Consider the following 112024-nt stretch of genomic DNA (forward strand, 5'->3'; position numbering starts at 1 on the left):
CCGCCGAGGACCGCGCCCGCTCCGCCGCCGGAGCCGCACACCGAGCAGTTGCCCGCGGTGGCGGAGAGCGATCAGGAGAAGACCGCGCTGTCCGAGCCGGTGCGTGCCGACGAACCACCGGCTGGGCTGGTCGGCTGGTCCGGCCGTCGTGGCTCGGCCGACGCCGCGGACGACAACTCCGTCGAGGAGACCCAGGTCCACGCCGCCACCTCGCTCGCCGGTGATCTCGACCCCGACGACGACGAAGGCCCGGCGACCGGCTACTACGTCCCGGACTTCGACGACGACGAGGACGACCTCGAAGTCGCCACTCGGGTCGGTGCGTTGGACGACGATCCGCTCGGCGAGGGCGGCTACGGCACCGCCTACGCCGCTCCCGACGGAGACGACCCGTACGGGGACCCCTACGCCGAGGACGACTACGACGACGGCGACGAGGACGACCGCGCTCGCGACGACAAGGAAACTCGGCGGAAGGACGACGAGGAGGAGCCCGTCGAGGACGGCTCCCCCGCGAAGCAATGGCTCGTGCTCGCCGGGCAGCTCGCGCTCGGCGTGGCCGGCGGTGCGGGTGTCTGGCTCGGCTTCAACTGGCTGTGGGGCAAGCTGCCCGCCGCCGCGTTGGTCGCCGCGCTGCTGGTGACCGTCGGGCTCGTGTGGGTCGTGCGCAAGGTCCGCAGGGCGGAGGACACCCAGACCACCGTGCTGGCGTTGCTGGTCGGGCTGGTGGTGACCGTGTCTCCCGCGGCGTTGCTCCTGGTGTCGCGTTAGCGTGTCCGTTCCGACAATCCCGGTTGCGTTGTCCACGGCCTCGGTGTGGCCGTTGCGGGCGAAGCGGGCGTTCGAACTGGCCGCCGAGCTCGGCTTCGACGGGGTCGAGGTCATGGTGTGGGTCGACCCGGACAGCCAGAACGTGGCGGAACTGCGCAAGCACAGCCTGGAGACGGGCGTACCCGTGCTGTCGGTGCATTCACCGTCACTACTGATCACGCAGCGCGTGTGGTCGTCGGACCCGGAGGTACGGCTGCGTCGTTCGGTGGAGGCCGCGCTCGAACTGGAGGCGTCGACCGTGGTGGTGCACCCTCCGTTTCGCTGGCAGCGCAGGTACGGGGACCGCTTCGCCGACCTTCTCGCCGAGCTGGAACAACGCAGTGGGGTAGCGGTCGCGGTGGAGAACATGTTCAAGGTCCGGCCGCTCGGACGCCGCAACGCGCGCGTGTCGGCGTTCCGGCCGTCGATCGATCCCACCGACGTCGGTTACGCGCACTACACGCTCGACCTGTCCCACGCCGCCGCGGCCGGAATGGACGCGCTGGCGTTGGCCGACCGGATGGGTGACGGACTCGCCCACGTGCATCTCTCCGACGGCACCGGGGTCCCGAAGGACCAGCACCTCGTGCCGGGACGGGGCACCCAGCCGTGTGCCGAGCTGCTCGAAAGCCTGGTGGAGCGGGGGTATGAGGGGACCGTGGTGCTGGAGGTCAACACCCGAGGGGCCAAGTACCCGGCGAACCGGGTCGCGGACCTCGCCGAGGCGTTGTTGTTCACCCGCCTGCACCTCGGACAGTGATCGAAAACCCGAATCGGCGTCCGGGTAGGCGTCGCTTTCTTGCTTAGGACCCGTAAAGTTTCCGTCGTGGAGCCCCTGCGATCGTTGATCCTCGCCGCCGCCGACAGCGACGTGGCCCGGCGAATGGCCACCACGGCGCCGGGTATACGGCAGATCGTCGCCCGTTTCGTTCCGGGTGAAACCGTGGACGACGCCTTGCGAGCCGTGAAGGCCCTCGCCGCGGACGGTCGGTGCGCGACGTTGGACTACCTGGGCGAGTACACCCGAGATCCCACTCTGGTGGAGCGTACGGTCCGGACCTACCTGCGGTTGCTCGACGAATTGTCGACGCGAGGACTGTCCGATCAGGCCGAGGTGAGCGTGAAGCTCTCGGCGTTGACTGTGGACGGCGACCGGGAACTCGCCGCGCGAAACCTGGGGCTGATCTGCGAGGCGGCCGAGCAGTGCGGTACCACCGTCACCGTCGACATGGAGGACCACACCACGACCGACGCCACGTTGGGGGTCGTCGAGCGGGCCCGGCGCACGTGGCCGTGGGTGGGAGCAGTGGTCCAGTCCTATCTCCACCGCACGGAGTCCGATGTCGCCTCCCTGGCGCACAAGGGCTCCCGAGTCCGACTGTGCAAGGGCGCCTACGCTGAGCCCGCGGACGTTGCCTACACCGACACGCACGAGGTCGATCTCAGCTACGTGCGATGTGCCAACCTGCTGTTGGAAGGTGGTGCGTACCCCATGTTCGCGACGCACGACCCACGGCTGGTGAGGTTGCTGCGGCAACGCACGCGCTGGTACGGCATGCGAAGAGGCAGCTACGAATACCAGATGCTGTACGGAGTTCGGCCGGACGAGCAACGTCGGCTGGCCGCGGAAGGGGAAACCGTGCGCGTGTACGTGCCGTTCGGGGAACAGTGGTACGGCTACCTGATGCGAAGGCTGGCGGAACGTCCCGCGAACCTGGCGTTGTTCCTTCGAGCCTTGGCCATCCGTTCGTGAGTACGGTCGATTCGGAGCCGCTGTCGTTCGCGGCCGCATGTGAGTTGCGCTCCCTCGGGGACGGCACGTTCACCACGGACCTCCGGCAGGAGTGGTCGATCGGCAGGCACCCTCACGGGGGGTTCCTGCTCGCCCTCGCGGCGAAGGCCGGTATCCGGGCGTTGTGGGAAGCGGGAGAGCCACCCGCCGAGCCGCTGGCGGTGAGCGCGGAGTTCCTGCACGCGCTCGCGCTCGGTCCGGTGCTGCTGCGTGCCGATGTCCGCAAGGCGGGCAGAAGGGCCACGGTGGTGGCCGTGAGCGTGGAACAGCGGGGCCGCAGTTGTATGGAGGCACGCGTGACGGCGGGTCGGCTTCCGTTGCGGCCACCGGTGTGGAACGACATTCCCGCGCTTCCCGCGGACCCGCCCGCCAACACGGTGGCGTTGTCGGGCCACACTGCCGAGGGCGTGTTCCACCTGGCCAAGGGGTGTGACGTCCGGATCGATCCCTCCACCGCGGGCTTTCTCGCGGGCCGTCGGGACGACCCGCCGCGGCTGCGGTTGTGGGCGCGCCCGCGGCACGGTGCGCCCGATCCGTACTTCCTCCTCCTGGCGGGCGACCTCAACCCGCCGGTGGTGTTCAACCTCGGCAGGACGGGGTGGGCGCCGACGGTGCAGCTCACGGCATTGGTGCGAACCCGGCCCCATCCGGGGTGGCTGCGTATCCAGGTCGACTGCCGGTCCGTGCACGAGGGTTGGTTCGACTCCGACGCCGTCGTCGTCGACAGTCACGGCCGGCTCGTGTGTCAGGCGAGGCAGCTCGCCCTGTCCCCCCTGCCGTGATACCTGCCTCCCGCCGGGCACCGGCGGGGGGTGGAGTGCCTAGTGTTGCGGTCATGGGAACCATCGCGGTACTGGGTGCGGGCAAGATCGGTGAGGCTCTGCTGTCGGGGTTGATTAGCGGTGGACGGTCCCCCGAGGACCTGTTGTTCACCGAGCGTCATCCCGAGCGGGCGGCCGAGCTGGAGGCCCGCTACGGAATCACGGGCGTGACCGTGCGGGAAGCGGCACAGCGGGCCGACCTGCTGGTGGTGGCGGTGAAGCCGCAGGACATCGACCCCGTGCTCGCCGACCTGGCGCCAGTGCTGCGACCGCAGTCCCTCGTGGTGTCGTTGTGCGCGGGACTGCCCACCTCGTTGTTCGAGCGGAAGCTGCCCTCGGGCACTCCCGTGGTCCGGGTGATGCCCAACACGCCGATGCTCGTGGGCGAGGCCATGAGCGCCGTGTCCGCGGGTAAGTACGCGGGCCCCGAACACGTCAAGGCCGTCACCGAACTGCTGAGCTGTGTGGGCAAGGTGGTGGAGGTCCCCGAGTCGCAGCAGGACGCGGTGACCGCGTTGTCCGGGTCGGGCCCGGCGTACTTCTTCTACCTGGTCGAGGCCATGATCGACGCCGGTATCCTGCTGGGCCTTCCCCGAGCCGTGGCCGAGCGGCTCATCGTGCAGTCCGCCGTCGGGGCGGCCAAGATGCTCGACGAGGGCGAGAGTCACCCGGTGTTGCTCAGGGAGGCCGTCACCTCGCCGGGTGGTACCACCATCAACGCGATCCGGGAACTGGAGAAGCACGGGGTGCGGGCCGCGCTGATCGCGGCCATCGAGGCGGCACGCGACCGCTCCGCCGAACTCGGTCGCGCGCACGAGGACTGAGCAGGGTGAACGCGGGGCACCCGCGCGGGTGGTGACCGGCGGTGTTGCCTACGTCCGGGTGCCCGTTTCCCCTCTACAGACGTCGCACCGGTCCCGTGAGTCCGGTTACCCTCGACGAAAAGCACGCGTGTGTTCGGGACCGCTCGGTGGGGAAGTCGAGCGGCACGGCGCGTGGCAAGGGACACGGTGAATCGCTATGCCGCCGAACAACAATCAGGACGTACCCGGCAGGCACGTCCAGTTCCTGACAGTCGCCGAGGTCGCCGCCCTGATGAGGGTCTCCAAGATGACGGTCTACCGGCTGGTGCACTCCGGTGAGCTGCCCGCCGTGCGGGTGGGCAAGTCATTCCGGGTACCCGAGCAGGCCGTCCACGACTACCTCGACAACGCCTACTTCGACGTGGGGTAGCTCTCGGGCGGGAGGGCCACGCACGTCACACGGAGGTAGCCGGGTAACCTGAAGAGCCGTTCGCGACCGACCGTTAGGAGCGTGGTGTGGGCTCGGTAATCAAGAAGCGCCGTAAGCGCATGTCGAAGAAGAAGCACCGCAAGCTGCTTCGCCGCACGCGGGTGCAGCGTCGCAAGCAGGGTAAGTGAGGCCGCAGGCCCGCGGGTGTCGGCACGGCCGCGACGAGGGGATCGTCCGGCGAGGCGCGTGTGAGATCTCGCCCCGGCACCGGAGTGTCGGGGTAGCATCCGCCCCGGTTCGTACAGTCCGGGGTCGCGACTGCGCCTGTCACACGGGGGTCTGATGCCGTCCAACGTCGTCCTCGTCACCGGGGTCTCCGGTGAGCTGGGCGGACGGTTGCTGGCGAGGTTGGGCGCTCGCCCGGACCTCGAACGGGTGGTGGGAGTGGACACCGCGCCTCCCAGCGCGGCGGTGCTCCGCGAACTCGGCCGGGCGGAATTCGTCCGGGCCGACATCCGCAACCCGTTGATAGCCAAGATCATGACCTCCGTGAAGGTGGACACGGTGGTGCATGCCGCACCCGCGTGTCACCCCGCGGGCTCCGGCGGATACGCGGAGACCAAGGAAACCAACGTCATCGGCACCATGCGGCTGTTGGCCGCGTGCCAGAACTCGCCACACGTACGGAAGTTCGTCGTCACCTCGACGACGGCCGTCTACGGCGCCTCGGCGCGGTCGCGGGCCGTGTTCACCGAGGACGCCGAACTCTTCCCGGCCACGGCGGCGGGGTATTCGAAGAACGCCGTCGAGCTGGAGGGCTACGTTCGGGGTTTCGCCCGGCGGCGAGTCGACGTCGGCGTGACCACGTTCCGGTTCGCCGATCTCGTGGCGCCCGATTTCGACACCGTCTTCACCCGGTACTTCTCGCTGCCCGCGGTGCCCACCGTGCTCGGTTTCGACGCAAGACTCCAGTTCCTCCACGCCGAGGACGCGCTCGCGGTGCTGGAGCGCGCCGTCGTGCTCGATCGTCCCGGCGTGTTCAACGTCGCCGGTCCGGGCGTGTTGGCGTTGTCCCAGGCGATCCGGAGGGCCGGTCGCGTGCCCGTCGGTGTGCCCCGGATCGCCATGTCCGCTGTCGGAACGGCGCTGCGTCTCACCCGGCAGGTGCCCCTGTCGTCCGAACTCGTGCGGTTGCTGAACTTCGGTCGGGTCGTCGACATCCGGCGGCTGACCCACGAGTTCGGCTACCGGCCCCGGTGGACGACGCGTGAGGCGTTCGACGACGCCGTGGTGAGACGGTCGGCGACGGTGTGAGAGGGAGGGGCGCATCGTGACGTCACGAGGTACGGCGAGGGTGGTGCCGCTGCGACCGAACCGGCGCGGCGGGCAGGGCACCGGGTCGCCGGTGGTACCCCTACCCGTGCGAGGAACCGACGACCGACGCGCCACACTGTCCGACCTGGTCGACTTCGTGCGGCGCAGGATCAGCGGGGACTACGAGATCGACGAGTTCGGTCTGGACCCCGAGTTCACCGAGACGGTGCTGATCCCGCTGTTGCGGCCCCTGTACGAGCGGTGGTTCCGGGTGAGCGTGAGCGGCATTGGGAACATTCCCGCCGAGGGCGGGGCACTGCTCGTCTCCAACCACTCGGGGGTGCTGCCGCTCGACGCGGTGATGACGGCCTTCGCCGTGCACGAGGAGCATCCCCGGCGTCGATTCCTGCGCATGCTCGGGGCCGACCTCGTGTTCGACACGCCCGTGCTGGGATCGCTGGCGCGCCGGAGCGGGCAGACGCTCGCCTGCCACCCGGACGCGGAGCGGCTGCTGCGTGCCGGCGAGCTGGTCGGCGTGTGGCCGGAGGGGTACAAGGGCATCGGCAAGCCCTTCTCGGCGCGGTACAAGCTGCAGCGGTTCGGGCGCGGAGGTTTCGTGTCGGCCGCGCTGCGGACGTCGGCGCCGATCATTCCGTGCGCGGTGGTGGGCGCCGAGGAGATCTACCCGAAGATCGGTGACATCCGGCCGTTGGCTCGGCTGCTGCGGCTGCCGTACTTCCCCGTGACGCCGTTCTTCCCGCTGCTGGGGCCGCTGGGCGCGGTGCCGTTGCCGACGAAGTGGTACATCGAGTTCGGCGAGCCCATCCGTACCGACGGCTACGCCGAAGGCGCGGACGACGACCAGATGCTCGTGCTGGGGCTCACCGACCAGGTGCGCGAAAGCATCCAGAACCTGCTCTACCACAGGCTGGCCCGCCGCAAGGGAGTCTTCACCGGCTGACCGGCGTGTCCGCAGCCTGTGCACGCGTGTCCGCAGACTACGAACGCGTGTCCGCACTTCTCGTACGCCCTCGCCCTCCGCGAAGCGGGGCCGGTGTCAGAGACGTTTGCGGTAGGCCAGGCCCGCGGCCACGGCCCCGGCCAACGCACCCGCGCCCAGCACGGAGGGCACCCCGATCTTCGCGGCCTTACGTCCGGTGCGGAAGTCCCGGATCTCCCAACCGCGAGCGCGAGCCACTTCGCGCAGACCCGAATCCGGGTTCACGGCCACGGCGGTACCGACCACCGACAACATCGGGACGTCGTTCTGCGAGTCCGAGTACGCCGTGCAGCGGCGCAGGTTGAGGCCCTCCCGCGCGGCGAGGGCCCGGACGGCGTGTGCCTTGGCCCTGCCGTGCAGCAGGTCGCCGACCAGCCTGCCCGTGTAGACGCCGTCGCGGCTCTCCGCGACGGTACCGAGCGCTCCGGTGAGGCCCAGCCGACGCGCGATGATGGCGGCCAGCTCCACCGGGGTGGCGGTGACCAGCCAGACTCGCTGGCCCGCGTCGAGGTGCATCTGGGCCAGCGCCCGTGTGCCCGCCCAGATCTTGTCGGCCATGAGCTCGTCGTAGATCTCCTCGCCGATGGCCACCATCTCGTCCACGGTGCGTCCCGCCACGAAGGACAGGGCCTGCTCCCTGCTGGACCGCAGGCCCTGGCTGCTCTCCCGGCCGCCCACGCGGAACTTGATCTGCTGCCACGCGAAGCCGGCGAGGTCGGAGGTGCTGAAGTACTTGCGCGCGGCGAGCCCTCTGGCGAAGTGGAAGATCGACGCGCCCATCATCATCGTGTTGTCGACGTCGAAGAAGGCTGCCGCGGTGAGGTCCTGGGGGACGGGTGGCCGCTCGGCCTCGGGCGCTTCGGCCTCGGACGCCTCGGGCACGCTCGCTGCGGTCTCCATCGCGACGGCGGCTTCGGCCGACGCCTCGCCTGCCAGCGCTGCGAGCCGCTCGCGTTCCCGCCCCTTACCGCGGCTCCGCCACCGAGACACGCACACCGCCTCCATACGTATGAGTCCGCCTTCGGCGCTTGGTCACAGAGTAACGAGAGTGGTGGAAACACCGGAGAGCTATCCGGCGGTCACCGCGGGCGAACCGGACGGAAGTGGGGGGCCGCTCACCACGGCGGGGGCCTCGGGTTCCGAGGTGGGCGGCCTCCCCTCCCGCGAGGTCGGGGTGTGGGGGACGGCCGGTACGACGTCGGCGGACCGCGGAGTCGGTTCGGTGGTGGCTTCGACGTCGTGCGGGTGCTCGACGAAGGTGGCCGGAGCCGCCTCGGGGGAGGTCTCGGGCTCGGCGCGCGGAGCCGTCCTCGCGGGGGACGACGGCCTCGACTCGGGTGGCGTGCACGCGCTCGTGGCGGGCAGCGCCCCGAGGTCGTCGGAGTGCACCGAGGTGATCTCGTAGCAGTTCATGCGTTCGGACAGGGCCGTGCTCCGCCGTTCGATGCGCTCCAGCAGAGCGGTGACGTCGGTGCTGACCGTGGTGGGCAGCAAGGGCTCGACCTCGGCCACCTCGGCGGACTTCCGCTGTGCCCACGCGGAGAGCGTGGTGAGCGGCCGGCCGTCGGTGCGCGTGGCGAACGCCATGAGTTCGGCGGCACCCCTGGTGGCGTGTTCGGTGAAGTCGGCCAGCGCGAGACGGTACGTGTCGGGGTCGTGCACCCCGTGTCTGCCGAGGATCGTGATCTCCTCGAGTTTGCGGGAGGCGTAGGACAGCCTGCGGGCGGCGTCGTCCTCGGTGTCGAAGGTCAGGCCCAGCATGGCGGTCTCGTGCGCGCGTTTGAGGTGGTAGAGCGGCTCGCCGGGCAGCGCGTCCCGCGCCAGCAGGAGCCCGAGGCAGACCAGGGCCGTGAGCGCCACGACGGCGGTGGTCAGGACGGGAAGCACGCGACGTCGAGGCCGGGTTTCGGTGATGCGGCGTGCGATGCGTTCGCGCGTGCCCGGCTCGACGGTGACGGAACCACCGAGTCGACGTAGTGCGGCCACGACGGCGAGTTCGGTGCCGAACTCCGCCGCGCCGACGCCCGAGTCGACGGCCCTGGCGAACCGTTCGTCGTCGCGTCGGCGGGTGCGAGCCCGCGCAGTCTCACCCACCGCGCACGCCTCCACAGCCACCTCGTCGACATCGTCGCCGGAGCAACGAGGCACGGGCCTTCGCGGTTACGCGGCGCGACTCACCTGATGCTTCGGGGAAGGAGCTTGGCGAGTCGCCGCACGGCACGGTGCTGGAGTGCCTTCACGGCGCCCTCGTTGCGTTGCATGATGGCGGCGGTCTCGGACACCGAGTAGCCCTGGATGAATCGCAGGATGATGCATTCCCGCTGGTCGTCGCCCAGGTCGGCGATACATCGCAGCAGTTCGTCGTTGGTGGTGCGACTGATGACCTGTTGTTCGGGACCGGGGGCGGTGCCGGGGCCCGTGCCGGGCTCGGCCACCTCGTCGGTGACGATCTCCAGTCGGAATCGACTGGACTTAACGTGGTCGAACACGATGTTGCGGGCGATGGTGGTGAACCAGGCGCCCACGTCACGGCCCTGGTAGGAGATCGACGTGATGCGGCGCAGGGCACGGAGGAACGTCTCGCTCGTGACGTCCTCGGCGAGGTGACGGTCGCCGACTCGTAGTAGTACGTACCGGAAGACGCTGTCGACGTGGCGGTTGTACAGCGTCGCGAAGGCCGCGGTGTCGCCGCGCTGCGCGGCACGGACCAGTTCCCAGTTCTCGGCGACGGTCGAGTCGGCCTGTGTGGCCTGCTGCTTCGCTTTTCCCAGCGCCCCGGGTGCTGAACCAGCCGCAACAGCGATCGGCATGCTCACGTGTCGCACCTCCTCCGGGCCCGTTCCCGGCCTTCGCGTGATCACCGCCACTACGTCGCCCGATGGAGCATACGTGTTGTTACCGCAAAGTAGGTAGTGGTGTTCTTGTTGCGAATCGGAGACGGCTGCGATTGAAGCCCGGGTCGCGACGGCTCCCTGGAACACTGTGGGGAAGGAAAGGGGCAGGTTGTGACGGGTCGGAGCAGCAATGTCGCCGATCTGGCCGCCGAAGCGGCGCGGACCCGGCCGGACAAGCTCGCGTTGATCGATACAGCGACGGGCGCCACAGTGACGTGGCACGAGGTGGAGCTCGCCGTCCGGGCCACGGCACGCCGATTGCGGGAGGCCGGAGTGAGGCCCGGCGATCGGGTGGGCATCCGGTTGCCGACGTCCGCGGCCTTCGCCGTGGCGTTCTTCGCGGTGCTGCGGGCCGACGGAGTCGCGGTGCCTTTGAACCCGCAGGAGCCCGTGACGGTCTCCTCCGCCCTGCTGCAGGACTGCGGGGCCGAAGTCGTCCTCACCGACGAGCCGCTGCCATCGACCACGACGGTCGAGCCGATCGTCGCCGCGACCTCGGACGACGCCGCGGACGAGGGCGAGCCCGCCCGAGGTGGGGAGGATCTCGCCGCGCTGCTCTACACGTCGGGCACCACGGGCTCGCCGCGGGGAGTGATGCTGTCGCACCGGGCCCTGCTCGCGGGGGTGGAGCAGGTGCGCTCGCTCGCGCTCTCTCCCGTGGAGCCCTCCGACCGGGTGTTCGTCGCCGTGCCGATGTACCACGTGTACGGGCTCGGCCCCGGACTGCTCGCGGCCACGTCGGCGGGCGCGACCGTGGTGACGGCGCCCCGGTTCGAGGTGCGTTCCGCGTTGTCCGACTGCCTGCACCACGAGGTCACCGTGGTGCTCGGGGTGCCCGCGATGTACGTCGCGATGACGGCGCGGCCCGCGAGTGAACTGGGGGAGAGCCTGTCGACCGTGCGGCTGCTCATCTCAGGGGCCGCGCCCCTGCGACCCAAGGTGCTGGCCGACATCCGGGCCGCCACGGGCCTGTCCGTGTTCGAGGGCTACGGTCTGACGGAGGCGGCCCCGGTCGTGACGTCCACGCTGGCCACGGGTTACGCCAAACCGGGGTCCGTGGGCAGGCCGTTGCCCGGTGTCGAGGTGCGGTTGGTGGGCGACGACGCCGGGAGCGGGGTCCCGACCGATCCGGAGGACCCCGACGACACGTTCGACGACGCCGACGGCACGGGACTGGTGGAGATCCGGGGTGCCAACCTGTTCTCCGGCTACTGGCCCGACGGCGACCACGGCCCGGATGCCGACGGCTGGTTCCGGACCGACGACGTCGGCTACCTCGACACCGACGGTGACCTGCACCTCGTGGACCGCGCGGGCGATTTGGTGATCGTCAACGGTTTCAACGTCTACCCGCGCGAGGTCGAGAACGTGATCTCGGAGCTGCCGCAGGTACGCGAGGTCGCCGTGGTGGGGGTGCTCGACAACCGCACCGGCGAGGCGGTGAAGGCCGTGGTCGTGCCCGAGCCGGGCGCGGCGCTGTCCGAACACCAGGTGATCGAGCACTGCGCCGCGCGACTGGCGGGTTACAAGGTGCCCGCGGTGGTGTCGTTCGCCGACGCGTTGCCGCACTCGGCGATCGGCAAGGTGCGCCGGGTCGGTCTCCGGGACGCGGGGGCGGTGGGCGAGGATGAGGGGCATGCCTGAGTCCCAGCACACCGTTGTCGTGATGACGCGCGTCGGGTGTTCGGCGTGCGAGCGGGCCGAGCAGGACGTGGAGCGGATCTGCGCCGAACTCGGGGTGCCGTGGTCGACGGCCGACGTGGACACCGACCCCGAGTGGCGAGCGGAGTACGGCGACCGGGTTCCGGTGATCCTCGTGGACGGTGCCGAGCACGGCTACTGGTCGGTGGACGAGGAGCGCCTGAGGGCGGCCCTGCGCGCGTGAGGTGAGTCCTCACACGTTCGTGAGCGTGAGGGGTGTGGCCTGCGTCAACGTCCCTACCAGGCGCTTTGTGCCTACGTTCACAAGTGGCTACCGTAGTGCCATTGCCGCGCGGCGCCCGTATCGAACACCATCGTGCCCGCTCGGTCAAGAGTTGATTTTTTCGACATCTGGTGACAGGAGTCCAGCGTGGTGGCACAGCGCGGCCGGCGCAATGGGCCCGCACCCGAGCCCGAACGGGCCGCCGACGCCTTGACCGAATCGGTGGCGGAGAACGGAACCGGGCAGGCCGGAGCGGGGTCCGGGGCAGCGGCCTCGGGTACCGCCCGCGCGATCCCGGAAGCGGCCGTCGCCCGACTCGCCGTCTACCTGCGGGTGCTCTCCGCGATGGCCGAGCAGGGCGCGACCACGGTGTCCAGTGAGGAGTTGTCGGCCGCGGCCGGGGTGAACTCCGCGAAACTGCGCAAGGACCTGTCGTACATCGGTTCGTATGGCACGCGCGGTGTCGGCTACGAGGTCCAGGTCCTGATCGGGCAGATCGAGCGGACCCTCGGGTTGACCCGCAAGCACAAGGTCGCGGTCGTGGGAATCGGTAACCTGGGCCATGCGTTGGCAAATTACGGTGGCTTTCCCGGACGGGGTTTCCCCGTCGAGGCCCTGTTCGACATCGACCCCGATCTGATCGGGGTCCCGGTGGGCGGCGTGCCGGTGTCACACCTGGACGACATTCCTCGGGTGTGCGCCGAGCGAGACATCTCCATAGGCGTCATCGCGACACCGCCGACCGCGGCGCAATCGGTGTGCGACCGGCTCGTGGCCGGCGGAGTCCAGTGCATCCTGAACTTCGCCCCCGTGGTCCTGCAGGTGCCCGAACATGTCGAGGTACGAAAGGTCGACCTGGCGGTGGAGTTGCAGATCTTGTCCTTCCACGTGGCGCGGAGGATGGCCGGCGAGCCGGAGAGCCGCACGAGCGACGGCGAAGCCGACGGCACGAAGGATGTGGTGGTGTCCTGATGAGCGTTCTCGCGATCGGGTTGTCGCATCGCACGGCGGATATCGCGACGCTGGAGCGGGTCGCCGTGCCCGCCGCCGAGGTCGAGAAGGTGCTGCACGAACTCCAGCAGGCGGACGACGTGTCCGAGGTCATGCTGCTGTCCACGTGCAACCGCATCGAGGTCTACGCCGTCGTCGAGACGTTCCACGGTGGTCTGTCCGACATCGCCGAGGTGCTCGCCAGGCAGGCGGGCATGGAGGCCTCGCAGCTCTACGACCACTTCTACGTGCACTACGCGGGTGCCGCCGTCGAGCACGTGTTCTCGGTGGCCTCGGGGCTGGACTCGATGGTCGTCGGGGAGACCCAGATCCTCGGTCAGGTGCGTGCGGCCTACGCCACGGCGCGGGAGGCGGGCACGGTCGGTAGCACGCTGCACGAGCTGGTGCAGACGACGTTGCGCGTCGGCAAGCGGGTGCACAGTGAGACCGGTCTGGACCGACTCGGTGCCTCGGTGGTGTCCGAGGCGCTGGCCGCGGCCGGGGAGTTGGCCGGGAAGCGGGCGCTCGTCGTCGGAGCAGGGTCGATGGGGGCGTTGTCGGCGTCGCAGCTCCGCAAGGCGGGAGTCGCCGAGATCGCCGTGGCCAACCGTACGGCCGAGCGGGCGGCGAGGCTGGCGGCCTCCATCAGCGAGCAGGGCGTGGCGGCCCGGTCCGTCCCGATGGCCGAGCTGGCCGACGAGGTGGGGCGTGCCGACGTGGTCGTGGTGTGTACCGGAGCCAAGACGCCCGTCCTGGGCGCCGAGCACGTCGTGCCGCGTGCCGACCGGCCCGTGGTGATCTGCGACCTCGGGCTGCCGAGGGACGTCGAGCCCGAGGTCGAGGACATCCCCGGCGTCACGCTGGTGGACCTGGAGACGGTGCGCAAGCGCATGGCCGAGTCCGGTACGGCCACCACCGAGAAACAGCTCGCCAAGGCGTCCGGCATCGTCCTCGACGAGGTGCGGGCCTACCTGGCGAGCCAGCGCAGCGCCGCGGTGACACCCACGGTGACGGCGTTGCGCAAGCGCGCGGCCGAGGTGGTGGACGCCGAGCTGCTCCGGCTCGATCGGCGGCTGCCCGACCTCGATCCCGGCGTCCGCGACGAGCTGGGCCGGACGGTCCGGCGGGTCGTGGACAAACTGCTGCACGCCCCGACCGTGCGCGTCAAGCAACTCGCTGCCGAGAAGGCCGATACCGATTACGCCAACGCACTGCGGGAGTTGTTCGGACTCGACCCGCAGGTGCCCACCGTGGTGTCGAGCCCGTCGGCGGTGTTCAAGCACGAGCAGATCGACGGTGAACGAAGTGACTGACCAGGCTCGCACGAACGTCGGCAGGACCCTCCGCATCGGTACGCGCGGAAGCAGACTCGCGATGGCCCAGACCGGTACCGTCGCGAAGATGCTGGAGGAGGCGGGTTACGAGGTCGAGCTCGTCCCCGTGGCCACACCGGGCGACCAGTCGTCCGCGCCGATCGCCGAGATCGGGGTGGGCGTGTTCACCTCCGCGGTGCGTCGGGCACTGCTGGACGGCGAGGTCGACATCGCGGTGCACTCCTTCAAGGACCTGCCCACGGCCCCGGAGCCCGGTATCGTCCTCGCGGCCGTGTCGAAGCGCGAGGACCCGCGCGACGTGCTGGTGGCGCGGGACGGGCTCACTCTGGGAGAGTTGCCACCGGGTTCCACCGTCGGAACGGGTTCGCCGCGGCGGATCACCCAGCTCCGGGCGCTCGGGCTCGGACTGAACGTGGTACCGATCCGTGGCAACATCGACAGGCGGCTCGGCATGGTGGAGTCGGGGGAACTCGACGCCATCGTGTTGGCTCGGGCCGGTCTGGCGCGTACGGACCGACTCGAGTTGATCACCGAGACCCTCGATCCCGTCCAGATGCTTCCCGCGCCCGCGCAAGGCGCACTGGCTGTCGAGACCCGCGTCGAGGACGTGGACACCGAACGCCTGCTCCGGTCGATCGTGGACGACGAGGCGACGCGGGCGGCCGTGACGGCCGAGCGGGCGCTGCTCGCGGAGCTGGAGGCGGGGTGCAGCGCGCCCGTGGGTGCGCTGGCCGAGGTAGTCGAGGATCTGAACAGCGAAGGGGCTGTGGTCGAACGACTCTCGATGCGGGGCGTGGCCGCCACCGCGATCGAGGGTGACGCCGTGCGGATCCTGCGGGCGTCGGCGACCGCCGACAAGTCCGAGGCCGAGAAACTCGGCCGCATGGTGGCCGCCGAGCTGCTCGATCTCGGTGCCGGCGCCCTGGTGCGCTGACATTTTCCGAAGAAGGAAGAACGAACGCTCGACCGTGCCAAGCGCGGTTGACGACGAGGAGAGACGACGTAATGACCCGCGCACGCAAAACCACGGGGCGTGTCGCTTTCGTGGGCTCGGGCCCCGGTGACACCGGGCTGTTGACGGTCCGGGCCCAGGAGCTGCTCGCGAAGGCCGACCTCGTGGTCACCGACCCCGATGTGCCTTCCGGTGTGCTCGCCTTCGCCGGTGCCGACGCCGAGGTGCGCCCCGCCGTGGGCGACCCGGGGGACGTCGCCAAGGATCTGGCCGCCGAGGCCAAGGCGGGCAGGCTGGTGCTGAGGTTGACGGCCGGGGACCCGTTGACCCAGCAGGCGATCGTGGCCGAGGTACAGGCGGTGGCGCGTACCAGCGCGGTGTTCGACGTGGTGCCCGGTGTGTCCGCGGGTACGGCGGTCCCCGCGTACGCGGGTGTGGCGCTCGGTGCCGCGCACGCCGAGGTGGACCTGCGGGCGGGCGAGGTCGACTGGGCGAAGCTCGCGGCCACGCCCGGTGCCATCGTGCTGCACGCGACGTCCAGCCACCTGGCGGAGGCGGCGTCGGAGCTGGTCGAGCACGGGCTTGCGGCACAGACGCCGGTCGCGGTGACCTCCAACGGCACCAGCAACACGCAGCGCACGCTCGACTCCACGCTGGCCACGCTCGCCGCCGACGCGGGTGAGCTCGTGGGTCCGCTGGTGGTCACCATCGGCGAGGCCGTGAGCAACCGCCAGAAGCTGTCGTGGTGGGAGTCGCGTGCCCTCTACGGCTGGAAGGTCCTGGTGCCGCGCACCAAGGAGCAGGCGGGCGACATGGCCGAGCGGCTCCGCAGCCACGGCGCCACCTCCCACGAGGTGCCCACCATCTCGGTGGAGCCCCCGCGCAGCCCCGCGCAGATGGAGCGCTCGGTGAAGGGCCTCGTCGACGGCCGCTACCAGTGGATCGTGTTCACCTCGGCCAACGCCGTGCGCGCGGTGTGGGAGAAGTTCGGCGAGTTCGGCCTCGACGCCAGGGCGTTCTCCGGTGTCAAGATCGCCTGCGTCGGCGAGTCGACCGCCGCGAAGGTGCGTTCGTTCGGCATCATCCCGGAACTCGTGCCCAGCGGTGAGCAGTCGAGCGAGGGCCTGCTGCAGGAGTTCCCGCCCTACGACGACGTGCTCGACCCGGTCAACCGCATCCTGCTGCCGAGGGCCGACATCGCCACCGAGACGCTGTCGGCGGGGCTGCAGGAGCGCGGCTGGGAGGTCGACGACGTGACGGCCTACCGCACCGTCCGGGCCGCTCCGCCGCCCGCCGAGACCCGCGAGATGATCAAGACCGGTGGTTTCGACGCGGTGTGCTTCACCTCGTCGTCCACGGTCCGCAACCTGGTCGGCATCGCGGGCAAGCCGCACGCGCGCACGCTCGTGGCGTGCATCGGCCCGAAGACCGCGGAGACCGCCACGGAGTTCGGGCTCCGTGTGGACGTGCGGCCCGAGAAGCCCAACGCGGTGATGCTCGTGGACGCTCTCGCCGAGCACGCGGCCAAGCTGCGTGCCGAGGGCGCCCTGCCGCCGCCGCGCAAGGCCAAGCGGACCCGCCGCTCCTGATCCCGGCGTGAAGGCCACCCATTCCGGACGGGATGGGTGGCCTTCGTCGTGTCCGTGGTCGGCGGGCGTTTCCGGGCCTACCGCGGGGTAAGCTCGGGAGGGTGTTTCCGGAGCATCGTCCCCGTCGGTTGCGCACCACTCCCGCCATGCGTCGCCTGGTGAGTGAGACCACGCTGCGACCGCGTCAGTTGATCCTGCCCCTGTTCGTCGCCGAGGGCGCCACGGAGCCACGGCCCATCTCCAGCATGCCCGGCGTCGTGCAACACACCCGCGAAACCCTGCGCAAGGCCGCCGCCGAGGCGGTGGAGGCCGGGGTGGGCGGCTTGATGCTGTTCGGAATCCCGGCGAAGCGCGACGCCGTGGGCAGTGCCGCCACCGACCCCGACGGCATTCTCAACGTCGCCCTGCGCGATCTTCGTGCCGACCTCGGCGACGACACCGTGCTGATGGCGGACACCTGTCTCGACGAGTTCACCGACCACGGCCACTGCGGGGTTCTCGACTCGTCCGGTGTCGTCGACAACGACGCCACGCTGGAGCGCTACGCCGAGATGGCGCTCGCGCAGGCGGAGGCCGGGGCCCACATGCTGGGGCCGAGCGGGATGATGGACGGTCAGGTCGGGGTCATCCGCCGGGCCCTCGACGACGCCGGGTACACCGACACCGGCATCCTCGCCTACTCGGCGAAGTATGCGAGCGCCTTCTACGGGCCGTTCCGCGAGGCCGTCGACTCGCAGCTCGCCGGCGACCGCAAGACCTACCAGCAGGACCCCGCCAACGCGCGGGAGGCGCTGCGGGAGATCGAGCTGGACGTCGCCGAGGGCGCCGACGCGATCATGGTGAAGCCCGCGCTGGCCTACCTCGACGTGGTGAAGGCCGCGGCGGAGGTCTCCCCGGTGCCGGTGGCGGCCTACAACATTTCCGGTGAGTACTCGATGATCGAGGGCGCCGCCGCCAACGGCTGGATTGACCGGCGGAGCACGATCCTGGAGGTGCTCACCTCGATCCGCAGGGCGGGTGCCGATCTCGTCCTCACGTACTGGGCGGCTGAAGTGGCTTCCTGGCTGGACTAGGCTCGGAACTGTGACTGAGTCAGGCGAATCGGACGGCGCGTCGGAGCGCCGGGAGTCGGACGACGAGCGCCGGGCACGGGGGCTGCCGCCCGAACCGAGCACGCCGGGGCAGCCCCGGAACACGAGCAAGCCGCCCACCCCGGTCACGGTGGCCTTCTGGCTGTACGTGCTGGCGGGAGTCCTCCTCGTGGTCGTGTTCAGCTACACGCTGACCCAGCAGGAGACCGTGTCGAACGCGTTGATCGACCTCAACGCCAACGACAACCTCAACGAGGAGCAGATCCGGACCGGCGTGCGGACGCTGCTGTGGACGATGTTCGTCGGAGCGGTGGTGTTCGCGGTGCTGTTCGCGCTGTTCGGCTGGAAGGCTCGGGAAGGCACGCGGTCGGCGCGGACGTTCCTGACGGTGATCGCCGCCGTCACGCTGCTGATTCAGGTGCTGCTGTTCCCCACCAGCCTGCCCATGGTCGCCGCGTCGTTCTTGGCGGTGGTGGCGACGGCGCTGCTCTACCTACCGAGCGTGGCCGACTACTTCCCCGCACCTCGTAGAGGTCTCGGAGGCGGCATCGGAGGCGGGCGGTCCTGAGCGAGGTCGAGGACGTTCGTTACCACGAGCCCGGCGCGAGCGGATGGGCCCTGACCTGGGGTCCGCTGTTCGCGCTGGTGGGTTACGGCCTTGAACTCCTCTCCGGGGTCCGGTCCCAGCCCGTGCTGTGGTTGGTGGTGGGGGCCGGGCTCCTCGCGTCGACGGCGCTGTGGGTGTACGCGCGGCGCCGTTTCCTGAGCGTGCGGGTGACCACCACCGCGTTGTGGCAGGGCGGCGAGCGACTTGAGGTGGAGCGCATCGCCGAGATCGACGATGTGGAGGCCCCACCGGGGACGCGGGTGCTCGGCGGGGGGCTCGGGGTGCCGCGCAAGTTCGCCGAGGTGCCGCTGCGGCTTACCGACGGCACGGTGGTGCTCGCCTGGGCCCGTGACGGCGCCGCGTTTCGCGAGGCACTGCGCGAGACGCTACGGGACCGAACCTGAGACCACGGATCACCACGTGAGACACTGCCCGCCGTGACCGACGCTGCCGACACCCCGCCCTCGATCGCGGTCCTGGTACGGGACGACCAGTTGCACCAGCCGTGGCGGCTGGTGGTGGCGGCGGTGGAGTTGGTGCTCGCCGTCACGGCGGGGTGGGCGGCGAGGCGGTGTTGGAGCGCGGCCGTGACCACCGTGACGGTTCGCGCGAACGACGGTGCCGAGTTGGTCTCCCACGTGTACGGAGGCAACTGGATCGGCCTGGCGTTCCTCTCGGCCGCGGTCACGGGCCTGTTGCTCGTGGACTGTGCGCGACAAGTCGTGCTCGGGGCGCGAACCCGGCGCCGTCGGAGGCGACGTGTGTCTCGCCCGGCCCGGCCGGCCGACACACGGTGAAGTCGACTTTGCGAGACTGGCAGACGTGACAGGAGCAGTCGAGCAGTCCAGGTCCTGGTTCGAACGGGCGACGGCCGTGACGCCGGGCGGGGTGAACTCGCCGGTGCGGGCGTTCGCGGCGGTGGGCGGAACTCCCCGGTTCATGGTGCGCGGCGAAGGCGCGTACCTGTGGGACGCCGACGGCAACCGCTACGTCGATCTCGTGTCCTCGTGGGGACCGATGATCCTCGGACACGCCCATCCCGAGGTGGTGGAGGCGACACGGGCGGCCGCGTCGTCCGGGCTGTCGTTCGGCACGCCGACGATGGGTGAGGTGGAGCTTGCCGAGGAGATCATCCGGCGGGTGGAGCCGGTGGAGCGGGTGCGGCTCGTGAACTCGGGTACCGAGGCCACGATGAGCGCCATTCGACTGGCTCGCGGCTTCACGGGACGTAGCAAGATCATCAAGTTCGCCGGCTGCTACCACGGCCACGTGGACGCCCTGCTGGCCCAGGCGGGCTCCGGGGTGGCCACGCTCGGTCTGCCGACGTCCCCCGGTGTCACGGGCGCACAGGCCGCGGACACGCTGGTGCTCCCGTACAACGACCTCGACGCCGTGCGGAAGGCATTCGCCGAGAACCCCGACTCGATCGCCGCGGTGATCACCGAGGCCGCGGCGGGCAACATGGGCGCCGTCGCGCCGCACGAGGGATTCAACGCGGGGTTGCGGGACTTGGCGCACGAGCACGGTGCGCTGCTCATCATGGATGAGGTCATGACCGGCTTCCGGGTCTCGGCCGCGGGCTGGTACGGCCGCGAGGGCGTGGCCGGTGACCTCTACACGTTCGGCAAGGTGATGTCGGGCGGGCTGCCCGCCGCGGCGTTCGGCGGTCGCGCCGACATCATGGAACGGCTCGCGCCCACCGGGCCGGTCTACCAGGCGGGCACGCTGTCCGGTAACCCCGTGGCCGTCGCCGCGGGGCTGACCACGCTGCGGCTCGCGGACGAGGCCACCTACCGCGCGCTCGACGCCAACGCCGAGCGGCTCGGTGGTCTGCTCGGGCGGGCGCTGGGGGAGGCGGGCGTCGCGCACACCGTCTCCTACGCGGGCAACCTGCTCACGGTGTTCTTCACCGATCGGCCCGTGCACGACTACGCCGCCGCGACGGCGTCGGAGACGTGGCGCTTCAAGCCGTTCTTCCACGCGCTGCTGGACGCCGGCGTGTACGCGCCCCCGAGCGCGTTCGAGGCGTGGTTCGTCAACGCCGCCATGGACGACGCCGCGTTCGAGATCATCGAGGCGGCGCTGCCGAAGGCCGCACGGGCCGCTGCCTCGGCGGAGCGGCCATGAGCCGGGGCACTCGCACCATCGTCCACCTGCTGCGTCACGGCGAGGTGCACAACCCGGAAGGGGTGCTGTACGGCCGGATGCCGGGTTACCGGCTGTCCGAGCGAGGCCGTCGGCAGGCGCTGCTCGTCGCGGAGGCGCTGGCGTCGCACCGCATCACGTACGTCGTGGCCTCGCCACTGGAGCGGGCGCAGGAGACCGCTGCTCCGGCGGCCGCGGCGCACCGGCTCGACGTGGCCACCGACGAGCGCCTCATCGAGGCGGTCAACCAGTTCGAGGGGTTGAAGGTCAGCGTGGGTGACGGCGCGTTGCGGCAGCCGAAGCACTGGCCGAAGCTGCGCAATCCGCTGTTGCCGTCCTGGGGCGAGCCGTACCTGGAAATCGCCCACCGGATGCTGGGTGCCGTGCACGCCGCGCGGGCGGCGGCCGAGGGGCACGAGGCGTTGTGCGTGTCCCACCAGCTCCCGATCTGGACCCTTCGTCGCTTCCTGGAGGGCAAGCGCCTGTGGCACGACCCGAGACGACGGCAGTGTTCGCTCGCCTCGCTCACCAGTTTCGTGTTCGACGACGAGCAGCTCGTGGACATCGTCTACAGCGAACCGGCGGGAAGTACCGACCCGAGGGTGACCGGCGCATGAGAGCACAGGTGACGCGCAGGATCGCTGCCGCGCTGGCAGCGACGGCCGTGGCCCTCACCGGGTGCACCACCGGTGACGACGCGGTGGTCAGCGGCAGCAGCTTCAGCTTCGTGGCTCCCGGTGGCCAGTCCGACATCTACTACGACGAAGGCCAGCGGCAGGAGCTGCCCGAGGTGGCGGGCGAGGACCTGTTCGATCCGGGCGAGCGCATCGCCGCCTCGGACTACGAGGGCAAGGTCCTGGTCATCAACCTCTGGGGCCAGTGGTGCGGTCCGTGTCGCACGGAGGCCCCGGAGATGCAGAAGCTCTACGAGGAGACCAAGGACGACGGTGTCGTCGTGCTCGGCATCGACGTGCGCGACCACGACCGTTCGGCTCCCCAGGACTTCATGCGCGACCGGGGACTGACCTACCCCTCGATCTACGACCCCTCGGGCCGGTCGTTGATCAACCTGTCCGGCTACCCGCGCAGCGTGGTGCCCTCGACCATCGTGGTCGACCGGCAGGGCCGGGTCGCGGCCGTGTTCCTGCGTGAACTGCTGGCCTCCGACCTGAGGCCGCTCGTCGACCGGTTGGTCGCGGAGAAGGGGGCCTGAGCCGGGCATTCCGGTCATCCAGCTCACTCGTCGTACCGGCCAGTGGGCTTCACGCGGACCGTATTCCCTACGCTGAGGCGCGTGAATGAGCTATCCGAGCTGGCGGCCTCCGGGCCGCTGTTGCTCGCCGCGGGCCTGTCCCTGCTCGCGGGCGTGGTCTCGTTCGCCTCTCCTTGCGTGGTTCCCCTCGTGCCCGGCTACCTGGCCTACCTGGCGGCACTCGTCGGAGCCGACGCTCCCGCGGTGCGGGTCGACGAGGAACGCAAGCGGGGGAGGCTCGCCGTCGTCGGCGCCGCGGGACTGTTCGTGCTGGGTTTCACCGTCGTGTTCACCGCCAGCGTCGGCGGACTGGTGTGGTTGGCCGACGCCTTGTGGGTGAACCAGGAATTGCTGCAGCGCATCGGCGGTGTGGTGATCATCGCGATGGCGTTCGTCTTCCTGGGTTTCCTTCCCGTGTTCCAGAAGGACCTCCGGGTCCATCGGGTGCCCCGCGCGGGCGTGTGGGGGGCTCCGGTGCTCGGTGCCGTGTTCGGGCTCGGCTGGACGCCGTGCATCGGCCCGACGCTGTCCGGGGTCCTGGTGCTCGCCGCGTCCAGCGGTGGGGCCGGGGTCAGGGGCGTCTTCCTGGTGCTGCTGTACTGCCTGGGGCTGGGGCTGCCGTTCGTGTTGCTGGCCGCGGGAGCGCGTTGGGCCGTCGGCGCCGCCGACTGGTTGCGTCGCAACGGCCGCAAGGTGCAGATCTTCGGCGGGGTCCTGTTGCTCACCGTCGGTGTGCTGCTGGTGACGGGGCTGTGGGCCGACCTGACGAGCTGGATGCGTGACGCTTTCATCACGGACAAGAGGCTGCCGCTGTGAGCGAGAAGACCACGACGACCGAGAGCCCGGAGACGACCCGCCCGACCTATCGGCAGACGCCCGTCCGACGGGTGCTGGCGTTTCTGCGCAACACGTGGCGCGGGCTCACCTCCATGCGCACCGCCCTGGTGCTGCTCTTCCTGCTGGCGCTCGCCGCGCTGCCCGGTGCCCTGTTGCCGCAGTGGGACCTCAACGCGGGCAAGACCGAGGAGTACATCGCCGAGCACGGCTGGTGGGGGCGCCTGCTCGACCGGTTGCAGTTCTTCGACGTCTACTCGAGTGTCTGGTTCTCGGCCATCTACCTGCTGCTGATGGTGTCGCTGGTGGGTTGTCTGGTGCCGAGGACGGGCGAGTACTTGCGCGCCCTGCGTGCGGGGCCGGTCCTGACGCCGAGGAACCTGTCGCGGTTGCCCCACTACACCAAGGCCGAGGTCGCGAGCGACCCGGACGAGGTGATCGATGTGGTGCGGCAGAGGCTGCGCGGCTGGCGGGTGGCCGAGCGCACGCAGCCCGACGGCACACGCACCGTCAGCGCCGAGCGCGGTTACCTGCGCGAGACGGGCAACCTGGTCTTCCACTTCGGGATGCTCGGCATCATCGTCACTCTGGCGCTCGGCGCGATGTACTCGTACGAGGGTCAGGTGATCGTCCACGCGGACGGGCACGAGTTCTGCAACTCCGGTGTCTTCGCCTACGACTCCTTCGATCCGGGGCTTCGGGTGGACGGCACTCAGCTCTCGCCGTTCTGCGTGAAGGTGAACGACTTCGAGGCCGAGTTCACGGAAGCCGGCCAACCGATCAGCTACGAGGCCGACGTCCAGTACCAGGCGGGGGAGGACCTGGAATCGGGCACGTGGCGCGACTACCGCCTCGCGGTCAACGAACCGCTGCGGACGGCGGGCGACCGCGTGTACCTGCTCGGCCACGGCTACGCGCCGACGTTCACGGTGACCTGGCCCGACGGCGAGTCGCGGACCCGGACCATCCAGTGGCGGCCCACCGACACGACGACGATGTTGTCGCAGGGTGCGACGAAGTTCGACCCGCCCGGCATTAGCGACTCGGAGGAACGCCGGAAGAACCAGCTCGCGATCACGGGCCTGTTCGCGCCCACGGCGGCGTTCCACGGCAACATCCTCACGTCGTCGTTCCCCGACCTCACCGATCCCGCGGTCGCGATCGACGTCATGCGCGGGGAGCTGGGCGTGGAGTCCGGCCGCTCGGAGTCGATCTTCGAGATCGACCAGCGGATGGTCGAGAGCGGCCGGTTGGAGCGGGTGGCTCGCGAGAACCTGCGGGTCGGGGAGAGCGTCACCCTCGACGACGGCACTCGCATCAGCTTCGACGGGGTGCGCCGCTGGGTGTCGTTGCAGGTGTCGCACGACCCCACGCAGGGTTGGGTCCTCGGTTTCGCCATCGCGATGTTCGCCGGGTTGGGCGGGTCGCTGGTGGTGAAGCGCCGTCGCTTCTGGGTACGGGTGACACCCGACGGCACCGACTCTGATGTCCGACGCTCCGTAGTAGAGTTGGGCGGGCTCGCCCGTACCGATCAGGCCGGGTACGGCGAGGAGTTCACCGCCATCGCGCGGGACATCCTCGAACGCACCTCGCAGGACAGAAAGGCACGCTGATGCCGGTGAACGAGACGCTGTCGCAGTACAGCGACTGGTCGTACACCACGGCCGTCGCGGTGTACGTGCTGGCGATGATCTTCTTCCTCGTTGAGCAGTCGTTCGGCAAGCGCGGACTCCGAGCCGCCGAGCGCACCCGTGCCGGGCAGCTCGTCGGGGTGGGGGGCTCCTCCGCCGAGGTCGTCACGGAGCCGGCCACGGGCAGCGGCACCGCAGGGACCGGCAGGCCGCCGAGGACCCGTACCGAGCGCATCGGCCGGATGGGCGCGGCGCTGGCCATCCTGGGGCTCGCCCTTCACCTGGCGGCGCTCGTGCTCCGCGGCCTCGCCACGAGCCGGTTCCCCCTGGGGAACATGTACGAGTACATCGCGGCGATCACGCTGGTCACCGTGGTCGCGTGGCTCGTGATGATGCGCAAGTACCCCATCCGCCACCTGTCGGCCTTCGTGCTGCTGCCGGTGGTCATCCTCATGTTCATCGGCGGCACGTTGCTCTACGCCGTCGCGGCGCCGGTGCAGCCCGCGTTGCAGTCCTACTGGCTCGTGATCCACGTGAGCGCGGCCGCCGTGGGGTCCGGCATCTTCCTCGTGCCGGGCGTGGCGAGCATCCTGTACCTGATCCGGTCGGCCTACGACCGGGACCCGGTGAAGTTCGGCAAGCTGGCGCCGAAGCTGCCGGCCGCCGACGTGCTCGACCGGGTCGCCTACCGGACCACCGTGTTCGCGTTCCCGGTGTTCACCTTCGGCATCCTGTGCGGCGCCGTGTGGGCCGAGGCGGCGTGGGGCCGGTTCTGGGGCTGGGATCCCAAGGAGACGGTCGCCTTCGTCGCGTGGGTCGTCTACGCTGCCTATTTGCACTCCCGAGCCACAGCGGGTTGGCGAGGCAAGCGAGCCGCCACGATCAACGTGGTCGGCTTCGCGGTCACCGTGTTCAACCTGTTCTTCGTGAACCTCGTCTCGACGGGGCTTCACTCGTATGCCGGAGTTAGCTGACGTCCTCGTGTCGCTGCGGCTACCGTCACACGTGTGAAGCGTGAGGGGGACGCTCGGCAACCCATCGGAGGACTGACGCGGTGACCGCACCCAACGACCGTGGCGGGCAGGATCATCCGCTCTTTTCCGAGGCGAGCACGGACTCCGCTCCCCACCCGGCGCCGCCGGCCTGGCAGGGCCCGCCTTCCGGGTGGCAGGGGGCCGTGCCGCCCGTCGCCTCGCACACCCAGTTCGGCGCGCAGGGCGGACAACCCCTGCCGCAGCCGCAGTACGGGCACCCGTACCACGGCTCCGGTCTCGACAGCGCGCAGTTCGTACGTAAGCCGAGGCGGGAACCCAAGTCGGGATGGCGCAGGGCCGTGTACCTGGCGACGGGAAAGCTGATCAACCCCGGCGAGGGACCCGCCGACCGGCGTCGCAGGGAACTCGTGTCACGGGTGAACCAGCCGCTGCGGGGCTGCCATCGCATCGCGTTGTTGAGCCTGAAGGGTGGGGTGGGCAAGACCACCACCACGGCCATGCTCGGCTCGACATTCGCCTCGCTCCGGGGCGACCGGGTGATCGCCGTCGACGCCAACCCGGACGCGGGCACGTTGTCGCAGAAGATTCCCATCGAGACCACGGCGACGGTGCGGCACCTGCTGCGGGACGCTGACCGCATCACGCGCTACAGCGACGTGCGGGCCTACACCTCGCAGGGCTCCAGCAGGCTGGAGATCCTGGCCTCGGACACCGACCCGGCCGTGTCGGAGGCGTTCTCCGAGCACGACTACCTGCGTGTCATGTCGGTGCTCGAACGCTTCTACAACATCGTGCTCACCGACTGCGGCACCGGCCTGATGCACTCGGCGATGAAGGGCGTGCTCGACTCCGCCGACGCGCTCGTCGTGGTGTCGTCGGGTTCGTTGGACGGCGCGCGCAGCGCCTCGACGACGCTCGACTGGCTGGACGCGCACGGGTACGGCGACCTCGTGGAACGTTCCGTGGCCGTGATCAACTCGGTCCGGCCCAAGGCGGGCTCGGTGGACCTGGACAGGCTGGCGGCGCACTTCGCGGCGCGGATGCGCGCGGTGGTGCGCATTCCGTTCGACCCGCATCTCGAAGAGGGCGCGGAGATCGAACTCGACCGGCTTTCCGGCGACACGCGGGCGGCGCTGTTGGAACTTGCCGCGGTGCTCGCCGACGGATTCGGGACGGCGGGGATGCCGTCGTTGCGTTGAGGAGCCCGGTGAGTCAGTCGCTGGGGTTCTCGTCCTTGCGCTTCTTCTGCTGTTCCGCGAGGTGACGCAGGAACTCCGGGTCGTCGTCGGGGGCGAGTGGGGCCTGTCGTGCGGACACCCCTACGCGGTCAGCACCGAGCAGACGCCACAGGAGGAAAGCGACGGTGGCGGCGCCGATCGCCGCGAGCAGGTAGAGCATGCTCGCTCCTTTCGGTGTGTCGCGCGGATGACCACACTACCGCACCCGAGATTAACCCTTTTGTCCATTGCGCCGTTCGGGGTGTCCTTCGCGAGGCAGGGGACCGGAAAGGCACGCGAAGGACACCCCGGTGGCGAGGTTAGTTCTGGGGCCGCTCACGTGCGTCCGTGGTCAGCTCGGCAAGGAGCTGGTTGACCTCGGACTCGCGGAAACGGCGATGGCCCCCAGGGGTGCGAATCGATCCGATCCGACCCGCCGTCGCCCAGCGCGTCACCGTCTTCGGATCGACCCGGAACAGTGCGGCGACTTCGCCCGGCGTCAGGAGCCGGCCTCCAGTGCTCGCGGTCACTCTTCGCCTCCTTCACTACTCGGAGGTCAGAATCGTGTCACTTCCCCCGCCGGGTACTCGAACGGTTGTCAATGAGTAAAGAGGTAGTAAGGGACAAACGGAGCTGTTCGGGCGCTCCGAGGGTGGGGACGGCCACCGCGTAGCCTCGGAGGGCGTGAGCGACCGCCGATCCGACACGCTTGTCCGTGATCTCGTTCTTTACGTTCTCGCCCGGTTCGCGCTCGTCGCGGTGATCGCGGCGATCCTCGTGCTCGCCAGGGTGCCGTTGCTCGTCGGCCTCGTCATCGGGTTGGTCGTCGGGCTGCCGCTCGGTCTGTTGCTGTTCCGGTCCCTGAACGCCAGGGTGACGGCGGGACTCGCGGCCCGCAACGAACGGCGCGCCGCCGAACGCGCCCGCCTTCGGGCCGAGCTGCGCGGTGAGAGCCTCGACACGGACGAGGACTCCGCGGGCTCCTCGCGCGAGGACGACCGCCGGGACACCGACGAGCAGGAGGGGCAGTGAACGACGAGTGGGTGCGGGAAGCCGTCCGCATCATCGAGGCCGACGCCAATCGCAGTGCGGACACCCACCTGCACGTCTTTCCCCTCCCCGCCGAGTGGGGAATCGACCTGTATCTGAAGGACGAGTCCGTGCACCCCACCGGCTCGCTCAAACACCGGCTGGCACGGTCGCTGCTGCTGTACGGCCTGGTGAACGGCCAGATCGGCCCCGACACGGTGCTGGTGGAGGCGTCGAGCGGATCGACGGCGGTGTCCGAGGCCTACTTCGCGCGGATGCTCGGGCTGGAGTTCGTCACCGTGGTACCGCGCAAGACGAGCCGGGAGAAGATCGAGCTCATCGAGTTCTACGGCGGGCGCTGTCACTTCGTCGACCGTCCGCCGGAGATGTACACCGAGGCCGAACGGCTCGCCGCCGAGTGCGGCGGCCACTACCTCGACCAGTTCACCTATGCCGAGCGGGCCACCGACTGGCGGGGCAACAACAACATCGCCGAGTCGGTGTTCACGCAGATGCGTTCGGAACGGTACCCGGTGCCGTCGTGGATCGTGGTCGGCGCGGGTACGGGCGGCACCAGCGCGACGTTCGGCCGGTACGTCCGCTACCGCAGGTACGAGACGAAGATCGCCGTGGTGGACCCCGAGAACTCCGCCTTCTACGGCGCGTGGCTGACCGGCGCGCGGGACTACCAGACGGGAATGCCGTCTCGGATTGAGGGGATCGGGCGGCCGAGGGTGGAGCCGTCGTTCCTTCCCGAGGTGATCGACGAGATGATCCAGGTCCCCGACGCCGCGTCGCTGGCGGCGATCAGGTTCCTGCGCCGCCACACCGGACACTGGGCCGGTGGTTCGACGGGCACCAACCTCTACGGCGCGTTCACGCTGATCTCGCGGATGCTCGCCCGAGGCGAGCGCGGCAGCGTGGTGACGCTGCTCTGCGACGGCGGTGAACGCTACGCCGGGACGTACTACAACGACGACTGGCTGGCCGAGCGGGGGTTGGACGTCGAGCCGCACCTCAAGGCATTTGAGCGGTTCCTGGACACCGGGGTGTTCCCCGGCTGACGTCGTCGCCTCAGCCCGCGAGCGCGAGTGCCACGCCCGTGAGCACCGCCCACGCGAGCATGGCGAACCCCGTGTCGCGCAGCACCGGGATGAGTTGCAGTCCCACGCGGCCACTCGTGATCGTGCGCACTGGGTTCACCAGAAGCGCGGCCGCCAGCAGGCCCACGAGCGCCACGGGATGGGCGATGCCCAGCGCGATCGTGACGAGGAACGGCACGATGGCGAGGACCACGTAGAACCGGCGCGTGCCCGTGTCACCGAGCCGCACGGCGAGCGTGATCTTTCCCGCCACGCGGTCGGTGGGGATGTCGCGCAGGTTGTTGGCCACGAGCACCGCCATCGAAAGGCACCCGACGGCCACCGCGCAGCCGAGGGCCTCCCAGCTCACCCGCCCGGCCTGCACGTACACGGTGCCGAGCACGGCGGCGAGACCGAAGAAGACGAACACCGCGACCTCGCCGAGGCCCGCGTAGCCGTACGGCCGGGAACCTCCGGTGTAGAACCACGCCCCGGCAATGCACGCGGCCCCGACCAGCAGCAGCCACCACTCGCCCGTCACCAGGACGAGCACGAGGCCGAACACCGCCGCCACCGCGAACGACGTCAGCGCCGCGGCCAGCACGGTCTTCGCGGACGCGGCCCCCGAGCCCACCAACCGGAGCGGCCCCACCCGCTCGGCGTCGGTGCCCTTGATCCCGTCGGAGTAGTCATTGGCGAAGTTCACGCCGACGATCAGTGCCAGTGCCACCAGAAGCGCCAACAGGGAACGCCACCACGACAGCGCGTCGAGCTGCGCCGCGGCTCCCACGCCCACCAGCACCGGGGCCACGGCGTTGGGCAGAGTGCGCGGCCGTGCCCCCTCGATCCACTCAGCGACGGTTGCCATGTCGGTCATTCTTGGACATCGGCGACCGGACGTTCGACGTGGCCGAGCAGAAGGCGGCGCACGGCACTCCGGTCGACCTTGCCCGGACCGAGCAACGGAAGCTCGTCGACCACCCGCACCTGCTTGGGAGCGGCGGCGGCACCGAGCTCGGCCCGTACCGCGTCACGGAGTCGCTCGACGGGAACGTCCTCGGTGGTCACGACGGCGGCCGCCACCCGCTGTCCCCACTCGGGGTCGGGCAGCCCGACGACACAGGCGGAGCGTACCTCCGGCCGCCGGGTGAGCGCGTTCTCGACCTGCCCGGCGGGCACCTTCACCCCGCCGGTGTTGATCATGTCGTCGACGCGGCCGAGTACCCGGAGCCTGCCGTCGGCGGTGAACGTCCCGACGTCGCTCGTGCGGAACCAGCCGTCCACGAACGACTCCGCCGTGAGGTCGGGGGCGAGCCGGTAGCCGTGGGAGAGCACGGCACCGGAGATCTCGATGCGGTCGTCGTCGCCGAGCCGGACCCGCACGCCGTCGAGCGGCACTCCCGCGTAGACACACCCGCTCGCGGTCTCGCTCATCCCGTACGACGGCACGACGGCCAGCCCCGCGCGCTCGGCCCTGTGCCGGAGGTCGTCGGGGTAGGCGGCTCCACCGAGGACGATCGCGTCGAACCCCGCAGCCTCCTCGACACCCGCGTCGAGCAGCCGGGAGAGCTGGGTCGGCACCAGCGCCGTGTAGTGCGGGCCGGGGGAGGACAGCGTCTCGCGGGCGGCCTCGGCGAACGCCTCCGGCCGGAACCCTCGGGAGAGGTCCATCACCACGGGAGTGGTGCCCGCCAGGTGCGAGCGCACGAGCACCTGGAGCCCGCCGATGTAGCAGGGCGGGGTGGCGAGCAACCACCGGCCGGGGCCACCGAGCCGCGCGTGGGTGGCCCGTGCGGAGGCGAGCAGAGCCCGTGTCGACAGCAGCGTGCCCTTCGGACGTCCCGTCGAGCCGGAGGTGGGAATGATCACGGCGGTGTCGGGTTCCACCGGCTCGTCGGGTCGCATGGCGGCGCGGACGGCGTCGGCGGCGGGGTTGCGGGGATCGAGGGGGAGCACGGTGGGGCCGCCGTCGAGTGCGTCGAGCACGGCGCGGGTGAGTTCGGCCACCGATTCGGAACGACCGTCCGACCAGATCACGCGCATGCTTTACGGTCCCTTCACATGGCAGGTTTTTCCGGACTACTGACCTACGGCGCGCTCACCGCGGTGTTCTTCTTCCTTCTCTACTTCGTGGTGAGGGCCGCCGTTCGCGACGGCATCCGGGAGGCCCGGCAGGCCCCGGGCGGGCCCGGGCCGGAGGCCTGACGGCGCGGACCCGCGTGCACAGCCTGCGGACACGCGTACATCAAGTGCGGACACGCGTGCGCAGGCTGCGGACACGGTGTCAGTAGTAGTACGGGTAGTTCGACCAGTCCGGTTCGCGCTTCTCCAGGAAGGCGTCGCGGCCCTCCACGGCCTCGTCCTGCATGTAGGCCAACCGCGTGGTCTCCCCCGCGAACACCTGCTGACCCACGAGGCCGTCGTCGACGAGGTTGAACGCGTACTTCAGCATGCGCTGTGCCGTGGGAGACTTGCCGACCACCTCCCATGCCCACTCCAGCGCCTCGGCCTCCAGCCGCTCGTGGGGCACGGCCTTGTTCACGGCACCCATCGCGTGGGCCTCCTCGGCCGTGTAGGTGCGGCCGAGGAAGAAGATCTCGCGTGCGAACTTCTGCCCGACCTGCCGTGCCAGATAGGCCGAGCCGTACCCGCCGTCGAAGGAACCCACGTCGGCGTCGGTCTGCTTGAAGCGCGCGTGTTCCGCCGAGGCCAGTGTGAGGTCACACACGACGTGCAGGGAATGACCGCCGCCCGCGGCCCATCCCGGCACGACCGCGATCACGACCTTCGGCATGAACCTGATCAGGCGCTGCACCTCCAGGATGTGCAGCCTGCCCGCCCGAGCGGGGTCGATGGTGTCCGACGTCTCGCCGCTGGCGTACCGGTAACCGGACCGGCCCCGAATACGCTGGTCTCCACCGGAGCAGAACGCCCAACCGCCGTCCTTGGGAGAGGGGCCGTTGCCGGTGAGCAGGACGCATCCGACGTCGGAGCTCATTCGCGCGTGGTCGAGGGCGTGGTACAGCTCGTCCACGGTGTGCGGGCGGAAGGCGTTGCGCACTTCCGGCCGGTCGAACGCTACCCGGACGACGCGCTTGCCGGACCGGCTTTTCCTCGAACGGTGGTATGTGATGTCGGTGAAGTCGAAGCCCGCGACCTCTTCCCACTCGGTGGGGTCGAACAGCTCCGAAACCTGGGTTTGGCGCACGCCTGGGAGAATAGGCCGTGTGCTTCCCCCGATCGACGCCCCGGCGTGGCGCAGCAGTCGTCGACGGACTCGGGCGGGTCTCGATGCGGAGGGGGCTCGCCCGTGAATCCCTCCACGGCCCAGGCCCGCGTTCTCGTGGACGAGCTGGTGCGCAACACGGTGTCGCACGTGGTGCTCAGTCCGGGGTCTCGTAACGCGCCGCTGTCGTTCGCCCTCCACGAGGCCGCCTCGCAGGGCAGGCTCACGCTGCACGTCCGTATCGACGAACGCAGTGCGGCCTTCCTCGCGCTCGGCATCGCCGCGCGGACGGGAAGACCGGTCGCGGTGGTGTGCACGTCGGGCACGGCCGCCGCGAACTTCCATCCCGCCGTGCTGGAGGCCGACCGGGCGGGGGTGCCGCTGATCGTGCTGACGGCCGACCGGCCACCCGAGCTCCGGGCCTCGGGGGCGAACCAGGTGATCGACCAGCGCGGGCTGTACGGCGGTGCGGTGCGTTACTTCGACGAGCTGGCCGTGGCCGAGCGCAAGCCGGGGCAGAACGCCTACTGGCGCAGCCAGGTGTGTCGGGCGTGGAACGCGGCCTACGGCGAGTGGCGGTGCGGGCCCGTGCACCTCAACATCCCCTTCCGGGAACCGCTCGTGCCCGACGCCACGGACACCGACGACTGGCCCGAGTCGCTCGACGGCAGGCCCAGGGGCGCTCGCTGGACGGAACTGCCCGACTTCGGGGCGCTGCCCTCGTTCGTGGTGCCCTCCGCAAGGCACGGCCTGGTGATCGCGTGTGACTCCGGGGTGCGGGCGGCCGGGGAGTGGGCCGAGTTGCACGGCTGGCCGGTGATCGCGGAGACCGGCGGTCTCGGCCTCGGTGGCACGACGGCGATCTCGGCCGGGGTGTGGCTGCTGGGGCTGGAGGAGTTCCTCGCCGAGCACAAGCCGGAGCAGGTGCTGTGCATCGGAAGACCCACCGTGTTCCGGCAGGTGCAGCGAGTGTTGTCCGATCCGGACATCGAGGTCCTGCTCGTGCGACCCGACTCCGACTGGCCCGCGCCGGCGCACAACGTGCGGCAGGTGGGGCAGTGGTTCGACGAGCCCGCCAAACCCGCCGATCCCGACTGGTTGTTGCGGTGGCGGCGGGCCGACGCGGCGGCCACGGCCGCGGTGCGGCAGACGTTGGCCGCGCAGCCGTGGCCCAGCGGGTTGAGCGTGGCCTATGAGCTGGTGGAGCTGTTGCCGGAGGACTCCCTGCTGGTGGTGGGGTCGTCCAACCCGACGCGTGACGTCGCTCTCGTGGGCGGGAGCAGGCCCGACGTCCTGGTGCACCGCAACCGCGGGGTCGCGGGCATCGACGGCACGATCTCCACGGCGCTGGGGGCTGCTCTGGCGCATTCGGGTCCCTCGTACGCGTTCGTGGGCGACCTGACGTTCCTGCATGACATCAACGGCCTGCTCACGGGGCCCTCGGAACTCCGCCCCGACCTCACGATCGTGGTGCTCAACGACGACGGCGGGGGCATCTTCTCCCTGCTGGAGCAGGGGGAGGACCAGTACCGGGACAGCTTCGAGCGGGTCTTCGGCACGCCGCACGGTTCCGAGCTGTCGGCGTTGTGCGCCGGCTACGGGGTGCCGCACACGCTGGTCGAGTCGCGCGCGGCGTTGCGGGAGGCGCTCCGGCCCGCGCCCGGCCTGCGGGTGGTGGAGGTCCGGGTCGACCGTTCGCGTCACCGTGACTTGCACGCGTCGTTGCGTGCGGCGGTGGCCGGGGCCGTCGCCGCCCGATAGGACACGATCAGCCCACTTTCGCTCGTGTCCGAACGGTGTCGAACGAACTACCGTTCGTGAACATGCGTATACGAACACGTGTCTGCTCCGGTGGGGTCGCGGCGTGCCTGGTCACGGTGCTGACCGCCACGACGGCGAGCGCGGCCCCGGTGCGAGGGGCTCCCGGAGTCGGCGATCCGTACTACCCCGGCGACGGCAACGGCGGCTACGACGTCACGCACTACGACATCCGGCTGACCTACCAGCCGGAGACCGACCGGCTGTCCGGCACCACCACGATCCTCGCGACCTCCACGGCGGAGCTGTCGAGCTTCAACCTGGACTTCGCGCTGGACGTGGAGTCGGTGCGGGTGAACAACCGCCCCGCGCGAGTCGAACGGGACCCCGCCGACCCGACGGAGGTCGTGGTCGTTCCCGAGGAGGTCGTGGGGAAGGGCGAACCGATGACGGTGGTCGTCCGCTACGCCGACACCCCGTCGGAGGTGGCGGTGGACGGCGTCACCGCGTGGAAGCTCACCGAGACGGGAGCCCTGGCGGTCGATGAGCCGCACATCGCCGAGTGGTGGTTCCCCTCCAGCGACCATCCGACCGACAAGGCCACCTACGACGTCTCGGTGGAGGTTCCCGACGACGTCGTGGCCCTGTCGAACGGTGTGCTCGCCGGCACCAGCAAGCAGCGTGTCGGGTGGACGCGCTGGAACTGGCGCAGCGTCGAGCCGCAGGCCACCTACCTGACCTTCCTCGCCGTGGGTGACTACGACGTGCGGTACTCGACCACCCCGAGCGGGCTGCCGAGCGTCACCGCCTACGAGACGACGTTGGGCGATTCGAGGGCCGCGGCGGAGGCGAGCATCGAGCGCACACCCGAGGTGGTGGAGTTTTTGGAGGGGCTGTTCGGCCCGTATCCGTTCGAGGCCCAGGGCGGCGTGGTGTCGACGGGGCTCGACTTCGCGCTGGAGAACCAGACCAGGCCGGTGTACGACGCCGGATTCTTCAGCCGTGGCTCGAACCTGTCGGTGGTGGTGCACGAGAACGCCCACCAGTGGTTCGGCGACTCCGTCTCGCTGGGTAGGTGGAGCGACATCTGGCTCAACGAGGGCTTCGCCAGCTACGCGGAGTTCCTGTGGTCGGAGCACGTGGGCGAGGGCACGGCCGACGAACTGGCGCGGTACCTCTACGAGTCGATCCCGGCCGACGACGAGTTCTGGCAGGTGCTGCCCGGTGATCCGGGGGCGGACAACCAGTTCCACTCGGCCGTCTACGACCGTGGTGCCCTGGCGGTGCACGCGCTGCGCACGACGGTGGGCGACGAGGTGTTCTTCGAGCTGTTGCGCACGTGGCTCGACGAGCGGCGCGGCGGCCACGGAACCGTCGAGGAGTTCATCGCGCTGGCCGAGAAGCTGTCGGGCAAGCAGCTCGACGAGGTGTTCGATACCTGGCTGTTCACGAAGGGCAAGCCGAAGGTCGGGCCGAGCGGCGCCGAGGTGCGCGCGGCCGTGGCCGAACCCGAGTCATACCGCGAGATCGCTTTCACCCACGAGCAATTGGCAAAGCGCCAGTAGGCGGGTCGATATGCTCGCCGTGTGAGGACGGTCGGCCCCGAGCGCGCCGGGGAAGCAGCGCTTCAGGCGCGGCGTGAGCACGTGTTACGCCTCGGCTCCTGGGGCGTGCTCGGGGCCGCTTCGGTGATCACTCTGCTCGGAGTGGTGCTCGTCATGGGCGCCTTTCGCAACGACCAGCTGATCGCCGAGAACCACGGCACGGCCACGGCCCTGGTCGAACAGGTGATGTTCGACCGCACCCTCATCCGGTACGAGACCCCCGACGGCGTGTCGCACAGTCCCGAGAACGGGGTGCTCTACCCGGACGGTCTGACCGCCGGACAGCTCGTACGCATCGAGTACGACACCACCGACCCCGAACTCGCCAAGGTCGCCGAGCGCACATGGCTGCTCACCCTGCTTCCCGTGTCGACGACCCTGCTGGTCACCTGGCTCGTGGCCGCCCCCCTGGCGTGGTTCCTGCGCTCCCGACTGCGCGCTCTGACCACGGTGAGGGAATCAACGGTCGGGGCAGCTCGCTGACCGGCTCCGGCTCGGTGGCCACCCGACGGCCGCAGCCGTTCCGGAGGAGCCGACTAGACTCCCGACATGGCCCGAGCGAGCCTGGACAAGAACCCAGCCGACGTCGCGGCGATGTTCGACGGCGTCGCCAAGCGCTACGACCGCGCGAACTCGGTGATGACGTTCGGCTTCGACCGGCGATGGCGCGTCATCACGGGTCGAGCGCTCGACGCCCGCCCCGGCGAGAAGGTGCTCGACCTCGCCGCCGGTACGGGAGTGTCCACAGAGGAGTACGCCAGGGGCGGTGCGTGGTGCGTCGCCGCCGACTTCTCGCTCGGCATGCTCAAGGGCGGGCGGCACCGCGGGTTGCCGATGGTGGCCGCCGACGCGCTGCGACTGCCGTTCGCGGACGACTCGTTCGACGCCGTCACGATCACGTTCGGGCTGCGGAACTTCGTCGACACCAAGGCGGCGCTCGTCGAGATCCTGAGGGTGGTCAAGCCGGGCGGCAGGCTGATCGTGTGCGAGGCGTCGACCCCGCCGTTCGCGCCGATCCGCTTCGTCTACCGCAAGTTCGCGCTGCGCCTGATGACCTGGTTCGGCCGGAGGGTGTCGTCGAACCCGGAGGCGTACTCGTACCTGTTCGAGTCCATGCTGACCTGGCCCGATCAGCGGCGCCTGGCGGAGATCATCGCCGACTCCGGCTGGCGTGGCGTCGAGTGGATGAACCTCACATTCGGCGTGGTGGCCATCCACCGTGCATGGAAGCCCAAAGCCGACTCGTAGACTCGCCGCATGACTCACGACGCCCAGGTCATCGTCGTCGGTGCGGGTCCGGCGGGCTCCACGGCGGCCACCTATCTCGCCCGCGCGGGCGTCGACGTGCTCCTTCTGGAGAAGACGAGCTTCCCTCGCGAGAAGGTGTGTGGTGACGGTCTCACGCCGCGAGGCGTCAAGCAGCTCATCGACCTCGGCATCGACACCAGCCGCGAGGCGGGCTGGGTGCACAGCAGGGGGCTGCGCATCCTCACCGGCGAGCTGACCCTGGAGCTCGACTGGCCCGAGCTGACGGCCTACCCGCCTTACGGTGTGATGCGTACTCGCCGTGACTTCGACGAGCTGCTCGCGAGGACAGCCGTCAAGGCAGGGGCGCGACTGCTGGAGCGCACCGCGGTGACCGGGGCGATCACCGACGAGCGCACCGGTCGAGTCGTCGGGGTGCGAGCCAAGCAGGGACCCGAGCGCAAGCCGGTCTCCTACCACGCGCCGTTGGTGCTGGCCTGCGACGGAGTGTCCGCGCGGCTGGCGCTCTCGGTGGGCATCCAGAAGAACGACAGCAGGCCGATGGGCGTCGCCGTGCGTCGTTACTACCGCAGCCCCCGTCACGACGACGCCTACATCGAGGGGCATCTGGAGCTGTGGGACCGCAGGGACCCGCGGAACCCGCAGTTGCTCCCCGGCTACGGGTGGGCCTTCCCACTCGGCGACGGAACGGTGAACGTCGGGTTGGGGATGCTGTCGACCTCGAAGTCGTTCCGCAACATCGACTACCGGGCGTTGCTGCGTTCGTGGCTCGACTCGACGCCCGAGGAGTGGGGCTACCGCGAGGAGAACGCGGTGGGCCGTATCGGCGGTGCCGGTATCCCGATGGGTTTCAACCGCACCCCGCACTATCGCGACGGACTTCTGCTGCTCGGCGACGCGGGCGGCATGGTGAGTCCTTTCAACGGCGAGGGCATCGCGGCCGCGATGGAGTCGGCCAAGCTGGCGGCGGAGCACGTGGTCCAGGCGCTCGCGCGTCCGGAAGGGGCGTCTCGTGAGCGTGCCTTGCGGGGCTATCCGCGTGCGGTCGCGGACCTGATGGGCGGCTACTACCGGCTCGGCAACCTCTTCGCCAAGGCCATCGGCCACCCGAAGGTCATGCGCGCGGCCACCAAGTACGGGCTGCGGATCAGGCCGTTGATCCCCTTGGTGTTCAAGGGGCTCTCCGGTTGCTACGACCCGAAGGGCGGCGACGTCGTCGACCGGCTCGTGGCCACGTTGTCACGCCTCGCGCCCGCGCCTCGCTGACCGACCACCCGGTCAGTGGGAAACATCACAGTACACGCGTACTTCTATGTGTTCCGGGACACGTTCCCGAGTGTTTTGTGCAGGTAGCACAGGGTGTTCGCCCCGGGGGCCAGGGCGGCCGTAACGTCGTCGCGTCCCGAATGGTTCCATCGGGCGCTAGCGACAAGGTGTGAGTTACGTCTTACACTGCACCCATGTTTTGTGAAGGGATTCACAACCCCGCAGACCGGCTTGTGAACTCCTTCACAAGCGGGAATGGTTGCCTCGTTCGTGACAGAGGTGGTTAAGAACACAAAGTAAGGCGGTCCTTACTCCCAGCGGTGTGGCGTAGGTCCCTTAAAGTCTCGCCACGACAGTCAGTTGTCGACCATGTCCGTTACGCAGCGGCGCGTGAAAGGATGGTGCCGCAGTGATCTCCTCGGTGTCCGCGACGGAGGTTCTGGCGCAGGAGAGCGCGGATTCCGGCCTCGGCGTTTTCCTGCCTCTGGTGTTGCTGTTCGGGCTCGCGCTCGCGTTCGCGCTCTTCTCCGTCCTGCTCGGACCACTGCTGGGCCCCAGTCGGTACAACAAAGCCAAGCTCTCCGCGTACGAATGCGGTATCGAACCGTCCCCGCAGCCGCTGGTGGGCGGTGGCCGCATGCCCATCGCCTACTACGTGACGGCGATGCTGTTCATCCTCTTCGACATCGAGATGGTGTTCCTCTTCCCCTACGCCGTGTCGGCGGACTTCCTGGGGTTGTGGGGAGTCGCCGCCGTCTCGTTGTTCATCGCGACGTTCTTCATCGCCGACATCTACGTGTGGCGGCGCGGCGGGCTGGATTGGAACTGATCGAACCATGGGTCTGGAAGAGAAGCTCCCGAACGGATTCCTGCTGACGACGCTGGAGAGCGTGGTCAACTGGGCCCGCAAGAACTCGATGTGGCCCGCCACGTTCGGCCTCGCCTGCTGTGCGATCGAGATGATGACCACCGGTGGGTCGCGCTACGACATCTCACGGTTCGGCATGGAGCGCTTCAGCGCCACGCCTCGGCAGGCCGACCTCATGATCGTCGCGGGCCGGGTCACGCAGAAGATGGCTCCGGTCCTGCGTCAGGTCTACGACCAGATGCCTGAGCCGAAGTGGGTGCTCGCCATGGGCGTGTGCGCCTCCTCGGGCGGGATGTTCAACAACTACGCCGTCGTGCAGGGTGTCGACCACATCGTCCCGGTCGACATGTACCTGCCCGGTTGTCCGCCGAGGCCGGAGATGCTGCTCGACGCGATTCTCAAGCTGCACGCCAAGGTGCAGAACGAGCCCTTGGGACCCCGGCGCGCGGCCGCGTTGGCCGAGAGCGGGAAGAAGACGGAGATCATCCCTTCGTCGATCAAGTACGCGAAAAAGTGATGGGCATGCCTGACGAGAAGCCAGAGACCGGCGGCGAGTTGTCGAGCGCCGAACACAGCGAGAACGGGCTGCGCCCGCAGGGAGCCGAGCCGGCCGCGGCCGCGGAACCGGTGATCGCGGGCCGGGAACGCCGCGGCATGTTCGGGGTGTCGGGCAGCGGTGACACCTCGGGGTACGGCGGTCTGCGGCTGCCCGCGTACTCGCCACCGCCCGCCGAGCGGCCGTACGGCGGCTGGTTCGACGACTTCGCCGACGAGTTCTACGCCGCCCTGTCGGACAACGGGATTCCGGCCGAGGCGATCCAGCAGGTCACCATCGACCGCGGCGAGATCACGTTCTACGTGCGACGCGAGCACCTGGTGGAGATCTGCCGGACCCTGCGCGACGATCCGGGACTGCGGTTCGAGGTGTGCACCTCCGTGTCCGGTGTGGACTACGGCGTCGACGTGCCGCAGCGGCTGCACTCGGTGTACCAGCTGTTGTCGATGACCTACCGGCGGCGAATCCGGCTGGAGGTCACGCTGGATGTCGACGACCCGCACGTGCCGTCCATTGTGGAGGTGTATCCGACGGCCGACTGGCACGAGCGGGAGGCCTACGACATGTTCGGAATCGTCTACGACGGGCACCCGGCCCTGACCCGGATCCTCATGCCGGACGACTGGGAAGGCCACCCACAACGCAAGGACTACCCGCTGGGCGGAATCCCGGTGGAGTACAAGGGCGCGGAAATCCCGCCGCCCGACACGCGGAGGTCCTACTCATGACCACGAGCGACCGCATCGCCGACGCGAGCACCGGCACCGACACCACGGCCGAGGGCGCCGACAGCACCCGCTACGCCGAGCACCGTGACACCACCGAAGGCCGCGTCTACACGGTCGTGGGTGGTGACTGGGACGACGTCCTCTCGGACGCCACCCAGGCCGAACGCATGGTCATCAACATGGGGCCGCAGCACCCGTCCACACACGGGGTGCTCCGGCTCGTCCTGGAGATGGAGGGCGAGACCGTCACCCAGCTCCGGTCGGTGATCGGCTACCTCCACACCGGGATCGAGAAGAACTGCGAGTACCGGACGTGGACCCAGGGCGTCACGTTCGTGACCCGCATGGACTACCTCTCCCCGCTGTTCAACGAGATGGGCTACTGCCTCGGGGTGGAGAAGCTCCTCGGCATCGAGGTGCCCCGGCGGGCGCAGCTCCTGCGAATCATGCTCATGGAGCTCAACCGCCTGGCCTCGCACTTCGTCTACATCGCCACCGGTGGCATGGAGCTGGGGTCGACCACCGCCATGACGCTCGGCTTCCGGGAGCGCGAGGAGGTACTGCACCTGCTCGAACACCTGACGGGGCTGCGCATGAACCACGCGTTCATCCGCCCCGGTGGGCTCGCGCAGGACATGCCGGAGGACTTCCACGAGAAGGTCACCGAGTTCTGCAAGGTGATGGACAAGCGCCTCCCGCTGTACGACAAGCTGTTCACCGGACAGCCGATCTGGCGCAACCGTCTCAAGGGTGTCGGTTTCCTCCCACTGGACGCGTGCCTGGCGCTGGGCGTCACCGGACCGGTGCTGCGCTCGGCCGGACTCCCGTGGGACCTGCGCAAGGTGGAGCCCTACTCGGGGTACGACGAGATCGACTTCGAGGTCCCCACGTCCACCGACGCCGACTGCTGGGCCCGTTACCTGCTGCGGGTCGAGGAAATGCACCAGTCCCTGCGGATCATCCGCCAGGTGCTGAAGATGCTGGAGCCCGGCCCCGTGATGGTGGAGGACCGCAAGATCGCGTGGCCCGCCCAGTTGTCGGTCTCCAGCGACGGCTTGGGCAACTCCCTCGAACACGTCCGCAAGATCATGGGCCAGTCGATGGAGTCGCTCATCCACCACTTCAAGTTGGTCACCGAAGGCTTCCGGGTTCCGCCGGGCCAGGTGTACTCGGCGGTGGAGTCGCCGCGAGGCGAACTCGGCTTCCACCTCGTGTCCGACGGCGGTACCCGACCGCTTCGCGTCCACGTGAGGGAACCGAGCTTCGTGAACCTGCAAGCGATGCCCGCCATGGCGGAAGGCGGCCTCGTCGCCGACGTCATCGCGGCCATCGCCTCGATCGACCCGGTGATGGGGGGAGTGGACCGATGACCACGCCGTCGCAGCAGCCGTCGAAGACACCGGAGCCCGGGGCCCGGCCCGCCGAGCAGACCTACGCCGCTGCCTCGGAGGACGTCGACGTCAAGGCCATCTCGCCGGTCGCCGACGAGGAACCGAAGGGCGAGTCGCAGCTTTCCGACCCGTTCGGCCCCGAGGTCGAGGCCGAGGCGAAGGAACTCGTGGCCCGCTACCCGCAGGCGCGCTCGGCTCTGCTGCCGATGCTGCACCTCGTGCAGTCGGTGCAGGGTTACGTCAGCCAGGAGGGCATCGCGTTCTGCGCCCGGCAGCTCGACCTCACCGAGGCCGAGGTCAGCGCGGTCGCCACCTTCTACACGATGTACAAGCGCAAGCCGTGCGGGCAGCACCTCGTGAGCGTGTGCACGAACACGATGTGCGCGATGCTGGGAGGCGACGAGATCTACCGCACGCTGTCCGAACACCTCGGTGAGGACGGCAAGCCCCTCGGCCACGAGGAGACGGCGGGCGAACCGGGGGAGCCCGGCTCCATCACGTTGGAGCACGCGGAATGCCTGGCCGCCTGCGATTTCGGGCCGGTCGTCCAGGTCAACTACGAGTACTTCGACAACCAGACCCCCGACAAGGCGGTCGAGTTGGTCGACGCGTTGCGGCGCGGCGAGAAACCGCAGCCGACCCGCGGTGCGCCGTTGACCGACTTCCGGTCCGTGGAACGTCAGCTCGCCGGGTTCTTCCCCGAGGAGGAGGACGTTTTCCGCTCCGATGTGGACGGACCTTCCCAGGCCGTCGAGACGCTGCGGGGAGCACAGCTCGCCGCGGATCGCGGTTGGACGGCGCCGATGATGCCGGATGACGCTCCGTTGCCGGAGGTGGAGGCGAAATGACAGCGGATCCCCTGACCCCGGTACTGACGAAGCGCTGGCTTTCGCCGCAGTCGTGGCGACTGGCGACCTACGAGAAGCTCGAAGGCTACACGGCGTTGCGCAAGGCGCTGTCCGGTACGCCGGAGCAACTCGTGCAGCTGGTGAAGGACGCCGGACTGCGGGGCCGTGGCGGCGCCGGGTTCCCGACGGGCGTGAAGTGGTCGTTCATGCCGCCGAACGAGGACAAGCCCCACTACCTCGTGATCAACGCGGACGAGGGGGAGCCGGGCACCTGCAAGGACATCCCGCTGATGATGGCCGACCCGCACTCGCTCATCGAGGGCTGCATCATCGCCTCCTACGCCATGCGGGTGCACCGCTGCTTCATCTACGTGCGCGGCGAGGCGCTGCACCCCATCCGCAGGCTCAACTCGGCCGTCCGTGAGGCGTACCAGGCGGGCTACCTCGGCAAGAACATCCTCGACAGCGGGTACGACCTCGACATCACGGTGCACGCGGGAGCGGGCGCCTACATCTGTGGTGAGGAGACGGCGCTGCTCGACTCGCTGGAGGGACGCCGGGGGCAGCCCAGGCTCAAGCCGCCGTTCCCCGCGGCCTCGGGTCTGTACGCCGCGCCCACCACGGTGAACAACGTCGAAACCATCGCGAGCGTTCCCTACATCGTCAACGGGGGCGCCGAGTGGTTCCGGAAGATGGGCACGGAGAAGTCGCCCGGCCCGAAGATCTACTCGATCTCCGGGCACGTGGAACGGCCGGGGCAGTACGAGGCCCCGCTCGGCACCACGCTCCGGCAACTGCTGGAGCTGGCGGGCGGCATGAAGGACGGCATCCCGCTGAAGTTCTGGACACCGGGTGGTTCGTCCACACCGCTGTTCACCGCCGAGCATCTCGACGTGCCGCTGGACTTCGAGGGTGCCGCCGAGGCGGGCTCGATGCTCGGGACCACGGCCGTGCAGGTGTTCAACGAGACGGTCTCGGTGCCCTGGGCCGTGATGAAGTGGACGAAGTTCTACGAGCACGAGTCCTGTGGCAAGTGCACTCCGTGCCGCGAGGGCACCTACTGGCTGGCGCAGATCCTGGAGCGCATGGTCGAGGGCAGGGGCACGGAAGAGGATATCGACACGCTGCTCGACATCTGCGACAACATCCTCGGCCGCTCGTTCTGCGCGCTCGGTGACGGTGCGACGAGCCCCATCACCAGCGCCATCAAGTACTTCCGCGACGAGTTCGTCGAACTGTGTGAGAAGAACCGGGCGCGCTCGCCCGAATTGGTGGGAGCATCATGACCATCGCACCCGAGGCGGCCTCGAAGGACGAGACCCCGGTCCCGGAGGGCCACGTCAAGCTCACCATCGACGGTGAGGAGGTCATCGCCCCCAAGGGCGAATTGCTGATCCGCACGGCGGAGCGACTGGGCATCGTCATCCCGAGGTTCTGCGACCACCCGCTGCTCGACCCGGCGGGTGCGTGTCGTCAGTGCCTGGTCGAAGTCGAGATGAACGGCCGTCCGATGCCCAAGCCGCAGGCGTCGTGCACGATGACCGTCGCCGACGGCATGGTCGTCAAGACGCAGCGGACCTCGCCCGTCGCGGACAAGGCGCAGCAGGGCGTGATGGAGCTGCTGCTCATCAACCACCCGCTGGACTGCCCGATCTGCGACAAGGGCGGTGAGTGCCCGCTACAGAACCAGGCGATGGCGCACGGCCGGCCCGAGTCGCGGTTCCGCGACCGCAAGCGCACGTTCCCGAAGCCCTTGCCCATCTCGACGCAGGTACTGCTCGACCGCGAACGCTGCGTGTTGTGCCAGCGGTGCACGCGGTTCTCGTCGCAGATCGCGGGAGACCCGTTCATCGACCTGCTGGAGCGCGGGGCGCAACAGCAGATCGGGACGTCCGAGACAGCCGACGTGCTCGACGCGGCTTCCCGGACCGGCAGCGGCACGCCGTTCCAGTCGTACTTCTCCGGCAACACCATCCAGATCTGCCCGGTGGGCGCGTTGACCAGCGCCCAGTACCGGTTCCGTTCGCGCCCGTTCGACCTCGTGTCGTCGCCGAGCGTGTGCGAGCACTGCTCGGTGGGCTGCGCGATGCGCACCGACTTCCGGCGAGGCAAGGTGATGCGGCGCCTGGCGGGCGACGACCCGGAGGTCAACGAGGAGTGGCTCTGCGACAAGGGCCGCTTCGCGTTCCGGTACACCGGGGCGGCCGACCGCATCCGCCACCCGCTCGTCCGCAATCCCGAGACCGGTGAGCTGGAACGGACGTCGTGGACGCACGCGCTGCGCGTGGCGGCCGAGGGCCTGGCGAAGGCCCGTGACGGCCGCGGGGTCGGTGTGCTGCCCGGCGGGCGGCTGACGGTCGAGGACGCCTACGCCTACAGCAAGTTCGCCAGGGTGGCGCTGCGGACCAACGACATCGACTTCCGGGCCAGGGCTCACTCGGCGGAGGAGCTCGACTTCCTCGCCTCGCACGTCGTGGGCACCACGCCGGAGAACGGAGTCACCTTCCGGCAGATCGAGACCGCGCCCCTGGTGCTGTGCGTGGCGTTCGAGCCCGAGGAGGAGGCGCCCGTGCTGTTCCTGCGGCTGCGCAAGGGCGCCCGCAAGCGCGGCACGAAGGTCGTCCACATCGGTCAGTGGACCACCCCGGCGGTGCGCAAGACGTTCGGTGAGCTGCTGGCCTGCGTTCCGGGCGCCGAGGCGAGCGCCGTCGACGGCTTGGCGGAGCACGCTCCCGACGTCGACGAACAACTGCGTGCCGAGGGCTCGGTCGTGCTGGTCGGTGAGCGTGCCGCCGAGATCCCCGGCCTGTACTCCGCGCTGCACCGGCTCTCCGAGCGCACGGGCGCGCCCATCGTGTGGGTCCCCCGGAGGGCAGGGGAGCGGGGTGCCCTCGAAGCGGGCGCCCTGCCGACGCTGCTGCCCGGCGGCGCGGCCGTCACCGACGCCGAGGCCCGAGCGGCGCTGGAGCGCGTGTGGAAGCTCGAAGCCGGGTCCCTGCCCGCGCAGCCGGGGCGGGACACGAACGGCATTCTCACCGCCGCCCGCAACGGCGACCTCGACGGCCTGCTCGTGGGCGGTGTCGAACTCGCCGACCTCCCCGACCCCGAGCTGGCGTTGGAGGCCGTGCGGCGCTGCGGCTTCGTGGTCAGCCTCGAACTCCGGCACAGCGAGGTCACCGGCCACGCCGATGTGGTGCTGCCCATCGCCCCGGTGGACGAGAAGTCGGGCAGCTTCCTCAACTTGGAGGGCCGCAGGCGCGAGTTCGAGGTGACGCTCGACGGCACCGGCGCCCTGCCCGACTGCCGGGTGCTCGACACGCTCGCCGTCGAGATGGACGCCGACCTGTACACGCAGACGCCCGCCGCCTCGGCCGGGGACTTCGCTCGGAGCACGGACGGCCTCGCCCGCACTGCCCACGCGGCTCCCGATGTTCCCGCCCCGACGCCGCCCTCGGCGGGGGAGGGACAGGCGCTGCTCGCCACCTGGCGTCAGCTCCTCGACGACGGGGTGTTGCAGGACGACGAGCCGCATCTGGCCGGCACCGCCCGCCGTGTGGTCGCCAGGATTCCGCGGTCCACCGCGGAGGCGCTCGGCGACCCGTCGTCGGTAACGGTGTCCACCGACCGGGGTGCGGTGACGCTGCCCGTGGAGATCGCCGATCTGCCCGACGACGTCGTGTGGCTGCCGGGCAACTCGCCGAACTCCAAGCTCCGAGCCACGCTCGGGGTGGGACACGGCGCCGTGGTCTCTATCGCTGCCGGAGGTGAACGGTGAGCCCAGCGACCTCGATGGTTCCCTTCCTCGCGCAGGCGCAGGAGCCGATGACGAGGGCGGAACTGCTCGCGGACGACCCGCTGTGGTTGATCCTGCTCAAGGCCGTCGTCATCCTCCTGATCGGCCCGATCATGACGGTGTTCCTCATCGTCATCGAGCGCAAGGTCCTCGGCCGGATGCAGAATCGTCCGGGTCCCAACCGGGTCGGTCCGGGTGGATGGCTCCAGTCGATCGCCGACGCGATCAAGCTGCCGTTCAAGGAACAGATCGTTCCGGACACGGCCGACCGCAAGATCTACTTCCTCGCGCCCGTCATCACGGTGGTCCCGGCCCTGATCGGGCTCGCGGCGATCCCCTTCGGGCCGGAGGTCACGATCTTCGGTGAACGCACCGTGTTGCAGCTCATCGAACTGCCCGTGAGCGTGCTGCTGATCCTCGCGGGTGCGTCGGTCGGCGTGTACGGCATCGTGCTCGCCGGGTGGTCGTCGGGATCGCCGTACCCGTTGCTCGGTGGACTTCGTTCGACGGCCCAGGTGATCTCCTACGAGATCGCGATGGGACTGTCCATCGTGGGCGTGGCCCTGTACGCGCAGTCGTTGTCCACCGGCGAGATCGTGGACGCTCAGGCGAACGGTTGGTACTTCTACCTGCTGCTGCCGAGCTTCGTCATCTACCTGATCTCGATGGTCGGCGAGACCAACCGCGCTCCCTTCGACCTTCCCGAGGCGGAGTCTGAGCTGGTCGGTGGTTTCCACACCGAGTACAGCTCGATGAAGTTCGCGATGTTCTTCCTCGCCGAGTACACCAACATGGTCATCGTCTCGGCGTTCGCCACCACGCTGTTCCTCGGCGGGTGGATGTTCCCGTTCGTCGGCCTGGACTCGCCGCTCAACCAGGGCTGGTGGCCGCTGCTGTGGTTCTTCGGCAAGATGGCGCTTTTGCTGTTCGGCTTCATCTGGCTGCGCGGCACGCTGCCGAGGTTCCGCTACGACCAGTTCATGAAGCTCGGTTGGAAGGTCCTCATCCCGGTCGGCCTGCTCTGGGTGCTGGTCATCTCGGCGATCAGAGCACTGCGCACCGACGGCAACGTCTCCACGGGCCAGATCCTGATCGTGGGCGGAATCATCATCGCCGTTCTGGTGCTGCTCACGCTGTTGCTTCCGGAGAAGGAGGAGCCCGCCAAGGACGAGGTTCCCCTCACCGGCAGCGACTATCCGATCCCGCCGCTCGACCTCACGGTGCCCAAGCTGACACCGCGTCAGAAGGCGTTGCGGGCCAAGGAGAAGTCCAGGAGGGCCCTGGGGTCCGAGGGAACTCGGGACTCCGACGGCCCACGGGAGTCGCCACAGGGAGAACCGGCGTCGGTCAGCTCAGGTAAGGAGAACGCCGATGGGAATGTTTGATCCCATCAAGGGTTTCGGCGTCACCTTCGCGATGATGTTCCGGAAGGTGGCCACGGAGGAGTACCCGGAGGCCGGGGCCCCCGCGGCGCCGCGCTACCACGGGCGTCACCAGCTCAACCGACACCCGGACGGGCTGGAGAAGTGCGTCGGCTGCGAGCTGTGCGCGTGGGCGTGCCCGGCAGACGCGATCTTCGTCGAAGGCGGGGACAACACCGAGGAGGCCCGGTACTCGCCGGGTGAGCGGTACGGCAAGGACTACCAGATCAACTACCTGCGATGCATCGGCTGCGGTCTGTGCGTCGAGGCGTGCCCCACCCGCTCCCTCACCATGATCAACTTCTACGAGCTCGCCGACGACGACCGGCAGAAGCTGATCTACACGAAGGAAGACCTGCTCGCACCGCTGCTGCCGGGCATGGAGCAGCCGCCGCACCCCATGCGGCTGGGTGACGACGAGCAGGACTACTACGTCAAGGGCCCCGAGCTGGCCCGGCAGCGCGGCGTGCCTTCCGGTGAGGCGGTCGAGACGTCCGAAGAGAAGGCAGTGGGATGACCGGGATGACTCTGACGTCGATGACGATGTCGCTGGCGAACGGCCTGGTACTCGCTCAGGCCGAGGTGTCCACGGGCGAGGCGATCGCGTTCTGGATCCTCGGCCCGATCGCGCTGGCGGGCGCGTTGGGCATGGTGTTCGCCCGCAACGCGGTGCACTCGGCACTGTGGCTCGTGTTGACGATGCTCTCGCTCGGGTTGCTGTACCTCACGCAGCAGGCGCAGTTCCTCGGGTTCACCCAGATCATCGTCTACACCGGCGCGATCATGATGCTGTTCCTGTTCGTGCTCATGCTGGTGGGACGCGAGTCGTCCGACTCGGTGGTCGAGGTCCTACGCGGACAACGCCTGATGGCGGGACTTGTCGGCATCGGTGTCGCCGTGTTGCTGGCCTCCGCGTTGACCCGCGCGTTCGTGAACGTCACCCCGGCCCAGCCGCTCGACCCGTGGAGCGACCTGGGCGGTGGCGCGGGCGGACTCGGCCGCATCATCTTCACCGACTACCTGTTCCCGTTCGAGCTGACGGCGGCGCTGCTGATCACCGCCGCGATGGCCGGAATGGTGTTGTCGTTCACCAGTCGGCACAGGAAGGGCGGCAAGCGCAGTCAGCGTGAGTTGGTCGTCGCCCGGTTCCGCGGCGAGTACGAACGGCCGTCCCCGAAGCCGGGGCCCGGCGTGTTCGCCACGTCCAACTCGGTGGCCACCCCCGCGCTGCTGCCCGACGGGTCCGTGGCACCCGAGTCGTTGTCGGAGCTCATCGAGTCCATCCCCACCGCCAAGTTGCAGGCGCACCGCAAGCAGGTGGCCGGTGAGACACGGGAGTCGGGCCCGAAGGCTCTCGTCGGCTCCGACACCGCGAGCAAGGCCCCGGACGCAGGCTCCGACGAGGGGGAGGACAAGTGAGCCCCACGTACTACCTGTTGTTGTCGGCGCTGTTGTTCACGATCGGCGCCGTCGGCGTCCTCGTGCGCCGCAACGCCGTCGTGGTGTTCATGTGCATCGAACTCATGCTGAACGCCGTGAACCTGTCGTTGGTGACGTTCTCGCGCATCAACGGCTCGATCGACGGTCAGGTGATGGCGTTCTTCGTGATGGTCGTCGCCGCGGCTGAGGTCGTGGTCGGGCTGGCGATCATCATGTCGATCTTCCGGACCCGGCGTTCGGCCTCGGTCGACGACTCCAACCTGCTGAAGTACTAGCCTCCAACCACAGGGAACTACCTTGATCGCTCTATCGTGGCTGCTGGTCGCGTTTCCCGCGCTCGGCGCCCTTGTGCTGTTGGTCGGTGGTAACCGCACCAACGCGTGGGGGCACGTGCTCGGCTGCGCGACGGTCATCGCGTCGTTCGTCTACGGCTTGGCGCTGTTCTTCAGCGAGTCGCTGTCCGAGGCTGCCGACACGACGGTCTACTCGTGGATTCCCGTCGAGTCGTTGCAGGTCGACTTCGGACTGCGTATCGACCCGTTGTCGGTGACGTTCGTCCTGCTGATCACGGGTGTGGGCGCGTTGATCCACATCTACTCGATCGGCTACATGTCGAACGACGCCGCGCGGCGCCGGTTCTTCGGTTACCTCAACCTCTTCGTCGCCGCGATGCTGGTGCTGGTGCTCGGCAACAGCTTCGTGATGCTGTACCTGGGCTGGGAAGGCGTCGGCCTGGCCTCGTATCTGCTGATCGGCTGGTACCAGGACCGGCCTTCGGCGGCCACCGCCGCGAAGAAGGCGTTCCTGATGAACCGCGTCGGCGACGTCGGGCTCGCACTGGCGATCTTCCTGATGTTCAAGTACATCGGCAGCACGAGCTACGCCGAGGTGTTCGCGGGCATCGGCGAGTTGTCGCCGGGCGTGATCACCGCCATCGCGCTTCTGCTGCTGCTCGGTGCGTGTGGCAAGTCGGGCCAGTTCCCGCTCCAGGCGTGGTTGCCCGACGCGATGGAGGGCCCGACCCCCGTGTCGGCCCTGATTCACGCGGCCACAATGGTCACCGCGGGCGTGTACCTCATCGCCCGGTCGTCGCCGATCTACAACCTCACCGAGGACGGGCGGCTGGTCGTCACCATCGTCGGCGCGTTCACGCTGTTGCTCGGGTCGATCATCGGATGCGCCTACGACGACATCAAGAAGGTGCTGGCCTACTCCACGGTGAGCCAGATCGGCTACATGATGCTGGCCGTCGGCCTCGGCCCGATGGGGTACGCACTCGGTATCGCGCACCTGCTCACCCACGGCTTCTTCAAGGCGGGGCTGTTCCTCGGAGCGGGGTCGGTCATGCACGCCATGAACGACGAGGTCGACATGCGCAAGTTCGGTGGGTTGGCGAAGAAGATGCCGATCACGGCCGCCACGTTCGGGCTCGGCTACCTCGCGATCATCGGGTTCCCGTTCCTGTCCGGCTTCTGGACGAAGGACGCCATCATCGAGGCGGCGTTCGGCCAGGAAGGTTGGCGCGGCTGGGTGTTCGGCGGCGCGGCGCTGCTGGCCGCGGGCATCACCGGCTTCTACATGACGCGGTTGGTGCTCCTGACGTTCTTCGGCAAGGAACGCTGGCGCGAGACGACGTCGGCCGACGGCCGAGAGTTCCACCCGCACGAGGCGCCACCGGTGATGACCGTGCCGATGATCGTGCTGTCGGTCGGTTCGGTGGCCGCGGGCTTCCTGCTGATGTCGGGCGACACGCTCGCCGAGTTCCTCGTGCCCTCGGTGGGCACGTTGGCCGAGACCGAGCACGGTGCACTCCCGCACACGCTGGTGCCGTGGCTGACCGTCGGGTTGTCCGCGCTCGGCGTGCTGGTCGCGTGGCTGCTGTTCGGCAGGCGCCCGACCCCGATCGAACGGCCGGAGAACGTGTCCTGGCCGGTCCGCGCGGCCCGTAAGGACCTGTACGGCAACGCCCTGAACGAGGCGCTCGTCGCCAGGCCGGGGCTGTGGCTCACCCGCTTCGCGGTGTTCCTGGACAACCGCGGCGTCGACGGTGTGGTGAACGGACTCGCCGCGGTGTTCGGTGGCAGCTCCAGCCGCCTGCGCAGGATGCAGACCGGATTCGTGCGGTCGTACGCGTTGTCGATGCTCGGCGGGTCGTTCCTGCTCGTCGCCGCACTGCTGTTGGTGAGGTTCTCATGAGTTGGCTCGTTGCCCTGATCCTGCTGCCGCTGGTCGGCGCCCTCGCCCTGGCCGGGCTGCGGCACAACGACCGGGCGGCAACGCTGACGGCACTGGCGGTGTCCGTCGTGGAGTTGCTGCTGATCGTGCCGACCTGGTTGTCCTACGACCCGGACGGCGACCGCATCCAGCTCGCCACGTCGGTCGACTGGATTCCCGCCCTCGGCGTGCATCTGTCGTTCGGTGTCGACGGCATCGCGCTCGTCATGATCGCGGTGATCGCGCTGCTGGTGCCGGTGGTGATCGGTGCGCTGAACTCCACGGACCGACTGCCCGAAGGCCGCTCGGTGGGTGGATTCCTGTCGTTGCTGCTGCTGCAGGAGGCGTTGACCATCGCCGTGTTCGCGGCGACCGACGTGTTCCTGTTCTACGTGCTGTTCGAGGTCATGCTCGTGCCGATGTACTTCCTCATCGGCTTCTACGGCGGACCGAAGCGGCAGTACGCGGCCGTGAAGTTCTTCCTCTACTCGTTCCTGGGCGGGCTCATCATGCTCGCCTCGGCCATCGGCGCGTACTCCCTGGCGGTCGACGAACTGGGCGAGGGAACGTTCGACTGGGCCACGCTGGTGTCGGTGGTCAGCGACGCCCCGTTGGAGACGCAGGTCTGGCTCTTCCTCGGGTTCTTCCTCGCGTTCGCCATCAAGGCGCCGCTCGTGCCGTTCCACACCTGGCTGCCCGACGCGGCGGGGCAGGCCCCGATCGCCGTCACAGTGCTGCTGGTGGGCGTGCTCGACAAGGTGGGTACATTCGGTTTCCTGCGCTACAGCCTGCCGATGTTCCCCGACGGAAGCGCCCAGCTCGCCCCGCTGGTGCTGGTGTTGGGCGTGCTCGGCGTGATCTACGGATCGATCCTCGCGGCGGGCCAGCAGGACATGAAGCGCTTCGTGGCGTACGTGTCGATCGCCCACTTCGGATTCATCGCCCTGGGCATCTTCGCGTTCACCCCGCAGGCCACGGTGGGCTCGGCGACGTACATGCTCAACCACAGCCTCGCCACGGGCATGCTGATCCTCGTGATCGGCATCGTGGCCGCGCGCGGTGGTTCGACGCGGATCTCCGACTACGGCGGCATGTTCAAGCTGACCCCGATCCTCGGCGGCATGCTGTTGGTGGCCGGTATGTCCACGTTGTCCCTACCGGGCACGAACTCGTTCGTCAGCGAGTTCCTCGTGCTGCTGGGCGCGTTCGACTCGCGCCCGGTGTACGCGATCATCGCCACGGTGGGCATGGTGCTCGCCGCCGCGTACGTGCTCTGGCTGTACCAGCGGATCATGACCGGGCCGGTGCGAGGAGCCGCGCTCGTGGACGTCACGGACGGTGGTGCCGTGCCGGAGTCCGCTCCGGCCGGTGGTGGGGGCACGGGTACCGCCACGGCGGTGGCCCCGGAGAAGACCGAGACCCGCAAGGCGATCCGTGACCTGTCCGGCAAGGAAATCGCGGTGCTCGCACCGCTCGTCGTGTTGATCGTCGGCCTCGGGCTCTACCCGCAGCCGGTGCTCGACACGGTGACACCGTCGGTGGAAGCGACACTGCAAGCGGTGCAGGAAAGGTAATCCCAGCCGTGTTGAACCTTCATCTCGCCCAGCAGGGACCCATCGAGGCGCCCGCCATCGACTTCCCGGCCGTCATGCCGTTGGTGATCGTGCTCGGCGTGGCGTGCGTCGGGGTACTGCTGGAGGCGTTCCTGCCCAAGCATCAGCGGTGGACGGCGCAGGTGGCGTTGAGTCTGCTCGCCGTCGTCGGCGCCGGCGTGGCCCTGGCGCTGTACCTGCCCGACGCCCCCGAGCACGGCACCACGACGTTGAGCGGGACCCTGGCCATCGACTCGCCCGCCCTGTTCCTGTGGGGCACGCTGCTCGCCTTGTCGGTGGCGGCGCTGCTGCTCATCGCCGACCGGACGGTCGAGCGGGGCGGCGCGTTCGTGGCGGAGGCCGGTATCAGCCCCGGTACCTTCCAGGACAAGGAGCAGGCGCGAAGCCAGTCCATGTCGACGGAGGTCTTCCCGCTCACGCTGTTCGCGCTCGGCGGCATGATGGCGTTCACGGCGGCCAACGACCTGCTCACCATGTTCGTGGCGCTGGAGGTGCTCAGCCTCCCGCTGTACCTGATGTGCGCGCTGGCGCGTAGGCGGCGGCTGCTGTCGCAGGAAGCGTCGGTGAAGTACTTCCTGCTCGGCGCGTTCGCGAGTGCCTTCTTCCTGTACGGGCTCGCGCTGCTCTACGGCTACGCGGGCTCGGTGCGGCTGTCGGAGATCGCGAACGCCACCGCGGGCACCGACCGTTCCGACACGCTGTTGTTCGCGGGCCTCGGCCTGCTCATGGTGGGCCTGCTGTTCAAGGCGTCCGTGGGGCCGTTCCACACCTGGACCCCCGACGTCTACCAGGGCGCGCCGACTCCGGTCACGGCGTTCATGGCCGCGTGCACCAAGGTGGCGGCGTTCGGTGGCATGCTGCGCGTGTTGACGGTGGCCTTCCAGTCGACCCACTGGGAGTGGCGCGGCGTGATGTGGGCCGTGGCCATCGTGTCGATGGTGATCGGTGCGGTGCTGGGCCTCACGCAGACCGACATCAAGCGCATGATCGCGTACTCCTCCATCGCGCACGCGGGATTCCTGCTGATCGGCACGATGGCGCTGACCGACGACGGGCTGTCGGGCACGCTGTTCTACCTCCTCGCGTACGGCTTCACCACGTTGGCCGCGTTCGGGGTGATCTCGCTGGTGCGCGACAGCACCGGTGAGGCCACGCATCTGTCGGCGTGGGCGGGGCTGGCGAAGCGGTCGCCGGTGCTGGCGGCCACGTTCACGTTCCTGCTCTTCGCGCTCGCCGGTATCCCGTTGACGAGCGGGTTCGTGGGCAAGTTCGTGGTCTTCTCGGCGGCTTTGTCCGACGGCATGGCGCCGCTGGTGGTGGTCGGCCTGGTGTTCAGCGCGGTCGCGGCGTTCTTCTACCTGCGTGTGGTCGTGTTGATGTACTTCTCCAGGCCCGCGGAGGAAGGTCCCACCGTCAGCGTGCCGGGCACCTTCACCACGGCGGCCATCACGTTGGGCGTGGTGGTGACCCTTCTGCTCGGGATCGCGCCCACGTTCGCGCTCGACTGGGCGGGCGCGGGCGGCTTCGCCATCGCGTCGTGAGTGGCTCAGTCCAGGGTGGCCCGGAGGCGGGTCACCCTGGACGCGAGTCCGTCGGGGCTTCCCGGAAACACGGTGATGTGGTCGCCGTCGCGGTGCAGCCCCACTCGACCGAGGTCGACGTCGAGGTAGCACACGACGCTGTCGGCCTCGACTCGTTCGCCGCCGTCGGGATGTCGGGCCACACGCAGGTAGCCGAGTCCGTGCTCCGGGCGGGAGAACAGGTCGTGCAGGTCTTCCCCTTCGGGGCCGTCGGGTTCCTCCCGGAGCTGGTGCGTGGGGACTCGGAACGGGTCGAACACCGGAACGTCGGCGGGCGGGAGGGTGTCGACCAGGACGGCGGGCAGGTCACGGGCGGCGCTGGTGTCGAGGTGGACCTGGTTTCCGGTCCGGACCGCGACGACCACCGACCGGCCACGCGCGGCGACGAGCGAGTGGTACTGCTCGTCCCCGGCTCGTACGTGGGCGAAGTACTCGGTGTGGGGCCTGGCGAAGACGTGCAGGACGTCCTCGAACTCGGGTTTGAGCCGGGTTCCCTCGGTGAGTCCCGCGGCGGCGAGTTCGTCGAAGGTCTCCGCTGCCACGCGGTCCGTGGCCGAGGGCGGAACGTATCTGGCGCCACCGGAGAAGATCGCGTGTGGAGTGTGACACCCGATGGTCGCCAGCGCGTCCAGAAACGCGTACAGGGTCAACTCGACCGTCACGCTTTGCCCCGAGGTGTTCGACGTGGTTGCCCGATGACCGGTGGCGCGGTCTTGGGCAGCGGATCGCTGAAGGTGTCCTTCGGATCGGAATTTCTCAGGTAGCCGGGGCGCCGGCGGTCCTTGTCCGCGCCACCACCACGCGCTGGGGGCCCCGGCGGCGCTCCGGGCGTGCCTTTGGCGACCGCGCCGTGGGCGGTGCCCTGCGGGGGTGCCGTGCCGGGGCGGGCGGGACCGTTGCCGAGCCCACCACCCGGACCCGCCCCGCTGCCACGTCCGGGTGGTGCGGCGGGGATACGTTCCGAAGCCGGTGAGTTCGGTGGTGTTGTCGGGCCGCGGGGGACGGCGCGGGTTTCCGAAGCGGGATTGCCGACCCGGCCACCGGCGGCCGGGGGGACCCAGTGGTACTGCGGTGTCGAGGCGTGGGTGTTCGGTTTGTCCGAACGGTTGATCCGGTGGTCGCCGGAGGTCGAGGGCGGTGCGGTGACGGTCGACTCCGACACATGAGCTGCTGCCGCGTGGGTGGTGTCGGTGTGTTCCGACGGGGGCGAGGGAGAGGCCGTGTCCACCGGCGGGCGCGACGAGGACCGTTGTTCGGGCACAGCGATCGGTGGAGTGCTGGGTGGCGGCGCCTCGACTTGCTCGATCGAACCCGGACCGCCTCCCATTGGGCTGAGCTGCTGTGTGGTGCTGCTGGGTTGGCCACTCACGTCGGCCCGAGTGATCTCGCTGCCGTCAGCGGTCGGGGGCGGTGACGGGTACCGGAGAGGGAGGATGCCGGCGTTGGCGAGGCTGGCTTGGTGGTAGGCGCGGTACACGGCGATGTTGTTCTGGACATCGCGTTCGTAGGCGTCGAGTTTTGCCTGGTAGGAGTTGTCGCCGAACAGTTCGTGCGCCATGTCCTCCAAGGTGGGAGCCGGTGGCTGCGGCGGCACGGGAACGACGCCGGCGCGGGCCCTCACGAACTCGGTGATCTGGTCGGTGAGAGAGCGGTTGACACTCCACACCAGCGACTTGTCGTTCTCCAACGTCCGTGCGAGCCATTTCGTGAGTCCGGCGGCGTGGTTTCCCGCGTCACCGTCCCAGCTGTGTTCGATCTCTTTGGCGATGTCCCGTAAATCGGTTGCGAAGTCGGTGAACGCCCGATGAAGTCGTTCGGCGGCGGTCGCTGCTTCGGACAAGCTGCCGGGGCCCTTGCCGCCGGTCACCTGTTCGTAGATCTCAGCGGCCGTGAGCGGTCTTTCGAAAACCATGATCACTCGCTGTTGCTCGCCTTGATGTTGCCGATGACGGTGGTGGCGACTTCGTGTGCGGCCTCGCAGGGATCGATCTTCCCGACGGAACCTTTCCCGAGATGTAGGTAGACGCTCACGTAGTCGGAATCACTGGTGCCGACGAGAACGGGACATTCTCCTTCGGAGCGATTGTCGATCGTGCTGACGGCGACGGTCGGATATCCGTCGATGGGGGGCATCTCGACGAAGAAAGCGTGCTCTTCCCTGTTTCTGTAGATCGCGGACAGGCCCTTGTCGGTGACTCGCGGATACATGATTATGATATGTGCATCGCTACGTATGTCGGAACGCCATAAACAGGAAGGCCCGGCAGCGTTGTCCCGGTGGGATTCTGTTTTGGTTTCGTCTCCGAGGTAGCCGATTATTTGGTCTCTCTTCAATGAGGTGCAGGGCTGCTCCAGAAAGGAATCGATCTTCAAAGGGGTCTCGATCGTGGGGGCGCCGTAAGCACTGTCTTCCGTGGAGAGAAGAGGGGAGACGGAGGTTGCTGAGGACGGTGCCGGAGTGCCGCTTGACTCGGCCGAGCATCCCGCGAGGAGAGCGGTAACGAACAGTATGACGGCGGTCCGGATGCGGTTCATTCGAACTTTCCCTTTTCTCGTCCCACGGTCACCTCGGCGTCGTTCTCGTGGGTGAGGTACATGTCGAGTGCTGCGAGGAACTTGTCCCCCAGGTCTCGGAAACATCGGATCCGTTCTTGCAGGGCGTTCAGCAGGGCTTCGCCGGATGAGCGCAATTTCTTCACGTGCTCCACGCTCGCGTAGTCGTTCCCCGGCTCTTCGGCTGAGACGATCGAATCAACGGTGCCGAACAGGAGTTTGTATTGCGAAACGATTTCCTTTGACTTGTGCGCCAGTTGTTCGAGAACTTCCGGGGCGACAGCGAACCCGTCTCCCCGCCAGTTTCCTTTGTTGGAAATCTTGTTTCTCGCAGTGGGACCCGAGATCACGAGGTCTTCGAATAGTGAGGGTGGAGGCTGGTGGGGGCCATTTTGGGGTGCGCACGCGAGAGGTTCCGTGGGTCGGGTGGTTCTCTCGATCTTTTCGGCCACTTCCACCCCCAGTGTGATGACCTAATGCCGTGTTGTTACGAGACGGGAAACTAACACGGATCTGACAACCGTGATGTCTCTTTTGGGAACGATTAGCCCGCTCGGGTCCTGTTGCTGAGGCGAATGTAATTCAGGCGTGACCCCGCAGAAATTGATCTTCGGTCACGCGGTGAGGCTAGAGGGTGCGAGGAAACGAGTCGAGGGGCCGGATGGTTGTCTCCGAACTTGTCGCTGTCATCCGGTCAATGTAGCACGATACATCAATTTTGTCACCAGCATCACGAAGTGGCGAGCGACCTGCGGGTCATCGCCGCGTGACCTCCGCCCATTAGGCTGGTGAGGGCTGTGAACACAGGGTTGAAAGGGCGGAGCCGACGTGTCAGTGCGTGATGGCACCATCGACGAGTTGCGCGCTGCAGTCGGACTGCAGATCGCGGACGAGGAACTGCTGCGGACGCTCGTCGCGGGGCTGGAGAACGTGGAGGAGATCCTCCGCGAGGTGGCCAGCAGCGACGTCGCGGCCATAGACGAGGCCGCGCGTCACCTGGTGGACGCCGGGGGCAAACGCTTCCGTCCCATGTTCACGTTGCTGGCCGCCCAGTTCGGTAAGGACGGCAGCGGGGAGGCCGTGATCACCGCGGCCGCCGCCGTGGAACTGGTCCACCTCGCCACGCTGTACCACGACGACGTGATGGACGAGGCCACGATGCGGCGGGGCGCGCCGAGCGTCAACGCCCGCTGGGACAACAGCGTGGCCATCCTGACCGGCGACTATCTGTTCGCACACGCTTCTCGGCTGGTGGCCGATCTGGGAACCGACGCGGCACGGATCATCGCCGAGACGTTCGGCGAACTCGTGACCGGACAGATGCGGGAGACCGTCGGGCCGCGCGACGGGGAGGACCCCGTGGAGCACTACCTGTCCGTCATCGGTCAGAAGACCGGGTCTCTGATCGCGACGGCGGGTCGCTTCGGCGGCATGTTCTCCGGCGCCGAGCCCGAACACGTCGAGGCGCTGCACCGGTTCGGCGAGATCGTGGGCACGGCGTTCCAGATCTCCGACGACATCATCGACATCGCCTCGCCGTCCGACACCTCGGGCAAGTCGCAGGGGACGGACCTCCGCGAGGGGGTGCGCACGTTGCCGATGCACTACGCGCTGTCCCACGACCCCGACCCGCGGCTGGTGACGTTGCTGTCCGGGCCTCTCGCGGACGACGCTCTTGTGGAGGAAGCCCTCGATCTCCTGCGCCGATCGGGTGGCCTCGAACGGACACGGGAGACGCTTGCCGACTACGCTCGGCGCGCACAGGAGGAACTCGCCGCGTTGCCGGCATCGGCGGCGAGGGAGGCCTGCGAGTCGGTCGCCGACTACCTCGTCGCACGGACCCACTAGGAAGGCAGCCGTCATGTCCGTTTTCGGTCAGGTCTGGGTGTTCAGTGCGGTCGCTTTCGTGCTCGGGGCACTCCTTGCCTGGCTTTTTCTCGTTCGGCCCGCGCAGAAGCGCATCGCCGAACTCCAACGTCGGCTCGCCGCGAAGGAGAACGCGCCGAGGTCGCGGGCAAGCGCCGAACGAACGCGCGTGGCCCCGCCCGTCAAGGAGAGCGACAGCGACAAGGACCGCACGACGACCACCCCGCCCCCGACCCGGCGCTTCGAGCCCACCGCCGAGCCGCCGGGCGAGGCCCGTGACGTGACCGAACACCTCGCGCCCGCCCCGAGCTGGCCGGAAAGCGACAGTCTCCGGGGCCGCGAGAGCGGACCGAAGTCCGAGATCGACGAGCTGGACGAGGACTTCGCGCGGCTCGACGCGCTCGAGGAGCTGCAGGGCAGCACCGGCGAAGTACTCGGCGACCCGACCGCACCCGAGTCCGATGCGCCCACGCTGGTCCACGGCAGCCACGGTGGGCAACTCGACCTCGGGGCGGACGAGCGCGGCGCCGACCAGCACGACGACAGCGGCGCGAGTCGCCGGGGAAGCCTGTTCCAACCTCAGTCCTACGACGAGCCGGAGCCGGAGCCCCCCGCGCCGGGGTTCGGGGAGGAGCCGGCCGGGCACGACGCCGAACCGCGGAACGAACGCGCCAGCGCGCTGCCGAAGCGGCAACCGGGGCGCACCCAGATGGAGAGCTTCGAGCCGGCGAAGCCCATCCAGACGTCGATGCGGCCGGTCGTCGAGCGTCGCGATCCGCTGCAGCGCCGGGAGCGCGCCGGGTCGCTGTTCGAACCCAACGTCTCGCCGTCCAACTCGGCGCCGCCCGCGCGCGACACCACCACCCCGTCCAGTCTTCCACCCGGCCCCTTCGGGCCCGGTTCGGCCATGCCCAAGCCGGGCGGCGGACGACCCTCGGAGGAGTTCACCGTCAAGGCCAGCGTCACCGCGCTGCGTTACTGCACCGAGGAGTCGCCGGAGTATCCGCGCATGGTGGCCGAAGTCTGGTTCCGCACACCGGCCGACGCCGAGCGGGTCGGTTTCCGCCCGCTGTAGCAGCCCGCACACGACGAAGGGGCACCCACGCCACGTGCGCGAGGGCGCCCCTTCGTCGTGGTTCGGAAGTCAGTCCACCGTCCAGGTGTCCTTGCCGGTGAGCAGGGCCTGCAAGTCGGCGGGCTTGGCACGGGCCGCCTCCTCCACCTGAGCACGGGCGAGGTCGTCGTAGGTGGGACGACTGACCTGCCGGAAGATGCCCGTGGGCGTGTAATTGAGGTGTTCGTCGCTCAGGCGCGACAGCGCGAATGCGTACGAGCTGTCGGCGATGGTCGGGTCGTGGACGACGAGGTTCTCCTCGCCGAGCTCGGAGACCTTGCCGACCTCCAGCCCACCCCAGCCGGAGCGGCCGACGCCGAACTCGCCCTCGGGGCCGAACCGGATCGGCTCGCCCGGCACGAGGGGAATGAGGCGGCGGGACGCCTCGTCGGCGTCCTTGAGCACGTCGAACGCGCCGTCGTTGAAGATCGGGCAGTTCTGGTAGATCTCCACGAACGCCGAGCCGCGGTGCTGCGCCGCGGCCGTGAGCACCTCGGTGAGCCCCTTGCGGTCGGAGTCGAGGGCGCGTCCCACGAACGTTGCCTCGGCGCCCACCGCGAGCGAGACCGGGTTGAACGGCGTGTCCAGCGATCCCATGGGAGTGGACTTGGTGATCTTTCCCGATTCGCTGGTGGGCGAGTACTGGCCTTTCGTCAACCCATAGATGCGGTTGTTGAACAACAGGATCTTCAGGTTGACGTTGCGGCGCAGCGCGTGGATGAGGTGGTTGCCGCCGATGGACAGCGCGTCGCCGTCGCCGGTAACGACCCACACCGAGAGGTCGGGGCGGGTGGTGGCCAGCCCGGTCGCGATGGCCGGGGCCCGACCGTGGATCGAGTGCATCCCGTAGGTGTTCATGTAGTACGGGAAGCGGCTCGAACACCCGATGCCGGAGACGAAGACGATGTTCTCACGCTTCAGACCGAGCGTGGGCAGGAAGGACTGGATGGTGTTGAGCACGACGTAGTCGCCGCAGCCGGGGCACCACCGGACCTCCTGGTCGGACTTGTAGTCCTTGGCCTTCTGCTTCTCGTCGGTCGTGGGGACGAGGTCGAGCCCGCCGAGGGCCGGCAGACCCAGGTCGACTTGGGTCACTTGACCACGGCCTCCTTGTTCGCTGTGCGGTCGGCGATGTCGGTGAACACGTGCTCCAGTTCCTCCGCCTTGAACGGAAGACCCGCGATCTTGGTGTGTGAGTGGATGTCTACGAGGTACTTCGCGCGCAGCAACGTCGCGAGCTGCCCCATGTTCATCTCGGGCACGATCACGGTGTCGTACGAGCGCAGCACCTCGCCCAGGTTCGCGGGGAGCGGGTTGAGATGGCGCAGGTGGGCCTGCGCGATCGGGATGCCCTTGCGGCGGACCCTGCGACAGGCGGCGCCGATGGGGCCGTAGGTGGAGCCCCAGCCGAGCGCCAGCACACGGGCCTGACCGTTGCTGGGGTCGTCGACCTCGACGTCGGGGACGTCGATGCCGTCCACCTTGGCCTGGCGCAGCCGCACCATCTTGTCGTGGTTGGCGGGGTCGTACGAGATGTTGCCCTTGCCGTCGGCCTTCTCCAGACCGCCCACGCGGTGTTGCAGACCCGGCGTGCCCGGAATGGCCCACTCGCGCGCGAGGGTCTCGGGGTCACGTACGTACGGCCAGAACTCCTCGGAGCCGTCGGGCGCGTTGGGCTTGTCCGCGAACTTCACCCGCAGGTCGGGCAGTTTCTCGACGTCGGGGACAAGCCACGGCTCGGAGCCGTTGGCGATGGCCCCGTCGGACAGCAGCAGCACCGGCGTGCGGTAGGTCAGGGCGATACGGGTCGCCTCCAACACGGCGTCGAAGCAGTCCGCGGGCGAACGCGGTGCCACGATGGGGACGGGCGACTCGCCGTTACGGCCGTACATGGCCTGGAGCAGGTCGGCCTGCTCGGTCTTGGTGGGCAGCCCCGTGGACGGGCCCCCGCGCTGCACGTCGATCACCACGAGCGGCAGCTCGATCATCACGCCGAGGCCGATGGTCTCCGACTTCAACGCGATACCGGGGCCGGAGGTCGACGTCACGCCGAGGGCGCCGCCGTAGGAGGCGCCGAGCGCGGCACCGATGCCCGCGATCTCGTCCTCGGCCTGAAACGTGATGACGCCGAAGTTCTTGTGCTTGGAAAGCTCGTGCAGGATGTCGGACGCCGGGGTGATCGGGTAGGTGCCGAGGAGCACCTGGAGCCCGGAGAGCTGCCCCGCCGCCACGATGCCGTAGGCGAGGGCGGTGTTGCCGGTGATCTGGCGGTAGGTGCCCTTGGGCAACTTCGCGGGCGCCACCTCGAAGGTGGTCTTGAACGCCTCGGTGGTTTCGCCGTAGTTCCAGCCCGCGCGGAACGCCAGGATGTTGGCCTCGGCGATCTGCGGCTTCGCGGCGAACTTCTCCCGCAGGAACGCCTCGGTGCCCTCGGTGGGCCGGTGGTACATCCACGAGAGCAGGCCGAGCGCGAACATGTTCTTGCAGCGTTCGGCGTCCTTCTTGCCGAGCCCCGTGTCGGCGAGCGCGCCCTGGGTGAGCGTGGACATCGCCACCTCGTACACCTGGAACGCCGACAACGAGTCATCGGTCAGCGGGTTGGTGTCGTAGCCGACCTTGCTCAGGTTGCGTTTGGTGAACTCGTCGGTGTTGACGATCACCATGCCGCCGTGCGGCACGTCGCCGATGTTCGCCTTCAGCGCGGCCGGGTTCATCGCCACCAGCACGTCGGGGCGGTCGCCCGGCGTGAGGATGTCGTAGTCGGCGAAGTGGACCTGGAAGCTGGAGACTCCGGGGATGGTGCCCTGGGGGGCCCTGATCTCGGCGGGGTAGTTGGGCAGGGTGGCGAGGTCGTTGCCGAACGCGGCCGCCTCGGACGTGAACCGATCGCCCGTCAGCTGCATGCCGTCGCCGGAGTCACCCGCGAACCGGATGACCACTCGGTCGAGTCGGTTGACCTCGGTCCGTCGGGCCGAGGTCAACGCGTTTTCCTCGTCCGAACCGCCGAGACCCTCACCGCCGCTTGCGCCTGCGCTTGTGCTCATGGGCCAGCAAATCCCTCTCTCCAGACTCCGGCGCGCGACGCGCTCATACCTCGAGATTACTTGGCCTTCTGCGGCGTCGTGCGCCCTTGTGGTCCGGCTTACCTGTAACCGGCGGTAACAGGGTACCTCGGTTTCAGTTCCCGGGATTCAGCTGCCCGGATGCGGCGGTCGTTCCAGCAACGTTGATAGCACAACCGTCGAGACGGTCCTGTCGATGATCTCCAGCCCTCGGAGTCGTTCCAGCGCGTCCTCCAGGTGATGGATGTCGGCGGCCCGCAGGTGCACGATCGCGTCCGCCGCGCCCGACACCGTGTACGCGGCGACGACCTCCGGCAGGGGTTCGAGGTGCGATCGGATTCGCGCGGGCGAGATGTTGCCCTGGCAGTGGACCTCGACGAACGCCTCCGTGCCCCACCCCAGGGCCTCCGGGTCGACCACGGCGGTGAAGCCGCGAAGAACCCCCGTCTCCAGCAGGCGGTCGACCCGGCGCTTCACCGCGGGCGCGGAGAGTCCCACGACCTTACCGATCTCCGCGTAGCTTGAGCGAGCATTCGCCACCAGGCACGAAACGATACGTTGATCCAACGTGTTCACACGCAACAAATAGCACATAGATGCGCAATCAATGGCAATTGATTGCGAGATTACGCTGCGCATACATTCGATGTATGCGCGTACCTCTGCCCCGTCACTACGTGATGTGCCCGCCGCGGTACTTCGCTGTGGACTACGCCATCAACCCCTGGATGGACCCGAACGTGCCCGTGGACCGGGAGCGCGCGTTGCGGCAGTGGACGGAGCTGCGGGACACCTATCGCAGGCTCGGTCACCTCGTCGACGAGGTGGAACCGCAGCCCGGACTGCCCGACATGGTGTTCGCCGCCAACTCGGGCACCGTCGTGGAAGGCCGGGTGCTCGGCGCAAAGTTCGCGAACCCGCAACGTTCCGCCGAGGCCGAACACTTCCGCCGGTGGTTCGTGGAGCACGGCTTCCATGAGATCACGATGCCGCAGGAGACTAACGAGGCCGAGGGTGATTTCGCGTGGACCGGCCACCTGCTGCTCGCGGGCACCGGGTTCCGCACGGACCCGAAGGCCCACACCGAGGCGCAAGAGGTCCTGAAGGTACCGGTGGTGTCGCTGCGACTGGTGGACCCGCGCTACTACCACCTCGACACCGCGCTGTTCGTGCTGTCGGAGGCCACCGACGACCGGCCCGCGCACATCGCCTACTACCCCGAGGCGTTCTCGCCGGGGTCGCGGGCCGCGCTGCGCAGGCTGTTCCCCGACGCGGTCGTGGCCGACGCCGACGACGCCGCGTGCTTCGGGCTCAACGCGGTCTCGGACGGCCGCCACGTGGTGCTGCCCGTGGAGGCCACGGCCCTGGCCGAGAAGGTCGCCGCCCACGGTTACGAACCGGTGTTCGTGGACATCTCCGAACTCCGCAAGGCCGGCGGCGGCCCGAAGTGCTGCACGATGGAGCTCCGCAAGTAACCCCACTGCCGTGTCCGCAGCCTGTGCACGCGTGTCCGCAGGCTGCGAACGCGTGTTCGCATTTCCCGTACTTCGGCTCCCACTCCCGGCACGCGCGTGCGTACGCCAACTGCGGACACGCGTACGCCAGCTGCGGACACGATGGTCAGGGGGACTTGCGGCGGCGGGCTAGTTTGTTCACGGCCAGCGCCACGGTGAACAGCGCGCCGGAGGCGAGGCCGATGGCGCCCGCGACCGACGAGTCGAGCACCAGCGCCGCGCGGTGACCGATCAGGGAACTCGCCCAGCCGACGGCCACCGCGACGAGCAGCATGGGGCCGAGCCGGCGAGTCAGCAACCGAGCCGTGGCGGCGGGGACGACGAAGAACGTGATCACCAGGATCGCCCCGACACTGTCGAACGCGACGACGGCCGTACCCGCCACCACGACGAGCAGCAGGCGGCCCACCAGCGCGCCCCGCAGCCCGGAGAGCTCGGCGAAGTCGGGATCGAAGGTCGCCGCCGAGAGCGGCCTCCACAGCAGCGCGACGAACAACCCCGTGCACACCGCCGTCAGCCCGGTGGCGAGCAACGACGTCGGCACCGGGGTCCCGAGGACGGTCACTGTGCGCAACGGCGTGAACGTGATGTCGCCGTAGATGGCGGAGTCGAGGTCGATGTGAGCGCCCGAGGCGAAACCGCTGATGCCCAGCACCCCGAGCGAGAACAACGCCGGGAACGCCAGCGCGAGCGCCGCGTCGGACGCCACGACCCCGGTCCGCCGCAGCCACTCCGCGCCCGCCACGCAGGCCACCCCGAAGGCGGTGGCTCCGAGCACGGTGGTCGCCGAGGCGCGTTCCCCGGTGAGCAGGAACACGAGCACGATGCCGGGCAACACGGCGTGGCTCACCGCGTCGGGCAGCAACGCCTGGCGGCGGAGCAGCAGGAAACTGCCGAGCACCGCGCACGAGGTCGACAACAGTCCGGCGATCACCACGATCAGCACGTCGTCGGAGGTCATGCGGCACGCTCCGGACGACGAGCCCTTCGGACTCTGGCGATCACCCCACGCCGGGGCGCGAAGACGACGGAGAGCAGGGCGACGCCGGTGGCGAGCAACACGATCACGGGCCCCGCGGGCAGTTCGGCGCGCCCGGAGAGCACGCCGCCGAGCGCTCCGCACGCGGCCCCGATCGCCCCGGACAGGGGCACGAGAGCCGAGAGCCGCTTCGTCACCTGCCGCGCGGCCACGACGGGCGCCACCAGCAGCGACACCATGAGGATCGCACCGACCGTGCGAACGCCGAGGACCACGGCCAGCGCCAACAGTCCGGTGCTCACCGCGTCCACCGCCCACGTCGGCACGCCCGCGACCGAGGTGAATCCGGGGTCGAAGGCGGCGCTGCGGAGGAGGCGGAAGCCCACGACGACGGCGGCCAGTCCGACGGCTCCCAGCGCGAGTGCTACGGCGATGTCGCGTTCGGACATCCCCGCCGTCTGGCCCAGCAGGTAGTTCGCCAACCCGGCTTGGCTGCCGTCACCGGACGCGGAGACGTGGGTGACGAGCACGATGCCCGACGACAGCGACACCGACAGCACCACACCGATGGCGGCGTCCGGCCGGAGCCTGCCCGCGCGTTCGAGAGCGATCATGGCGAACGCCGCCAGCGCTGCCGACACCGTGGCGCCGAGCAGTAGGAACTCGGGGAGCTTCGCACCGGTGGCGAGGAAGGCCACGGCGACGCCGACGAGTGTGCCGTGGCTCATCGCGTCGCCGAACATGCTGCGCCGCCGCAGCACGGCGAGTGGCCCCAGGGCGCCCGCCACGAAACCCACAACGGCGGTACCGGCCACCACGACCGCGTCCGGGTACGGCAGCGGCAGCAGCGACAGTAGCCCTTCGATCATGAGTCCAACACCAGGGGAGCCATGCCGTAGGCGCGTTCGAGGTTCTCGGTGGTGAGCACGTCCGCCACCGGGCCGTCGGCCACCACACCGCCCGCCATCAGCACCGCGTGGTCGAACCGGTGCAGCACCGTGCGCAGGTCGTGGTGCACGGCGATCACGGAGGCACCTCGATCGCACAGGTCGGTGAGCACGTCGAGCAACGTCGACTCGGTGCGGGCGTCCACGGCGGTGAACGGCTCGTCCAGGATCACCAGTTCCGCTCGCTGGGCGAGCGCCCGCGCGAGGAACACTCGCTGGCGTTGTCCGCCGGACAGTTCGTCGAGTGGGCGGTCGGCGAGGTCGACGACGCCCACCTGTTCCATCGCCTCGGCCACCAGTTCGTCGTCGGTGTGGGTGAGCTTTCGCCACCAGCCTCGATGTGGGTAGCGCCCCATCTCCACCACCTGCACGGCGGTGATGGGGAAGTCACTGGCCACCGAGTCCTGTTGCGGCACGTAGGCGACGCGGCGACGTACCCGGTCCAGCGGTTGCCCCAGCAGCCGTACCCGGCCCCGCACCGACGGGACGAGCCCGAGCGCGGCCTTCACCAACGTGGACTTCCCCGCGCCGTTGGGGCCCACGATCGCGCTCAACGCACCGGCCGGGATCTCGGTGCTCACGTCGGTGAACACGGTGCGTCCCCCGTAGGCCGCGGTGACGCCCGCCATGCTCAACGCGGGCACGGTGTCGCGCCGGGTCTCGGACGCGCGCCGGGATGTCGTGGTCATCGCAACCCCTCCGCTATGCGCTCGGCATTGGCGCGCACCATGCCGAGGTAGGTGCCCTCGGGGGTGCCGTCCGCGCCGGTGGAATCGGAGTACAGCGGAGCGCCGAGCTTCGCGTCGCCTCCTCGGTGCCGCACGGCGGCGAGCACGGCGTTCACCGTCTGTTCGGACACGCTGGTCTCCACGAACACCGCCCCGACATCGCGAGCGGCGACCACGTCGGCGACCCGGTCGATGTCGGCCGTGCTGGCCTCCTGCTGGGTCGAGACGCCCTGCACCGCCACCACGTCCAGGCCGAACGCCCTGCCGAAGTAGCGGAAGGCGTCGTGCGAGGTGACGAGCACCCTCGACCGTTCGGGGACGGCGTCCACCAGCGCGCGGATCTCCTCGTTCAGGGCGAGCACCCGTTGCCGATAGGTCGCCGCCCGGCGGTGGTAGTCGGCGGCGTGGGCCGGGTCGAGTTCGGCGAGTTCCGCGGCGACGGCGTCCACGACGTATGCCCACAGCCGTGGCTCGAACCACACGTGCGGGTCGTACTCCTCCTCGGGGGCCGCGCCGGGCGGCGGGGACAGCAGCAGGTGTTCCGGCACGGCCTCGGCCGCGAACAGCACGGGTTTGGTCTCGGCCACCGCCCGAAGCGTCCGCATCAGTGACCCCTCCAGGTACAGGCCGACGGCCACGACGGCGTCGGCGCGGCGCATCTCGCGCAGATCGCTCGCCTTCGCGTGGTACAGGTGCGGGTCCACTCCGGGGCCCATGAGCCGCACCGTCGTCACGTGGTCGCCGCCGATCCGGCGCACGGTGTCGTCCAGGAACGTCGTGGTGGTGACCACTCGAAGCGGTGCCCCCCGCCCCGGCGAGGCGGACGAGTCGGACCCCAGCGCGGACCCCGCGGCCACGGACACGGCAAGGGTGGCCGCCACGACCAACGCCACCGCCGTGCGCACGTCTCGGCGCCGGGCCCGGCGCCGCTTGCGGGCCAAGGACAACGCCTCGTCGAGCCCCACGGACCACCTCTTTTCGGTATGCCGAAATTCAGAGTAAGGGATGGCGAACTACGGTGTCGCGGTGGCCGGGGAAGCCGCCCCGGCCCGGCACCGTCCCCCGCGGGCACTCCTCGGGTAACCGGCCGCGATAAGAGTGATGCGGAGGACACCCGGAACATCCCCCTCGGCGGACTCGTTCGACACGTGGGGGGACGGTTCGGTTTCGAAAACCGCGTCTCACCGTGTCGCGAATGGGAGGCGGAGTACTTGCACAGCCATCGCAACGGGTTGAAGACGGCGTTGCTGCTCGGCCTGCTCAGCGCGCTGATCATCGGCATCAGCGGACTGTTCGGCCGGGGAGCGCTCGTCATCGGCCTGCTCGTCGCGCTCGCCGTCAACGGTTACGCGTACTTCAACTCCGACAAGCTCGCCCTGCGCGCCATGCGGGCCAGGCCGGTGTCGGAGGCCGAGCAGCCGGCGATGTACCGCATCGTTCGGGAGCTCGCCACCTCGGCGCGTCAGCCGATGCCCCGGCTCTACGTGAGCCCCACCCAGGCCCCCAACGCGTTCGCCACCGGCCGCAACCCCCGCAACGCGGCCGTGTGCTGCACCACCGGAATCCTGCGGCTGCTCGACGAACGCGAGCTACGCGCCGTGCTCGGCCACGAGCTCTCTCACGTGTACAACCGGGACATTCTGATCTCCAGTGTCGCCGGGGCGCTCGCCAGCGTCGTGAGCTTCCTCGCCAACATGGCGATGTTCTCCGGGCTGTTCGGCGGTAACCGCGAGGGCGGGAACAACCCCATTGCCGCGCTGCTGCTCGTCTTCCTCGGCCCCTTGGCGGCGGGCATCATCCGCATGAGCGTCAGCCGCTCGCGCGAGTATCAGGCCGACGCCTCCGGCGCCGAGCTCACTGGCGACCCGCTGGGCCTGGCCTCGGCCCTGCGCAAACTGCAACAGGGGACGCGCGCCCTGCCGCTCGCCCCCGAGCCCAGGGTGGTCTCGCAGTCCCACCTCATGATCGCCAACCCGTTCCGGCCGGGGGAACGGGTGTCCCACCTCTTCTCCACCCACCCGCCCATCGAGGAACGGGTGCGCAGGCTGGAAGAGATGGCGCGACGGCCGTTCTGAGGTCGGCCGTCAGACCGTGGCACCCGCGTCGCGGGCCACGCGCATCACGTACTCGCCGTAGCCGCTCTTCGCCAACTTGCTGCCCAGGCGGTAGCACTCGTCCGGCGTGATGAACCCCATGCGGAGGGCGACTTCTTCCAGACACGCGATCCGAACCCCCGTGCGGTGCTCCAGCACCTGCACGAACTGACTCGCTTCGAGCAGGGATTCGTGCGTGCCCGTGTCGAGCCACGCGAAACCCCGGCCGAGGGTGAGCATCCGGGCCCTGCCCTCGCGGAGATAGGCGAGGTTCACGTCGGTGATCTCCAACTCCCCACGTGCCGACGGCGTGAGGCCCTTCGCGATGTCCACCACCTGGTTGTCGTACAGGTAGAGGCCCGTGATCGCGAGGTTCGACTTCGGCCGGGCTGGTTTCTCCTCGATCGACAGCAGGTTGCCCTCGGCGTCCACCTCACCGACGCCGTAACGCTGCGGGTCCTTGACGGAGTACCCGAACAGGGTGCACCCGTCGAGGTTCGCCGTCTCCTGGCGAAGCATCCCGGAGAAGCCCCGCCCGTAGAAGATGTTGTCGCCGAGGATCAGCGCGACCTGGTCATCGCCCACGAAGTCGGCGCCGATGACGAACGCCTCGGCGAGCCCGTTGGGGCTCGGTTGCTCCGCGTACCGCAGGTCAAGGCCCCACTGACTGCCGTCGCCGAGCAGCCGCTGAAAGTTGGGCAGATCGGTGGGGGTGCTGATCAGCAGGATCTCCCGGATGCCGGCCAGCATCAGCACCGACAGCGGGTAGTAGATCATCGGCTTGTCGTAGACGGGCAGCAGCTGTTTCGAGGTCGCCTGGGTGATCGGATGCAGCCGGGTGCCGCTGCCACCGGCCAGCACGATGCCCTTCATGCGCCCTCCGCGTTCTCGCCGACAGACTCGCCGGTGGGCAGCGTATCGCGGGCCGTCCGTGTCCGTGACCGGTTCGGGGTGAGGTCACAGCTGTCCGCGAAGCACGTCCTTCCAGCCCTATCGCCACCCCGTCGGGGCGAGCACGATGGAGGTGACTGCCGTCGACGAGGGAAGGGCGCGGCGCCGATGAGTGACAACCCTCGATACCGAACCGATGACCCCACACTGCCCGACGGCTTGACCGTGGACGTGATCGAGACGTCGTCGTTGGGGGACCGCAGCTACCTCGCCGCGGACGGGGAGGTAGCCGTGGTGGTGGACCCCCAGCGTGACGTCGACCGGATACTCGCGGCGGCGGGACGGCGGAACGCGCGAGTGGCGCTCGTGCTGGAGACCCACGTCCACAACGACTACGTCTCGGGTGGGCTGGAGCTGTCCCGGCTGACCGGGGCCGAGTACGCGTTGGCCGCCGAGTCCCCCATGGCCTTTCCGTACCGCGGCCTGGTCGACGGCGAGACGATCGAGGTCTCGCCCAGACTTCGCGTGAGGGCGGTGGCGACCCCCGGACACACCTTCCACCACCTGTCGTACGTGTTGGAGAGCGGTGAGGGGCCGGTGGGGGTGTTCACCGGTGGCTCCCTGCTGTACGGCACCACGGGGCGCACCGATCTGCTGGGAAAACAGCACAGTGAGGAACTCGCCCGGCACCAGCACGCCTCCGCGCGCAAGCTGGGTGAGCTGCTGCCCGACGGCGCGCACCTGTGGCCCACGCATGGTTTCGGCAGCTTCTGTTCCGTGAGTCCCGCGCGGGGAGACGCGTCCACGCTCGGGGAGCAAAAACGCGCCAACCCGGTGTTCACACTGGCCGAACACGAGTTCGTCGAACAGACACTCGCGGGCCTGGACGCCTACCCCGCCTACTACGCGCACATGGGGGTCATCAACAGCGCGGGCCCGCCGCCACTGGATCTGAGGGCGCCGCAACGCGCCGACGCCGAGCAGCTCCGAGAACGCCTGGACAACGGAGAATGGGTCGTCGACCTGCGTTCCCGCAAGGCTTACGTGAGATCGCACCTCGCGGGCACGGTGAGTCTGGGGCTGGACGGAGCAATGGTCACCTGGCTCGGCTGGCTGATCGAGTGGGGTTCACCGATCACTCTGCTCGGCGAGACGTCGGACCAGGTGGCGACGGCGCAGCGCGAACTGGCCCGTATCGGCATCGACCGTCCCGCCGGGGCCGCCACCGGGACCCCGGAGCAATTCGCGGTCACTCCGGGGCAACTCCGCAGCATTCCGGTGGGGACGTTCGCCGATCTCGCCGAGGCCCTGCGGCGGGGTTCTCACGCGTTGCCCCACCCGGACGTGGTGTTGGACGTGCGCACCAACAGGGAGTACGCGACCTCCCATGTCCGCGGCGCAGTACACCTCCCGCTGTACGACCTGCTCGACCGTCTCGCCGAGCTGCCTTCGGGCGCGGTGTGGGTGTACTGCGGCAGCGGCTATCGAGCCACTGCCGCGGCCTCACTGCTCGAACGCGCGGGCCGGACGGTGGTGGTGGTCGACGACAAGTTCGACAACGCCGAACCCGCGGGGATACCGGTGGAGCCGTGAACCGGGCTCAGTACCCGCCCGGACCCTTCTCGATCGAGGTGACCGAGAGGTGGCTGCCGGTGATGTCGGTGCGAGAGCAACCGAGACCGGGGGCTTCGACGTACTTCGACGCGCTCTCCTTCGGCGGGTAGACCCGTAGGCCTCGCACTTCGGTGGGTCCGCACATCGACTCGTCGTAGTTGAGCACCTGGGTGAACCCGACGTTGGAGTGGGCCACCTCGCCCGGCTGCAGCGTCAGAGCGGGGCCTTCCTCGCCGTTGTGCTCCGCGCTCTTACCGACCTGGTGACCGTCGTCGCCCGCGACGTAGGCGACCTCGGGGAAACCCTGAAGTACACAGGGGACGTCGCCGACGTTGGTGAACTGCAACGGCCGGTACACCGTGCCCGCGGCGCCCTCTTCCTGTCCGAGCGTCACCTCCAGATTCCCCGACGTGCAGTAGGTCGGGTCGGGTGGAGGCTGCTCGGCCTCGGCCCTGGATTGGGCGGGCTCGGCTGGTGCCTCGCTGCTGCTCGGTGGCGGCTCGGACTTCGGGGAGGACGGGGCCTGCGAAGCGGTGGATGTCGCCGAGGAAGGCGACGTGTTCTGAGCCTGCTCGTCACCACCCTCCGGAGAGCATCCGGCCAGAGCGAGCGCCAGGCCTGCTGTGGCGAGCAGTACGTGTGCCGTGCTTGTCCGTTTCATGGCCACCCCCTTTGGTTTCACATTTCACGACGCCGCCGCGGCGAAGGAGGTTGCCCTGTCGGCCCAAAGACCCTCCGAAGGAGGGGCGCGATCTCGATCGGAGGAAGACGCTCGGTCAAGGGGCCGACGCAGTGTCACGGCGCGGACGTCGACGGAGTGGCCCGTGTCCTTCTCGGCGGTCCCCACGACGCCGAGGGCTCGCGGTGGGTGAGGAGTCGTGGCGCGTGTCCGAAAGGCGGTGAGCTGGTGTGGACCGCGGAGTTCTCCCGAGACAGACCTCGCAGGGCATCCCACGGAGTGTGTCGAGCCGATCGACCACGCCGGGGGTGAACGAGGCACCGCACAAGGCGGTGAGACGTCGGGGAACCTCGCCGAACGGCTCGGGTACGGGGACGAGGTGGACGACCCGTTGCGAGGTCGGGACGACACCGGGGACGGGTCGCACGAGCAGGTAGGTCGGTTCGGTCATGCGGTGACCTTCGTGCTCGTGAGCGGGGTTTCCTTGCCACGGTGGCAAGGTTCCACGGGATCACTCCTCCGGGCTACAGGTCCAGTCCGGCGCGGGAGGCGAGGCCGCGAAGTTCCGTTCCGACAGCGTCGGCGCGACCGCGCTCGATCAATTCGATCACCAGTCCGCGTGCGACTCGTGATCCGTGGACCCTCGCGGGTGCGATTCCCTCCGCCGTTCGCAGGGAGTCCACGGCGTCGGAGCGACGCTGGCGGATGCGGGCGCAGGCGCGAGCGCGAGCGAGGTGGTAGGCGACCCGTCTCGTGGGGTTGGGGAGGGACGCGGGGGCGATGCGGTCGGTGAGGGCGGCGGCGGTGGCGTGGTCCCCGCGTTCAAGAGCGGCACTCGCCCGCCAGAGGTCCACGTTCGCCGGCCCGAACCCGAACCAGCCGAAGTCGTGCCCGTCGACATGCCGTGCGAGGTCGGCGGCCTGGTCGAGTGCGGCCGCCTCGGTGGCGACGTCGCCACTTGCGGCCGCAGTGAGGGAGCGCGCGAGCGCCAACATGCCGGAGAGGTGAAGGCCCGCCGTGTCCGCGGTGCCGGGGGCGGCGTTCGTGATCACCCTGGAGGCGAGTTCGAACTCTCCTTCGCCCACCAGACCGAGGCCCACGCCGAACGCGGCAGTGGCGACACTGACCGGGTCCTCGGCGCGGTGCGCGGCGTCGCGGGCGAGGATGGCGGCTTGCCAGGCGAGGTCACCGGGACCACCGATGTCACCGAGCCACGCCGCCGTGCCCTGCACGTGGAGGAGAGCCGCGAGACGGAGAAGCTCGCGGACGTCCCTCCCCGCTCCGATCGAGCTGTGGACATCTCTCACGAGTTGAGGAAGTTCGTCTCCCACCGTGCGGTAGTCACAGGCGCGCTGCGCGTCCAGGAGAGCACTCGTGCGGTTTCGCAGAGTGTCGAGCGGGACGACGTCCCCGCCGGGAAAGCCGACGCTCACGGCGAGCAGAGCGGCGCGAACGGCATCCACCTGGTCACCGGCGATGCCGGTTTCGACGGTGACGGGCACGGAGGGGCCGACGATGTCGGCGGGGGCGACGTCGAGCGCGCGTGCGAGAGCCGCGACCAGTGACCTGCGATCGAGTGCGCGTTGCCCACGTTCGAGGCGGGAGAGGTACGAGGGGGAGATACCGGCAAGTCCGGCCACGACGTCGAGGGATCTGCCGCGTGCCCTGCGGATGCGGCGGAGGTTGGCTCCGGGGTGCTCCATGCCGTCTGCCTCCCGTGTAGCTGGTCCGGGTTCAGTGTGCCGGGCGAGACGGGATTCGGGGAGTGACAGAGGGACTCGACGCGAGGGGAGGACCGCGGGCGAGGACTGCGTTGCCGGTTGGTCCCCACCGCGAAGGCGGTGGGAGCCGGATGCGGCCCAGGCGCCGTGGGCCGCATCCGATCGGTCGGTGAGCGGGCGGGGTGCATCCCGACACGGATCGAGGCGATCTCGACGAATCGCCCTTCGGCTTGCCCAGTCGAGGATGCGCTCGTAGCCGCCGGAAGTGCCGCTACCGATAGTTGGTGAACTGCGTCCGACCTGGGGTGATGCCTTGCGGACGGCTTCTGAACTGCCGGTTTGTAGTGGTCACTTACCGTTGGTGATGGACGCTGGTTGGTAACGGCTGTACCGGATTTGTACCGAGTTCGCTATGCCGGAGCGTTCCGGTGCGACACTCGTCGGGTAGTCAGTCTTTGACGGTTAGGAAGCGTGAATGGTGGAGACTACTGGCGAGAAGCTGCTGCCGAACGATGGGGATTCCGGTATGCAGCTATGTCCAGTTGTGCAATTGGATTTGGCGTCAGCTAAGACATTGGCGGATCAGGTTTCAATAATCCAAGACCTGAGATCTGTAAGTGAGTACTGTGATCGCTTATTTGAAATATTGCGTGAACCTGAAGATAGGCAGGATAGTGTCGCAATGCAGGCGTACTGGACTGCTGCTTTGGTTTCATATTGGAGGTGCTTCAACACTGGGAAGAGGTTTGGGTTGACGGAAGAAGACGTGAAGGCGCTTCCTTATAAGGGTGAGGTCGTCGAGTATCACAGATGGCTTGGTGACATGCGGAACAAGAACGTTGCGCACTCTGTCAACCCGTTTGAAATGGTGAAAGTTGGTGCTGTGCTCAGCCCGGATGGTGTTAATCCGCGAGAGGTGCAGGGCACGGGGGTGTTTAGCGCGCGCTACGTCAGTGTGGACGAAGGGGGCGTCCAGCAGCTTGCTTCTCTCGCTCGCGGATTAGCCGAACTTGTTTCGAAGCGTGCTGAAACACAGCAGGAAGTTGTGTTAGAAGAAGCGCGAAAGATGGAATTTGACCGGCTTCGTCGAATGCCGCAGTTGGGCGGAACTATTCCTTCCTCCGAGGATGCTGCTCGCGCTCGGAAATGAGCCGCCTGCTTGGTGGTCATCCCGTCGCCTGATGGCGTCTCGATCACGCCGTGTCGGGGCCGCAACCTTCCTCGATAACCGGCGGCTTGCGTTGCCAGGCTTGCGGCTCCGGCGCGGGGTGATAGCCATCAGGTCAGGCGACGGGATGACCACCAAGCAAGCCACCCCACCAACCGGAACCGCCGGCACTTCCCGGCCATCCCGGAGCCTGCCCGCCCGGCGAGGGCATCTCTTCTCGTCTCCTGCTCTGCGGTCCCGCCGTGGTTCCCGGACCGCCTGCCTTCCGCTCCTGGGTCCGCGTGCGGGACGGCGGGACCGGCGTCAGCCGCACGCCCGGCGGCCCGCTGGCGCGGACCCACAGTCAGCAGGCAGGCGGCCCCGGCGGGGCCGCCCTTGACCATGTAGAGAAAGTCCTCACCGGATGTGCGCCGGGTGATCTACGGGGCGGGGCTGACGTAGCAGTAGGCGGGCACGAGGCCGTGGCCTGAGTCGTGGTCGGTCGTTCCGATCCTGTGCCATCCGAGACGTTCGTAGAGGCGGATCGCGGCCTGGTCCTTCTCCATGACGTCCAGCACGAGGCGTAGCCCTTCACCGGCTGCGTGGCCCATCACGGCACGGGTGAGTAGTTCGCCTGCTCGATGTCCTCGGGCTTCGGGGTGGACGAACAGTCGACCCAACACGGCGATGTCCGCGGCTGCGCCCTCGGCTGTCTCGCGGAACATGATGGCCGCTGCGTCGGTGTTCGTGGGCTCGGTGATGCAGGCGTGACCGACGACCTCACCGGCCAGCTCGGCAACCCACGCCTTCACTAGTCCGGCGGGCTTGAGCCAGGCTTCCGGGTCGGCGACTCCTTCGACGGGGTAGCCGTCGGCCTCGTGTACGGCCACCAGGGCGGCAGCACACGCGGGGAGGTCGTCATCACGGCGAGGACGGACCACCGGGGTCGGCTGTTGGTGCGGCTCGAACATCAGTCCTCCACGGGCATGGTGTAGTCCAGGCCGGTCAGGTCGGCGCGCATGACGAACCTCGTCACCTCGAACGGTCGGCCGAGGTGGTCGATGCCGGTGTGCAGCACATCGAGTACCGGAACACCGTCCGGGATGGACAGCCCCGTGGCTTCCTCGTGGGTGGGCATCCGGGCGGAGACTTCTTCGCGGATGCGGGTGATCGGGTGTCCGAGTTCCTCGAACCGCGCGTACAGGCTGCCCTTGCCCATCTTCGCCGACGTGGCCAGCACCGAGCCTGCCGCGATCTCCCACGGGATGTAGGTGACGCCGACCTGAACGGGGTCCTCGTCGGCGTAGTACCAGTTCTCGCGGCGCACCACGGACGGCTCGGCCGGGTCGACGTCCAGGCGCTCGGCGACGTCCTCGGGCGGCTGGACACGCTCGATCGACGTGCAGTCCACGCGGGCCGTGCGGCCCTGCTTCGCCACCTCGGCGCGATAGGGCGACAGCCCTGTCTCGTTCCGGAGGCTGTGCGAGTACCGCTCGCTGCCGAAGCGGAGTAGGCGTCGCTTCTCGCGGACGAACACGCCCTTGCCGTGGTGCGCGGTGACCAGGCCCTCGTCGGTGAGCAAGCGAATGGCTTCGCGGGCGGTGTTGCGGGCCACGCCGTACTTGGCGGCCAACGCTCGTTCGGACGGCAGCTTGGCACCGGGAGGCAGGTCGCCTGAGGCGATCGCGCTGCGCAGCTCGCTCGCCACCTGGCGGCTCGGGAGCTGCGTCCCGTCGCTGGGACGGCTCTGAGAACTGTTCACGATGCCTCGCTTGCTGTCGGCGGTCTTATCTCTCCATCGCGGTCGAGTGTACTGGCTCAAGCCAGCTATTGACGGGCGGCGCGCGCTCACACTTTACTGGCTTAAGCCACTACTGGCTCAAGCCACTTTGCTTGGGAGGGAACACGCTCATGGGTGCGTTGGCGTTGGTGACGGAGGAGGCGTGCGGGACTGGGGTTCCGGAGTCGTTTCGGTTCGGGGATGACAACCCGTGGACGGGGTGGTCGTTTGCGGAGTCGCGGTATCGGGATCTGCCGGATCACGTGGCGGATGTGGTGCGGGATCGGCTGAAACTGGATGCCGAGGAGTGGGACGGCCTGGTGGAGTGCCGTGCGGTCGCCGAGGTGGTGGACCTGGACACGGTGTTCCGGACGGCGCGGGGGCTGGCGGGGCCGAAGCCGGGCATGTTGCCGCTGAAGGAGTGTGATCACTGTGGTCGGCGGCATCTGCGGGTGGAGATCACCTATCGGCGGTGCGTGTGTGGTGGCACGGGTCTGGCTCAGTCGAATGGGGTGGTGGCCTATCCGATGCGGTCGTGCCCGCTGTGCCAGGGGGACGGCCAGATGGCCACCTACGGCAGTGCGGGCTTGGTGGCTCAGGTCCAGGCGTGCCGGGCCGGTGGTGCCGCGTGACACCAGTGCGAACCTCCCGCCTGGTCGGGGAGCTGCCGGGCGAGGACGAGCGGTTGGCGCTGCTGCTGCGGGGCTCGGGGTTCCGGTCGTGGCGGGCCAAGGTCGAGGCGGTCGGCGGGTGCGCGAAGCCGGTGCGCCTGGCGGGCTCGGCGGTGTGGGAGACGGCTGATGGTCGGCGGGTGCGGGAGTTGGACGGCACGCTGTTGGCCGCGTGCGGGAATCGGCGGGAGTCGGTGTGTCCGTCGTGCGCGCATCGGTATTCGGCGGACACGTTCCACCTGGTCCGTGCGGGCCTGTCCGGTGGCAAGGGCGTGGCGGAGGCGGTGGCGGGGCATCCTCGGCTGTTCGTGACGCTGACCGCGCCGTCGTTCGGGTCGGTGCACAACCAGCCTGCCACCCGCAGCGGTCAGCGTCGCCCGTGCGCCTGCGGGCGGGTTCATCACGACTACGACCCCGTGTTGGGCACGCCGCTCGATCCGGAGTCCTACGACTACGTGGGCGCGGTGTTGTGGCAGGCGCACGCCTCGGAGCTGTGGCGGCGCTTCACCATCACCTGTGCCCGGCATCTGGCCCGCGCCCTCGGGGTACGGCCGAGCGCGCTGAAACACCACCTGCGGCTGTCGTATGCCAAGGTGGCGGAGTATCAGCGGCGGGGCCTGGTGCACTTCCACGCCGTGATCCGCCTCGACGGACCCGACGGCCCCGACACCGCGCCCCCGGCGGCGGCCACGGTCGGCCTGTTGGAGCGGGTGGTGCGCTCGGCAGCGGCAGCGGTGGCGGTCGACTCGCCACCGTCTGAGGCGGTGGGGGCGCGGCGGCTGGTGTGGGGTCGTCAAATCGACTGCCGGGCCATCACCGAGACCGAGCCGGATGATCCGGCGGCGTTGGTGCGGGGCTCGTCGGTGGCCTCCTACATCGCCAAGTACGCCACCAAGGGCACCGGCCATGCCCCCGGCGCGGACACCCCGATTCGCTCCGAACAACACATCGCCGACCTGGATGTCACCGACCACACCCGCACCATGATCCGCACCGCCTGGTGGCTCGGCGGGCTGCCGGAGCTGGCGGATCTGCGGCTGCGGAAGTGGGCGCACATGCTCGGCTTCCGCGGGCACTTCCTCACGAAGTCCCGCCGCTACTCCACCACCTTCACCGCCCTGCGCGGCGCTCGTCGGGAGCACCGTTTCGCCCAGGAGCTGGCCGACCTCGGCATCCACGACCCCGACCAGGTCACCGTCATCAACGACTGGTCGCTGATCGGCGTCGGCTACCGCAGTGCTGCCGAACGCGACTTCGCCCACGCCATTGCCGAGAAGGCCATTCAGCGGCGAAGGGGCCATCGGGTCGAGAGTGCGGCGGTGGTGTGATGGCGGTCGATGACCTTTGGTACCACCGCGCTCGTGATCCCGAGACGGGAGAGCGGCGGCCGACGAAGCGCCACGGTCGCGGCAAGCGGTGGCGGGTTCGCTGGATCGACCCCGAGACGGGGCAGACTCGTACGCAGCTCTTCGATCGGCGGGCCGATGCCGAGCGGCACGACGCCAACATGCGTGCGGACATCTCGCGGGGGCAATACGTGGACCCTCGCGCGGGCAAGCTCACCGTTGCCGAGTACGCCGAGCACTGGCGTCGGACCCAGCTTCATCGGCAGAGCACGGCCGAGCGAACTGAGCGGGTCATTCGACGGCACATCGTTCCCGTGCTGGGGGCACTGCCGCTGGCGCAGGTACGGAGCTCGCACATTCGAGGGTGGGTCAAGGACCGCGCGGAACGCCTCGCGCCGAGCACGTTGGCGACCGTCTACCACGGCACGCTCGTGCCGCTGTTCAATGCGGCCGTCGCCGACAAGCGCATCGGCAGCACGCCGTGCGTCGGCATCCGATTGCCGGAGGTCCCGGACACGCGGTACTACATCGCCAAGCCGGAACAGGTGCATGCGCTGGCGGAAGCCTTGCCCGAGCGGTACCGGGCGATCGTCTACCTCGCTGCCGGCTGCGGCTGGCGTGGTGGCGAGATCTTCGGCCTCGAACGCGATGCGATCGACTTCGAGCGTCGCGAGATACACGTCCGCCAACAGCTCACTGTCGTGAGCGGGCGAAGCCCCTTCCTTGCCCCGCCGAAGACAAAGACCAGCATTCGGACGAACGAGCTACCCGTGGTCGTGGCGGAGGCGCTGCGCCACCACCTGGAGACCTTCCGGTCATTGCCCGAGGAGATCGACGACGAGACGGACCCGCGCCGGCCGATCCGGCGTCCGGCCGATCTCGTGTTCACGCGAGGAGACGGCCGGCCGATTCATCGATCGGACTGGTCGTTCATCTGGCGGCCCGCGGTGGAGAAGGCGGGCCTGCCGAAGGGATTCGGCCTGCGTGACCTGCGGCACTACTTCGCCACGGTGCTGATCTTCGGGGGAGCCAACGTCAAGACCGTTCAGCTCGCGATGGGTCACACGACGCCGACGGTCACCCTGAACACCTACGTGGGCTACTGGCCGGACGCCGTGGACCAAACCCGCTCGCTGGTGGACTCCGCCCTCGGTTGTACCGGGGATGTGCCCGGCGGCACCGATTGACGCATTACCGCAGGTCACGCAGCGAATGTCACCGGTAGTTGGTGAACTGCAGGGCGATGCCGAAGTCCTGGTTCTTCAGCAGCGTGATGACCTCCTGGAGGTGGTCCTTCTTCTTGCCGGACACCCGGAGCTGGTCACCCTGGATCTGGGCTTGCACGCCCTTCGGGCCCTCGTCGCGGATGAACTTGGCGATCTTCTTCGCCTTGTCCGCCTCGATGCCTTCAAGGATCTTGCCGTTGATCTTGTAGACCTTGCCGGAGACGGCGGGCTCGCCGGCCTCGAAGGCTTTGAGGGAGACACCGCGCTTGACCAGTTTCTCCTTGAAGACCTCCACCGCCGCCTTCGCGCGCTCCTCGGTCTCGGCCTCGATCGTCACGGCACGCTCACCGGCCCACTCGATCTTGGCGCCGGTGCCGCGGAAGTCGAACCGCGTGGACAGCTCCTTGCTCGCCTGGTTGAGCGCGTTGTCCACCTCCTGACGGTCGACCTTGCTGACGACGTCGAAAGAGGGATCGGCCACGTCATACACCTCGTCGTTTCGGCTGTTGGTTGGCTCTCACCCTAGTCAGTGCCAACCCCGCCGGTTGGGTGAGTTGGGGGTTCGCTATCCTTGGTGTCAGCCGGATTCACCGGTCTCGGCGGGTTACCCGAGTGGCCAAAGGGATCTGACTGTAAATCAGACGGCTCAGCCTACGGGGGTTCGAATCCCTCACCCGCCACAAGCAGGCGAAACGCCCCGCTGCCAAGTCAGGTAGCGGGGCGTTCGTCGTCGTGTGGGGCGTCCGAGGGGCGACGGGAGGAACGCCTAGGTTCCTCGGCATTCGACTGCACCTGATCACACTGGTGGTGGACGACTACGACCGGGCCATCCGGTTCTTCGTGGACGCCTTGGGTTTCGAGCTCGTCGAGGACACCCCGGCGCTTGCGAACGACGGGCGCCCCAAGCGGTGGGTCGTCGTCCGGCCGCCGGGCGGGGAGGCGGGCATCCTGCTTGCCCGAGCTGACGGTGAGGACCAGAGAGCCGTGGTCGGGAAGCAGTTCGCGGGCAGAGTGGGGTTCTTCCTGCAGGTGGACGACTTCGACTCCGCGTTCGAACGGATGGTCGCGGCCGGGGTCGAGTTCGTGACGGCGCCCCGCACCGAGAGCTACGGGCGGGTCGCCGTCTTCCGGGACGTCGCGGGTAACCGGTGGGATCTGCTCGGTCCCGCATGAGGCGCCGCGCCTTCGGCGTCCGTCACAACTCCGGTTCCTCGTCCGCCCAGGGCTGCTCGGCCTCCAACTGCGTGGCCAGGGCCAGCAGGGTGGCCTCTCCGCCGAGCCCGGCGACGAACTGCACCCCGAGTGGCAGGCCACTCGCCGTCCGGTAGAGCGGCACGGACATCGCGGGACGCCCCGTGAGGTTGGCCAGTTGCGTGAACGGCACCGGCGCGAGGTTGGCGAGGATCTGGTCGTTCCACACCTTGGTGCGGGCGAGCGGCCCGGTGAGGTGGAGCCGGAGCAGGAGCTCCCCACCGAGGCGCAGCAGCGGCGGGGTGGCCAGCTCGCCGACCCGCACGGGCGGGCGAGAGAGCGTCGGGGTGAGCAGCAGGTCGTATCGCTCGTGGAACTCGGCCAGTGCGCGGGTGTAGTCGTTCCAGCGTTCCCCGGCCGCGGCGTAGTCCACTGCCCGCACGGTGCGCGCGACGGCGGCGAGCAGCCGGGTGTCCACTTCGAACTCCCGATCGCGCGCGCCGAGGTTCCGCTTGAGCTCCGCGATGGTCGCGGCCGTCTGGGCCGACCACATCGTCATGAAGTCGCGGGCCAGGGCCACGCCGTCGATGTCGGGCTCGGCCGGTTCGACGTCGTGGCCGAGCTTTCCGAGCAGCGAGGCCGTGTGTTCCACGGCGGCCACGGCGTCCGCGTGGACGGGCATCCCGAGCGGGGAGCGGGTGGTGAAGCCGATGCGCAGCTTCGACGGCGTCCGCTTGGCCAGCTCGACGTACGACGTGTCGGGAACGGCCGCCAGGTACGGGCCGCCGAGGTCCGGGGTCCGGGTCAGCACGTCGAGCATCGCGGCGGTGTCGCGCACGGTCCGCGACACCACGCCGTCCGTGGCGGCGCCCGACAGGGACTCGCCGCGGTCGGGTCCCGCGGGCACCAGACCTCGGCCGGGCTTGAGGCCGAAGATGCCGCAGCAGGCGGCCGGAATCCGGATGGACCCTCCGCCGTCGCTGGCGCCGGCCACCGGCACCACGCCCGCGGCCACCGCGGCCGCCGAACCTCCGGACGAACCGCCGGGCGTGTGAGCGAGGTTCCACGGGTTGCGGGTCGGCCCGGTGGCCTCGGACTCGGTGACGCCCTTCGTGCCGAACTCCGGGGTGGCGGTCTTGCCGAACACCACGAGCCCGGCGTCGAGCCAGCGTCGGACGACCTCGCTGTGCCGGGCCGGCACGTTGTGGCGCAGGGCTCGGGACCCGCTCCCGGTGGGCACGCCCGCGTAGTCCTGCGAGAGGTCCTTGAGCAGGAACGGCACCCCCGCGAACGGCCCCGACAGCTCGGAGGCCGCCCGCTTCCTGGCGATGTCGTACATCGGGTACACGATCGCGTTCAGCCGACCGTTCACCTGCTCGGCGCGCCCGATCGCGGTCTCCAGCAGCTCACTCGGCGACACCTCCCGGCGCGCCACCAGCTCCGCCAGCCCCACCGCGTCGTATCGCCGGTACTCGTCGTATTCGATCGCCGTCATCGCCACCGTCCGAGAGTTCTTCCGCGGGTCCGATCGGATCAACGTCTCGGTCGGTCCGGCGTGACGGTCGGCCGCCGTGTTCGTGACCTTGGTCGCTCGAAGGCGCCCACGGTCTCCTAGGGTTTCGGCGTGAGCGTTCGCGAGGTCGCCGAGATTCCCACGGCGCCGGTCGCCGTGCCCGCGGCGGTCACCGAGCTGGCCGGGGAGGACGCGATCACCCCGGTGTGGCGCAACGAGCTGGGCGGGCTCACGTTCCGGCTCGACGCGCGGGACGGCGGGACTCGCTACGTCAAGTGGGTCGCCCACGGCACGCCCGAGCTCGATCTCGCCGCCGAGGCGGAACGCCTCACGTGGGCGGGGAGCTGGGTGTCGGTGCCGCGCGTGCTGGGCCGGGGCACCGACGCCGCCGGCGCGTGGTTGGTGACCGCCGCCGTGCCGGGACGTTCGGCGGTGGACGCCCGTTGGCTGGCCGATCCCGTCACCGCGGCCACCGCCATCGGGCAGGGGTTGCGGAGGTTCCACGACGCGCTCCCCGCCACCGACTGCCCGTACCGGTGGAGCGTCACGGACCGGCTGCGACGTGTCGAGCAGCGCCTCGCCGACGGCGAGGGACCCAAGAACTGGGCCCCCGAGCACCGTCGTCTCACGGTCGCCGAGGCCCGTGCTCGCCTGGCCGCGACGCCGCCCGTGGACCGGCTCGTCGTGTGTCACGGTGACGCGTGCGCGCCCAACACGCTGCTGCACGACGACGGCACCTTCTCCGCGCACGTCGACCTGGGATCGCTCGGCGTGGCCGATCGGTGGGCCGACCTCGCCGTCGCCGCGTGGAGCCTGGACTGGAACCACGGCCCCGGCTACGACCACTTCGTGTACGCCGCCTACGGCGTCGAGCCCGATCCCGAGCGCATCGCCTACTACCGGCTGCTCTGGGACCTGGGCTGATCGTCGTCCTCGCCGGGATTCTCCGCCGTCTCCGAGTCGGGCAGTGCGCAGGCGAACCGGTAGTCGACGGTGATGTCGCGGTAGGTGTGCCCGGCGCGCACGCGGTCGGGCAGGCCCAGTCGGTCACTCTCGGACACCGACCGGTAACCGGGGGAGCCGTGGAATGACACCGACGTCCGGGGGCCGTCGTGCCAGCGCAGTCGTCGCCCCACGACCCGCGCCGTGAACGAGACGTCGGGCTCCCATGAGTGCTCGCTCACGTCGGCCGGGGCCTGCGGCGTTTTGGGGGTGCGTGCCCCCGGCGATCGCGGTTCGTGCTCCGTGGCCGTTCGGGTCGCATCGGTTTCCGAGGCTCCTCGGCCTCCTCGGCGGCGCCTTCGTCCGGGCCTTCTTCGGAGCCTTCTTCGGGGCCGAGGTCGTCGTCCTCGTCCGCCGCCCCGCTCAGGCCGCCGACGGCTTTCCCCGTGCTGTCGGTGAGGCGTCGTGTGCCCGCGCCCACGTCCCGCGCGGTCTCGCCGGCACCGTGTCCGACATCTTCCACTGCCTCGCCGGCACCGTGTCCGACGTCTTCCACCGCGCCACCGGCGCCCCGGCCCACGTCTTCCACCGCGCCGCCCGCGCCGTGACCGACGTCCTCGACCGCTTCGCCCGCGCCGTGCCCCACGTCCTCCACTGCCTCGCCGGCACCGCGTCCGACGTCCTCCACCGCGCCGCCCGCGCCGTGCCCCACGTCCTCGATCGCCTTGCGGCCGCCCGCGCCGAGCTCGCCGACCGCGCTGCCCGCCTCGCGCAGCGCGGGCTCAACGGCGCGCACCACGTGTTCCAACACCTGGGGGTTGCGGTCGATGGTGGTGAGCACGCGGTCGATGATCTGGGCCACGCGGTCGAGCCGAACCTTGAGCTGGGCCTGTGCCTTGACGCCCGTGATGGTCAGCGAGACCCTGCCCAGCGACACGTCGGCGCCGACGTGGAGTTTCAGCAGTTCGAGCACGTCGGCCTGGAGCGAGACATGCGCTCGCAGGTCCTCGACGTCGAGGTCGATCTCGTCGACCGACAGGTTCGGTACGTCGAGCAGGACGTCCGGCTCGACAGCGTGCGTCTCGTCGGGCTCGGAGGGCGGGCCGGGCGGTTCGCCACCTTCCGGGCCGTCGCCGTCGTTCCACTGTGTCACCTCGGACCACCTCTCAGCGTGGAGGTACGTCCTGGTGAGTACCCGTTCGCGCGGCCTTATCGCTCGACTCGGGGCCTGAGTGTGGGGGCGAGCGTGGCCGGGTCGGGCGGCGTCTCGTGGCGCGGCACGCTCTCGGCCAGCACGGCGGCCCACTCGCACAGGGCCGGGACGTCGATGCCGTACGGGCGAGCGTCGGCGAACGGCGCGATGTTCTCGGCACCGCGACGCAGTAGGGTCACGGCTCCCGTCGGATTGCCGCGCGCGGCGTGGGTGATCCCCACCGCGAGCTGCGCGAGCCCCCGCCACAGCTCCCGTTCGGCCTCCGGCCCCGACTTCCAGGCGTCCTCGAACACTTCGTGGGCGTGGAAGGGCTTGCCCTCGTCGAGGAGTTGTTGCGCCTCGCGCAACGTCTCCTCCGGAGTGCGCGTCACGCCTTCGGGCTGTCGGGGCACGCCGGTCGCGCCTCGCGGCAACGGCCTGCCGAGGCCGTCCCTCGGTCTGGCGTTACGGGCTCGGCCCTCGTCGTCTCGGTCGCGCTCGGCCACGTGTCGAGTGTGGCATGGTCGTCGGGTTAGCCGGTCTCACCCTTCGTGGCGTCGGACGCCTTTACTTCCGGGGGCGTCGTGGAGTCCTCCATCGACTTGGTCCTGCCGGTGAGCGTGACGTGCGCTTCGGCGTGGTTCCGCTCGATCATGTGCGGATAGTGCAGCTCGAACGCGGGGCGCTCCGACCGGATCCTCGGCAGTTCCGTGAAGTTGTGACGCGGTGGCGGACAGGTGGTGGCCCATTCGAGCGAGTTGCCGTAACCCCACGGGTCGTCGACCGTCACCGGGTCGCCGAAGCGATAGCTGCGCACCACGTTCCACAGGAACGGCAGCATCGACAGGCCCAGGATGAACGCGCCGATGGACGACACGATGTGCAGTGTGGTGAACCCGTCGGTGGGCAGGTAGTCGGCGTAGCGGCGGGGCATGCCCTCTCCGCCCAGCCAGTGTTGCACGAGGAACGTGGTGTGGAAGCCGACGAACGTGAGCCAGAAGTGCAATTTGCCCAGCGGCTCGTCCAGCATTCGTCCGGTGAACTTCGGGAACCAGAAGTAGATGCCTCCGAATGTGGCGAACACGATGGTGCCGAACAGCACGTAGTGGAAGTGCGCCACCACGAAGTACGAGTCGTGCACGTGGAAGTCCAGCGGTGGCGAGGCGAGGATGACGCCGGTCAGCCCACCGAGCAGGAAGGTGACGAGGAAACCGAACGCCCACAGCATCGGCGTCTCGAAGGTCAACTGCCCCTTCCACATCGTGCCGATCCAGTTGAAGAACTTGATTCCCGTCGGCACCGCGATGAGGAACGTCGTCATCGAGAAGAACGGCAGCAGCACCGCGCCCGTGGCGAACATGTGGTGGGCCCACACGACGATGGAAAGGCCCATGATCCCGATGGTGGCGAACACCATCAGCCGGTAGCCGAACACCGGTTTTCGGCTGAACACCGGGATGATCTCGGTGATGATCCCGAAGAACGGCAGCGCCACGATGTAGACCTCGGGATGGCCGAAGAACCAGAACAGGTGCTGGTACAGGATCGCGCCGCCGTTGGCCGGGTCGAACACGTGAGCGCCGATCAGTCTGTCGGCCGCCAGCCCCATCAGGGCGGCCGTGAGGATCGGGAACGCGATCAACACGAGGATACTCGTGAACAGGATGTTCCACGTGAAGATCGGCATCCGCCACATCGTCATGCCCGGCGCCCGCAGGCAGACCACGGTGGTGACCATGTTGACCGCGCCGAGGATCGTGCCGAGACCGGAGACCACCAGGCCCATCACCCACATGTCGCCGCCGACGCCGGGGGAGAAGGTCTCCCGTGAGAGCGGCGTGTACGCCGTCCACCCGAAGTCGGCGCCTCCACCGGGAAGCAGCAGCGACCCCATCACGATCAAGCCGCCGAACAGGAACAGCCAGTACGAGAAGGCGTTCAGCCGCGGGAACGCCACGTCGGGGGACCCGATCTGCAACGGCAGCACCAGGTTGGCGAAGGCGAACACCACCGGTGTCGCGTAGAGCAACAGCATCAACGTGCCGTGCAGGGTGAACATCTGGTTGTACTGCTCGGTGGAGAGGAAGTGCAGTCCGGGCAGGGCGAGCTCGGCACGGATGAGCAGCGCCATGACCCCGCCGATCATGAAGAAGAGGATCGACGTGACCATGTACATCTTGCCGATCACCTTGTGATCGGTCGTGCGCAACAGATTGAGCAGGGCCTGCCACCGTTTGGCCGGGGTGGCGGCAGGCTGTTGGATCCGAGTCGGGCGGACGCCGGTCTGCGTGTCCACGAAGCACCTCCGCTCGCGACGGTGCGCCCGCGTCCCTGGTCGGCGCCTTCCGAGCAGGTCCGGGGCGGTCAGAATTTCACGCTAGACCCGCGCCCGCGGACCCGCATGTCGACGCGGGAGGCGATGGCGCCGTTCGGGGCGTGGCGTGCCGTCACTGCTGGTACGACTCGACCTCGCTGACGGGACGAGCCTCCGTCTGGTCCGGGCTGCCGCCGAACTCGGCGTTCGCGCGCCGCCTCCGCAGCAGGTCCCAACACTGGTCGAGGCTCTGCTCCAGTTCCTTCAACCTCTTCTTGCCGTCGTCGTCGAGCCCCTCACCGGTCGCCCGCGCACGTAGTTGTCGTTCCTCGGCGATGAGCCGGTTGATCCGGCTCATGGGGTCGTCGGTGCCATCCGTGTTCGCCATCTGCCGCTCCTTTCCGCGTCTCGGGCGTGCCCGGTGACGGCGTGGCCGAAACCGCGTGGAGCTACACCCGGAGATAACGCAGGACGGCGAGTACCCGGCGGCTGAAGCCGGTGACATGCCCGAGGTCGAGCTTGTCGAAGATCGCGCCGACGTGCTTTTCGACCGCGCTGCGGGAGATGTGGAGCATGGCGGCGATGCTGGCGTTGGTGTGCCCCTGCGCCATCTTCTCCAGCACTTCGCGTTCACGCTCCGTCAGCCGCGAGAGCGGATCGACCCGGCTCGTGCGCGCCAACAGCCGTCGCACCACCTCCGGGTCGAAGGCCGCGCCTCCCGTCGCCACTCGTTCGAGGGCGTCGAGGAACTCCCCGACCTGGGTCACCCGGTCCTTGAGCAGGTATCCCACCCGCCCACGGTCGTCACCGAGGAGCTCCACCGCGTAGCGCCGCTCCACGTACTGCGAGAGCACGAGCACGCCGATCTCCGGCCACGACCGCCGGATCTCCAGGGCCGCTCTCAGCCCCTCGTCGGTGTGCGTGGGAGGCATGCGGACGTCGGTCACCACGACGTCGGGGCGATATTCGGCCGCGGCGGCCACGAGCGTCACGCCGTCGGACACCGCCGCCACCACGTCGTGACCTTCCTCGGCGAGCAGGCGGATCAAGCCCTCTCGCAGCAGGATCGAGTCCTCGGCCAGGATCACGCGCACGGAAGCTCAGCCCTCACCACGGTGGGTCCGCCGACGGGGCTCTCCACGGCGAAAGTGCCGTCCGCCGCCGCGACCCTGCGGGCGAGGCCGGACAACCCCGCTCCGGTCGGGGTCGCCCCGCCGACACCGTCGTCGGTGACTCGCACGGTAATCACCTTCTCGTTCCGAAAGACCTCGATCTCGATCCGGGTGCAGTCGGAGTGTTTCACCGCGTTCGTCACGGCCTCCGAGACCACGAAGTACACCACCGTCTCCGTCGCCGCGTCCGGACGCTCGGTGAGCGCGTAGGTCAGCGACGTCGGCACGGTCGAACGCTCCACCAGTGACTCCAGCGCCACCTCGAGGCCCGCCGTCTCCAGCGCGATCGGGTACACCCGCCAGGTCACCTCTCGCAGTTCGTTCAACGCGTGTTGAGACTGTTCGTGCGCCTGCCGCACCAATTCCTCCACGCGCGCCGGGGCGGGTGCCGAACCCAGGGCTCTACGGGCCCTGCCCAACACCATTCCCAGTGCCACGAGCGACTGCTGCACCCCGTCGTGCAGATCCCGCTCGATGCGTCTGCGTTCGGTGTTCACCGCCTCCACGACCTCGGCCCGCGTGGTGGTGAGCTCTCGCACCCGCCTGCGCAGCCGCTCCTTGTCACTCGGCCCGAAGAAGTGGCGGGCGAGCGCGCGATCCAGCGCGGCCACCCCGAGCAGTCCTTGGACGGCGAGGAACGACAGCAAGGTCCCGCCCAACACCACGGCGATCGGGTCGTACCAACGGGGGTCGTCACCGCCGCCCACGGCTTCGCCCGACAGCAACTGCCCCAGCATGACGACACCGGTGAGCGCGCCGAGCACGGTCAGTACGAAGACTCCCGCGCCCAGTCCGCCCACCACGCACCGCGCGGCGAGGTAGCGCCACGCGCGGTCGTTCCCGTAGTCGCCCGAGTTCTCACTGCTCAGAAACCTCGCGATCCTGGACCGTTCCAACTCGGCCAACCACCGTGCGCCCGCGAACGTCCACCTTCGTGTGAGCGGTGCGATCAGAGCAGGGCCGGTGAGAACGCAGAAGAGCAGTTCCGGCAGGGAGGTGAGAGCTCCGAGCACCAGCCCGGCGCAAACCCGCCACGCACGGCTCACGATACGCTCGGCGGTGGAGGACACCTCGCAGAGGCTATCCGGGCCGAACCCCTGTGTAACTGAGGTTTTCCACAGTCTCGGCCTGCGGAGATGCGGCCCCGCGTTCGGCGGTGTGCACCATCCCGTCCGCGCCGTAGCGCTTTGTAGTGTTCTGGGCACAAAACGGACTTGGTTATTTGCGAAAGGCCCCTCATGAACAGTCTCGTAGCTCAGGCCGACACCAACGAGCTCGGAGGGCTCGCTGGGTGGACGGTTGACCTGATGGACACGCTCGGCGGGCCGGGCGCGGCCGTGGCTGTGGGACTCGACAACATATTTCCCCCCATCCCGAGCGAGCTGATCCTGCCGCTCGCGGGCTTCACCGCCGCTCAGGGCCGCTTCAACCTCGCGGAGGCGCTGGCGTGGACCACCGCGGGGTCGGTGATCGGCGCGGTGATCGTGTACCTGATCGGGTACATCTTCGGTCGCGAACGCACGCGCAAGCTCATCACGATGCTGCCGCTGGTGAAGGAGTCCGACTTCGACCACGCCGAGCGCTGGTTCGCCAAGCACGGCACCAAGGCGGTGTTCTTCGGCCGCATGGTGCCGCTGGTGCGAAGCTTCATCTCGGTGCCCGCGGGTATCGAACGGATGCCGTTCTGGATCTTTCTGTCACTCACCACGCTCGGCAGTCTGGTGTGGAACAGCATCTTCGTGATCGCGGGTTATTTCCTGGGGTCCAACTGGCAGTTGGTCGACGAGTACGCGGGGATCTTCCAGTACGTCGTCATCGCCGCCGTCGTCGTCGCCGTGGCGGTGTTCGTGGTGAAGCGAGTGCGGGAGCGTCGCAACGCAGGCGTCTGAACCACCGAGACCAACCACCGAGACCGAAGTACCGAACACCCGCGTGCGGACAGCGCGCGGGTGTTCGCGTGTGCGCGTTGTCCCGCCTGGCGAAGGGGGTCGCGAAACCGGCCGGAATGTGTCATAAATCACTACATTGACTGACTACCATTCGCGACCAATTCGAGACGGGGGCGTTCACCCGCCTCGCGGCCGGACGACTCTCGGCGTTGTGCGTTGTTAACGCAGCGCTAATCGGATGACCGCGATCAACCGCCTCAATACGCCCACCGGGGGTAAAGTATCGCCTCGTTCGCGGGTCGGCCCCGAGAGGCGCATGTGCGTCACACAAGGAGGTTGCATGCCGGACGCATACGGCGACGCCGAGGCCGGTGCGGTGACGGGCGACGTGTCGAGACCGACGGAGCGGTCGATCGAGGACAGTCACCCGTCAACAGAGGCGCGCGCGGACGAGCTTCGGTTCCGTCTTTACACAGTGGCGGTCCTCACACTCGGGATCGCGGCCGCCGCGGCGGTGTCCGCGTGGTTGCCCTTCCACTACTCGGTCCACCTGTGGTGGATCGGACCGCTGCTCGCCCTGGCGTTTCTCGGAGCCGAACAGCTCGGCGTCAACGTCGACGTTCGCAGCGGCATCTCCTGGACCATTTCCTTCACCGAAATCCCACTGGTCATCGGCCTGTTGGTGGCCCCGTTCGAAGTCGTGCTCGCCGCACACGTCGTCGCGGGCGTCACCACGCTGCTGGCACGGCGGGTCACCGGTCGCGTCCTCTACAACGCGGGCGCGTTCCTCTTGGAGGTCACGAGCGCGTTCGCCGTCGCGGGGCTCGTGAGCCACGCCCTGGGCGACCCCGAGCACATGCCGTGGCTGGCCGCGCTCGCGGGCACGCTGACCGCACCGCTCGCCAGCACGCTGCTCGCGATGGCGGCCGTGCGAGTGCTGCGTCGTCGCATGAGGATCGGCACCGTGATCCGGCTCGCGGGGCGCATCCTCGTGGTCGGCTTCGTCAACGCCTCCGTGGGGCTCACCGGTTACCTCGTCATCTCGAAGACCCCGGAGGCCTGGCCGATCGTGCTCGCGGTCAGCCTGGGCCTCGCCGCGCTGTACTGGGCGTACTCCGACCTGCTGCGGGAACAACGCGACATGGAGGCGCTCACCGACGTGAGCCTCATGGTGGCCAGATCGGGCCAGCAGGTGGCGTCCCGTCCGGCGGGCAAGGTCGGCGACATCGGTCTGGACGTCGACCTCGACGAATGGGCCACGATCGCCGAGCGCATCCGTGACCAGCTCGCCGCGGCCCGCATCGTATTGCGGCTGCGGCTCGAACCCGACGAACCGCTGCACACCGTGGTGGTCGGGGAGGAACTGCCCCCCGCCGCGCGGGAGGACCGGGGAGCCGACGACCCGCTGTTGCGGCTTCCGGGTTCCCATGTTCGGCACCTGCGCATCACCGAGGCCAACCCGCAGGTCAGGGCGGCGCTGCTCGCGCGGGGCGCAAGCGAGGCACTCGCCGTTCCGTTGCGCAGTGCCCATCGACTGCTCGGCATCGTCGAGGCGCACGACAGGTTGTCGCGCTGGCGGGGCTTCGGCAAGTACGACGTCCAGTTGCTCGGCACGATGGCGAGTCACCTGGCCACCGCGCTCGACAACCGCAGACTGCTCGCCACACTGCGCCACGACGCCTATCACGATCCGCTGACCGGATTGCTGAACCGGCCCGGCTTCCGGCAGGTGGCCGCCGAACCGCTGCGGGAGTTCCCCAGCTCGGTGGTGCTGCGGGTCGACCTCGACGTGTTCTCCACCGTCAGCGACGCCCTCGGTTACACGTGGGCCGACCGGATGCTCATGGCGGCCGGCAGACGCATGCGCGACACGCTGGGCCCCGACGTCCCGCTGGCGCGGCTGGAGGGCGCGTCGTTCGCCGTGCTGCTCGCCGACTGCGACTCCGAGCGGGCGCAGCAGGTCGCCCAGCGACTGCGAAGCCAACTCTCCGCGCCCTATCCCGTGGAACGACTCATGGTCGAGGCCAACGCCGTGGTCGGTTACGTCACGACGACGGCGGAGGAGCACGCCGAGCGCACCGACGTGGACAGCCTGCTGCAGCGAGCCGACATGGCGGTGCGTGCCACCCGAGGGGGCGAGGAGGTCAAGGCCTACGTCCCCAGCATGGGACAGATCTTCCTGCGGCGGTTCCAGATGGTCACGCAGTTCCGGCAGGCCATCGAGGAGGGGCAGGTCACGGTCCATTACCAGCCGAAGGTTGCCCTCCCCGGCAAGCAGGTGCTGGGCGTCGAGGCGTTGGTGCGCTGGCAGCACCCGGAGTTCGGTCGGGTCAACCCCGACGAGTTCGTGCCCGCCGTCGAGGCCGCTGGGTTGGTCGGGGTCCTCACGTCGTTCGTGCTGGAGACGGCGCTCGACCGCGTGCGGCGGTGGCTGGACGAAGGGCTGCGCATCTCGGTCGCGGTGAACCTGTCGGTGCGCAACCTCGCCGACGAGGACTTCCCCGATCGCGTCGCCGCTTTGCTGGAGCGCTTCGGCGTTCCCGGTGAGTTGCTCACGTTGGAGCTCACCGAGTCGGACGTGATGCAGGACCCCGAGCGGGCGCTGCCGATCCTGCGGAAGCTGAGCGATCTGGGGATCGAGCTGGCCGTGGACGACTTCGGCACCGGCTACTCGTCGTTGGCCTATCTCCGGCAGCTCCCCGTGGACCAGGTCAAGATCGACAAGAGTTTCGTGTTCGGCATGGGCACCGATCTGGGGGACCTGGCCGTGGTCAGGTCGATCGTGGAGCTGGGCCACTCGCTGGGACTCACGGTGGTCGCGGAGGGGGTCGAGGAGGACCTGGCCCGCGATCGACTGGAGGCCATGGGCTGCGACGTGGCGCAGGGGTACCTCATCTCGCGGCCGCTGTCGGAGGAGCGGTTGGAGGCGTGGCTGCAGGCCAGGACGGCTCGTTCCCTCGACCGGGCGTCAGAGGCGGTGTTGACCCTGCTGACCTGAGGTTTTGTCGTAAACCGACCCCCGCCTTCCACGGGCGATCGGGTGCTGTATTCTTGTTGTCAGCCCGATGCGGCAGGCCCCTTTAGCTCAGTCGGCAGAGCGTCTCCATGGTAAGGAGAAGGTCTACGGTTCGATTCCGTAAAGGGGCTCGGTGTGTGTTACGAGGCGGTGTAGCTCAGTCGGTAGAGCAAGCGGCTCATAATCGCTGTGTCGCCGGTTCGAGTCCGGCCACCGCTACGCTGTTTCGATGAGAGAGTAAGGAGCCGTTGTGGCTGCCACCGACGTACGACCGAAGATCACGTTGGCGTGCGAGGTCTGCAAGCACCGCAACTACATCACCAAGAAGAACCGTCGTAACGACCCGGATCGCTTGGAGATGAAGAAGTTCTGCCCCAACTGCGGAACGCACCGGGTGCACAAGGAGACGCGCTGACGCGCATTCCCTGAAGCTTCCACGAAGCCGCCCTCGATCCCGAGGGCGGCTTCGTTGCGTTGGGCGCGAGTATAGCCTCGGCGAGGTTGGAAAAAACCCAACGATCGGGCCTACCTTTTCGTCATGTCGGTGATCACCCTGTTCCGCGACCCATTTCCAACCCTGCGGAAGTGAGGACCGACATGAGGAAGCTGATGAAGTCGACGGTCGCGGCCGGAGCGTGTGCCCTGGTCTTCGGTGCCGTGGCACCGGCGATGGCCTCCGAGACCGACACGGCGTCGACGGCGGGAATCGAGGGCTACTCCGCCAACGTCGAAGCCGAGGCGGTGTCCACGCTCGTCGCGGAGCGCGGGCTCGACCGGGCGGAGGCCGTGGAGCTGCTGCGCAAGCAGGACGCCGCCGTTCGGAGCCTCGACGCCGCGCTGGCCCAGCTCGGCGACCGGGCCGCGGGCGGTTACCTGGACGACGCCGGTAACCCCGTGGTCAACGTCGTGAGCAAGACCGCCGCGGCCGCGGTCGAGGGCACGGGTGTCACCGCGAAGCTCGTCTCCCACACCACCGCCGAGCTGGAGGCCGCCAAGGCGGCGCTGGAGGCCCTGCCCGCGGTGGCCGACACCACGATCGCCACCGACCCCACCACGAACCAGGTGGTTCTCACGATCGGGACGGAAGCCGACGACACCGAGGCCGCCGACCTGGTGGCCGAGGCGCGGAAGCTGGGCGACAAGGTCAGGGTCGAGTACGTCGCGGGCGGCTTCGACGTGGCCATCTACGGCGGTGAGGCCATCACGGGTGGCGGCAGCCGCTGCTCGGCGGGCTTCAACGTCAACTCCGGGGGCCAGAACTACATCGTCGACGCCGGCCACTGCACCGGTGCGGTGTCGCAGTGGAACGTCGGCCCGTCGGTGGACGCCAGCTTCCCCGGCAACGACTACGGCCTCATCCGCAACGACACGGGCAGCGCTCCGGGCGCGGTGAGCCTGTACGACGGCTCGGCGCAGCCGATCACCTCGGCGTCCAACGCCTACGTGGGCCAGTCGATCTGCAAGAGCGGTAGCACCACGGGACTTACCTGCGGCACCGTGCAGGCCACGAACGTCACCGTGAACTACGCCGAGGGCGCCGTGCATCAGCTGGTGCAGACCTCCGCGTCGGTGAACTCCGGTGACTCCGGCGGTGCGCTGTTCGCCGGCAGTGTCGGCCTCGGTATCACGTCCGGCATGGGTGGCGGCAGCTCGTTCTTCCAGCCGCTGACGGAGGCCCTCAGCGCCTACGGCGTGCAGTTGAACTGATCTCCGTTGAACTGATCTCCTTCGTCGCGGTGGCAGCCGGGGGTGCCCCGAGGTCCGGGGCGGCTCCGGCTGCCGCCACGTCCGGCCCCCGTGGCCGCGGCCCGGTAACCTTGCCGTTCGTGCCACTGGATCCGAGTTTCGCCGGGCGTACCTATCCGCCCACCACCACGTACGAGGTCAGCCGCGCCAAGATCGTGGAGTTCGCCGACGCGATCGGGGACGACAGTCCGCTGTACCGTGACCCCGAGGCGGCCAAGGCCGCGGGGTATCCGGACGTGATCGCGCCGCCCACGTTCCTGACGGTCTTCAACCTCGCGTCGATCAACGCGATCGTCACCGATCCCGAACTGGGGCTCGACTACTCGCGCATGGTCCACGGTGATCAGCGGTTCGTCCACCACCGCCCCGTCTACGCGGGGGACGTGCTCCAGCTCACCACGCATATCGACGACGTCTTCACCCGCGTGGGCAACGACTTCGTGAACGTGCGCGCCGACATCGAGACCACGTCCGGAGAGCTGGTGTGCACCACCCACGCGCAGCTCGTCGTGAGGGGGGAGTGAACGTGTCCGAGACCACGACCGGTGTCACGGTGAACGTCGGTGACGAGCTGCCGCCGTTGGCCGTACGCGTCACGCGCGAACAGCTCGTGCGCTACGCGGGTGCGTCGCTGGACTTCAACCCGATCCACTGGAACGAGCGGTTCGCCAAGGAGGTCGGCCTTCCCGGCGTGATCGCCCACGGGATGCTGACCATGGCTCTCGGGGGCCGGCTGGTGACCGACTGGTTGGGCGACCCCGGACGGCTCGTGGAGTACGGTGCACGGTTCACCCGGCCGGTGGTCGTGCCCGACGACGACACGGGCGCGCTCGTCGAGTTCACCGGCAAGGTGGGCGAGGTGCGTGACGACGGCACTGCCCGCATCGACATCACGGCGAAGTTCGAGGGCAAGTCGGTGCTGGGCAAGGCGCAGGCCGTCGTCCGGCTCTGAGTCAGCTTCCGCGTATCGCGGCGAGTACGGCGTCGGCGATGGCGCGCTCCCCTTCGGCGGTGGGGTGCAGGGGTGCGGCCCCCGTGACGGACTCCAGCCCCTCGATCCACCGTTCGCCCTCCGGCGCGCACAGGTGATGCTCCGCCGTGGCCGACGTCGTGTCGACGAACTCCGCCCCGTGGGCGTTCGCCTGCTGTTCCAGGACGTGGTTCAGCAGCTCCAGGCCCTCGCGCAGGGCGGCCAGGTCGGTGGGGGAGTGGGGCAGGACGTCGGCGCACGCCGCCGGGTCGTTCGGCAGGATCGTCGGGTAGCCGACCACGAGGACTCGCGCGTCGGGCGCCTTCTCCCGGATGGCCGCGACCACCGACGCCACGGCGGGCACCGTGTTGGCGACACGGTCGCCGATGGCGACGCTCTCCTCGCACGCGCCGCCGTGGGTCGCGACCTCGGCGCACTGGCCGGCCAGTTCCACGAGCCCGACGTCGTTGCCGCCGATGCCCACGGTCACCAGCGTCGTGTCGGGGGTGAGCGCCGCGAGCTGTGGCGGGTTGGTGCCGTCGGACGTCTGCTGAGGCTGAGTGAGGTGCTCGGTGGTGGCGCCACCGCAGCTCGCGTCGGTGAACGACTCGGCGCCCACGCGTGCCGCCACCAGTCGCGGATAGTTGTTGTCCGACCGGCCGCAGCCTTCCGGGGAACCCACGATGCGGCCGGTGCCGGGCGCCGCCGTGTAGGAGTCACCGAGCGCGACGTAGTGCACCGGCGCCCGTCGACCCCGTGATTCGTCGTCGGCGCGTGGCTGATCCCCGCTCCCACAGCCCGTGGCGAGCGCGGCCACGACTACCGCCACCAGCCCTACTCGTGCGCGCACATGTCGAGTTCTATCAGCCCTGCCGGTCGTGGGCCTGCCGAACGAGGTCGTTCACGAGGCCCGCCGCCTGATCGGGGCCGTCGACCGTGGCGAGCACCCGGCGGCCCGAGCTCAGGGTCAGCACCAGCGCCTCGCCGCTTCGGCACTTGAAGGCGACGTCCCCGGACGCGTTCGTCCGCACCCCGAGACCGCCACCCTGCAGGAGGGAGAGGGAGTCGGTGCCCGCCGACGTGATGTCGGAGATCGGGACGGTGCGACGCGGATAGCCCGTGAACCCCATGCGGATCGTGACGGCGGTGTTGTCGATCGTCACGTGGACCCGCGAGATGCCGACGGCCGCGAGCACCCCGAGTCCGAGCGGCACGAGGTACGTGCTCCAGGACGTCGGCGACCCGGCCAGGGTCCCCACGACGGCCAGCACGGCGGGCGGGGCGACCACGCAGAGCACCGCGAGCCCCACGTTCGTCGTGCCGCCCATCCACGTGACGCGTTCCCCCCGGGTCAGGCCCACGCTCTCGCTGCCCACGGGCACCGAGGCTCGCCTCGGGGGCACGTCGGGGGCGACGAGCCACGACAGCACACCCGCGGCCACGCTGGTGCCCAGCAACACGAGAACCGACAGCCCCGCACCCGAGGCGTCGTGCCACGACGGAGCGTCGAGGGTGGCGAGCATCGACGTCGCGAGACCGGCCACGGGGATCACGGCCAGCCCCGATGCCAGCCCCAGCAAGGGGGGATACGAACCGCGTCCGATCCGCACGAGCACCAGTGCCGTCACCGTGAAGGCCACGGCCAGCACGAGCGTCGCGACGACGGTCCACGTCGTGAGCGCGCCGAGGGAGGTCGCGTCGTCCGGCGCGCCCGAGGGACCCCAGTGCGTGGCGACCTCCTCGGGGAGCCGGTCCGACCAGGCTTCCCGCAAGACCAACACCGCCGTGGTGAACAACACCGGGACACCCAGGGCGGCGAGGGGCAGCCGAACGGCGGTGCTTCTCACGAGAACTTCCTCCTCACGATCGTGACCAGCTCCTCCAGGCTCACACCGGCGCGCTTGCCCTCGGCCACGAGCTCGGCGGCCAGCTCGGTCAGTCGGGCGTGGCCGTTCGCCCGGCCCGTCACCACCGCCCCGCGCCTGCGACGGAGGTCGATGATCCCCTCGTCGCGCAGTGCCGCGTAGGCGCGCAGCACGGTGTGCACGTTGATCTGCAGCGACTTCGCCAGTTCCCGCGCGGGCGGAAGGTGATCGCCCGGCTTGACGCGTTCCTCGGACACGGCGCGGCGGACCGACGCGGCGACCTGCTCGTACAGCGGAGCTGTCGACGAAGGATCGATACGGAACAGCATAGTGCTAACTATAATAGAACAAACGGATTTTTGTTCGGCCGTGTCGCTCCGGAGACATGACGAAGCCCCCGGACCCGCCACTGCGATCCGGGGGCTTCGCTCGAAAAGCTCGAAGGTTACTTCGCCTCGGAGAGGAGTTCCGCCACTCGGGTGACGCCCTCGACGAGGTCCTTCTCGGCGAGCGCGTAGGAGAAGCGGAAGTAACCGGGCGTGCCGAACGCCTCGCCGGGCACGACGGCCACCTCCACCTCGCGCAGGATCAGATCGGCCAGCTCCACCGTGTCGGAGGGACGCTGCCCCCGGATCTCCTTGCCGAGCACCGCCTTCACCGACGGGTAGGCGTAGAACGCGCCCTCCGGCGTCGGGCACTCGACGTTCGGGATCTCCGACAGCATCGACACGATCTTCTTGCGACGCGAGTCGAAGGCCGCCCGCATCTCGTGCACCACGTCGAGCGGGCCCGCCACGGCCGCGAGCGCGGCGCGCTGGGAGACGTTGGCGACGTTGCCGCACAGGTGCGACTGGAAGCTCGACGCGGCCTTGATCACGTCCTGGGGGCCCACGATCCAGCCGACTCGCCACCCCGTCATGGAGTAGGTCTTCGCGACACCGTTGAGGATCAGCGTGCGGTCGGCCAGCTCCGGCACCACCACGGGCAGCGACTCGGCCTTGGCGCCGTCGTACACGAGGTGCTCGTAGATCTCGTCGGTGATCACCCAGATGTCGTGCTCGGCGGCCCACTTGCCGATCGCCTCCACCTGCTCACGGGTGTAGACGGCACCGGTCGGGTTCGACGGCGAGTTGAACAGCAACACCTTCGTGCGTTCGGTGCGCGCCGCTTCCAACTGCTCGACCGTGACCCGGTAGCCCGTGGACTCGTCGGCCGTGACCTGCACCGGAACCCCGCCGGCCAGAGCGATCGACTCGGGGTAGGTGGTCCAGTAGGGGGCGAGCAACAGCACCTCGTCACCCGGATCGAGCAGGGTGGCGAACGCCGAGTACACGGCCTGCTTGCCGCCGTTGGTCACGAGGACCTGGGAGGCGTCGCAGGAGAAGCCGGAGTCGCGCAGCGTCTTCGCGGCGATGGCCTCGCGCAGCTCGGGAAGGCCCGCCGCCGCCGTGTAGCCGTGGTTGCCGCGGTCGCGCACGGCCGCCGCCGCGGCCTCGACGATGTAGTCCGGGGTCGGGAAGTCGGGCTGCCCGGCGCCGAAGCCGATCACCGGCCGCCCCTCGGCCTTGAGCGCCTTCGCCTTCGCGTCGACGGCGAGCGTCGCGGACGGCGTGATGCCCGCGATGCGGGCGGACACTCGGGGACGGGAGCCGGGGGTGGTGCTGTCGGATGTGGCCATGCCGACATTTTTTCACGGGCGACGTTGTGGCAGGCAGCAGGCCTCCTCGGGCCTTTCCGGCCCCCCGGTGGCGACCGGTTCGCGGACCCGGCGGCGCGCCGTAACAAGGGCGTGGTTGCGAGTCGCCCTCGGGCTTGCCGTAGACTGCTGAACTTGGAACGTACGGAACGGGCCCCACAGCTCCTGCGGGGCCGGTGAAGAACGTCCTTGTGAGTGGGTCACCGCTCGAAGGGGTGTAGCTCAACTGGCAGAGCAGCGGCCTCCAAAGCCGCAGGTTGCAGGTTCAAGTCCTGTCACCCCTGCGTTGACGTGTCAGGTGGAGCGGAGGAGTAGCTCGTGAGCGAGGACGGGGAGAAGGACAAGGAGAGGGCGGCCAAGCGCCCTTCCCGTCCGGACACCGCCGCGGCTCGGCGCGCACGGCGTGCCTCCGCTGAACCGACGGGCACACCAGCGAAGGCTAACTCCGGGGCGAGGGCCGGTAAGAGCACGGAGTCCGCCAGAAGGCCCGCGCCCAAGGGGAAGACTTCGGAAAAGGTCGCCAAGCCGGAAGGCAAGGGCGTGCCGACGCCGAAGCGGAACCGCAAGGAAGCGAAGAAGGGCTCGCTGTTCGCACGCATCGGGCGCTTCATCCGCGAGGTCTGGGGCGAGCTGCGCAAGGTCATCTGGCCGACGCGCAAGCAGATGGTCACCTACACCACGGTGGTGCTGGCCTTCCTGGTGTTCATGGTGGCCCTCGTCTCCGGACTCGACTTCGTGTTCCTGAAGGGCGTCGAGGTCGTCTTCGGCGACTAGGTGGCCTGACTTCCTCGCGGGTGGCGGCGTCCACGCGGAGCCCGCGACCACCACACGCGATCAACTGAGAGGACGGAAAGTGACCTCCGAGAACGGCTCAGGAGCCGGTCAGGATTTGACTGGCCTCTCCGAGGAGCAGGCGCTCGCCGCCACCGGCGACACGGGCTCGGATGCCACCGAGACCGCCGAGGCGCCGGAAGTCGCCGAGGCGCGGCAGCCTTCGGAGACCGACGAAGCTTCGGAGGCCGACACCACCGCCGACGAGCAGTCGGGGGCCGAGGACCCGGTCGCGAAGCTGCGCGAGGAGCTGCGTTCCCTGCCCGGCGAGTGGTACGTCGTGCACTCCTACGCCGGGTACGAGAACAAGGTCAAGAGCAACCTCGAAACCCGTCGGCAGACGCTGGACGTCGAGGACTACATCTTCCAGATCGAGGTGCCCACCGAAGAGGTCACCGAGATCAAGAACGGGCAGCGCAAGATCGTGCAGCGCAAGGTGCTGCCCGGATACATCCTGGTCCGGATGGAGCTGAACGACGCGTCGTGGAGCGCGGTGCGCAACACGCCCGGCGTCACCGGCTTCGTCGGAGCCACCTCCCGTCCTTCGCCGTTGAGCCTCGACGACGTGGTGAAGTTCCTCGCTCCGAAGGTCGAGAAGCAGGAGCCGGCCAAGGCCGGCAAGGGCGAGGCCGCGGCGGCCGAGCAGCCCGCCGCCACGAGTGCGGTCGAGGTGGACTTCGAGGTCGGCGAGTCCGTCACGGTCATGGACGGCCCGTTCGCCACGCTGCCCGCCACGATCAGCGAGGTCAACGCGGACGCCCAGAAGCTGAAGGTCCTGGTGTCGATCTTCGGCCGGGAGACGCCGGTCGAGCTGTCGTTCACCCAGGTCTCCAAGATCTGACGACCGAGGCCGCTCGGTCGCAGGCAAAGCCTCACGCCGTGGCAGGGGCGTGAGGACGAGCGACACTGAACAGGAACGAAGAATGCCACCCAAGAAGAAGAAGCTTGCAGCGGTCATCAAGCTGCAGATCCAGGCGGGCGCCGCGAACCCGGCGCCTCCCGTCGGTCCGGCGCTGGGTCAGCACGGCGTCAACATCATGGAGTTCTGCAAGGCCTACAACGCCGCGACCGAGTCGCAGCGCGGCAACGTGGTGCCGGTCGAGATCTCCGTCTACGAGGACCGCTCGTTCGACTTCAAGCTCAAGACCCCGCCCGCGGCGAAGCTGCTGCTGAAGGCCGCCGGTGTCGAGAAGGGGAGCGGCGAGCCTCACAAGTCGAAGGTCGGCAAGGTCACCTGGGACCAGATCCGCGAGATCGCCGAGACCAAGAAGGCCGACCTCAACGCGAACGACATCGAACAGGCCGCCAAGATCATCGCCGGTACCGCTCGCTCGATGGGCATCACGGTCGAGTGATCACTGGCGTGTCGACGGCCGCCTGAGCGCCGCCGCATCGCCTGTGGAAGGGCCACGCGCTGACCCGTACCACAACTGATCCGCCACGAACTTTCAAAGGACAGAACATGACCAAGCGCAGCAAGGCCTATCGTCAGGCCGCCGAGCTGATCGACCGCGAGCGGCTGTACACGCCGCTGGAGGCCGCGAAGCTCGCCAAGGAGACCTCCAAGGTCAAGATGGACGCCACCGTCGAGGTCGCGATGCGGCTCGGCGTGGACCCCCGTAAGGCCGACCAGATGGTCCGCGGCACCGTGAACCTGCCGCACGGAACGGGTAAGACCGTCCGCGTCATCGTCTTCGCGACCGGTGAGAAGGCCGCGGAGGCCGAGGCCGCCGGTGCCGACGCGGTCGGTTCCGACGACCTGATCGAGCGCATCCAGGGTGGCTGGCTCGAGTTCGACGCCGCGATCGCGACTCCGGACCAGATGGCGAAGGTGGGCCGGGTGGCCCGCATCCTCGGCCCGCGTGGCCTGATGCCGAACCCCAAGACGGGCACCGTGACCCCGGACGTCGGCAAGGCCGTCTCCGACATCAAGGGCGGTAAGATCAGCTTCCGCATCGACAAGCAGGCCAACCTGCACCTGGTGATCGGCAAGGTCTCGTTCGACACCGAGAAGCTGGTGGAGAACTACGCCGCCGCGCTCGACGAGGTGCTGCGGGCCAAGCCCGCCTCCTCAAAGGGCCGCTACCTGAAGAAGGTCACCTTCTCCACCACGATGGGGCCGGGCATCCCCGTGGACCCGGCTCGTACGCGCAACCTGCTGTCCGAAGAGGTCAGCGCCTGACGCGCCTTCAACGCGACGACTGACGCGGGGCGGTCATCCGACACGGGTGGCCGCCCCGCCGTCGTCTCCGGGGTCAGTTGTCGTCGGTCGTCGTGTCGGTCGCCGGGCAGGTCGCGGGCCCCGGTTCGTGTCCGGTGATCAACCACTGGTCCATCTCGACCTTGGTGACCTCGAAGACCCCGAGCGCGGGACCGCCCCGGATGTCGAAGTCGCAGGAGTCGATGCGAATCGTCGTGGCGTCGGGGTCGTACCAGCGCGGGAAGATCGACTCCGCGTAGTCGTTGACGTGCGTGACCTGCGCGTGCAGGGCCAGTACGGCGGCGCGACAGTCGGGGTGGCCCGTGTTGGCCGCGAAACGCTGCTGGATGCCGCGCTCGTTGTCGAAGTGTCCGCATGCCTCGGCGATCAACGGCTGGTTGGTGTTGGGGTCTTCCTGCGCGATGGCGTCGTAGACCTTGCGCACCGCTTCGTACGGCTCCTTCGCCAACAGCTCCTCGGTGTGGTAGGTGCCGCCTCCCATGCGAGCGGCGGCCTCGGTGCTGTTGTCGTCATCGGAGCCGAAGAGCTGATTGAACGCCCAGGTCGCGAAGATGGCGAGCAGCAAGAAGAAGATCAACCAGCCGAGGAGCTTCTTGCCGAGCCACTGGAGCCATCCGGGCACCTTGGAAGTGTGAGGCTCGGCGGGTGACGGCTGTGACGGTGCGACGAGATCCGTGCCGGTGGTGGTGCTGAGCTGCCCCTGCCCCTGTCGTGCCAGCTGTCCTTGTGCCTCCTGGAAGCGCAGGAACTGCTGGAACTGTTGAAATTGCTGGAACTGACGTAGTTGTTCGGGGTCGAGGTCCGGAGCGACCGGGGTGAGGTCCGTACCCGGACGCGGGGTGTCGGGCATGATCTCGACCTCGTCGTCCGGCCGGTCCGGCGTTGCGTCTCCTCGCTGCTCCACCACGTTACCCATGATGCCCGTTCGCGCACGATTCGTGGCCGGCGGAAGCGGGATTTTCCGCGAACCTCCGTACACCGGCTGCGAACACGCGTACGCAGACTGCGGACACGCGTACATGAGCTGCGGACACGCGGCGTGAGCTGCGGGGGCGGTGGCTCGGAGGGTTCGGGGGACGCGTATGCTGGTCTGCGGTTCTACCGAAGACCGCTGGTCTTTCCCACGCCGGGCGTGGGAAACGAAGGTCCCGTACTGGCGACGGGCGGCCCGCGCAGGAGGACGAGGCATCGTTGACGCGAGCCCGGACGGCTGTCCGGTTCGTGAGGTACGCCCCGCGCCTGCTGCGCTGGGGCGTTTTGTCGTTTGTGGGGCTGGGCCCGCCGGTGGTCACCGAAGCCAAGAGAGGAGGCGACCATGGCGAAGCCCGACAAGGTGGCGGCCGTCGCCGAGATCGCGGACAAGTTCCGCAACAGCTCGGCCGCCGTCGTCACCCAGTACAGCGGCCTCTCCGTGTCACAGCTCAGCGAGCTGCGCCGCGCTCTCGGCGACACCGCCAACTACCGGGTCGCGAAGAACACCCTCGTCAAGCGTGCCGCCGCCGAGGCGGGCGTCGAGGGTCTCGACGACTTGTTCGTCGGTCCCACGGCCATCGCGTTCGTCGAGGGCGAGCCGGTCGAGGCCGCGAAGGCGCTCCGTGACTTCGCGAAGGACAACAGCGCCCTCGTGATCAAGGGCGGCTACATGGACGGCAAGCCCCTCTCGGTCAACGAGATCGAGCGGATTGCCGACCTGGAGAGCCGCGAGGTGCTGCTCGCCAAGACGGCGGGTGCGCTGAAGGCGAAGCTGTCCCAGGCCGCCGCGCTGTTCCAGGCCCCGGCGTCGCAGATCGCGCGTCTGGCCGCGGCGCTGGAGGACAAGCGCAAGTCCGAGGGCGGGGCCGACGAGGCCGCCGAGAGCTGACCACCACCCACCCGACTCACAACCCACGAGTCCGTAACAGGAAGGAACGCCATCATGGCGAAGCTGAGCACCGACGAACTGCTCGACGCGTTCAAGGAGCTGACGCTGCTCGAGCTGTCCGAGTTCGTGAAGAAGTTCGAGGAGACCTTCGACGTCACCGCCGCCGCCCCGGCCGCCGTCATGGCCGCTCCGGGCGCCGCCGCTCCGGGTGCCGCCCCGGCCGAGGAGGAGAAGGACGAGTTCGACGTCATCCTCGAGGCCGCTGGTGACAAGAAGATCCAGGTCATCAAGGTCGTGCGCGAGGTCGTCTCCGGCCTGGGCCTGAAGGAGGCCAAGGAGCTCGTCGAGAGCGCTCCGAAGCCGCTGCTGGAGAAGGTCGACAAGGAAGCCGCCGAGGCCGCCAAGGAGAAGCTGGAAGCCGCCGGCGCGAAGGTCTCGCTCAAGTGAGTTAGTGCACTTTCGCCTGAAAAGGCGGGCCGTTCGTCGAAAGACGGGCGGCCCGCCTTTTTGTTTTCACCCGATCGTGAGTTAGTGTGCTGCGAACCACAAGATCGCAGTGGTGAACCGCTCCCGCTGAAACTGATGAGTAACCTGCGCGCCTTCAACTCGTTGCACGTTGTTGACGCGCCGAGAAACACTCCGGGAGGTGCGATGGGTGCCGAGGTGGTCATCGAAGGTTTGAGCAAGTCCTTCGGCAAGCACACCATCTGGCGTGACGTCACGCTGACGCTGCCGCCCGGCGAAGTGTCGGTGATGCTCGGACCGTCGGGTACCGGTAAGTCCGTGTTTCTCAAGTCCATCATCGGACTGTTGAAACCGGACAGAGGCAAGTGCGTGATCAACGGTGTGGACATCGTCAGATGTTCGGAGCGCAAGCTTTACGAGATCCGAAAGCTGTTCGGGGTGCTGTTCCAGGACGGCGCGCTGTTCGGCTCGATGAACCTCTACGACAACGTCGCCTTCCCGCTTCGTGAGCACACGAAGAAATCCGAGACCGAGATTCGCAAGATCGTGCTCGAAAAGCTGGAGATGACGGGTTTGTCCGGCGCGGAGCGGAAGCTGCCGGGCGAGATCTCCGGCGGTATGCGCAAGCGGGCGGGACTGGCCAGGGCACTCGTGCTCGACCCGGAGATCATCCTCGTCGACGAGCCGGACTCGGGTCTCGACCCGGTGCGCACCACCTACATCTCGCAGCTGTTCATCGACGTCAACGCCCAGATCGACGCCACGTTCCTCATCGTCACCCACAACATCAACCTCGCGCGGACGGTGCCGGACAACCTCGGCATGCTGTACCGCAAGGAACTGGTGATGTTCGGTCCCCGCGAGGTGCTGCTCACCAGCGAGGAGCCCGCGGTGAAGCAGTTCCTCAACGGCCGTATGGACGGGCCGATCGGGATGTCCGAGGAGAAGGACTCGGCCACGCTCGCCGCGGAGCGCGCGATGTTCGAGGCCGGTCACCACGCGGGTGGGGTCGAGGAGATCACCGGGGTGCCGCCGCAGCTCCAGCCGACTCCCGGCCTGCCGGAGCGGCAGGGCGCGAGACGCCGTAAGGACCGCGTGATGCGCATCCTGCACACGTTGCCACAGGCCGCGCGCGAGTCCATCATCGCCTCGCTCACGCCGGAGGAGCGGCACCGTTACGGCATTCCCGCCCCGAGACCTCACCGGCCGGACCCGGTCGGCGCCCAGCGCGGCAGTCTGCCGACCGAGCAGGTGGCCCAGCTCCCGGACTCCGACTGGACCCGGCCGATCCCGGCCAACACCGACGACGTGACCCGACGACTACCTCCGCACCAGCAAGGAAACTCATGAGCTCACCGGCCTCGACGGCCAGGATTCCCGGACTCGGGATGCTGCGCGAGACCGGGAAGTTGTTCGCGCTCGGTCTCGACGTGGCGCGTGGCGTGTTCCAACGGCCGTTCCAATTCAGGGAATTCATCCAGCAGGCGTGGTTCATCGCCAGCGTGACGATCCTGCCGACGGCGCTGGTGGCGATCCCCTTCGGCGCGGTCATCTCGATGCAGTTCGGGTCGTTGGCGAAGCAGCTCGGCGCGCAGTCGTACACCGGCGCGGGCAGCGTGCTCGCGACGGTGCAGCAGGCCAGCCCGCTCGTGGTGGCGTTGCTCGTGGCAGGCGCCGGCGGGTCGGCGATCTGCGCCGACATCGGTGCTCGCACGATCCGCGAGGAGATCGACGCCATGGAGGTGCTCGGCGTGTCGGCCGTGCAGCGCCTCGTGGTGCCGAGGGTGCTCGCGTGCATGTTCGTGGCGTTGCTGCTCAACGGCATGGTGAGCGTCATCGGCGTGCTCGGTGGCTACTTCTTCAACGTCGTGCTCCAGGACGGCACGCCCGGCGCGTACCTGGCGATTTTCTCGGCGCTCGCGCAGCTGTCGGACCTGTGGATCGGCGAGATCAAGGCGCTGATCTTCGGCTTCATCGCCGCGGTCGTCGCCGCCTACCGAGGGTTGAATCCCCCGCCCGGCCCGAAGGGCGTCGGCGACGCGGTGAACCAGTCCGTCGTCATCACGTTCCTTCTGCTGTTCGTGGTCAACACGGTGATCACGCTGATCTACCTGCAGCTCGTTCCCTCGAAGCTGGACTGAACCGATGGCCCGCCTGTTCCAGAACGTGAAGAACCTCGCCCACCGTCCACTGGCGACGTTGGACATGTTGGGCGACCAGATGTCGTTCTACCTGCGCGCACTCGCGTGGGCGCCCAGAGCGATCCGCCGCTACAGCAAGGAGGTGCTGCGGCTCCTCGCGGAGGTCAGCTTCGGCTCGGGGTCGCTGGCGGTGATCGGCGGCACGGTCGGCGTGATGGTGGGGCTGACGCTGTTTACGGGTGTCCTGGTGGGACTCCAGGGCTACTCGGCACTGGACTCCATCGGCACCTCGGCGTTCACGGGTTTTTTGACGTCGTTTTTCAACACGCGGGAGATCGCTCCGCTGGTGGCGGGGCTGGCGCTGTCGGCGACGGTGGGCGCCGGGTTCACCGCCCAGCTCGGCGCCATGCGGATCTCCGAGGAGGTCGACGCGCTGGAGGTCATGGGCGTGCCGAGCCTGCCGTACCTCGTGACGACGCGCATCATCGCCGGGTTCGTGGCGGTGGTCCCGCTCTACGTGATCGGGCTGCTCAGTTCGTACCTGGCGTCGAGAACCGTGGTGGTGTACCTGTACGGGCAGTCGGCGGGCACCTACGACCACTACTTCGAGATGTTCCTGCCCCCGGAGGACGTGCTCTACTCCTTCATCAAGGTGCTGATCTTCAGCGTGTTGATCATCCTGATGCACTGCTACTACGGGTACCGGGCCACCGGCGGCCCCGCCGGGGTCGGTATCGCGGTCGGCCGGGCGGTCCGGCTGTCGATCGTGACGGTGGCGGTGGTCAACTTCTTCATCGGATTCGCCATCTGGGGCACTGACACGACGGTGAGGATCGCGGGATGAGCTCAACGGTGGCGACGATTCGTCGCAGGTTGCTCGGGCTGCTCCTGGTGAGCATCCTCGTCGGGGGCATCGCGTTGAGCGTGGCCGTCTACAACCGAGCGTTCAGCGACTACGTGACGGTGCGGTTGCAGGCCGGAGCCATCGGCAACCAGCTCGCACGGGACTCCGACGTGAAGGTGCGGGGCCTGATCATCGGCCGGGTCGGCGAGATCGAGGCGACGCCCACGGGGGCGGAGCTGGTGCTGTACCTGGACCCGGAACAGGCCGAGCTCGTGCCGGCCAACGTGTCGGCGAGGTTCCTGCCGAAGACACTGTTCGGCGAGCGCTACGTCGACCTGGTCATCCCCGAACGGCCCTCACCGGTGAGTCTGTCCGACGGCGACGTGATCGCCCAGGACCGCACCGAGGACGCCGTGCGGTTGGAGCAGGCACTCGACAACCTGCTGCCCGTGTTGCAGGCCGTGCAGCCCGAGAAGCTGTCCAGCACCTTGACGGCCATCTCCACGGCGCTGGAGGGCAGGGGGGAACAACTCGGCAGGACGCTGTCCGACTTGGGCGATTACCTGGGAGCGCTGAACCCCCACGTGCCCAAGCTGCAGGAGAACCTGCGGGAGCTGGCCGAGTTCTCCGACACCCTCTCCGACGTCGCCCCGGACCTGCTGACCACGCTCGACAACCTCAGCACCACCAGCCGGACGATCGTCGAGCGGAGCTTCGACCTCGACGCGGTGTACCGCACGGTGACGGCGGCGTCGAGCGACCTGGACGCGTTCCTCGACGCCAACGGAGCCAACATCATCAGCCTCGGGGAGACCGCGAGGCCCACGGCGGAACTGCTGGCCAAGTACGCGCCCTCCTACCCGTGCTTCCTCGGGCAGATGGCGGAGCTCGTGCCGAGGATCGACGAGTCGTTCGGCAAGGGCACGAACAAGCCGGGGCTGCACGCGACCCTGGAGATCACCGTGGACCGTGGCCCGTACAAGGCCGGGCAGGACGAGCCCGAGTACAACGACAAACGCGGGCCGCGCTGCTACGCGATGGACGAGTATCCGGACCCGTTCCCGCAGCATCCGCCGGACGGCCCGCTGCAGGACGGCAGTGTGCACCCACCCGCGGCACGGTCGAACGTGACCGGGCTCAACCACTCGGCCGCGGGCGGCGGGGCGACTCCGGCCGGAAACCCCGCCAACACCTCGGGCGAGCACGCGCTGGTGGCGCAGCTCGTGGGACCGAGGGTGAGGCTCGCGCCGTCCGAGGTCCCCGCGTGGGGATCGTTCCTGGTGGCCCCGCTCTACCGAGGAGCGGAGGTGACGGTCCGATGAGCCGGACGATCGTCGAGTGCGGGGAGGTGATCGCGTGAGGGGGCTCGCCGCGCCGCTGGTGAAGCTCAGCGCCTTCGTGGTCACCACCGTGGTGTTCACGGCCCTGCTCGGGTTCAGCATCGCGAACGTGAGCACGTCGGACACCGACACCTACAAGGCGCGCTTCTCCGACGCCACGTCGGTGCTGCCGGGGGACGACGTCCGCATCGCGGGCGTGCGCGTGGGACAGGTGTCCGACGTCCGCATCGTCGACCGCCGGATCGCGGAGGTCGAGTTCGAACTGGACAGCAACCGGACGCTTCCGAACAACGTCGTCGCCGTCATCAAGTTCCGCAACCTCGTCGGCCAGCGGTACATCTCGCTGGAACGCGGTGAGGGACCGTCGGAGGGGACCCTGGAGAAAGGCGGCACCATCCCGCTGGAGAACACCCGCCCGGCCGTCGACCTCACCGAGCTGTTCAACGGCTTCAAGCCGTTGTTCCGGGCACTGTCCCCCGAGGACGTGAACACGCTGTCCTACGAGATCATCCGGGTCCTTCAGGGCGAGGGCGGCACCGTCGAGAGCCTGCTCTCCCACACCGCGTCGCTCACCACCACCATCGCCGAGCGGGACGAGGTCATCGGCGAGGTGATCGACAACCTCAACCTGGTGCTGGACACGCTCAACGAACGCACGCCGCAACTGTCACAACTCATCAGCAGGTTGCAGAAGTTCGTGTCGGGACTCGCTAGCGACCGTGAGCCCATCGGCGAGGCGATCGATGCCATCGACGACCTCGCCAACACCACGGCGGGCCTGTTGGCGGAGGCCCGCGAGCCGCTGCGGGAGGACATCGACGCGCTCGGCGACCTCGCGAGCAACCTCAACGACCACGAGGAAGTCGTCGAGCACTTCATCCAGTACCTGCCGAGGAAGGTCAGCAGGCTGGCGTCCACAGCGGACTACGGGTCGTGGCTGAACTTCTTCCTCTGCGAAGCGAAGGGCAACATCAGCATCACCGGCCTCGGCGACCGGCCGGTCTCGTTGCCGCTCCTGCCAGCCAACCGGAGTCGGTGCCTGTCATGACTAGTTTCTCCAAGCGCAACCCCGTGCCGATCGCGATCGTCGGGATCACGTTGATGGTGCTCGGCACGCTCGCGGCCCTCAACGCCGACGACCTGCCGCTGATCGGCGGCGGCACCACCTATCGCGCGGAGTTCAGCGAGGCCGCGGGACTGGAGCCCGACGACGAGGTGCGCATCGCGGGCGTGAAGGTCGGTGAGGTCACCGACATCGAACTCGACGGCGCGAAGGTCCTGGTGTCGTTCAAGGTCTCGGACGCGTGGCTCGGCGACCGCACCACCGCCGCCATAAAGATCAAGACCTTGCTGGGGCGGAAGTACCTCTCCCTCGACCCCATGGGCGAGAACACCCTCGACCCCGACGACACCATTCCGCTGGAGCGCACGGCCGCCCCCTACGACGTGATCGAGGCGTTCCGCGGGCTCTCCGAGACGGTGGACGAGATCGACGTCGACCAGCTCGCGCACAGCTTCGACGTCCTGTCGCAGACGTTCGCCGACACCCCGGACGACGTGCGGGGAGCGCTGGACGGCCTTTCCAAGCTGTCCGACACCATCGCCTCGCGGGACGCCCAGCTCGCCGAACTGCTCGACGGCACCCGGCAGGTCAGCCAGACACTGGCCGACCGCGACGACGAACTCGCCACCCTCATCGAGGACGGCAGCGCGCTGCTGGAGGAGCTGTCCGCCCGCGAGGAGGCCATCCGCGCCCTGCTGAACGGCACCCGCGAGCTGTCGGCACAGCTACGCGGTCTCGTGGACGACAACGACGAACAACTCGACCCCGTGCTCGAACAGCTCGACAAGCTCACCGACATGTTGGAGCGCAACCAGGAGTCGCTGGCCGAGGGCATCGAGAACTTCGCGCCGTTCGTGCGGGTCTTCAACAACACCATCGGTAGCGGTCGCTGGTTCGACAACTACATCTGCGGCCTGCTGCTGCCCTCCATCGGCCCGTTGAACGAAGAGGGGTGCAACGCGCGATGACCGACACCCGTCTCGGACAGCAGCTCGCCCGTGGCATCGCCGTCGCCTGCGTGCTCGGGCTGGTCGTGGCCACCGTCCTGTGGTGGACCATGAAGGACGCGGGCTCCAAACGCGTCACCGCGTACTTCACCGAGGCCATCGGCCTGTACGAGGGCAACAGCGTCCGGATCCTCGGCGTCGAGGTTGGGGAGGTGACCTCCGTGCGGCCCGAGGGCGACCGCGTCCGGGTCGACATGGTCTACGACCGCGAGGTCGCCGTCCCCGCCGACGCCAAGGCCGTCATCGTCGCCCCCGCGCTGGTCTCCGACCGCTACGTGCAGTTCACCCCCGCCTACACCGGAGGCGACGAACTCGCCGACGGCGCCGTGATCCCGTTGTCCCGCACCGCCGTCCCGCTGGAGATCGACGAACTCGGCGAGAGCCTCAGCCGCGTGTCCGAGGCACTCGGCCCGAACGGCGCCAACGCTGACGGCTCGCTGTCCGACCTGCTCGACACCGCCGCGGCGAACCTCGACGGCAACGGCAAGGCCCTGCACGACTCCATCACCAAGCTCGGCCAGGCGGCGGGAACCCTCTCCGGCAACTCCGAGGACCTCTTCGTCACCGTCGAAAACCTCGCGAAGTTGTCCGAGACCCTCGCCGAGAGCGACGGGCAGGTGCGCCGGTTCGAGGAGCAACTCGCCGACGTCAGCGACTTCCTCGCCGCCGAACGCGACAACCTCGCGGCCACGGTGTCCGAACTCGG

General features: G+C 68.8%; 115 protein-coding genes, 4 tRNA genes and 1 pseudogene (1 of these 120 cut by a window edge). 82 read left to right on the plus strand and 38 right to left on the minus strand.

Going from position 1 to position 112024, the window contains the following annotated elements; genetic code table 11:
- The 9 genes and pseudogenes from SACGLDRAFT_RS22215 to SACGLDRAFT_RS01455 all read left to right on the plus strand — a co-directional run.
- A pseudogene (locus SACGLDRAFT_RS22215) lies at positions 1-771 on the plus strand (hypothetical protein); the annotation flags it as partial.
- Between the two features lies 1 nt (position 772).
- Positions 773-1570 (plus strand): sugar phosphate isomerase/epimerase family protein, encoded by a 798-nt coding sequence (locus SACGLDRAFT_RS01425; RefSeq protein ID WP_005461151.1) that lies wholly within the window; start codon positions 773-775, stop codon positions 1568-1570.
- 66 nt (positions 1571-1636) lie between these two features.
- Positions 1637-2563 carry a proline dehydrogenase family protein gene (locus tag SACGLDRAFT_RS01430; RefSeq protein ID WP_040918369.1) on the plus strand — a complete coding sequence of 309 codons (927 nt, stop codon included), beginning with the start codon at positions 1637-1639 and terminating at the stop codon, positions 2561-2563.
- A complete protein-coding gene (locus tag SACGLDRAFT_RS01435; protein ID WP_005461156.1) occupies positions 2560-3384 on the plus strand; it encodes a thioesterase family protein in 825 nt (274 codons plus the stop codon). Before SACGLDRAFT_RS01430 ends, SACGLDRAFT_RS01435 begins: the two co-directional genes overlap by 4 nt.
- Positions 3385-3437: 53 nt before the next feature.
- On the plus strand, positions 3438-4247 hold the full coding sequence (gene proC, locus SACGLDRAFT_RS01440) for a pyrroline-5-carboxylate reductase (RefSeq protein ID WP_005461158.1): 810 nt from the start codon (positions 3438-3440) through the stop codon (positions 4245-4247).
- 196 nt (positions 4248-4443) lie between these two features.
- Positions 4444-4656: a helix-turn-helix domain-containing protein gene (locus SACGLDRAFT_RS01445; protein WP_005461162.1), complete on the plus strand. Its 213-nt coding sequence runs from the start codon at positions 4444-4446 to the stop codon at positions 4654-4656.
- An 86-nt stretch (positions 4657-4742) separates the two neighbouring features.
- Entirely contained in the window at positions 4743-4844 is a 102-nt protein-coding gene (locus tag SACGLDRAFT_RS21680; RefSeq protein WP_005453035.1) for a 30S ribosomal protein bS22, read from the plus strand.
- A 154-nt stretch (positions 4845-4998) separates the two neighbouring features.
- Positions 4999-5970, plus strand: coding sequence for an NAD-dependent epimerase/dehydratase family protein (locus SACGLDRAFT_RS01450; RefSeq protein ID WP_005461163.1), 972 nt, complete (start codon positions 4999-5001; stop codon positions 5968-5970).
- Positions 5971-5986: 16 nt separating this feature from the next.
- Positions 5987-6931 (plus strand): lysophospholipid acyltransferase family protein, encoded by a 945-nt coding sequence (locus tag SACGLDRAFT_RS01455; protein WP_005461164.1) that lies wholly within the window; start codon positions 5987-5989, stop codon positions 6929-6931.
- A gap of 96 nt (positions 6932-7027) precedes the next feature.
- On the opposite strand, the gene SACGLDRAFT_RS01460 is transcribed toward SACGLDRAFT_RS01455, so the two are convergent.
- The 3 genes from SACGLDRAFT_RS01460 to SACGLDRAFT_RS01470 all read right to left on the minus strand — a co-directional run bounded on the left by SACGLDRAFT_RS01460 (position 7028) and on the right by SACGLDRAFT_RS01470 (position 9786).
- Positions 7028-7975, minus strand: a complete 948-nt coding sequence (locus SACGLDRAFT_RS01460) for an HAD family hydrolase (protein WP_005461167.1) — start codon at positions 7973-7975, stop codon at positions 7028-7030.
- A 63-nt stretch (positions 7976-8038) separates the two neighbouring features.
- The gene (locus SACGLDRAFT_RS01465) at positions 8039-9064 is read right to left on the minus strand and encodes a DUF5667 domain-containing protein (RefSeq protein WP_005461169.1); all 1026 of its coding nucleotides are present in this window, start codon (positions 9062-9064) and stop codon (positions 8039-8041) included.
- 80 nt (positions 9065-9144) lie between these two features.
- Positions 9145-9786, minus strand: a complete 642-nt coding sequence (locus SACGLDRAFT_RS01470) for a sigma-70 family RNA polymerase sigma factor (protein ID WP_005461171.1) — start codon at positions 9784-9786, stop codon at positions 9145-9147.
- Positions 9787-9975: 189 nt separating this feature from the next.
- Here SACGLDRAFT_RS01470 and SACGLDRAFT_RS01475 point away from each other — a divergent pair, with 189 nt between their 5' ends.
- The 17 genes from SACGLDRAFT_RS01475 (at position 9976) to SACGLDRAFT_RS01555 (ending at position 26407) form a co-directional block, all read left to right on the plus strand.
- The gene (locus tag SACGLDRAFT_RS01475) at positions 9976-11508 is read left to right on the plus strand and encodes an AMP-binding protein (RefSeq protein ID WP_005461173.1); all 1533 of its coding nucleotides are present in this window, start codon (positions 9976-9978) and stop codon (positions 11506-11508) included.
- Positions 11501-11749, plus strand: coding sequence for a glutaredoxin family protein (locus SACGLDRAFT_RS01480; protein WP_005461174.1), 249 nt, complete (start codon positions 11501-11503; stop codon positions 11747-11749). Before SACGLDRAFT_RS01475 ends, SACGLDRAFT_RS01480 begins: the two co-directional genes overlap by 8 nt.
- Before the next feature lie 186 nt (positions 11750-11935).
- Positions 11936-12760: a redox-sensing transcriptional repressor Rex gene (locus SACGLDRAFT_RS01485; RefSeq protein ID WP_005461175.1), complete on the plus strand. Its 825-nt coding sequence runs from the start codon at positions 11936-11938 to the stop codon at positions 12758-12760.
- Positions 12760-14091 carry a glutamyl-tRNA reductase gene (locus SACGLDRAFT_RS01490; protein WP_005461176.1) on the plus strand — a complete coding sequence of 444 codons (1332 nt, stop codon included), beginning with the start codon at positions 12760-12762 and terminating at the stop codon, positions 14089-14091. Before SACGLDRAFT_RS01485 ends, SACGLDRAFT_RS01490 begins: the two co-directional genes overlap by 1 nt.
- Positions 14075-15046: a hydroxymethylbilane synthase gene (gene hemC / locus SACGLDRAFT_RS01495; RefSeq protein WP_005461177.1), complete on the plus strand. Its 972-nt coding sequence runs from the start codon at positions 14075-14077 to the stop codon at positions 15044-15046. The genes SACGLDRAFT_RS01490 and hemC overlap by 17 nt, the downstream gene beginning before the upstream one ends.
- A 71-nt stretch (positions 15047-15117) precedes the next feature.
- Complete coding sequence (locus tag SACGLDRAFT_RS01500) at positions 15118-16653, plus strand: bifunctional uroporphyrinogen-III C-methyltransferase/uroporphyrinogen-III synthase (protein WP_005461178.1); 1536 nt, start codon at positions 15118-15120, stop codon at positions 16651-16653.
- Positions 16654-16754: 101 nt separating this feature from the next.
- Positions 16755-17726, plus strand: coding sequence for a porphobilinogen synthase (hemB, locus tag SACGLDRAFT_RS01505; RefSeq protein ID WP_005461179.1), 972 nt, complete (start codon positions 16755-16757; stop codon positions 17724-17726).
- 10 nt (positions 17727-17736) lie between these two features.
- The gene (locus SACGLDRAFT_RS01510; protein ID WP_005461180.1) at positions 17737-18312 is read left to right on the plus strand and encodes a hypothetical protein; all 576 of its coding nucleotides are present in this window, start codon (positions 17737-17739) and stop codon (positions 18310-18312) included.
- A gap of 77 nt (positions 18313-18389) precedes the next feature.
- A complete protein-coding gene (locus tag SACGLDRAFT_RS01515; RefSeq protein WP_005461183.1) occupies positions 18390-18755 on the plus strand; it encodes a hypothetical protein in 366 nt (121 codons plus the stop codon).
- A gap of 33 nt (positions 18756-18788) precedes the next feature.
- The gene (locus SACGLDRAFT_RS01520) at positions 18789-19148 is read left to right on the plus strand and encodes a hypothetical protein (protein WP_005461185.1); all 360 of its coding nucleotides are present in this window, start codon (positions 18789-18791) and stop codon (positions 19146-19148) included.
- A 25-nt stretch (positions 19149-19173) separates the two neighbouring features.
- The gene (hemL, locus tag SACGLDRAFT_RS01525; protein WP_040918376.1) at positions 19174-20478 is read left to right on the plus strand and encodes a glutamate-1-semialdehyde 2,1-aminomutase; all 1305 of its coding nucleotides are present in this window, start codon (positions 19174-19176) and stop codon (positions 20476-20478) included.
- On the plus strand, positions 20475-21113 hold the full coding sequence (locus SACGLDRAFT_RS01530; protein ID WP_005461188.1) for a histidine phosphatase family protein: 639 nt from the start codon (positions 20475-20477) through the stop codon (positions 21111-21113). The genes hemL and SACGLDRAFT_RS01530 overlap by 4 nt, the downstream gene beginning before the upstream one ends.
- Entirely contained in the window at positions 21110-21709 is a 600-nt protein-coding gene (locus SACGLDRAFT_RS01535; RefSeq protein WP_005461190.1) for a TlpA family protein disulfide reductase, read from the plus strand. Before SACGLDRAFT_RS01530 ends, SACGLDRAFT_RS01535 begins: the two co-directional genes overlap by 4 nt.
- Before the next feature lie 81 nt (positions 21710-21790).
- Positions 21791-22564, plus strand: a complete 774-nt coding sequence (locus SACGLDRAFT_RS01540) for a cytochrome c biogenesis CcdA family protein (protein ID WP_040918379.1) — start codon at positions 21791-21793, stop codon at positions 22562-22564.
- Positions 22561-24195, plus strand: coding sequence for a cytochrome c biogenesis protein ResB (gene resB / locus SACGLDRAFT_RS01545; protein ID WP_005461193.1), 1635 nt, complete (start codon positions 22561-22563; stop codon positions 24193-24195). The genes SACGLDRAFT_RS01540 and resB overlap by 4 nt, the downstream gene beginning before the upstream one ends.
- Positions 24195-25187 (plus strand): c-type cytochrome biogenesis protein CcsB, encoded by a 993-nt coding sequence (gene ccsB / locus SACGLDRAFT_RS01550; RefSeq protein ID WP_005461194.1) that lies wholly within the window; start codon positions 24195-24197, stop codon positions 25185-25187. The genes resB and ccsB overlap by 1 nt, the downstream gene beginning before the upstream one ends.
- Before the next feature lie 80 nt (positions 25188-25267).
- Positions 25268-26407, plus strand: a complete 1140-nt coding sequence (locus SACGLDRAFT_RS01555) for a MinD/ParA family ATP-binding protein (RefSeq protein ID WP_005461195.1) — start codon at positions 25268-25270, stop codon at positions 26405-26407.
- A 13-nt stretch (positions 26408-26420) separates the two neighbouring features.
- On the opposite strand, the gene SACGLDRAFT_RS01560 is transcribed toward SACGLDRAFT_RS01555, so the two are convergent.
- Together SACGLDRAFT_RS01560 and SACGLDRAFT_RS01565 are read right to left on the minus strand one after the other, a co-directional pair.
- A complete protein-coding gene (locus SACGLDRAFT_RS01560) occupies positions 26421-26606 on the minus strand; it encodes a hypothetical protein (protein WP_005461196.1) in 186 nt (61 codons plus the stop codon).
- Between the two features lie 139 nt (positions 26607-26745).
- A complete protein-coding gene (locus SACGLDRAFT_RS01565; protein ID WP_005461197.1) occupies positions 26746-26955 on the minus strand; it encodes a BldC family transcriptional regulator in 210 nt (69 codons plus the stop codon).
- 154 nt (positions 26956-27109) lie between these two features.
- On the opposite strand from SACGLDRAFT_RS01565, the gene SACGLDRAFT_RS01570 reads away from it, so the two are divergent.
- Positions 27110-27457, plus strand: a complete 348-nt coding sequence (locus SACGLDRAFT_RS01570) for a DUF4229 domain-containing protein (protein ID WP_005461198.1) — start codon at positions 27110-27112, stop codon at positions 27455-27457.
- On the plus strand, positions 27454-28518 hold the full coding sequence (cds1, locus tag SACGLDRAFT_RS01575) for an L-cysteine desulfhydrase Cds1 (RefSeq protein ID WP_005461199.1): 1065 nt from the start codon (positions 27454-27456) through the stop codon (positions 28516-28518). Before SACGLDRAFT_RS01570 ends, cds1 begins: the two co-directional genes overlap by 4 nt.
- A gap of 10 nt (positions 28519-28528) precedes the next feature.
- On the opposite strand, the gene SACGLDRAFT_RS01580 is transcribed toward cds1, so the two are convergent.
- Both SACGLDRAFT_RS01580 and menE read right to left on the minus strand, forming a co-directional pair.
- Positions 28529-29404 carry a 1,4-dihydroxy-2-naphthoate polyprenyltransferase gene (locus tag SACGLDRAFT_RS01580; protein WP_040919481.1) on the minus strand — a complete coding sequence of 292 codons (876 nt, stop codon included), beginning with the start codon at positions 29402-29404 and terminating at the stop codon, positions 28529-28531.
- Between the two features lie 5 nt (positions 29405-29409).
- A complete protein-coding gene (menE, locus tag SACGLDRAFT_RS01585; protein WP_005461202.1) occupies positions 29410-30579 on the minus strand; it encodes an o-succinylbenzoate--CoA ligase in 1170 nt (389 codons plus the stop codon).
- 18 nt (positions 30580-30597) lie between these two features.
- Between menE and SACGLDRAFT_RS22445 the strand changes: the two genes are divergently transcribed.
- Positions 30598-30741 carry a hypothetical protein gene (locus tag SACGLDRAFT_RS22445; RefSeq protein ID WP_005461207.1) on the plus strand — a complete coding sequence of 48 codons (144 nt, stop codon included), beginning with the start codon at positions 30598-30600 and terminating at the stop codon, positions 30739-30741.
- Positions 30742-30820: 79 nt separating this feature from the next.
- On the opposite strand, the gene SACGLDRAFT_RS01590 is transcribed toward SACGLDRAFT_RS22445, so the two are convergent.
- Entirely contained in the window at positions 30821-31744 is a 924-nt protein-coding gene (locus SACGLDRAFT_RS01590) for a 1,4-dihydroxy-2-naphthoyl-CoA synthase (RefSeq protein WP_005461208.1), read from the minus strand.
- A 102-nt stretch (positions 31745-31846) separates the two neighbouring features.
- Here SACGLDRAFT_RS01590 and menD point away from each other — a divergent pair, with 102 nt between their 5' ends.
- From menD to nuoN, 19 genes are all read left to right on the plus strand, one after another.
- Entirely contained in the window at positions 31847-33523 is a 1677-nt protein-coding gene (gene menD / locus SACGLDRAFT_RS01595; protein WP_005461209.1) for a 2-succinyl-5-enolpyruvyl-6-hydroxy-3-cyclohexene-1-carboxylic-acid synthase, read from the plus strand.
- Positions 33524-33585: 62 nt separating this feature from the next.
- Positions 33586-35085: a M1 family metallopeptidase gene (locus tag SACGLDRAFT_RS01600; RefSeq protein ID WP_040919482.1), complete on the plus strand. Its 1500-nt coding sequence runs from the start codon at positions 33586-33588 to the stop codon at positions 35083-35085.
- 21 nt (positions 35086-35106) lie between these two features.
- A complete protein-coding gene (locus SACGLDRAFT_RS01605) occupies positions 35107-35607 on the plus strand; it encodes a DUF3592 domain-containing protein (RefSeq protein WP_085978096.1) in 501 nt (166 codons plus the stop codon).
- Between the two features lie 66 nt (positions 35608-35673).
- The gene (locus SACGLDRAFT_RS01610) at positions 35674-36372 is read left to right on the plus strand and encodes a demethylmenaquinone methyltransferase (protein WP_005461214.1); all 699 of its coding nucleotides are present in this window, start codon (positions 35674-35676) and stop codon (positions 36370-36372) included.
- Positions 36373-36381: 9 nt separating this feature from the next.
- Positions 36382-37656 carry a geranylgeranyl reductase family protein gene (locus SACGLDRAFT_RS01615; RefSeq protein ID WP_005461216.1) on the plus strand — a complete coding sequence of 425 codons (1275 nt, stop codon included), beginning with the start codon at positions 36382-36384 and terminating at the stop codon, positions 37654-37656.
- A gap of 409 nt (positions 37657-38065) precedes the next feature.
- Positions 38066-38485 carry an NADH-quinone oxidoreductase subunit A gene (locus SACGLDRAFT_RS01620; protein WP_005461218.1) on the plus strand — a complete coding sequence of 140 codons (420 nt, stop codon included), beginning with the start codon at positions 38066-38068 and terminating at the stop codon, positions 38483-38485.
- Positions 38486-38492: 7 nt separating this feature from the next.
- On the plus strand, positions 38493-39041 hold the full coding sequence (locus SACGLDRAFT_RS01625; protein WP_005461220.1) for a NuoB/complex I 20 kDa subunit family protein: 549 nt from the start codon (positions 38493-38495) through the stop codon (positions 39039-39041).
- Complete coding sequence (locus SACGLDRAFT_RS01630; protein ID WP_005461222.1) at positions 39041-39808, plus strand: NADH-quinone oxidoreductase subunit C; 768 nt, start codon at positions 39041-39043, stop codon at positions 39806-39808. The genes SACGLDRAFT_RS01625 and SACGLDRAFT_RS01630 overlap by 1 nt, the downstream gene beginning before the upstream one ends.
- Positions 39805-41178 (plus strand): NADH-quinone oxidoreductase subunit D, encoded by a 1374-nt coding sequence (locus SACGLDRAFT_RS01635; protein WP_005461224.1) that lies wholly within the window; start codon positions 39805-39807, stop codon positions 41176-41178. The genes SACGLDRAFT_RS01630 and SACGLDRAFT_RS01635 overlap by 4 nt, the downstream gene beginning before the upstream one ends.
- Positions 41175-42047 (plus strand): NADH-quinone oxidoreductase subunit NuoE, encoded by an 873-nt coding sequence (gene nuoE / locus SACGLDRAFT_RS01640; RefSeq protein ID WP_005461227.1) that lies wholly within the window; start codon positions 41175-41177, stop codon positions 42045-42047. The genes SACGLDRAFT_RS01635 and nuoE overlap by 4 nt, the downstream gene beginning before the upstream one ends.
- The gene (nuoF, locus tag SACGLDRAFT_RS01645; protein WP_005461229.1) at positions 42044-43333 is read left to right on the plus strand and encodes an NADH-quinone oxidoreductase subunit NuoF; all 1290 of its coding nucleotides are present in this window, start codon (positions 42044-42046) and stop codon (positions 43331-43333) included. The genes nuoE and nuoF overlap by 4 nt, the downstream gene beginning before the upstream one ends.
- Entirely contained in the window at positions 43330-45822 is a 2493-nt protein-coding gene (locus SACGLDRAFT_RS01650) for an NADH-quinone oxidoreductase subunit G (protein ID WP_005461230.1), read from the plus strand. Before nuoF ends, SACGLDRAFT_RS01650 begins: the two co-directional genes overlap by 4 nt.
- A gap of 14 nt (positions 45823-45836) precedes the next feature.
- Entirely contained in the window at positions 45837-47225 is a 1389-nt protein-coding gene (gene nuoH / locus SACGLDRAFT_RS01655) for an NADH-quinone oxidoreductase subunit NuoH (protein WP_198283542.1), read from the plus strand.
- Positions 47212-47778, plus strand: coding sequence for an NADH-quinone oxidoreductase subunit NuoI (gene nuoI, locus SACGLDRAFT_RS01660; protein WP_005461232.1), 567 nt, complete (start codon positions 47212-47214; stop codon positions 47776-47778). Before nuoH ends, nuoI begins: the two co-directional genes overlap by 14 nt.
- On the plus strand, positions 47775-48680 hold the full coding sequence (locus SACGLDRAFT_RS01665) for an NADH-quinone oxidoreductase subunit J (protein ID WP_005461233.1): 906 nt from the start codon (positions 47775-47777) through the stop codon (positions 48678-48680). The genes nuoI and SACGLDRAFT_RS01665 overlap by 4 nt, the downstream gene beginning before the upstream one ends.
- Positions 48677-48976 carry an NADH-quinone oxidoreductase subunit NuoK gene (gene nuoK, locus SACGLDRAFT_RS01670; protein ID WP_005453108.1) on the plus strand — a complete coding sequence of 100 codons (300 nt, stop codon included), beginning with the start codon at positions 48677-48679 and terminating at the stop codon, positions 48974-48976. Before SACGLDRAFT_RS01665 ends, nuoK begins: the two co-directional genes overlap by 4 nt.
- 22 nt (positions 48977-48998) lie before the next feature.
- Positions 48999-50897, plus strand: coding sequence for an NADH-quinone oxidoreductase subunit L (gene nuoL / locus SACGLDRAFT_RS01675; protein ID WP_005461234.1), 1899 nt, complete (start codon positions 48999-49001; stop codon positions 50895-50897).
- Entirely contained in the window at positions 50894-52489 is a 1596-nt protein-coding gene (locus tag SACGLDRAFT_RS01680; RefSeq protein WP_005461235.1) for a complex I subunit 4 family protein, read from the plus strand. The genes nuoL and SACGLDRAFT_RS01680 overlap by 4 nt, the downstream gene beginning before the upstream one ends.
- 8 nt (positions 52490-52497) lie before the next feature.
- On the plus strand, positions 52498-54069 hold the full coding sequence (gene nuoN / locus SACGLDRAFT_RS01685; RefSeq protein WP_005461236.1) for an NADH-quinone oxidoreductase subunit NuoN: 1572 nt from the start codon (positions 52498-52500) through the stop codon (positions 54067-54069).
- A gap of 5 nt (positions 54070-54074) precedes the next feature.
- On the opposite strand, the gene SACGLDRAFT_RS01690 is transcribed toward nuoN, so the two are convergent.
- The 4 genes from SACGLDRAFT_RS01690 to SACGLDRAFT_RS01705 are packed head-to-tail and all read right to left on the minus strand — an operon-like array spanning position 54075 to position 57011.
- Positions 54075-54770, minus strand: a complete 696-nt coding sequence (locus SACGLDRAFT_RS01690) for an ESX secretion-associated protein EspG (RefSeq protein WP_005461238.1) — start codon at positions 54768-54770, stop codon at positions 54075-54077.
- On the minus strand, positions 54767-56020 hold the full coding sequence (locus tag SACGLDRAFT_RS01695; protein WP_005461239.1) for a PPE domain-containing protein: 1254 nt from the start codon (positions 56018-56020) through the stop codon (positions 54767-54769). Before SACGLDRAFT_RS01695 ends, SACGLDRAFT_RS01690 begins: the two co-directional genes overlap by 4 nt.
- 2 nt (positions 56021-56022) lie before the next feature.
- Entirely contained in the window at positions 56023-56643 is a 621-nt protein-coding gene (locus SACGLDRAFT_RS01700; RefSeq protein WP_005461240.1) for a DUF3558 domain-containing protein, read from the minus strand.
- Entirely contained in the window at positions 56640-57011 is a 372-nt protein-coding gene (locus SACGLDRAFT_RS01705; RefSeq protein WP_005461241.1) for a hypothetical protein, read from the minus strand. The genes SACGLDRAFT_RS01700 and SACGLDRAFT_RS01705 overlap by 4 nt, the downstream gene beginning before the upstream one ends.
- A 478-nt stretch (positions 57012-57489) precedes the next feature.
- On the opposite strand from SACGLDRAFT_RS01705, the gene SACGLDRAFT_RS01710 reads away from it, so the two are divergent.
- Together SACGLDRAFT_RS01710 and SACGLDRAFT_RS01715 are read left to right on the plus strand one after the other, a co-directional pair.
- Positions 57490-58509, plus strand: coding sequence for a polyprenyl synthetase family protein (locus SACGLDRAFT_RS01710; RefSeq protein WP_005461242.1), 1020 nt, complete (start codon positions 57490-57492; stop codon positions 58507-58509).
- 13 nt (positions 58510-58522) lie between these two features.
- On the plus strand, positions 58523-59602 hold the full coding sequence (locus tag SACGLDRAFT_RS01715) for a sunset domain-containing protein (protein ID WP_005461243.1): 1080 nt from the start codon (positions 58523-58525) through the stop codon (positions 59600-59602).
- Between the two features lie 69 nt (positions 59603-59671).
- Here the strand turns inward: SACGLDRAFT_RS01715 and SACGLDRAFT_RS01720 are convergent, their stop codons facing one another.
- The 3 genes from SACGLDRAFT_RS01720 to SACGLDRAFT_RS01730 all read right to left on the minus strand — a co-directional run bounded on the left by SACGLDRAFT_RS01720 (position 59672) and on the right by SACGLDRAFT_RS01730 (position 63279).
- Entirely contained in the window at positions 59672-60736 is a 1065-nt protein-coding gene (locus SACGLDRAFT_RS01720) for a 2-oxoacid:ferredoxin oxidoreductase subunit beta (RefSeq protein ID WP_005461244.1), read from the minus strand.
- Positions 60733-62685 (minus strand): 2-oxoacid:acceptor oxidoreductase subunit alpha, encoded by a 1953-nt coding sequence (locus SACGLDRAFT_RS01725; RefSeq protein ID WP_005461245.1) that lies wholly within the window; start codon positions 62683-62685, stop codon positions 60733-60735. The genes SACGLDRAFT_RS01720 and SACGLDRAFT_RS01725 overlap by 4 nt, the downstream gene beginning before the upstream one ends.
- 147 nt (positions 62686-62832) lie before the next feature.
- Complete coding sequence (locus tag SACGLDRAFT_RS01730) at positions 62833-63279, minus strand: Lrp/AsnC family transcriptional regulator (RefSeq protein WP_040919488.1); 447 nt, start codon at positions 63277-63279, stop codon at positions 62833-62835.
- Between the two features lie 74 nt (positions 63280-63353).
- Here SACGLDRAFT_RS01730 and ddaH point away from each other — a divergent pair, with 74 nt between their 5' ends.
- Positions 63354-64178 (plus strand): dimethylargininase, encoded by an 825-nt coding sequence (ddaH, locus tag SACGLDRAFT_RS01735; RefSeq protein ID WP_198283522.1) that lies wholly within the window; start codon positions 63354-63356, stop codon positions 64176-64178.
- 145 nt (positions 64179-64323) lie between these two features.
- Here the strand turns inward: ddaH and SACGLDRAFT_RS01740 are convergent, their stop codons facing one another.
- From SACGLDRAFT_RS01740 to SACGLDRAFT_RS01755, 4 genes are read right to left on the minus strand one after another with little or no spacing between them, the layout of a single operon-like run.
- Entirely contained in the window at positions 64324-65178 is an 855-nt protein-coding gene (locus tag SACGLDRAFT_RS01740; RefSeq protein WP_005461258.1) for a metal ABC transporter permease, read from the minus strand.
- Entirely contained in the window at positions 65175-66065 is an 891-nt protein-coding gene (locus SACGLDRAFT_RS01745; protein WP_005461260.1) for a metal ABC transporter permease, read from the minus strand. Before SACGLDRAFT_RS01745 ends, SACGLDRAFT_RS01740 begins: the two co-directional genes overlap by 4 nt.
- Positions 66062-66832 carry a metal ABC transporter ATP-binding protein gene (locus tag SACGLDRAFT_RS01750; RefSeq protein WP_005461262.1) on the minus strand — a complete coding sequence of 257 codons (771 nt, stop codon included), beginning with the start codon at positions 66830-66832 and terminating at the stop codon, positions 66062-66064. Before SACGLDRAFT_RS01750 ends, SACGLDRAFT_RS01745 begins: the two co-directional genes overlap by 4 nt.
- Positions 66829-67836, minus strand: coding sequence for a metal ABC transporter solute-binding protein, Zn/Mn family (locus tag SACGLDRAFT_RS01755; protein ID WP_005461263.1), 1008 nt, complete (start codon positions 67834-67836; stop codon positions 66829-66831). The genes SACGLDRAFT_RS01750 and SACGLDRAFT_RS01755 overlap by 4 nt, the downstream gene beginning before the upstream one ends.
- Before the next feature lie 246 nt (positions 67837-68082).
- On the opposite strand from SACGLDRAFT_RS01755, the gene htpX reads away from it, so the two are divergent.
- Positions 68083-68946 carry a zinc metalloprotease HtpX gene (gene htpX, locus SACGLDRAFT_RS01760; protein WP_040919494.1) on the plus strand — a complete coding sequence of 288 codons (864 nt, stop codon included), beginning with the start codon at positions 68083-68085 and terminating at the stop codon, positions 68944-68946.
- Positions 68947-68955: 9 nt separating this feature from the next.
- Here htpX and rfbA read toward each other — a convergent pair whose 3' ends face one another.
- A complete protein-coding gene (gene rfbA / locus SACGLDRAFT_RS01765; protein ID WP_005461268.1) occupies positions 68956-69837 on the minus strand; it encodes a glucose-1-phosphate thymidylyltransferase RfbA in 882 nt (293 codons plus the stop codon).
- A 186-nt stretch (positions 69838-70023) separates the two neighbouring features.
- Between rfbA and SACGLDRAFT_RS01770 the strand changes: the two genes are divergently transcribed.
- Positions 70024-71448 (plus strand): MBL fold metallo-hydrolase, encoded by a 1425-nt coding sequence (locus SACGLDRAFT_RS01770; RefSeq protein ID WP_005461270.1) that lies wholly within the window; start codon positions 70024-70026, stop codon positions 71446-71448.
- Positions 71449-71455: 7 nt separating this feature from the next.
- Here the strand turns inward: SACGLDRAFT_RS01770 and SACGLDRAFT_RS01775 are convergent, their stop codons facing one another.
- Both SACGLDRAFT_RS01775 and SACGLDRAFT_RS01780 read right to left on the minus strand, forming a co-directional pair.
- Positions 71456-72130, minus strand: a complete 675-nt coding sequence (locus tag SACGLDRAFT_RS01775; protein ID WP_005461273.1) for a DUF4232 domain-containing protein — start codon at positions 72128-72130, stop codon at positions 71456-71458.
- Between the two features lie 542 nt (positions 72131-72672).
- Positions 72673-73851 carry a helix-turn-helix domain-containing protein gene (locus SACGLDRAFT_RS01780; RefSeq protein ID WP_005461275.1) on the minus strand — a complete coding sequence of 393 codons (1179 nt, stop codon included), beginning with the start codon at positions 73849-73851 and terminating at the stop codon, positions 72673-72675.
- 493 nt (positions 73852-74344) lie between these two features.
- Here SACGLDRAFT_RS01780 and SACGLDRAFT_RS22220 point away from each other — a divergent pair, with 493 nt between their 5' ends.
- Entirely contained in the window at positions 74345-75019 is a 675-nt protein-coding gene (locus SACGLDRAFT_RS22220) for a hypothetical protein (protein WP_005461277.1), read from the plus strand.
- A gap of 437 nt (positions 75020-75456) precedes the next feature.
- On the opposite strand, the gene SACGLDRAFT_RS01785 is transcribed toward SACGLDRAFT_RS22220, so the two are convergent.
- Positions 75457-75987 carry a GNAT family N-acetyltransferase gene (locus tag SACGLDRAFT_RS01785; protein ID WP_005461280.1) on the minus strand — a complete coding sequence of 177 codons (531 nt, stop codon included), beginning with the start codon at positions 75985-75987 and terminating at the stop codon, positions 75457-75459.
- Positions 75987-76778, minus strand: a complete 792-nt coding sequence (locus SACGLDRAFT_RS01790) for a GntR family transcriptional regulator (protein WP_005461282.1) — start codon at positions 76776-76778, stop codon at positions 75987-75989. Before SACGLDRAFT_RS01790 ends, SACGLDRAFT_RS01785 begins: the two co-directional genes overlap by 1 nt.
- 149 nt (positions 76779-76927) lie before the next feature.
- Between SACGLDRAFT_RS01790 and SACGLDRAFT_RS21460 the strand changes: the two genes are divergently transcribed.
- From SACGLDRAFT_RS21460 to SACGLDRAFT_RS01805, 3 genes are read left to right on the plus strand one after another with little or no spacing between them, the layout of a single operon-like run.
- Complete coding sequence (locus tag SACGLDRAFT_RS21460) at positions 76928-77428, plus strand: hypothetical protein (protein ID WP_005461283.1); 501 nt, start codon at positions 76928-76930, stop codon at positions 77426-77428.
- On the plus strand, positions 77425-78795 hold the full coding sequence (locus tag SACGLDRAFT_RS01800) for a replication initiator (RefSeq protein ID WP_005461284.1): 1371 nt from the start codon (positions 77425-77427) through the stop codon (positions 78793-78795). Before SACGLDRAFT_RS21460 ends, SACGLDRAFT_RS01800 begins: the two co-directional genes overlap by 4 nt.
- Positions 78795-80000, plus strand: a complete 1206-nt coding sequence (locus tag SACGLDRAFT_RS01805; protein ID WP_005461285.1) for a tyrosine-type recombinase/integrase — start codon at positions 78795-78797, stop codon at positions 79998-80000. The genes SACGLDRAFT_RS01800 and SACGLDRAFT_RS01805 overlap by 1 nt, the downstream gene beginning before the upstream one ends.
- Positions 80001-80028: 28 nt before the next feature.
- On the opposite strand, the gene SACGLDRAFT_RS01810 is transcribed toward SACGLDRAFT_RS01805, so the two are convergent.
- Positions 80029-80520 (minus strand): YajQ family cyclic di-GMP-binding protein, encoded by a 492-nt coding sequence (locus SACGLDRAFT_RS01810; protein ID WP_005461287.1) that lies wholly within the window; start codon positions 80518-80520, stop codon positions 80029-80031.
- A gap of 117 nt (positions 80521-80637) precedes the next feature.
- On the opposite strand from SACGLDRAFT_RS01810, the gene SACGLDRAFT_RS01815 reads away from it, so the two are divergent.
- Together SACGLDRAFT_RS01815 and SACGLDRAFT_RS01820 are read left to right on the plus strand one after the other, a co-directional pair.
- Positions 80638-80719 (plus strand) — tRNA-Tyr (locus SACGLDRAFT_RS01815).
- A 100-nt stretch (positions 80720-80819) separates the two neighbouring features.
- On the plus strand, positions 80820-81212 hold the full coding sequence (locus SACGLDRAFT_RS01820; protein WP_040919500.1) for a VOC family protein: 393 nt from the start codon (positions 80820-80822) through the stop codon (positions 81210-81212).
- 22 nt (positions 81213-81234) lie between these two features.
- Here SACGLDRAFT_RS01820 and SACGLDRAFT_RS01825 read toward each other — a convergent pair whose 3' ends face one another.
- Entirely contained in the window at positions 81235-82725 is a 1491-nt protein-coding gene (locus SACGLDRAFT_RS01825; protein WP_005461290.1) for an amidase, read from the minus strand.
- Between the two features lie 129 nt (positions 82726-82854).
- Here SACGLDRAFT_RS01825 and SACGLDRAFT_RS01830 point away from each other — a divergent pair, with 129 nt between their 5' ends.
- Complete coding sequence (locus SACGLDRAFT_RS01830) at positions 82855-83667, plus strand: aminoglycoside 3'-phosphotransferase (RefSeq protein WP_005461291.1); 813 nt, start codon at positions 82855-82857, stop codon at positions 83665-83667.
- On the opposite strand, the gene SACGLDRAFT_RS01835 is transcribed toward SACGLDRAFT_RS01830, so the two are convergent.
- The 7 genes from SACGLDRAFT_RS01835 to SACGLDRAFT_RS01865 form a co-directional block, all read right to left on the minus strand.
- Entirely contained in the window at positions 83640-83927 is a 288-nt protein-coding gene (locus tag SACGLDRAFT_RS01835; protein WP_005461292.1) for a hypothetical protein, read from the minus strand. The genes SACGLDRAFT_RS01830 and SACGLDRAFT_RS01835 overlap by 28 nt on opposite strands.
- Entirely contained in the window at positions 83924-84838 is a 915-nt protein-coding gene (locus SACGLDRAFT_RS22620) for a hypothetical protein (protein ID WP_005461293.1), read from the minus strand. Before SACGLDRAFT_RS22620 ends, SACGLDRAFT_RS01835 begins: the two co-directional genes overlap by 4 nt.
- A gap of 56 nt (positions 84839-84894) precedes the next feature.
- The gene (locus tag SACGLDRAFT_RS01845; RefSeq protein ID WP_005461294.1) at positions 84895-85383 is read right to left on the minus strand and encodes a DUF309 domain-containing protein; all 489 of its coding nucleotides are present in this window, start codon (positions 85381-85383) and stop codon (positions 84895-84897) included.
- 26 nt (positions 85384-85409) lie between these two features.
- Positions 85410-87173: an aa3-type cytochrome oxidase subunit I gene (ctaD, locus tag SACGLDRAFT_RS01850; RefSeq protein WP_005461295.1), complete on the minus strand. Its 1764-nt coding sequence runs from the start codon at positions 87171-87173 to the stop codon at positions 85410-85412.
- 151 nt (positions 87174-87324) lie between these two features.
- Entirely contained in the window at positions 87325-87579 is a 255-nt protein-coding gene (locus tag SACGLDRAFT_RS01855) for a DUF2630 family protein (protein WP_005461299.1), read from the minus strand.
- Between the two features lie 61 nt (positions 87580-87640).
- Positions 87641-88285, minus strand: a complete 645-nt coding sequence (locus SACGLDRAFT_RS01860; protein ID WP_005461300.1) for a response regulator — start codon at positions 88283-88285, stop codon at positions 87641-87643.
- The gene (locus SACGLDRAFT_RS01865; RefSeq protein ID WP_005461301.1) at positions 88276-89433 is read right to left on the minus strand and encodes a sensor histidine kinase; all 1158 of its coding nucleotides are present in this window, start codon (positions 89431-89433) and stop codon (positions 88276-88278) included. The genes SACGLDRAFT_RS01860 and SACGLDRAFT_RS01865 overlap by 10 nt, the downstream gene beginning before the upstream one ends.
- A 168-nt stretch (positions 89434-89601) precedes the next feature.
- Here SACGLDRAFT_RS01865 and SACGLDRAFT_RS01870 point away from each other — a divergent pair, with 168 nt between their 5' ends.
- The 8 genes from SACGLDRAFT_RS01870 (at position 89602) to SACGLDRAFT_RS01905 (ending at position 95966) form a co-directional block, all read left to right on the plus strand.
- Positions 89602-90252 carry a DedA family protein gene (locus tag SACGLDRAFT_RS01870; protein ID WP_005461302.1) on the plus strand — a complete coding sequence of 217 codons (651 nt, stop codon included), beginning with the start codon at positions 89602-89604 and terminating at the stop codon, positions 90250-90252.
- A 340-nt stretch (positions 90253-90592) separates the two neighbouring features.
- Entirely contained in the window at positions 90593-93250 is a 2658-nt protein-coding gene (locus SACGLDRAFT_RS01875) for an EAL domain-containing protein (RefSeq protein ID WP_005461304.1), read from the plus strand.
- A 76-nt stretch (positions 93251-93326) separates the two neighbouring features.
- Positions 93327-93399, plus strand: a tRNA-Thr gene (locus SACGLDRAFT_RS01880).
- Between the two features lie 15 nt (positions 93400-93414).
- A tRNA-Met gene (locus SACGLDRAFT_RS01885) sits at positions 93415-93487 on the plus strand.
- 31 nt (positions 93488-93518) lie between these two features.
- Entirely contained in the window at positions 93519-93683 is a 165-nt protein-coding gene (gene rpmG, locus SACGLDRAFT_RS01890; protein WP_005453176.1) for a 50S ribosomal protein L33, read from the plus strand.
- A 182-nt stretch (positions 93684-93865) separates the two neighbouring features.
- Positions 93866-94975, plus strand: a complete 1110-nt coding sequence (locus SACGLDRAFT_RS01895; RefSeq protein ID WP_005461306.1) for a S1 family peptidase — start codon at positions 93866-93868, stop codon at positions 94973-94975.
- Between the two features lie 119 nt (positions 94976-95094).
- Positions 95095-95538, plus strand: coding sequence for a MaoC family dehydratase N-terminal domain-containing protein (locus tag SACGLDRAFT_RS01900; protein WP_005461307.1), 444 nt, complete (start codon positions 95095-95097; stop codon positions 95536-95538).
- Complete coding sequence (locus tag SACGLDRAFT_RS01905; RefSeq protein ID WP_232284052.1) at positions 95535-95966, plus strand: MaoC family dehydratase; 432 nt, start codon at positions 95535-95537, stop codon at positions 95964-95966. The genes SACGLDRAFT_RS01900 and SACGLDRAFT_RS01905 overlap by 4 nt, the downstream gene beginning before the upstream one ends.
- Position 95967: 1 nt before the next feature.
- On the opposite strand, the gene SACGLDRAFT_RS01910 is transcribed toward SACGLDRAFT_RS01905, so the two are convergent.
- The 4 genes from SACGLDRAFT_RS01910 to SACGLDRAFT_RS01925 all read right to left on the minus strand — a co-directional run bounded on the left by SACGLDRAFT_RS01910 (position 95968) and on the right by SACGLDRAFT_RS01925 (position 99527).
- Positions 95968-96813, minus strand: a complete 846-nt coding sequence (locus SACGLDRAFT_RS01910; RefSeq protein ID WP_005461309.1) for an SGNH/GDSL hydrolase family protein — start codon at positions 96811-96813, stop codon at positions 95968-95970.
- A gap of 34 nt (positions 96814-96847) precedes the next feature.
- Entirely contained in the window at positions 96848-97831 is a 984-nt protein-coding gene (locus SACGLDRAFT_RS01915) for a hypothetical protein (RefSeq protein ID WP_005461310.1), read from the minus strand.
- A complete protein-coding gene (locus SACGLDRAFT_RS01920; protein WP_005461311.1) occupies positions 97828-98178 on the minus strand; it encodes a GntR family transcriptional regulator in 351 nt (116 codons plus the stop codon). Before SACGLDRAFT_RS01920 ends, SACGLDRAFT_RS01915 begins: the two co-directional genes overlap by 4 nt.
- A 116-nt stretch (positions 98179-98294) precedes the next feature.
- Positions 98295-99527, minus strand: coding sequence for a pyridoxal phosphate-dependent aminotransferase (locus tag SACGLDRAFT_RS01925; RefSeq protein ID WP_005461312.1), 1233 nt, complete (start codon positions 99525-99527; stop codon positions 98295-98297).
- 229 nt (positions 99528-99756) lie between these two features.
- On the opposite strand from SACGLDRAFT_RS01925, the gene SACGLDRAFT_RS01930 reads away from it, so the two are divergent.
- From SACGLDRAFT_RS01930 to rplA, 5 genes are all read left to right on the plus strand, one after another.
- Positions 99757-99829: transfer RNA gene (locus SACGLDRAFT_RS01930), tRNA-Trp, on the plus strand.
- A 34-nt stretch (positions 99830-99863) separates the two neighbouring features.
- The gene (gene secE, locus SACGLDRAFT_RS01935; RefSeq protein WP_005461313.1) at positions 99864-100319 is read left to right on the plus strand and encodes a preprotein translocase subunit SecE; all 456 of its coding nucleotides are present in this window, start codon (positions 99864-99866) and stop codon (positions 100317-100319) included.
- A 79-nt stretch (positions 100320-100398) separates the two neighbouring features.
- A complete protein-coding gene (nusG, locus tag SACGLDRAFT_RS01940) occupies positions 100399-101217 on the plus strand; it encodes a transcription termination/antitermination protein NusG (protein ID WP_005461314.1) in 819 nt (272 codons plus the stop codon).
- A gap of 82 nt (positions 101218-101299) precedes the next feature.
- The gene (gene rplK, locus SACGLDRAFT_RS01945) at positions 101300-101731 is read left to right on the plus strand and encodes a 50S ribosomal protein L11 (protein WP_005461315.1); all 432 of its coding nucleotides are present in this window, start codon (positions 101300-101302) and stop codon (positions 101729-101731) included.
- A 107-nt stretch (positions 101732-101838) separates the two neighbouring features.
- A complete protein-coding gene (rplA, locus tag SACGLDRAFT_RS01950) occupies positions 101839-102558 on the plus strand; it encodes a 50S ribosomal protein L1 (RefSeq protein WP_005461316.1) in 720 nt (239 codons plus the stop codon).
- 73 nt (positions 102559-102631) lie between these two features.
- Here rplA and SACGLDRAFT_RS01955 read toward each other — a convergent pair whose 3' ends face one another.
- On the minus strand, positions 102632-103513 hold the full coding sequence (locus SACGLDRAFT_RS01955; protein ID WP_005461318.1) for a hypothetical protein: 882 nt from the start codon (positions 103511-103513) through the stop codon (positions 102632-102634).
- A 399-nt stretch (positions 103514-103912) separates the two neighbouring features.
- Between SACGLDRAFT_RS01955 and rplJ the strand changes: the two genes are divergently transcribed.
- From rplJ to SACGLDRAFT_RS02000, 9 genes are all read left to right on the plus strand, one after another.
- Positions 103913-104458, plus strand: coding sequence for a 50S ribosomal protein L10 (rplJ, locus tag SACGLDRAFT_RS01960; RefSeq protein WP_005461320.1), 546 nt, complete (start codon positions 103913-103915; stop codon positions 104456-104458).
- Between the two features lie 54 nt (positions 104459-104512).
- The gene (gene rplL, locus SACGLDRAFT_RS01965) at positions 104513-104905 is read left to right on the plus strand and encodes a 50S ribosomal protein L7/L12 (protein WP_005461322.1); all 393 of its coding nucleotides are present in this window, start codon (positions 104513-104515) and stop codon (positions 104903-104905) included.
- A 204-nt stretch (positions 104906-105109) separates the two neighbouring features.
- A complete protein-coding gene (locus tag SACGLDRAFT_RS01970; protein ID WP_005461323.1) occupies positions 105110-106273 on the plus strand; it encodes an ABC transporter ATP-binding protein in 1164 nt (387 codons plus the stop codon).
- Entirely contained in the window at positions 106270-107064 is a 795-nt protein-coding gene (locus SACGLDRAFT_RS01975; protein ID WP_005461324.1) for an MlaE family ABC transporter permease, read from the plus strand. The genes SACGLDRAFT_RS01970 and SACGLDRAFT_RS01975 overlap by 4 nt, the downstream gene beginning before the upstream one ends.
- Positions 107065-107068: 4 nt before the next feature.
- Entirely contained in the window at positions 107069-107908 is an 840-nt protein-coding gene (locus SACGLDRAFT_RS01980; RefSeq protein ID WP_005461325.1) for an MlaE family ABC transporter permease, read from the plus strand.
- Positions 107905-109230 (plus strand): MCE family protein, encoded by a 1326-nt coding sequence (locus SACGLDRAFT_RS01985; RefSeq protein WP_005461326.1) that lies wholly within the window; start codon positions 107905-107907, stop codon positions 109228-109230. The genes SACGLDRAFT_RS01980 and SACGLDRAFT_RS01985 overlap by 4 nt, the downstream gene beginning before the upstream one ends.
- 34 nt (positions 109231-109264) lie before the next feature.
- Complete coding sequence (locus SACGLDRAFT_RS01990; protein WP_005461327.1) at positions 109265-110296, plus strand: MCE family protein; 1032 nt, start codon at positions 109265-109267, stop codon at positions 110294-110296.
- Positions 110293-111279 (plus strand): MCE family protein, encoded by a 987-nt coding sequence (locus SACGLDRAFT_RS01995; protein ID WP_005461328.1) that lies wholly within the window; start codon positions 110293-110295, stop codon positions 111277-111279. The genes SACGLDRAFT_RS01990 and SACGLDRAFT_RS01995 overlap by 4 nt, the downstream gene beginning before the upstream one ends.
- A protein-coding gene (locus tag SACGLDRAFT_RS02000; RefSeq protein ID WP_005461332.1) for an MCE family protein crosses the window boundary here: on the plus strand, positions 111276-112024 show its 5' portion. The gene runs 436 nt beyond the window's last position; 749 of the gene's 1185 nt are visible here — the first part of the coding sequence; its start codon is at positions 111276-111278; its stop codon lies off the right edge, out of view. Before SACGLDRAFT_RS01995 ends, SACGLDRAFT_RS02000 begins: the two co-directional genes overlap by 4 nt.

It is taken from the genome of Saccharomonospora glauca K62, assembly GCF_000243395.2.
In the GTDB taxonomy this organism is placed as follows: Bacteria; Actinomycetota; Actinomycetes; order Mycobacteriales; family Pseudonocardiaceae; genus Saccharomonospora; species Saccharomonospora glauca.

Excerpts from the sequence above, each read along its gene's own strand:
- proC (WP_005461158.1), top strand. The coding sequence starts at position 3,438 with ATGGGAACCATCGCGGTACTGGGTGCGGGCAAGATCGGTGAGGCTCTG.
- SACGLDRAFT_RS01445 (WP_005461162.1), top strand. The coding sequence starts at position 4,444 with ATGCCGCCGAACAACAATCAGGACGTACCCGGCAGGCACGTCCAGTTC.
- SACGLDRAFT_RS01450 (WP_005461163.1), top strand. The coding sequence starts at position 4,999 with ATGCCGTCCAACGTCGTCCTCGTCACCGGGGTCTCCGGTGAGCTGGGC.
- SACGLDRAFT_RS01460 (WP_005461167.1), bottom strand. The coding sequence starts at position 7,975 with ATGGAGGCGGTGTGCGTGTCTCGGTGGCGGAGCCGCGGTAAGGGGCGG.
- SACGLDRAFT_RS01480 (WP_005461174.1), top strand. The coding sequence starts at position 11,501 with ATGCCTGAGTCCCAGCACACCGTTGTCGTGATGACGCGCGTCGGGTGT.
- SACGLDRAFT_RS01490 (WP_005461176.1), top strand. The coding sequence starts at position 12,760 with ATGAGCGTTCTCGCGATCGGGTTGTCGCATCGCACGGCGGATATCGCG.
- SACGLDRAFT_RS01500 (WP_005461178.1), top strand. The coding sequence starts at position 15,118 with ATGACCCGCGCACGCAAAACCACGGGGCGTGTCGCTTTCGTGGGCTCG.
- SACGLDRAFT_RS01530 (WP_005461188.1), top strand. The coding sequence starts at position 20,475 with ATGAGCCGGGGCACTCGCACCATCGTCCACCTGCTGCGTCACGGCGAG.
- SACGLDRAFT_RS01535 (WP_005461190.1), top strand. The coding sequence starts at position 21,110 with ATGAGAGCACAGGTGACGCGCAGGATCGCTGCCGCGCTGGCAGCGACG.
- ccsB (WP_005461194.1), top strand. The coding sequence starts at position 24,195 with ATGCCGGTGAACGAGACGCTGTCGCAGTACAGCGACTGGTCGTACACC.
- SACGLDRAFT_RS01560 (WP_005461196.1), bottom strand. The coding sequence starts at position 26,606 with ATGCTCTACCTGCTCGCGGCGATCGGCGCCGCCACCGTCGCTTTCCTC.
- SACGLDRAFT_RS01580 (WP_040919481.1), bottom strand. The coding sequence starts at position 29,404 with ATGGCAACCGTCGCTGAGTGGATCGAGGGGGCACGGCCGCGCACTCTG.
- menE (WP_005461202.1), bottom strand. The coding sequence starts at position 30,579 with ATGCGCGTGATCTGGTCGGACGGTCGTTCCGAATCGGTGGCCGAACTC.
- SACGLDRAFT_RS22445 (WP_005461207.1), top strand. The coding sequence starts at position 30,598 with ATGGCAGGTTTTTCCGGACTACTGACCTACGGCGCGCTCACCGCGGTG.
- SACGLDRAFT_RS01600 (WP_040919482.1), top strand. The coding sequence starts at position 33,586 with ATGCGTATACGAACACGTGTCTGCTCCGGTGGGGTCGCGGCGTGCCTG.
- SACGLDRAFT_RS01610 (WP_005461214.1), top strand. The coding sequence starts at position 35,674 with ATGGCCCGAGCGAGCCTGGACAAGAACCCAGCCGACGTCGCGGCGATG.
- SACGLDRAFT_RS01615 (WP_005461216.1), top strand. The coding sequence starts at position 36,382 with ATGACTCACGACGCCCAGGTCATCGTCGTCGGTGCGGGTCCGGCGGGC.
- SACGLDRAFT_RS01625 (WP_005461220.1), top strand. The coding sequence starts at position 38,493 with ATGGGTCTGGAAGAGAAGCTCCCGAACGGATTCCTGCTGACGACGCTG.
- SACGLDRAFT_RS01630 (WP_005461222.1), top strand. The coding sequence starts at position 39,041 with ATGGGCATGCCTGACGAGAAGCCAGAGACCGGCGGCGAGTTGTCGAGC.
- SACGLDRAFT_RS01635 (WP_005461224.1), top strand. The coding sequence starts at position 39,805 with ATGACCACGAGCGACCGCATCGCCGACGCGAGCACCGGCACCGACACC.
- nuoE (WP_005461227.1), top strand. The coding sequence starts at position 41,175 with ATGACCACGCCGTCGCAGCAGCCGTCGAAGACACCGGAGCCCGGGGCC.
- nuoF (WP_005461229.1), top strand. The coding sequence starts at position 42,044 with ATGACAGCGGATCCCCTGACCCCGGTACTGACGAAGCGCTGGCTTTCG.
- SACGLDRAFT_RS01650 (WP_005461230.1), top strand. The coding sequence starts at position 43,330 with ATGACCATCGCACCCGAGGCGGCCTCGAAGGACGAGACCCCGGTCCCG.
- nuoH (WP_198283542.1), top strand. The coding sequence starts at position 45,837 with ATGGTTCCCTTCCTCGCGCAGGCGCAGGAGCCGATGACGAGGGCGGAA.
- nuoI (WP_005461232.1), top strand. The coding sequence starts at position 47,212 with ATGGGAATGTTTGATCCCATCAAGGGTTTCGGCGTCACCTTCGCGATG.
- SACGLDRAFT_RS01665 (WP_005461233.1), top strand. The coding sequence starts at position 47,775 with ATGACCGGGATGACTCTGACGTCGATGACGATGTCGCTGGCGAACGGC.
- SACGLDRAFT_RS01680 (WP_005461235.1), top strand. The coding sequence starts at position 50,894 with ATGAGTTGGCTCGTTGCCCTGATCCTGCTGCCGCTGGTCGGCGCCCTC.
- SACGLDRAFT_RS01695 (WP_005461239.1), bottom strand. The coding sequence starts at position 56,020 with ATGGTTTTCGAAAGACCGCTCACGGCCGCTGAGATCTACGAACAGGTG.
- SACGLDRAFT_RS01700 (WP_005461240.1), bottom strand. The coding sequence starts at position 56,643 with ATGAACCGCATCCGGACCGCCGTCATACTGTTCGTTACCGCTCTCCTC.
- SACGLDRAFT_RS01715 (WP_005461243.1), top strand. The coding sequence starts at position 58,523 with ATGTCCGTTTTCGGTCAGGTCTGGGTGTTCAGTGCGGTCGCTTTCGTG.
- SACGLDRAFT_RS01725 (WP_005461245.1), bottom strand. The coding sequence starts at position 62,685 with ATGAGCACAAGCGCAGGCGCAAGCGGCGGTGAGGGTCTCGGCGGTTCG.
- ddaH (WP_198283522.1), top strand. The coding sequence starts at position 63,354 with ATGCGCGTACCTCTGCCCCGTCACTACGTGATGTGCCCGCCGCGGTAC.
- SACGLDRAFT_RS01740 (WP_005461258.1), bottom strand. The coding sequence starts at position 65,178 with ATGACCTCCGACGACGTGCTGATCGTGGTGATCGCCGGACTGTTGTCG.
- SACGLDRAFT_RS01745 (WP_005461260.1), bottom strand. The coding sequence starts at position 66,065 with ATGATCGAAGGGCTACTGTCGCTGCTGCCGCTGCCGTACCCGGACGCG.
- SACGLDRAFT_RS01750 (WP_005461262.1), bottom strand. The coding sequence starts at position 66,832 with ATGACCACGACATCCCGGCGCGCGTCCGAGACCCGGCGCGACACCGTG.
- rfbA (WP_005461268.1), bottom strand. The coding sequence starts at position 69,837 with ATGAAGGGCATCGTGCTGGCCGGTGGCAGCGGCACCCGGCTGCATCCG.
- SACGLDRAFT_RS01770 (WP_005461270.1), top strand. The coding sequence starts at position 70,024 with ATGAGTGACAACCCTCGATACCGAACCGATGACCCCACACTGCCCGAC.
- SACGLDRAFT_RS01775 (WP_005461273.1), bottom strand. The coding sequence starts at position 72,130 with ATGAAACGGACAAGCACGGCACACGTACTGCTCGCCACAGCAGGCCTG.
- SACGLDRAFT_RS01780 (WP_005461275.1), bottom strand. The coding sequence starts at position 73,851 with ATGGAGCACCCCGGAGCCAACCTCCGCCGCATCCGCAGGGCACGCGGC.
- SACGLDRAFT_RS22220 (WP_005461277.1), top strand. The coding sequence starts at position 74,345 with ATGGTGGAGACTACTGGCGAGAAGCTGCTGCCGAACGATGGGGATTCC.
- SACGLDRAFT_RS01785 (WP_005461280.1), bottom strand. The coding sequence starts at position 75,987 with ATGTTCGAGCCGCACCAACAGCCGACCCCGGTGGTCCGTCCTCGCCGT.
- SACGLDRAFT_RS21460 (WP_005461283.1), top strand. The coding sequence starts at position 76,928 with ATGGGTGCGTTGGCGTTGGTGACGGAGGAGGCGTGCGGGACTGGGGTT.
- SACGLDRAFT_RS01805 (WP_005461285.1), top strand. The coding sequence starts at position 78,795 with ATGGCGGTCGATGACCTTTGGTACCACCGCGCTCGTGATCCCGAGACG.
- SACGLDRAFT_RS01825 (WP_005461290.1), bottom strand. The coding sequence starts at position 82,725 with ATGACGGCGATCGAATACGACGAGTACCGGCGATACGACGCGGTGGGG.
- SACGLDRAFT_RS01855 (WP_005461299.1), bottom strand. The coding sequence starts at position 87,579 with ATGGCGAACACGGATGGCACCGACGACCCCATGAGCCGGATCAACCGG.
- SACGLDRAFT_RS01870 (WP_005461302.1), top strand. The coding sequence starts at position 89,602 with ATGAACAGTCTCGTAGCTCAGGCCGACACCAACGAGCTCGGAGGGCTC.
- SACGLDRAFT_RS01875 (WP_005461304.1), top strand. The coding sequence starts at position 90,593 with ATGCCGGACGCATACGGCGACGCCGAGGCCGGTGCGGTGACGGGCGAC.
- SACGLDRAFT_RS01895 (WP_005461306.1), top strand. The coding sequence starts at position 93,866 with ATGAGGAAGCTGATGAAGTCGACGGTCGCGGCCGGAGCGTGTGCCCTG.
- SACGLDRAFT_RS01920 (WP_005461311.1), bottom strand. The coding sequence starts at position 98,178 with ATGCTGTTCCGTATCGATCCTTCGTCGACAGCTCCGCTGTACGAGCAG.
- SACGLDRAFT_RS01925 (WP_005461312.1), bottom strand. The coding sequence starts at position 99,527 with ATGGCCACATCCGACAGCACCACCCCCGGCTCCCGTCCCCGAGTGTCC.
- rplK (WP_005461315.1), top strand. The coding sequence starts at position 101,300 with ATGCCACCCAAGAAGAAGAAGCTTGCAGCGGTCATCAAGCTGCAGATC.
- rplA (WP_005461316.1), top strand. The coding sequence starts at position 101,839 with ATGACCAAGCGCAGCAAGGCCTATCGTCAGGCCGCCGAGCTGATCGAC.
- SACGLDRAFT_RS01955 (WP_005461318.1), bottom strand. The coding sequence starts at position 103,513 with ATGGGTAACGTGGTGGAGCAGCGAGGAGACGCAACGCCGGACCGGCCG.
- rplJ (WP_005461320.1), top strand. The coding sequence starts at position 103,913 with ATGGCGAAGCCCGACAAGGTGGCGGCCGTCGCCGAGATCGCGGACAAG.
- rplL (WP_005461322.1), top strand. The coding sequence starts at position 104,513 with ATGGCGAAGCTGAGCACCGACGAACTGCTCGACGCGTTCAAGGAGCTG.
- SACGLDRAFT_RS01970 (WP_005461323.1), top strand. The coding sequence starts at position 105,110 with ATGGGTGCCGAGGTGGTCATCGAAGGTTTGAGCAAGTCCTTCGGCAAG.
- SACGLDRAFT_RS01975 (WP_005461324.1), top strand. The coding sequence starts at position 106,270 with ATGAGCTCACCGGCCTCGACGGCCAGGATTCCCGGACTCGGGATGCTG.
- SACGLDRAFT_RS01980 (WP_005461325.1), top strand. The coding sequence starts at position 107,069 with ATGGCCCGCCTGTTCCAGAACGTGAAGAACCTCGCCCACCGTCCACTG.
- SACGLDRAFT_RS01985 (WP_005461326.1), top strand. The coding sequence starts at position 107,905 with ATGAGCTCAACGGTGGCGACGATTCGTCGCAGGTTGCTCGGGCTGCTC.
- SACGLDRAFT_RS01995 (WP_005461328.1), top strand. The coding sequence starts at position 110,293 with ATGACTAGTTTCTCCAAGCGCAACCCCGTGCCGATCGCGATCGTCGGG.